This window comes from Foetidibacter luteolus (genome assembly GCF_009650435.1).
GTDB classification, from domain to species: domain Bacteria; phylum Bacteroidota; class Bacteroidia; order Chitinophagales; family Chitinophagaceae; genus Foetidibacter; species Foetidibacter luteolus.
Genome location: NZ_VVIP01000095.1, coordinates 1 through 113,587, shown reverse-complemented (window position 1 = coordinate 113,587; position 113,587 = coordinate 1). Strand labels below are relative to the sequence as shown.

Here is a 113,587-nt window from a genome sequence, read left to right as displayed (position 1 = left end):
CTTTACTTTTTCTACCCATAAAGTGTTCCGCTGGAACACATAGGCTGCCTCTTGGATTACCGTTGGTTACTCGTTTAATTCAACCCTTTCAGGGTTGTTTGTGCAATTGATTTTTTACCACGGGTTTTACCCGTGGCTATTTTAATTTATGCTCTTCGGGCAAAGAAAACCTGGTGCTGCATCTCCATTTGTCAATTCATTTCCTAAAGCGGCAACTACGCCAACACAGAACTTTGAACTAACGAACATTGAACTTGGAACCAACGAACACTAAACAATCAAAACCTGCCGCACAATGCTGCGTAGCGAACAGGACGTACAAGAGTGCGACGCAAGTAAAGCCTAATAGTAGTACCTCCTGCCGGGCCCATAAAAATCCCCATAATACCCCTTCAGGGGCATGGGGCTGGGCATGGCGGCTACAGCCTGATATCCACCGCGTCAATCTTTGCTTTCAGTTCGCCGGCATCTATATCGCCATCTTCAGATTTTATTTTTAACTGCGCCTTTATGCTTTCTGATTCTACAGATGCATTGATCACACCGTCCACATCAATCAACAGGCTCACTTTCACTTTTCCCCTGGGATTGCCCAGCTCCAGCCTGCCACGCAACGTGCATTCATCCGGGTTGGTACTCTCGCCCTCATATACTTTTAAAACGGCATTTTCTTCGGCCATATAATCCTGCGAAAAACTCACGGGCAGGGGCGAATCTTTTTTTATCAGGTGTTCATTAACGGCGCGGGAACCCTGTATCAGTTCTATGCCGATGGATTTGGAGGTGACATCTGTAACACGCTGTTTGTTGCGGCCATACAGCGATGCACCCTGCGATATGGCGGTATCGTAATTAAACCCCGGCAGGTTGCGACGTATGCTTCTGCCAGACAGTTTTTCCAGCATCTTTGGTATCATAGGCATTCGCGATGAGCCACCGGCCAGTACAATTTCATCAACATCGTTCCAGCCAAGGCTGGCTTTTTCAAGGGTGTTGTGCAGTATGGCCCTGCAAAGGGTAAGCTTATCCAGGGAGCGTTCTTCAAAATAAAACAGGCCGTCATCGGTATCTTCCGCCAGCAGCATGTTAAGGTCGCTCTCTTCGGTGGCTTCCCGCTCTCTGTATAGGGTTATATTCGCTGTTTCGCCGCCTGCGCTGATGGTTACATTGGTTTCGGGTTGTTCTGTTAAATCAAACTTGGCTTCCAGCGCCATCTTTTGAATATCCCAGCCCATATCATCGGGTACTTCCTGTTTGGTTTGCTCTTCGTATTGGTTGTAGAGATAGCTTTCAATAATCGCGTCCCAGTCTTTGCCGCCTAACTGGTCGGCCCCGTCGGATGCGATCACTTTTGCTTCGCCATTGCCAACCTGAAGAATGGTAACATCAAAGGTTCCTCCACCCAGGTCGAACACCAGTATTTTTTGCGGCTTATTCAACTGAATGCCATACGTAAGCGCCGCGGCAGTAGGTTCGTTGATGATATTGATAATATTAAAGCCCGCTGCAAGCCCTGCCAGCCTGGTTTCGTGACGCTGTTTATCGCCAAAATAAGCCGGTACGGTAATAACCGCCGGGATGATTAATGACTGCAGGGAATCCTGCTGGGAAAGAAGCCCCTTTTTTTTAAAGAACTGGAAGGCCTCCATCTTCAGCTTTTTCAGGATGATGGCGGACAAGCCACAGGCCCCGTAATTGTAACCGTTAATGAGGTAGCGGTGGGCCATATCCCTGCCGATATCACGCTTAACGAACTCGTAAATGGGTGAGTTAGCCTGCAGTTTGCGGTCGTTGGCTTTTTTGCCAACATAGGCCAGCTTACCATCAAACCACACAACCGATGGGGTGGTGGGCTGACCTTCGCTGTTATTGATAACAATGGGCAAACCGTTTTCATCAATATAACTCATGCAGGAAAACGTGGTGCCCAGGTCTATGCCTACGTGTGGAATCATTTCATTTTACTGCTTAAGATATCCAGCAAATATTTTACTTCCATAATAAAAACGGGCTCTACAATCCTGGCATCGGGTTTTAGCTTTGCCATTGCCGCTATATCATTCTTTACCCTTTGCTTTATGGCCAGTTTTTCTTCCAGCGACAGGTTGATTTGAGAGCCTTCCGGGAACAGCCCGATGATTTTACCCACCTGGTTGATGAGGTAAAGAAAACGTTCAAGCTGGGTTAATTCTGTGCCCGTAAAACGGGATGTATTTCCGCTGAACAGTGTTTCTTTGGTTACCACATCGTAGTGCTCAAATACTTCATTGCTAACGTTTATCCGCTCTCCCATGATGAGGCCTTCCAACATTTCCCTGTCTGATTTTTCTTCATCAATCAGCAACAGGTCCATCATGTCGGCGCCGCTGTCTTTTTCATCATCATCATCGGCCATGTTCATTACAACTATGCCGCCGGAAGCTTCATCCTTATGGCCTGGAGATTGTATCTGGCCAAGCAGCTTAGGCTTAAACGCTTTATGCCCGATACTTTTATCCATAATGGTATTCAGGAAAATACCGTTCAGTAACTTCGAAGCGATACCATCCTTTTCGTACCGGCCATAATCAATCCAGTTGATAAACTTGGCCGCGTTGCCACCCCAGTGCAGCATTATGCCATTTTCTTTAATGCGGTCCGCAAGTTCGCCATCCAGGAAGCCGTCCAAAGCCAGGCAAAGGTGAGCGGCGTAGAAAGACAGTGCCCCAAATTCAATGGCCAGTATGCGGCGCAGCCAGGCAATATCCTTATTGTTGGCATTGTTACTTAACCTGCCTGCAATGCTTTTTTCTTCCTGCCGCAGGATAAAATTGAGCCGCGAAGAAAAGAGCAGGTCATTTGTCCTTACTTCATTTAGCACTGCTGCTGCTTCTTCAGACAGGAGAATATCTCTAACCCTGGAATTGTTCTTTATGAGCTTGGCTATCTGCTTGCCGGCCAACAGCACCGATGCATCCAGCCGTATTTTGCTGCCAAACCAAATGCTGTAGTCGGATGTGCCGCCGCCTACATCAATACATACAGAGCCGTCCTCTTTATTCGCAAGGCTAACGCCGTCCTTAATAATATGTTCGCTCGAAAAATATTCTCCTGCAGAGATACCTTCTGTGGTAAACCTGGGTTTCACGCTTACCATCAACTTGCCGTTCTTCCGGGTGCGGACGATATAGTTGTCGCCCACTTCGTCAAACTTTTGTGCATCTACATAAATAAACTGCCCGTTGGCAATAGGCGATTCTTTCTGGTCTGACGATGCCTTATGGAAAAAACCTTCCAGGGTATGTTGCCACCCGTTTTTGTATGCCGTCACCCGGTCAGCGGTAAACGATTTGGGATAGGAGCACCTGAATTCAATTTTGGCTACCCGCTCCTGCACCAGGTCAACTATCAACAGGAATATCAGCGAACGCAGAAACGAATGCAGTTTTAAATCATCGTCGTCCCATTTAATATCCGTATAAACATTATCGGGGTAACGGCTTTCGTATGGAAAGTAAATAAACTGATCTAACAGAATGTCTTCTGTAACACCGGCCCTGAATATGCGCAGCGCTGTGGGAATGGGGAGTTGCTGGTTTGCTTCCGGTACAAAAAACAGCCTGGTATTTTCATTTCTTTTATCAGCCGGTGCTTTAAAAACAGAGCGTAAATACTTGGAAAAAGAAAAGTGCCAGCGTTCCGCATTTTCATTGCTGTACCTGAAGATGTTGGTATTGGACGTGCCGAAGTCTATGCCTACCCAGCAACTGCCATTAAAGGGCTTGCCTTCCACATCCCTGTCTTTGTTCAGCAAAACCAGGCCGTAACTGCCATCAATGCCTTTGGGCTTTAGTTCAATTGCTTCAGGAAATGAATTGTAACCGGCAATCTTTACAATTTCAGCCTTATTGCTGGATGTATTGGTTTCAAATTTTTGTTCTTTGCGGGTAATGGCAACCGTTGCTTCGTAATTTACCGGGTGCATCACAAAGTTGTCTGTATCAGAACAGAGCATAAAATACTGGCACCAGAAATCGCCCAGGTAATTGGGGAAAATTTCCAGCACGGGAACTTCTGTTTCCTTAATAACACCCTCGTTTAAAGTAGCATCAGCGCCCTTAAGGCGATAGGTTCTTTTTACTTCCACCTGCTGGTTGGTAACCAGCGGCAGAGAGAAGCTGAAAACCACCAGGCCTTCCTTTTCATTGGAAAACTTCGGCTTCAGTATTTCCTTTATTTCCACCGGTGAAAAGAACTGCAGTATTTCTTTTTTAAATGGCAATATATAATCACCATCGCCCGGGTTCAGGAAGCTTTCGCTGCTGTTGAGTATATCACCGCTCCTTGCTTTAAGCAGGGTAGGGGTTAGGAAATATAGTTCCGGCCTTACCCAAACGGCTTTGTAGTGGTCAAGGATTATATTGTTAATGTGATTACCGGATGGCTTGCTGAAGAACTTTTCAAAAGTAAGATGTGTGATACCCAGTTCAGCAGGCCTTGTTTCATCCCATAAAACTTTGTTCTGCGCAAGTTGCCGTTCGTCTATAATGACTATTTCTTTATAGGGCGAATGGTTGCGGGCCGTTTTAAGTGCATATTCTGATTTATATCCTCCATCGCCGCTGTCTGCTTTAACCAGCGGTTTCAGCAGTGACTTGTATATCTCGTATTTGCTTAAGAAAGGCGCCGGCTTTAACAATTCTACCGGCTCTTCAGATGGCTTAACCCTGGGTATTTCTATCAGTGTAGAGGCGTCAATACCCATCTCTTTTTTTATCTCAGTAAGCCATTCGTCCAGCAACTTGTTTAGGTCACCCACATACTTATGGTCGCCGGATTTATCGATACTGGTAAGTGCAAACTGGTTAAACTGCCTGATAAAAGATTCCAGCCATTCACCCACGTAGTCTAGCCCTTCTGTAAGGGCAGGCGGTTTAAGAAAACCGTTTTCATCTTTGAGGGAGAACGTAACATCCTTTAGTACCCTATTATAATCCGCTGAAGTATACACCAATGTGGCAGGCGAGAAAGCGCCCAGCGGTATATCGCCAAACTTGATGATGAGTATATCTGTCCAGGAATATTCAACGCCGTTCTTTTGAAGCTGGATATTTTTAGGGGCCAGGTTGATGAGTGCCTTGCTGAATTTTTCATCGTTCAGGGCAACGGGTGTAATGGTTAAGCCGCCAAGGTCTGGCTTTACCTTATGCAAAGCCAGCAGGCTTAACAGGCCCCGCCATTCTTGTACCACGCGTTTGCGCAGGGGGTGTTTGTCTGAGCGTATAGCACCCAAAAAAGTAAGCGGCCTTGCGTATATATCCGGTATGGAAGAAACCCCTCTTGTATGCGCCGTTTCATCAAGTTCAATCCCATCGCTTATTGCCAATACTACTTTTTTCTGCTTGTCTTCCCAAACGGCATTCGATACCGGCTCATCAATATTAGCGCCGGAGAATATCTTGGGAAGGTATAAATGTTTCTTTGGCATCTTGGTTAATTAATTACCAGGTTTACTTCGTTGAATTTTCTTGAGGCCCTGTAAAAGATGTTTAAAAACCTGCTCCCGGCGGTCATGGATTCTTCGTCCACCACAGATTCTTCCAGCCCCAGCTTTTTGAACACGTAAAAATCCTTTCTGTTAGACCTGTCTTTCAATATTTCGCCGATGTTAGCCACAAATTCCTGCGGGTCTGTTAATTTAAGTTTGCCTTTGTGGGTAAGCTCGCCATTGAGTATTTTACTTTTGTCAACGAGTTGTATTTTCTCGTTCGCATCCATAGCGCAGGCCCAAAAAAGAAAATCGTTCAGGTATTCATCCGCAAGCTGGTACAAAGTGTTGTTTTCTTCATGCCGCGGGTTGTACATTTTATTGTCTTCCTTAAACTCCTTATTAAAATTGTCGCCATACCACGCTTCGGCCCTTACGTCTTTGTGAGATTTTTCGAGTATGCTTTTGCCATAAGACAAAAAAGTATAAGCAAAAAGTGTAAAGTCCGCCAGCTTTTCCTTCAGCGCTTTTCTTTCCTCCTGCAGGTTACTGCTGTTACGCGTTATGGGTATCATATCCCAACTTATGCGGTCATCTTCGCGGCAGGAAATGAAGAATTTTTTGTCCGGCACATCGTCTATGGAAGGCTGTCCAAAAAAGTCAAAGGAGGCCAGGGCAGAAACTAACTCAACATAATGCGGAAGGTTGTCCTGTGTGGAGCTGCCGGTGCTGAATTCGCCTACCTTTTGCGCCAGTGAATCGCCGATAAAATAATATTGATCAAAGCCCAGTTCCTTATCGTTGTAGTATTGCAAAGCTGCCTTGGTTGCAATAGGAAAATCGTTGGGTGTTACAAACATGGGTTCGGTATTGTTAGAATCTACCGAAAAACTAAAATAAGGCAACACCAATGCGCCGCCGAGCAGCACCTTGCTTTTATCAGCGGTAAGTTTGGCCTGCATCTTTTCATTAAACTTGATCAGTTGCCTTGAACCAAGGGTGGGAAACCCGGCAGCGCCGGTACCACCAAAAATGGAACCCACCAAAAACACCCGCAGGTCATTGGCATGCAGCGATCCGATATTGTCCCACAACAACTTGAACGGATATTCATCCATAGGTGGGTCTGCCATTACAACGGCCCCGATGGAAGGATGGCCCCGGAACCCTTTATTAAGCGATGTCTCCAACTCTTTTTCTGTAAACAAGATATTCGCCAGGTTTGCCAGGCTGGGATCGTTCTTTTTAAGGTTATCGTAGTTGATAAACTTGCCGAGCGTATAGTCTTTCTCTTCAAAAATATTCCATACAAAAGGTTCATCGCCTGGCGGTATAATAATCTCCGTCCTGAATGCCGGGTTATCCTTTTTTGCCCGCTGGTAAAGTTTTCGCAGTTCCGTATAACGTTTTATCAGCGATTTTGTGCGTGTCAGGTTACCGTTCCCCTCATCAGGGTCAATAATAAAAATATTCAACTGGTCAGGGCCTAAACCTGCGGCGCACAAATGCACCACCGATTCTATTACACGGGAACCTGTTCCTCCTATCCCTATCAAAACATTTTTTGGCATCTGTAATTATTTTCCTAGTGGAATAAACTTCACCGTACGCGGCGACATTAAGAAGGTGCATATCCAAAACAGTATAAACGTCAGTACCGCAAGCAAGGCAAAATAGATGGCATACCATTTGGCTTCAATACCCTGAGACATATTCATCAGAACAATTGCCACTGTAAGCACCACGCAAAGGATAATCTGTAATACAAACAGCATCCACCATTTTTTTTTGGCCGCGCCAAGGTTGTTGGATACTTTGTTCATATTGCCGTAATAATACCAGTAACAACAGCTAATAATACTAAGCAGTGCGCCCACACCAAAAATCAGCCGAAGCTCACCAGCCAGGTCAGCCGGGTCTTTTTCTGCCAGGTTGGGGTTCTCTGTAAGGTATGTTCCCATCATTATGGCGAAAGCTATCCATAATATAGCTCCCAGGGCGATGGTAAGCAGGTAATTAACGGGGCTCTTGTTCATTGGTTGAGGTTTGTTTTTTATGGTTGTGATGTTAAATGTCTCTGCCTGCAGAACTTGTCCGGAATGTGTTACTTCTTCCGCACGTTAATATAAAACTTGGCAAGTTTTGGCTGGCCGTAAGTAATATGGTTAACGGAGATATCAGTTAATAATTTTTCCAGGTTAAGTGTTTTGTTTTCATTTTGTCCCTGCGCAAAAACTTCGGCATTGGTTTCTTTTATCCATTTGGGCATAACGGGTGTTACTGTATTGTCAAAAGCCAGGTAAACAAGGTAAGAATAATTGCCCGCATCTCCGGTGTTGGTAAGCTTTATATCTGCTTTGTAGGTATTCCCCTCCATTCTTACATTTTGAAAGCTTAATTTGTCATCAGCCGGTATGGAGTCTTTCAAGCCAGTCGTTTTCATAAAAACAACTGGCTTGATATTTTTCTCAGTAAAAGGAAAAACGTAAGGATTGGTACTTAAGGTTACAGCCAGGTTAAACGAAGCTTCGCTGGCATCTTTGGCCATAGTAAAGTTGGCAATATTGCCATAATCTTTCCATTCTTTCTTAAGGCTTTGTACGTTAAAGCCTTTGCTTTTGGGGTTTTTGGTTACCGTTACCTCATAGCTTTCTGTAGGCTTATTGGTAACCAGCAAAATTTGTGAAGGCTTAATGTAAGGCTTGTTCCTGAATGTCTGGATAAACAGCTTGATGTTTTGCTTGTCTCCAAATACAATCATGTACACAGGCCTGGTGCCCTTTACCGTAACGGGCGGCTGCACATCTGCTACAATACCGTTGAAATTACTTTCCAGCCCTATAATGCCAGCCTCTACAGATTTTTGAAAACACTGGGTTTTAACAGCGTTCACTACCAGGTTTACATCGTTGTTGTTGTAAAAAAGGTCGGTTATTAAGATGCTTACCCTTTTGGGGTTTGTATTCTTTACAGCTTCGTCGAAATTGGTTTGTGTACTAAGGGTGGGGTCGGAGTAGATGTCAACGGAAGTTTTACCCATTACAAATTCACTGCGGGTAATGTTTTTAACGCTCCTGCCGAACTTAAAGAACTGTATGTCTGTGTTTTTCCAGATGTTCTGGCAGGTAGCTTCAATATCATCCAGCAGTTTGCTGAATGCTGTGGGGGAAGCCGATACAAACCCTTTCATAGAAGTAGTAACATCCAGGTAAACATCTACGCTTATCTTCTCAGTGTTAGAGCTGGCGGTGCCGGTTATCTCGCTTTTACTGAAGTTCCAGTTAATATCAGGCTGCTTGGTCTCGCAGGAAACAAACGATAGCAAACACAGTAAGGCAGCGATTATTTTCAAAGGTTTGATCATCTATTACAGCTTTAGAGGAATTTTTTTTTAAAATAGATAAAATTTTTTAAAAACACATATATCCTTCTATTTTAATTACAACCGGTTATTTAGCACCGGTTCCGCCAAACAGAACAAGCGTGGTATCCAAATGAAATTTTGCCAGCGAATCACCGTAAACGTGGGGCAGAATAACAGCAGGATTTGGGGGTGTCCCCAAGCTACGCAAGGGGCCGGGCTTTCCGCTCATACTCCGGCACAAAAGCCCTGCTGCGATGGCTTCACCGGGGTAACCGCTTCAATCCCTCACCCGGCAGCCCGATGCCGGTTACCAGTTACCAGTTGCTGGTTGCCGGTCTGTTGATGGCTCAGATGACGCTATTGTTTTGAAGATGATGTTGGGGAAAAATGTTCAAAAGTTCCGATGCCGGTTAGAGGATTGCAGAATAGGGTTGCCGGGCGCTTTGCCTAAGCATCAAACATTGAACAACCGCACAGAACAACAAAGCCTGTAGAGGCGGGATGTTAGTAGGTAAGGAAAACCCTATGTAAAGGGACCGCCGTAGGTGCGATACGTTTTTCATGGGTTTGGAAAGATACCGGTTGCGGGCTTGCAGGTTGCTGGTGCCTGATGATTTGCTTCGTTAATGAAGCGCAAGAGAAATCCAATGCTTGTTTCGAACATTAAACTTTGAACAAAAGAACTTTTAACAAACGAACATTGAACAAACGAACATTGAACATTAAACAAACATTCAACAGTAAAACTGGCCAACGCCTGTTTATCATTTTGGTTATACCTTAGCGCCTTATTTTGCAATTATCAGCGGCGTTACCAGTCCGCAAGGCAAGGCATGGCTATTGAAAGCACCGGAAAGTTCAAAAGCTAAAATCATCAATAATGGCACAGGAAAAAATTCTTTGCATTGATATCGGCGGTTCTAACATAAAAGCTACAGTATTAAACAGTTCGGGCGCCATGCTGGAGCCTTACGTAAAAAAGCCCACCCCGGCTAAATCAACACCAGAAAATGTATTGGCTGTTATAAAAGATCTGGCGGCAGGTTTTGCTGAATATCATAAAGTAAGTGTGGGTTTTCCCGGTTATGTAAAGAACAACACGGTTATTACAGCGCCTAACCTGGGTACCAAAAGCTGGACAGGGTTTGCACTGGCCAAAAAAATTACAGGCTTGCTTAAAAAGCCCTGCCATGTGCTTAATGATGCCGATATGCAGGGGCTGGGCATTGCCAAAGGAAAGGGGCTTGAAATGGTAGTAACACTGGGCACAGGTTTTGGCACGGCTATTTTAATGGATGGCAAACTTTTGCCACACATGGAGCTGGCACATTTTACCATAGAAAAAGAATATGACCTGGATAAATATATCGGCGAAGCGGCATTGTTGAAACTCGGCGTTCGCAAGTGGAACAAAAGGGTGGCCAAACTGGTAAGTATGCTGAAAACCGTTTTTAATTATGACCACCTGTATATTGGCGGCGGCAATGCCAACGAAATTAATTTTAAGTTGGATGCCAATATAACCATCGTTAATAACAAGGATGGCATAAAAGGCGGGGCAAGGGTTTGGAGGTAAGCTTGTAGGCTAACATACAGGTTGTTGTTGCAGCGGGGCTACAGCCGCCCATTGAACCGAAAGATGAACGGATTGCGACGCAACGAAGATTCCCATGAAAGGCCGAAGCTGGTATTAAAAATTATCGGGGCCTTCATAGAGGCAAAATAAATAACTGTTAGCGAAATAAATACCGCGGCCCATATCATAAACCCTTATGCGCAAGCATATATCCTGCCCGTTGATAACCGCGGGTTGTTTGCATTTTTTGTCACGTTCTTACGTATTTGCCTGTCATTAAACAGAATAGATTATTATGGATAACAGCCAGGTAACCTTCCGTTTTTTAAGTGAGCCTTCAGACGTAAACTTTGGCGGCAAAGTGCATGGCGGCGCCGTTATGAAATGGATTGACCAGGCCGCCTATACCTGCGCCGTTAACTGGAGCAGCCAGTATTGCGTAACCGTTTATGTGGGTGGCATTCGTTTTGTAAACCCCATACTTATCGGGGATATGGTGGAGATAACGGCTAAAATTATTTACACCGGGCGATCCAGCATGCATATTGCGGTAGATATTAAAGCGGTTAACCCCAAAACAAAAAAAGAAACAAAAGCCACGCACTGCATTATTGTATTTGCGGCGGTAGACGATAGCGGCAAAACGGTGCCGGTGCCGGAATGGCAGCCGCGTACCGAAGAAGAAAAAGCCATGCAGCAATACGCGGTAAGGCTGGCTGATATGCGCAAGCAGATTAGCGATGAAATGAAAAATTATTTTACAGAGTAAAACAACATTGTATGAAGGTAGTAGTAGTGGGTGGAGGCTTTGCAGGCATAAACCTGGCAAAGTCCCTGGCAGGCAATACAGATATAGAGGTAGTGCTGGTGGATAAAAACAATTATCATTTTTTTCCGCCGCTTATATACCAGGTATCCACGGCGTTTATAGAGCCGTCTAACATCAGTTACCCATTCCGCAGAATGTTCCAGCACAAGCATAACCTGCGTTTTTATATGGGCCGGCTTAAAAGCATTGTACCTGCCGAAAATAAAATAATCACTGCGTCGGGCGAGCTTACCTACGATTACCTTGTGCTGTGCATGGGTACCGAAACCAATTATTTTGGTATGGAGAATGTTAAGAAAAACGCCCTGCCCATGAAAACCATTGATGATGCGCTTAACCTGCGCAACCACATTCTTTTAAACGTAGAAAAAGCCATACGCACCAACGACCCTGTTGAAAAATACAAACACCTGAATATTGTAATCGCCGGCGGCGGACCTACCGGTGTGGAAATATCGGGCATGCTGGCCGAAATGGCCCGCAACATTGTAAGCAAAGATTACCCCGAAATTAAGGCCGGTAACATACGCACGTTGTACCTGGTAGATGCCGGCCATGCCCTGCTGGGGCCTATGAGCAAAAAGGCGCAGGACGAAGCCTACCGCGTACTGCACAACCTGGGTGTGCAAATAAAACTGGGCAGCCCTGTTAAAGATTATAAAGACGATACCGTGTACCTGGCCAATGGCGAAACCATACCATCCCATACACTTATATGGGCTTCCGGCGTAATAGCCCGGGAGGCGCCGGGCCTGCCCGCCGAAGTTATTGGCCGCGGCCGGCGTATTATGGTAGATGAATACAACAGGGTGCAGGGCATACCCAACATATTCGCCATTGGTGATATATGCCTGCAAACAACGGACAAAAATTTTCCAGGCGGGCACCCGCAACTGGCACAGGTGGCCATACAGCAGGGCAAACTGGTGGCCAAAAACCTGGTAAGCCTGCATGCAGGCAAGCCGCTTAAAGCCTTTAGCTACAACAACAAAGGCAGCATGGCCATCATATCAAAATTTAAGGCGGTGGTAGATTTGCCCAAAGGCTTTTTTAAAGGGTTTGCCGCATGGCTGGTATGGCTGTTTATACACCTTATACCCATTGCCGGTTACCGCAACAAGGCCAAACTGGCTTACAACTGGTTCTGGAGCTTTATTACCAACGACCCCACTTTGCGCCTCATCATAAGGCCTAAAAAGAAGGCCGTAGCTGGTGTTTCTGAGCAGGTGGAAAAAACAAAATCGCCAGCGGCAGCGCCTGTGGCGCAGGGTTAGCCGGCACTGTTAAAAACTAAGAATTTTTATGGGCCCGGCAGGAGGAACAAGCATGGGGCATCGTTGCGTCGCACTCTTGTACGGCTGGATTCGCTATGCGGCTTTGCCCGCATGGTAGTGTATATCGAATGTAAAGGGCGTATATGCTTCTTTACAATGGTGGATAAAAGAATGACAGTGAGCGGTGATTAGCCACTATATTAACGCTTTGTATGATGCAAAAATTTGCAGGCCAAATTCATTGAAGAGAGGAGAACCCGTATGGCTGTTAATGTATGATGAGATTTATTCAATGAATTAAAGTTATTGTACCCTTCAGTGTTTGCTGTTGCCCTTTCTCATCTTTAAAAGTACAGGTATATATATACACACCTGTGGGTTGTGTGTTGCCCTGGTACCTTCCGTCCCATTTTCTGTCTTTATCCTTGCTCTCAAATATGGGTTGCCCGTATCTGTTATAAACAAAAAAATGAAAATCAGTTACCGGACATCCATGTTCAACCGGGCCAATATAATCGTTGAGCCCATCGCCATTTGGAGTAAACGCGGTGGGAATGGCCATGCAATTTTGCCCGCTATTGCAAGCCTTTAAACTAAAAAACGCCGAATCGGTTAAAACACAATTATTAAAATCGGTAATTGTAACTGGTACCCAATTATTTCCTGTGGCTTTTGTTGTATACAAATGCCGGTTATTTTGGTTGCCGGGCCACAAAACATGTTTTATCGCTGCGCTATCATTATAAACAAGGCGGAAGGTAATGCTCTCGCCGTAACATACGCTTGTGTCTTTTGGCGAGATAGAAAATTGCGGCGATGGTATATAAGCAATATAAAACGAATCATACAGCATACAGCCATAATTGTCCTCCACTGTTATCTGGTGGCCGCCAGGTAATATGTCATCAAAAGAAGTAACGGATTGTTTTGGCCCATTGTCCAGAGAATAAAAATATGGTTTGGTCCCTCCAATTACTGAATCTAACTCCAAGTAGCCTTTTTGCTTGCCGCAGACAGCATCACCCGGTTGGAAGAACATGTGATTGGGACCAGGAATATTTTCTACAGTAAAAATTCGGTGAAGAAAACAGTTCTTGCTGTCTTTTACGTATACAGGATATTCACCTTGCGAAAGATTCGAGGCATTTAACTGGGTAGTATAAGTGTTGCCATCTGTTGAAAAAAGATAAGGCGCAACACCTCCATATACATTCTCTACTTCAATTCTGCCTAAAGAAGACATGCAGTGATCCGGGGAAAGAATTACAGATAAGGAATCTGGGCCAGGCGACACCGCCACAGCTAAACTATCAGAATAGGTACAACCAGCGGAATCCTGAACAGTTACTTTATAGCGGCCGGGTTCAAGGTTTGTAAAATGCGTGTTTTGGTCAAAAGTGCTGTTATTGATTGCTGCGGTAACAGGAAATGTACCGCCGATAATACTATCTATCAGTATAGCTCCGTCATTGCTGTTGCAACCTGCAGGTTCAATAGAAGATATGATTTTTGAAGGGCCTTTAATATGTGATATCAGTACAGTATCTTTAGCGATACACCCACCAGCATCTTTCACCGTAACAACATAAGAACCGGAATCAAGACCTGTAAAATCCGGCTTGTTTAAGAAATCTATATCATTAATAGCGTAAAGGTAGGGTGAGGTGCCACCTGTGATTCCACTTATTTTTATAAAGGCGTCTTTTTTGTCGCAATGTGCATTAGCTACATTTGTTGTAAACGAGGTAATAGATCCAGCCGGCTTAGGAATACTGATATGCAAAACCTTAGATTGGTGTGCCGCATCGGTAATTGTTACATCATATTCGCCAACACAAAGATTTAAGATTGCCGCCGTGCTGTCTCCATTACTCCATGTGTAAGTATAAGGGGGGATGCCGCATGTTACTGTAATTTCTGCTTTATTGCTGCATTCGCAACCTTCCGATAGCGAAAGTTTTGCATCTGCTGCAATGCCCCCATATTTCAGCTTCATGAGGAAAGGCGTATAACTCCAGTTATATCCCTCCTGGTAATAAGCGTCATTTCCCGGATTTTTAAGTGAGGGAATAAGATATTGCGGATCTGGACCGGGATTCTCAATTTCCTTGAACAAATAAATGAGATTTCCATTTTTATCGGCACAAAAGCTGCTGTTCCAATAAGTAAGGCCTGGCCAGTCAGCCAGAGAACCATACATTAAGTTGCCATCAGTGGAATAGCTTATAAATAAAGGCCCAGTTGAACTATAGTATTTAAAAGGTGATTGTCCATTAAAAAAGAAGGTGCCTTGACAAAAGCTGTTTTTTGTGGGGAAATTGTCATACAAATCATTCATTATTCCAAGCAAGTGAATCATATTGTTGTGTGGGTCAAATACCATGTCCTCTATGCCGTATCCATGGCTATTATTGTATTGCCTTGTCCATGCCTGACTTGTGTTGGCTTTAAACTTTATCAACTCGCCCCTGCCATGCGATATATAAATGCTTCCGCTGTCATCTGTCACCATATCCGAGAAACCATTTCGTATCGGCAGCAGTGTGCCCCATATCAACTGGCGGGCTGACGTAAATTTCATAACACCTGCACCACTTGCAACATCATTATAGTAACCACCTGCATCTTTTAAAGGCATATCTGTGGAAGCCTGTGCTGTGCCTAAATAAACCGTTCCTTTTTTATCAACAGCAATCCTGTTACGAAACGAATTGCCAGTTCCCTTTATATAGGTTGACCAAGTCAGATTGCAGGAAGAATCGAAAGCCGATAAAAATGTAACTACTGGAGAACCAGGATTGTTTTGAAAGTAACTGCCGTTGCCAGCATCAACAAGGGGCAATTGCAAGTAACCAGTGTAGCCTGTTATATAAAAACCGCCTTTAGAGTCTGCTGCCATATCCTGTACATTGAGGCCTTCTGCAAAAAAGGTTGACCATGTTAGTTTTCCATCCTTATCAAACCTGCTTAAAAAGCTACTTGAAGGCTTGTTATTAAAGTATCCCCCTCTATCTTTTAAAGGTATATCTGAGTATAAGACACTAAATTCAGAAAGGATATCACCTGCAACAGAAATGTTACCAAAATTATCAATCGCCAATTGTTTTCCTGCTGTCCACCCATTACCTGCGAAATATGTTGACCAAAGCATTTGGCCAGATGGACTGAATTTAGTTAAGATCATAGCGCCACCTGTTACAGTAGAAAAATCTTGGACCCAAGCTCCGTTTCCCGGATCTGCTGTGGGAAATGGAACTTTTACTTCTGCCGAAAGAAGAGTTACAATATTAGATTGAGGATCCGTTTCTATATCAGCGCCAAGAATGGATTGCGACTCAAGATCCGGTTGCAGGGACTTTAGGTATGTTCCCCAATAAACCTCCGGATCTATGATATAGGCTTCAGGCAGCGTACTTCCAGCTACGTAGCTAAGTAAATTACCTGAAAGCTTATAACTAATATCTACTTTACGGTGGTCGGAAGATGCATAGGAAACTGGCGGCAATTCCCTGAACGTACCTATTTTTGATTTCCCTGCCACAGAGCCATCTTTTGCTATTTCAAGTGATACATTAGAAGAGTAACGTAGTTAATATCACGGATATCGCCACCCTTGCGCACAATGAAACTGTATTTCAGTCGCGTTAGACCAGTATCACCGTTAGTAATTTGTAGCACCCAGTCAATGGAAGGATATACATTTTTAAATATCAATTCTTCCTGTGCAAACAAGGCTTCTTTATTCTTGTCGGGGGTATAGTAATGATAGGCAGTATTATTGTTCTCTGTTTTTCTTGTTTCAATTTTGTCTTTATCTATTTTAGCATTTACAAGTACTACATCAACCCTTTCCAGATCATATACTAATGTGTCCGCATAAAGGTTGTTTTTATGGATTCCTGATGCAGTCAGGCCTTTGTTTTTTAACCGGTAATTCAAATAAGATATACCCTTTTCTGATACAAAAATGCCACAATGGCCTATATATGTACCATATAAGATATCGGTTACCGGCTTACTTTCAAGATTTGTAAACTGGCCGGCATTAGCTATAAATCCATATGTTTCCCGGTTTGCATCCTTTAAAACTGAAGGCGCAATCTTGGTTGATTGGGCTACCAATAAATGGCAGTAGAAAGCAAAAAAGAGTAAAAAAAAGGGTTTGTGCATACTTGGTTTGTGGGATTGGACTACTAATTGGGCTGAAAATAATAAAGAATAGGTCGTGTTAAAAGTTTTTGTTTCCTGTTTAGCGGAATTTAATTCATTCTCTCCAGGCTTTAAAGTTTTTACTGGCTGGGAATAAAAAATTAATTTCTGCGGATATTATCCGTCTACTGGTTTTCCTCCATCTCTTCCCGTATTTCGTCGCTTACCGTTATTAGTAGTTTGTCTATACGGTGGTTGTCCATATCAATAATTTCGAAGGTAAAGCCACGCCAGGTAAATTTATCGCCGGTGGCGGGTATGCGTTCCAGCGTATGCAGTATAAAACCGGCAAGGGTGTCAAAATCATGTTCGCCTTCGTTCATCCATTCCGTTTTTTCAAAACGGGTTAGAAAGTCGTAAAAAGGTATCTGTGCATCTACAAGGTAGCTGCCATCTTCTCGTTCCACTATTTCGTAATCGTCGTCGTTAAGCTGCGGTATATCGCCTACTATGGCTTCCACAATGTCGTTAATGGTAATAATGCCTTCCAGGGAGCCGTACTCGTTAACAATAAAGGCAAAATGTTTTTTGGTTATTTTAAACTGCTCAAGCAACTGGTAGGCGGAATTGTTTTCCGGTACATATACGGCGGGCTGCAACAGGTCTTTCATCATGGTATTGCCGCTGGCGGTAAAAAGGTTTTTAAGCAAAACCACGCCTTTAATATTGTCAATATTACCCTCGCAAACCGGGTACACCGAAAAAGCGATGGTTTCCGCTGATTCTTTTACATCATCGACGGTAGCTTCGCTGTCAAACCAAACTATATCCTTGCGGTGCGTCATTAACGATGTAATGTTCCTGTCTCCCAGGTGAAACACCCGCTCAATAATTTCCTGCTCAGCTTCTTCAATAGCACCCTGCTCGGTTCCCTCGCTGATGATGGCTTTAATTTCTTCTTCCGTTACCTGGCTTTCGTTGCTTTTTATGTTGAAAATCTTAACAAGAAAGTTGGACGATTTGCTTAACAGCCAGATAAAGGGATAGGTAATGTAAGTAACTATCCGCATTGGCCCTGCCAGCCGCTTGGCAATGCTTTCCGGGTTACTCAAGCCAATGCGCTTGGGCACCAGTTCGCCTATAACCAACGAGAAATAGGTAATGATAATTACAATGATGGCGGTGGAAAGCCCGCTGCTGTATTTGCGTAAAGAATCATATTTGTTGAAGATAACTACCAGGTCGTCCTTAAGGTTTTCACCAGAAAATATACCTGTTAAAATACCGATGAGGGTTATGCCGATTTGTACGGTAGAAAGGAATGTATCCGGGTTATTGGCAAGTGCCAGTGCATCTCTTGCATTGCTGTCTCCCTTATTTGCCTGCGCTTCCAGCCTTGCCTTTCTTGCCGAGACCAACGCAATCTCAGCCATGGAAAATATGCCGTTGAGTAAAATTAATCCGAAGATTATAAAAATTTCTGCCATAGAATGTTGTAAAACTAAGGAATCTCAGCCTTATGGAAGGGCTATTAAGTTTAACCAGCAAAAACAATTCCTTAATTTTTCCAGCAGCTATAATAAGTGGAAGCCTGGGAAAGTGCCAGCCTCAGGGTTACAAAGAAAGTAACGTAGGAGTCCTTTTTGTTTCCGTCACGGTCGGCCCGGTCAATGCCCGGCCTAACCTTCTCCGGCGTTTTTGAACGGGAGTACAGGGCTTTTGCCAAAGCCGCCTGCGATGCCGGCAGGTATTTGTTGAAGAGGGCAGGGTCAATATAAGTAGTGGCTACATCGTCAATGTAATCCGTTCCTGTATGCCTAAAGATAAAACCGCCCAATAAAGACATGTTGGGGTTTACCTTGTAAAGCAAACCTGCTGTTACAGGAAAATAAACCTGGGTAAGTTTGTATTCTTTTCTGTCCGGGTATTCACTAAAGCCCTGGCCTTCAAGCCGCAGTGGTTTTAATTCCACCCACCGGCCATTGTACAGGGTTTTGGGGTTAAAATGAAACATGCCCACGCCTAAGCCAAAATAAGGTGTTATCCTGCGGGCCAGCCCGGTATTGCTGATGGCCGGCAAAATATAAAATTCCGCACCTATATAGCCTTCCAGTATAGACGATTTAAAGCTGAGGTTGCGGTTATAGCGCCATCTTTCCGCACCGTTAATGTTGCGTACAATGCTATCTGCACCGGTAACCTGGGTGTAATTAATGCCGGCTGTAATGGCGTACCAGCGGGCAGGATAATAGTTAAGGGAAATACCAGCAAAGGGCCTTACCGTTTTAAGGGTATAATCTTTTATAAAATCGCTGCCCTTGCCAATATTGCCGCCAAGATCTCCCAAAAAATTATTGCTGCCTATGGAAAAACCGATATCGTACCTGCCGGTGGGGTCGTAAATACTGGCTTCGGGGTCGTAGTATTGCCCCCGTGCATTGCTTGCGGTAATGGTTATAAATACAATGAATGCTAAGTGGAATAAATGCCTGCCGGCAAAATATTCATGAATATTGGAAATGGCGTTTTTCCGGTTATTGGATGTCTCTGGACTAACTTGAAGCATTGTTTAGTATTAAAACGGACTTTCATAATCATGAAAGTTCCAGTGTTTTTCATGGCCAACGCCTTCATAGTTAACCGGATTGGTGTTACCAGTATCCTAATTGATAGCCGGTTTCACGTTTCAACAAAAACCTTATTGATAAAAAAACAGTGGTATAAGAGTCGTTCTTATTGCCATCTATATCAGCCCTGTCAATACCTGGTTTTACTTTCCAGGGTGTTTTAGACCTGGAGTAAAGGTTTTCAGCAAGTTGCGACTGCTCAGCACTCAGGTATTTTGGAAAAAGTGCCGGGTCAACATAAAAGCCCCCCACATCATCTATATAGTCCGTAAAGGTGTACCTGAAAATAATGCCCCCATGCAAGGCTATAGACGGCGACACACTGTATTTAAGACCCAAAGTAAGCGGCAAATACAACTGCCATAGCTTGTACGGCTTACTGTTGGGGTACTCTGCAAAACCTTGCCCCTCCAGCCGCAATGGTTTCAAATCCACCCATTTATCGTTATACTTTGTTTTAGGGTTAAAGTGAAACATGCCTATGCCAAGACCTAAATATGGTTGAAACCGGGCTGCGGCGAACTTCTTTTGGTTTATCGCTGCCAGCGGAAGGATTTCTGTACCCAGGTATGCCTCCCAAATATCAGTTTTAAAGCTCAGGTTACGGTTGTAGCGCCACTTTTCCGCACCATTCTGGTTGTCAATCAGGCTATCCGCGCCAACAAGCTTTGTATAATTAATACCACCTATTATGTTGTACCAGGCGGATGGATAGTAATTATATGATATACCTATCAGCGGCCTCAGCGTTTTACGCACATAATCTTTGGCAAAATCTTTACCAATGCCCAGCTTACCCCCTAAATCGCCAAGGAAAGCACTGCCCCCAAGTTGCACACCAATTTCACGGTTATACTTGGGGTTAAATTCGTCTTCGCTGTATTCTGTGATCTGCGACCTGGCATCGCCAACGCTAACTATCACGATAAGGAATACAAATGCGAGTTTATAAAAGGTAAAATATGAATGCTTTTCCAAGAGGTACAAGTTTGGTTACCGGATATTGTTTTACTTAAGGTATTAATTATGCCAAAGATAATAGCATCTCTATATGCTCTGTACCATCTTCCAGGTAAATTTCACCATTTTGAACAAATTTTAAGGACATATAAAACTTTTTAAGGTAAAGCTGGGCCCCGATGCGGATATTTTGCCCAGGATAAAGGCTTGTACATAGCTCTATGGCTTTTTCCATCAATGCCCTTCCGCTGCCCTGGCCGCGGTGCAGCGGCGAGGTGGCTACCCTTCCGATAGAAGCTTCGGCATAAGAAAGGCCAGGCGGTACCAACCGCACGTAGGCTGCCAGTTGCGAGCCTGCATAACCACAAAGGTGATAGCATTCCTGGTCTTTGTTATCAGCATCTAAAAAAACACAGTTTTGCTCAACTACAAAAACTTCGCTGCGCAGGCGCATTAGCTGGTAGAGTTCCTCCGGGCTAAGTTCGTTAAAGCGTTTGCATTGCCAATAAAGGGCCATAAATAAAGTTTTATCGTAACATGCTAACGGTATGAGCCGTCAGGCATACATTCCTGCCCGCAAAAATAACTGCTTACGCTTACATGCGTTTTGCAATAAACTTGCCGCCTTGCGTTGTAACGCTATTGACAATGTCTGAAACTAAGATTAACTTTATAGATACCGGCCATATACTGTCTGCATACGGCTGTTTAACTCTCCGTAAAATACACCTGGGCCTTTCTCAAACTACGCTCTGTTTCTGAAACCAAATTTTCTAACGGTTAAAATTGCGATTATGAAAACACGTATTCCTTTCCTCTCATACCTCCTGGTTACTTTATTTTTTATAACATCCGGCTGTAAAAAAGTTATTGATTTTATTGACAGGCCCGGAGATTGCTGCCGCATAGAGAAAATTTCTTACGAACCTATTGACTCATGGAGCCCGGATAAGCTGGAGGTTGTTTTTACCTACAACAAATACGGTGACCCTCTGAGTGCAGTGCATTCCTCCGATGTTTCAGGTGTGGTAAACCATTTTTTCAAATATGATAAATTGCACCGCCTTACAGGGTACATGTACACTTATGGCAAGCCCCCGGGATTTCTTAGCTGGGAAAAGTACACTTATACCAACGATCCACGGGTAATTATTGATTCCCTCTTTTCTTATGGCGATGGCGGATGGCCGGGAGATAGCCCTACTGATTATTTTACAGTAGATGTATTTAAGATAATCCTGGATAACCGAGGCAGGATTGTTAAATGGTGGGATATTGATTTTACATACGATGCACAAGGCAACCTGGAATACCCTGGCGAAACATATACTTATGACAACAAAGTGAACATAAGGCGCACCAGCAGGACCTGGATGTTTATTGAGAGGGATTTTAGTATAAACAATGTAAAACAATCGCTGGGCAGCTTAATTTATAACAAGGCCCGGCTGCCGCAGCATTTGTATGATGCACATACCCCCTGGGCATTTCTGCAGCTTGAGTATAACAATGCTTACATAACTTATTCATGCGATGATGCCGCTGATGCACAGGGGAAATAATAAAAAAAGCGATACAGTATTCAGTTACCGTATCGCTTATTGTGACTGCTGTATGCAATAGCACTTTGTTATTCTTTTACAATCTTCACCCTTTTCATTTGCCCGCCCCAGTTAATTACGGCAAAGTATAGCCCTTTGTTAAGCTGTGCCATATCTAAGCCCACAGAGCTGTTGCCTGCGGGTATATTGGTTTGCCTGCCGCTTACAAGGATGCCTTTGCTGTCGTACACCTGAATGCTTAAGCGGGTAGAGGCAGCCGCGTTTATGTTCAGGGTGGCGCTTGTTTTAACCGGGTTGGGATATGCCAACAATGCCGCCTGTCCATTAGCTGCCTGCATGCTTACTATAACCGAGTGTTTTGCTTTACCGGAACGGTCAACCGCTTTTATGCGGTAAAAGTTATGCTGCAGCGGGCTTACATCAAGCCAGTTATAAACGGCTGCCTGGTAATTGTTGTTTTTAGATGCAAGCCGTTGCACGGTCACAAAATCTTTACCATTGGCTGACTTTTCCACCTCGTAACGGTCAATATCGCTTTCAGTGGCAACAGCCCATTCAAGCTGCACAGCTTTGCCTTTTTGCCAGGCTTTAATGCCGGAAAACAATACCGGTAAAGAGCAGTCTGGCTCGCCTATGGAATATACCGGCGTAGCCATTATGGCGTTGCCGGACATGCCGGGTACAAAGTGGGCGCCACCAGTGCCGTTGTAATGCCCGTTGCTGCCAACAGCACTGTTTTCAATTTCAGCTTCAGAGCCCAGCGTATTATGCAGCACCAGGTTATTGCCTGCATCGTAAATTTTAAGTTCGTCAATGGCAACTTCGCCGGTTATTATGCCGGGGTTATCGCCCGTGGTAATAAGGTTAAAAGTAGGGCAGGAGGCAAAGGGGTTTAATGTTGCCGGCCCCAGTATTTCCCAGCTTGTCGTATTTAGAACCCCATCAATAAAAACTGCCAGGTTACGCCTGCCGTTATCAACGCCGGGTATGCCATTCCTGTTCCATTGATAAACATAATGGTGCCATTCACCCACCTGGCCTTCGCCCAGTATCTGCTCATAAGTATAACTGCCTGCTGCGCCGCTGCCTGCATAAAAATTATAACCTGCCGCGCTTGAAAGACCTCCGTTGCCCTCTCCGTCATCCGGGTTAAAGCCCAGGTGAAATACATTTTTTTCGTCCTGTATTTTAAAAAAATGGGGCGCCAGCCCATTGGCTGCTATTGAGCCGGAATAACCGCTAAGCTTTGCCCAAAATTCCACTTTACCTGCTTCTACAGGAAACACGTCCAGGGGAAAACTAACCGGCGATAAAGGAATAGTAACCTGTTGGGATTGTAATTGATGGCACAGCAGGGCACAAACAAAAAATGTAAAGGTTTTTTTCATAATTACAATTTTGGATATGGAGATAAACGCAATCAGTTTATGCAGGAAAAGTAGTATTAATTATTCACTTTCACAATATGTAAATATGGGGATATATCGTAAAGGAAAATGTGAAATGAATAAGGGGGTGTCCCCAAGCTGCGCAAGGGGCCGGGCTTTCCGCTATTACTCCGCCACAAGCCCGGGCTGCAAAGGCTTCAGCGGGGTAGCCGCTGCAATCCCTCACCCGAAGAAGGTTGCCGGTTACCGGATACAAGTTGCCGGTCTGTTGATGGATAATGTGGTTGCCGTTTCTGTGGGGCGCTGAAATGCGAGTTCCATAAAACAGAATAGCCGCTAATATTCAACATTGAACAAAAGAACATTAAACAACCAAAGCCTCGTAGAGGCGGCATGTTAGTAGCCAATGAAAACAACGTTTTCCGGAGCGCCGTAGGTGCGATATGTTAAACACGTGATGCGAAACAGCATGTTGGGTGATACCCAGGCTCTTTGGCAAAAGGCTGTTTAACATGCCGCCTCTACGAGGCTTTACAAACAGGCCGCGATTACCTGTTTGCTACTAACATATCGCTCCTGCGGAGCTTTGCGGTTGATTGCGGAAAACTTAATCATAAGGCTGCAAGAAAGCCGGTTGCCGGTTACCGGATACAAGTTGCCGGTCTGTCGATGGGTAAGAGGTTGTGGTTACTTTAGGTATGATGAGGTGCGAGTTCCATACAATGACAAAGCCGCAAACATTGAACGTTGAACAAAAGAACATTGAACAACAAGGCTGCTGCACATTGGTGAATAGAATTACTGAACGTACAAGAGTGCGACGCAAGCAAAGCCAAATAGTAGTTCACACTGCCGGGCCCATAAAAATGCTGTTACTTATAACGGATGATAATGTCCCCTTATTTCAATGGTTTCTTCTCAGTTGTTTGATATTCATCACTTCATTGATAGCTGTTAATTTTGTGTAAACCCAAAAAATTTTTTTCAAAAAGCTTGCATTAAAAAAATATAGTTTCTACTTTGTTCGTGCATCCTCCAATGAAAATTAGTGTCTGACAAGCTCCGGTGAAGTTTTTGTGTTCATTTTTTAATAGTTAACAAAGGGTAAACGTATGATACATCCTGCATTGGATATTATACGCCAGGAGCTTAATGCTGGTGGCATTATTACCGCATCCCTCGGCAATATTGGCGATATCATTGCTTCGGGTACCGGTAATGGGGATACGGATTCAGACATCGTTATTTCACTCATTAACATAGAGGAAAACCGCATATCCCGGGACCCTTCGAATTACCAAAAAAACGGTACAGAACTCACCCTCAAAAATCCCGCTGTTCACTTAAACCTCACCTTGCTTTTTACTTCTGTAAGAAATGAAGGTGGCTACGGACTTTCGCTGCAAAGCGTGCAGGAAGTTATCCGCTTTTTTCAACGCAAGTATGTGTTTGACCATGTGAACACGCCAGCCCTTGACGCAGGTATAGAAAAGCTCATCCTGGAAATGATGAGCCTGGGCTTTGAACAACTGAACCAGCTATGGTCAATTTTAGGCGGCAGGTACCAGCCATCCGTAGTGTACCGCATGCGCATGGTTACCATAGACAGTGTTACAGATGTAAAAGGCTCTGTAATTAAGGAAATTGAAACCTATCACCATTTAAAATAACCGGCTTTGGATATAGATATTATCAGAACAATTTACAAAGAGTTGTTCACGGTAAAATTTCTGCATAGTGGTTACGGACAGGCCAGCCATAACGCTTTTGGCAATGCCATAGCCATAGAGCCAGACGCGGCAACCAAACAACTGCTGGCCGGCTACCAGGCAGATTACCGCCTGCTGGGCAACACGCTGGTTTGTTTCATCCGTAGCCAGCTCATATCTCCCCCGGCCAAAGAACCTAAAAAGCCTTACACCTTGTTTACCGGCGATACAAGACTGCGGTTTATGCTGTATGGTATTACCGATTTCTTTGGTAAAACCTATGCCGTGGCAACAGGCAGTAAAACCGTGTACCAGTTTACCAATAAAATAAGCAATGTACAAACCGGTGAAAAAATGCTGAACAAAGCACTGGCCTCACATACAGTTGTAAACAATTACGATGCCGGCACCATTGTAAAGAAAGGAACACAGTTGTACGTTTCGCTGCAGCCTGTAAGTGCCGCTGCCAATATACAGGTTACCAATACGGCTTTCTGGAAAAGTATTCCTTTTGAGCAGGTGGTGAACAATGCTGACCTGGCAGATACGGCAACAGTAAAACCAGATAAAGAATGTTTCGCGGTTATAGATATTCACAACAGTGGTATGGCCAATAACAGCTACAATCTTTTTGGTGCGGGTTCAAGGTTAATGAGCCCTGTGTATAGTATAAGGTTTAAGAGCAAAGTGTAGTGAGTAGTGAGTGGTGAGTGGTGAGTAGTGAGTAGTGAGTGGTGAGTAGTGAGTAGTGAGTGGTGAGTAGTGAGTGGTGAGTAGTGAGTGGTGAGTGGGGACACTACCTAACATCGTACATCGTACATCTAACATCATACATAGTAATAACGCTAACAATAAAATCCTAACAATATGTCACAGATTAACGAGTCTGCCATCAAAACACCGGGAGTGTATGTGAATGAGATACCCACGTTTCCGCCATCGGTAGCGCAGGTATCCACCGCTGTTCCCGCCTTTATCGGTTACACCCAGCAGGCGCTTGACAGCGAGGGTGAATCGTTAACCAACCGTCCCACAAAAATTCAGTCGCTGTTCGATTATGAGCGGTACTTCGGCAATGCGGAAAACGAAACTTCCATTACGGTGGATATTAACCGCACCACCAATGGCAGCGGTACCATACTAAGCTCCACAGCGCTGGCCGCTATTGCTACTCCGTCAGAGCACAATATGTACTACTCGCTGCGTTTGTATTTTGAAAACGGTGGCGGGCCTTGTTATATAGTTTCTGTGGGCGCTACAGGCGGCACTATAGAAGTGGGCGATGATACTACCGGTTTGCAGAGCGGCCTTGCAGCTTTGCGTGCTTACGATGAGCCCACCATTATCCTTTTTCCCGAAGGCCGTGCCCTGGCTGAAGCCGATTATTATGGCCTGGTTGGTTTGGCTATTGACCAATGCGCCAGCCTGCAGGACAGGTTTACTTTGATAGACGTTCATTACGATCCCACCAACACTACAGACCAGGTGATGGATGACTTCAGAAACGTTGCACCGCATACCACTGGTTTTGGAAAAAGCGACAACCTTAGCTACGGCGCCGCTTACTATCCTGACCTGCGTACACTGTTCGATTTCCGCTACCAGGATACCGGTGTTAATGTAACCATTACAACAGATGGTGTTGCCGCTGCCGCTGTTGCGCTTAATACTTTGTTCTCTACAGACAGTGCTGCTTATTATGCATCCAAAGATGCTGTTGGCAAGCTTAGCCCAACGTTGCCGCCTTCGCCCGCTATTGCAGGCATCTATGCCAAGGTAGATGCAAGCCGCGGTGTGTGGAAGGCGCCTGCCAATATATCCATCAACTCTATTTACGACGTTACGGATTTTATTACCGATGCGGAACAGGACGGCATGAACATAGATGCTACTTCCGGCAAGTCGGTTAATGCCATAAGGGCGTTCTCCGGCAAAGGCATACTGGTATGGGGTGCCCGTACACTGGATGGTAACAGTAATGAGTGGCGCTATATCTCCGTACGCCGCTTCTTTATTATGGTGGAAGAGTCTGTAAAGAAGGCAACCGCGGCCTTCGTGTTCGAGCCTAACGATGCTAATACCTGGACAAAAGTCCGCTCCATGATAGAAAACTATTTAACGCTTTTGTGGAGGCAGGGTGCATTGGCCGGCGCCAAGGCAGAGCATGCTTTTTTTGTAAGGGTGGGCATTGGCCAAACCATGAGTGCTCAGGATATATTGGAGGGCCGCATGATTGTGGAGATCGGTATGGCTGCTGTTCGTCCGGCTGAGTTCATTATACTCAGGTTCTCCCATAAAATGCAGGAATCATAAATAATAGGCCAGTAAGTCATAAGAGCCAGTAAGGGGGATACAAAATACAGTTATGGGACGAACTGGATTGCTGCTATTGAGCTTTGGTTGTGTCACTCACTTGTACGCCTTGTTCTTTACTCAGCATTGTGCCGCAACTTAATAACCTTTTCGCCTTCATGACTATTGCCTTTATGACTCATTGACTTCATCACTCATTGACTTTTTGCCTTTATGACTCATTGCCTTTTTAACTCTATGTCTTAATGACCATTCACCAAAAAAATTAACAAACATGGCAACATATCCATTACCAAAATTTCATTTTCGTGTAGAGTGGGGTGGCACCAACATCGGCTTTACCGAAGTGTCGGGCCTGGAAGTAAGTACCGACCCCATAGAATACCGGGACGGCGCAAGCCCCGAGTATCATAAAATTAAAATGCCCGGCATGCAGAAGTTTGGCAACATAACACTTAAGCGGGGCACTTTTAAAAGCGATAACGAGTTTTACAACTGGTGGAACACACATGCGCTTAACACCATCGAAAGAAGGGACCTGGTTATTTCCCTGCTTAACGAAACACATGAACCCGTGGTTGTATGGAAAGTAAAAAATGCCTGGCCGGTTAAAGTGCAGTCAACAGACCTAAAGGCTGATGGTAACGAAACAGCCATAGAAACCATTGAGATAGCGCATGAAGGGCTCACCATTCAAAATGACTGATCATGGATTTGTTTCCTTATCCGCCGGTTGGCTTTCACTTTTCTGTTGTGTTCGAGTTGTTTCCTCAAACACCCAACGATTTTCGTTTCCAGGAGGTTTCCGGTCTTGATGTGGAAGTGGAAATGGAGCCCGTTAAAGAAGGCGGACAAAACCGCTTTACACACCAGTTGCCCGTTAGGACGAGGTACACTGATATTACGCTTAAGCGGGGCATGTTTATGGGTTCAGGTATTACTTTGTGGTGTAAGAATGCGATAGAGAATTTTGTGTTTGTTCCCACCAACATCCTGATATCGCTGTTAAATGCAGACCATTTACCGTTGCAATCCTGGTATGTTATCAATGCCATACCAAAGAAATGGTCGGTGTCTAATTTTAACGCGGAGCAGAATTCTGTAGTAATAGAATCACTTGTGCTCAGTTACAACTACTTCACTTATGTAAGCGTAGAATCCCTTGTTGGTGCCGCGGCATCATTAAGCGGCGGCGTGTCAGTATCAATATAAATCAGTTATATGCCGGTAGAGATAAAAGAACTGCATATAAAAGCGGTTGTATCCAAAGCAGAGAAGCAGGAGGCATCCCGTTTAAAGCCGGAAGATATAGCCCGTTTAAAGAAAGAAATCATTAAGGAATGTGTGCGTGAAGTGATGCAGCAGATAAAAGATAAAACAGAACGCTGATGTTATTAGGTAAGCTGGATAAGATGAAGATTCATGCCTATACAAGGCCTGATTTTTCGCCACCGGATGGCAGTCCGCTGAGCGTGCTGATTAATCCTGAATCATACACCATTCAGTACAGGGTTGACTATAATGATGAACAGGCCCAGGGCACTTCGCAGCCTTCTGTTAAGTTTAATAACATACCTGCACAGGATATTTATTTTGACTTTGTGTTTGACAGCTCAGGTGTGGTGGTGGAACCTTCGCTGATAAATATCGGCATCGTAAATCCATTTGCGGAAACGGCGAATGTAATAGACCAGATAGAAGCTTTCAAGGCCAAGGTTTTAAACTATAACGGCGATATACACAGCCCGCAATACATAAGCCTTAACTGGGGTACATTGCTGTTTAAGGGCCGCATGACTTCTATGGATATTGAGTTTAAGGTTTTTAAGCCGGATGGCACGCCCATACGTGCTGTTGCCAAATGCAGTTTTCGTGGCCATATAGAAGAAGACCTTAGGGTAGCGCTGGAAAATTCACAGTCTCCCGATATTACCCACCAGCATTTATTCTCCGCAGATGACAGGTTTGCCCTGCTTACGGAAAAAATGTACGATACACCAGACCGCTACCTGGAAGTAGCCCGTGAGAACAGGTTGCTCAGCTTCAGGAAAATACCCACCGGTACCAAACTTTTCTTTCCACCAGTAGAAAAATAAAATATGGCTGTTGCCCGTACAATACCAACTGTTGCCAACCCGGATTTGTTCACCTGCACCGTAAAAGTGGATGGGCAGGCCATATCCCGGGAATACCAGGTAAGCAGTATTTCTGTTCATAAGGAAGTGAACAAAATTCCCTGGTGCAAGCTCAGGATTATTGATGGCAGCGCCGCTGATGAAACCTTCGCTATCAGCGATAAAGAAGACTTTGTTCCCGGTAAAACCATCGAGGTGGCGTTTGGCTATCATACGCAGGAAACAACCGTGTTTAAAGGCCTTATCATCAAGCATTCCAACACGGTAAGCACCCGCTCGTCAGATCTGTTGCTGGAGTGCAGGGATGCGGCGGTTAAAATGACCATTGGCCGCAACAGCCGGCATTTTAACGATGTTACGGACAGCGACGTTGCTGAAGAATTGATTGGCGCCTATGCAGGCGTTACGGCAGAAGTGGAAGCAACGGCCATTACCCACAAAAACCTGGTGCAATTCGATACCACTGACTGGGATTTTATTGTATCCCGTATGGACTTGCTGGCTAAAATATGTGTTGCCAGCGATGGCGTATTAGCCATAAAGGCTATTGACCTTGCTGCCGAAAAAAAGCTGGATGTTTTGTTCGGTGCCACAATATATGATTACCGGGGCGAGATTGATGCCCGCAACCAGTACAAGGCTGTAGAGGCTGCCTCATGGGATTATACCACGCAGGAAGTATTGTTAACAGATGCACAGGAGCCATCCTTCGCGGAGCCTGGAAATATCAGCAATACTACCCTTGCCGAAACAACAGCGCCGGAAAAATTCAGGTTGATACATTCCGGTAAGCTGCCGCAGGAGCAGTTGCAGGCGTGGGCCGATGCAAAGCTGCTGAAGAACAGGCTCTCTAAAATTCGGGGGACTGTTAAATTCCAGGGTTTCCCGGATTTGCTGCCCGGCGATTTTATCGGCCTTAATGGGGTTGGCCAGCGCTTTAATGGTAACGTAATAGTATCCGCTGTGCATCATGAAGCCAGCGGTGGCAACTGGAGCACGGAAGTTACTTTCGGCCTTGAACCTGGTTGGTTTGCGGAAACTGTTGAGAATAACAACCAGGGCCGGCAACTCGGGCTTATTGCACAGGTGCAGGGCCTGCAGGTGGGCATTGTTACCCAGCTTCAAAGCGATCCTGATGCAGAAAACCGCATTAAAGTGCGCATACCTGTCTTGAACAGCAGTGAAGAAGGTGTGTGGGCACGTGTGGCCACGCTGGATGCAGGCAACAACAGGGGCACTTTCTTTCTTCCTGAAATTGGCGACGAGGTAATTGTCGCGTTCATCAATAACGATCCCAATCATGCGGTTGTGCTGGGCATGCTTAACAGCAGTGCCAAACCGGCGCCGCTGGAAGCCAAAGATGACAACCATGAAAAGGGCTATGTATCACGCTCCGGCATGAAAATGATTTTTAACGATGATGAGAAATCATTTAAGCTGGAAACCCCGGCAGGAAAAAAGATTACGCTGAGTGAAAAAGATAACTTAATACAGGTGGAAGATGAAAACGGCAACAAAATAAAAATGGAGCCTGCGGGTGTGGAGATAGAAAGTTCCGCAGTGATGAAACTGAAAGCGGGTGGAGACTTAACGATAGAAGCGGTAAACATAACGCTAAGCCCTTCTGCCAACTTCGCGGTTGGGTCTGGGGGCGCAGAAATTAGCGTTGGCGGTGGCAGTACTGCCATAAAAGCGCCCAGTGTTAAAGTAGAAGGTTCCGGTATTACAGAAATTAAAGGGGGGCTTGTTAAGATAAACTGATTAAATAAGCAACTATGCCAATGGCGGCGAGAATAGCGGATATGCATGTTTGCCCGATGGTAACAGGAACGGTGCCGCATGTTGGCGGGCCTATACTGCCACCAGGTACAGTTACCGTTTTGATTGGAGGGCTGCCGGCGGCCTGTCTTGGTGATATGTGCGTATGCGCCGGCCCGCCGGACAGTATCATCATGGGGTCTTCTACAGTATTGATTGGTGGTAAACCCGCAGCCCGTATGGGCGACAGTACAGCACATGGTGGACAGATTATCATAGGCTGCCCTACAGTGATGATTGGAGGATGAATGTGTCAAGCCGGTTAGTTAAGGATGTCAGCCTGAGCCTGTCGAAGGCGTATTCTTGAAAATGTGACTTGCATGCCGGTTTCGACAAGCTAAACCTGACATTAGTTTCACAAATCAACAACAGGATGCACAATGCTGAGCAGAGAACAAAGCGTACAAGTGAGCAATCTTGCGTGGCGAAGCAGCAAGATTGGAAACAACGAACCTATTTGACATAGTAGCAATGCAGTCGGTAGCAAAGGAATCCTTTGCCGGCAAATGGCTTAATGACTAACCTGACCTAATGACTTTAAAACATGAAAGCAACTACATCATTTCTTGGAACAGGTTGGGGCTTTCCGCCAACCTTCATCAAAAGCACGGCGCAGGTAGAAATGCTGAGCGATGAAGACGATATAAGGAGCAGCCTGGAAATATTGCTTTCCACGCGGCGTGGTGAGCGTGTAATGCAGCACAGGTATGGTTGCAACCTTGATGAAATGCTGTTTGAACCGCTTACCACCACCCTGAAAACATATATACAGGACATGGTTAAAACAGCCATACTGTATTATGAGCCGCGTATTGATGCAAAAAAAGTTGAACTGGATGATAGCCGCGAAACCGAAGGGGTAGTGCTGATAATAGTGGAATATGTAGTAAGGAGCACCAACTCACGGTTCAATTTTGTTTATCCTTTTTACAAAAATGAAGGCACACAGGTAAAATAATATGGCAACGAAATGCACAGATAAAAATGCTTTGAACAGGTCGGGCAGCAGCCAGTGGGGGCGTGTGCTGGCGGCCTTGTTGCCGGCGTATGCCAGGGTAGATGAGCGGGATGAGGCAGACCTTATTTTGTTTGCTAAGAAATATGCAGCCTACCTGAATTACTACCAGGAAAATAACAGCGTTGACGGCGACTGGCAGGTGTTTATGAAGATGGATGTATCTGTAACGCTTGCTACTATCGCTAAAATGCGGGCTGCTGATTTTGATGATTTTGTAAAAATTATTTACCGGGATATTAACGAAGCGGCAAACGAGAACGAACGGAGAAAATATTTTAAAGTATTGTTTGATTTTGTGTTCTCCTTATCGCTGGTGCTGGATGAACACTTTAAGTCATTGCCTGTTGATGCAGCGTTTAAAGAGTATATGTCGGCAACGGTACAGGCCTCTTTACAGGAGCCTTTTAACCGGTTGTGGCAATACTGCAATGATTTTATTACGGCCGGTTACATAGATACAGCTTCCACATTTGCCTATAACGATGCGCCTATAGAAATGGTGCTGTCGCAGAATTTTGCACCTGCGCAGTTAAGCAGTATCTGGGTGGCGGTTGTTGACCCTGTAAGCCTTAGCGTGCCCAACCCGGCGGATATCAGCAATTCTATTTATCATATCATAACCCACAATATTTTTACCGCCCAGGTGGATATCTACCTGGAAGCCGTTGCCAACCTGGTAACAACCTCTTTAAGTTTTTTAAAAGATACGCTCAGCGATTTTCCCAGCCACACGCCGCACTATGCCCTGTACCTTACTTTTTTAAAGCTGTTTCAAAAAGCACAGGAACATGTCAATGGTTTTACCGGCAGGCACCTTGATTTTTATTACAAGGAGGTGCTGCAGTTAAAGAACAAAGCGCCTGTGCCTGACAGTGTTCATTTGCTGTTTGAGTTGCAAAAAGGAATTGAACAAAAACAGCTTGCCGCAGGTACTTTATTCAAGGGCGGCAAAGATGTGGATGGCAAGGAGATTAACTATGCGCTGGCTGATGAAATTGTGGTAAACAGGGCGGTTGTAAAAAGCCTGCAGGGCATGCAGCTTGTACAACAAAGCATTGCCGGCAAGAATTTTGAAACCGTGTTTGCATCGCCAACCGCCAACTCCGAAGATGGGCAGGGGGCTAAGTTGCAGAGTGTTGATAATTCATGGTTTGCTTTTGGTGATGTGGATAAGATGAAAGAAGCATCCCTGGGGTTTGTTATTGCATCTAATTATCTCTATTTAAAAGAAGGGGCACGCACTATTGTTGTCAATTTTTTCTTTGATAATGTAAATGGATTTGATTTTGTTGATCTTAAAAACGCTTTCACCATACAGCTTACCGGTAAAAAAGCCTGGTACGATGTACCCTCTTATACTGCCGCTGTTAACAAAGCAACTAAAACCATAGCGTTTACCATTGCCCTTGCTGCCGATGCGCCGGCTATTGTTCCGTATGATGTTAAAGTTCATAAAGAAAATTATACTTCTGCATTGCCGTTGGTGCGCTTTTACATGAAGAATGTAAAAGCAGTGTTTAACCCGTACCTGCTGTTTAAGAGTTTAGCACTGCAAAAAATAGGGCTTACTGTGTCGGCCGATGGTGTTAAAGATGTAAGCCTGCAAAATGATGAAGGCACGCTGGATGCATCCAAGCCTTTTACGCCGTTTGGCGCATCTCCCAGGGTAGGTTCTGCCTTTATTATGGGCAGCAAAGAAATTTTTCAGAAAAAACTTTCCCGCCTGCATTTTGTATTTGATTGGGACAATGTTCCGGATAACCTTGCCAACGAAATTGATGAAGCCTTGCATGAGTTTGAAGTATCGCAGAGTTACCTGAATATGAAGCGTAAATTCCATTCGGTAAAAATAGCGGTGCTGGATAAAGGCGGTTGGGCAGTAACTGATTTGAAGCGTGGCATATTTACGGAAGACAGCCTCTTTACTGAAATATTCAACTGGACAAGGCCTTTAGAAAAATATGCCCGTAAGTTAACTGCCTCAGACATTGAGCATTCCGTTATTGGCGCCACCACTGCCAATATACAGCCGGTTGAACAAAGTTTTGATAAGAACGAACAGCTTGCCGCAACCTCTGTTAATGGCTATGTAAAACTGGAGTTAAACTCGCCTGATTTTGGCCACAGTGCTTACCCGGAAGCCTTGCGTAAAGCCGCTATGAATGTAACAGTAACAGCAGTTACAGATGATGATACCACAACCATTACCGTACAGGCGCCCAACAGTGTACCCGTTGCGCCTTATACCCCGCTGGCAAAGTCGTTCAGCATTAACTACACGGCATCAACGGAAATAAACCTGCAACCTGTTTCTGCCACCGGTTTTGCTGCAAGGCAGGGCATGTTTTACCAGCTTGCGCCGTTCGGGTATAGCGAAGTGCATGCTAATCTTTCTGCGGGGGCTAAGGTTACTTTGCTGCCTGCTTACAGCAACGCCGGCGAACTGCTGGTGGGCCTTGAGAACGCTGTTCCCTCTGCCACTTTAAAGGTTCTTTTCCAGGTGGCGGAAGGCACATCAGACCCATTAAAGCTAATGCAGCAGGTTAACTGGTATTACATGGTTAACAATAACTGGGTACAGTTTAAAAAAGAATCTGTTTCAGATGCTACCAACAACTTTACGCAATCTGGTATTGTAACTTTTATCCTGCCTTCAGATATTGCCGCTGGCAATACATTGCTGGATGCAACCCTTTATTGGATAAAAGCCGCCGTAGCACAAAACACAACTGCTGTATGCAAATTGATTGATATAAAAGCACAGGCAGCAAGGGCTGTGCTGAAGGAGGATTTACCCGGAAATATTTATTTCAAACAGCTATTGCCTGCGGGTACTATCAGCAAATTCCTGGTGGCCGAGGCTGCTGTTAAAAAAGTTACACAGCCTTTTGAATCTTTCGGTGGCCGCACCAAAGAAGCAGATGAAAAATTTTATACCCGTGTAAGCGAAAGGCTACGGCATAAGCAAAGGGCCATCGCTGTATGGGATTATGAAAAAATAATACTGGAACAGTTTCCCTCCATCTATAAAGCCAAAGCGGTTAACCATACTGGTCTTGTGCCGGGCAAAAAAGCCGGCGAACTGGATTATATGGAAACCCTGCCCGGCCATGTTACCGTGGTAACTATACCGGATTTAAAGAATAACCTTACCGGCAATAAACTAAAGCCGTACACCAGCATTGGGTTGCTTACCAATATTGACATGTACCTTAAAAAGCTTATCAGCCCGTTTGTAGAGCTGCATGTAATTAACCCAAAATTTGAGGAGCTGCAGTTTGAGTTTAAGGTTAAGATACTGCCGCCGTTCGATGTTGTTTTTTATACCCGCCAGCTAAGTATTGACATAGAAAACTACCTGTGCCCCTGGGCCTGGGATTCGGGTACCGATATTGAGTTTGGCGGTAAGATATATAAGTCTGTAGTGCTAGATTTTATTGAGGAGTTGCCTTATGTAGATTATGTGCTTGATTTTAAAATGCACCACATAGCAGAAAGGGGAGTGGAGGAGTACAGGGATGTGGAAGAAGCCAAAGCTACAACCGGTATTTCGTTGATGGTTTCTTATTACAACCAGGAAACGGATGTACGGCACCTGGTTGAAGCGATAGAAGAATAGTCAGGAAAGTCAAAGAGTCAGAGAGTCAATAGTTCAGTTAAGTAAGGAAGTAGAAGCAGTAAATACAGTTATGGGACCAACTGGGTGGCTACTATGATGCTTTGGTTGTGTCACTCACTTGTACTGAGGCAATTCTATTCAACAATTGCCCCAGTAGCCTGCCCTGAGCAAAACGAAGGGCCTTGTACGCTACTGGCCATTGTGCGGCAGGTTTTGGTAATGTAGCCATGTTGTTGTGCGTGGGATGCTCAGTAGTGAACAGAACGCACAAGAGTGCGACGCAACGGAGGCTTAATAGCAGTGCCTCAGCCGGGCTCATAAAAAAAATCCCGGATGATTAACAGATAAAAGAAGAAATGCATTAACGCTGTCAGCCTGAGCCTGTCGAAGGCGGGTTAGCAAAAGCCTGTCTTACAAATATTGATTTCGGCAAGCTCAACCTGGCATTGATTCACCAATCACCATTCACGTTATGGAAATGCTGCCTAAAATAAAGAACCTTTTGCCATCCCAGGATTACCAATACCTGCGGGCCGAAGGTTTGAAATACATTGAATCTTTTGCACGTGAGTTGTGGACGGACTACAACGTACACGACCCCGGCATTACCATTATGGAAGCGCTGTGCTATGCCATTACTGAACTGGGCTATCGTACCGGCTTTGATGTGAAAGACCTGCTGGCAGGCCCGGATGGTAATATACCCGGCAACCAATGCTTTTTTACCGCAAGGAATATATTAACCTGTAACCCCCTTACCATCAACGATTACCGTAAGCTGCTGATCGATATACGCGGCGTACACAACGCATGGCTGTATGCAGATAAAAAAATTACTATCAACAAAAGCCTAACCGCGCCGGTGAACGAAGTGCCTGTTTATGCAGACTGCGCAGAAGACAAGCTTTCCTATGTTCCCACCAACCATCCGTTGTATCTTTCAGGCTTATATTCTGTATTGCTCGACCTGGATAATGACGAAGTATTCGGCGATTTAAACAGCGGCGATGTTGAAATGTTCAATCCTGTTTCATCAGGCGCCGATCCAAAGTTCAGGGCCGGGGATATCAGCTTTAAAATGGAGCTGCCCTACTGGGATGAATCTGATGATGAGCTGGTTGCCGCGGCCACTGCAGAAAGCAACATTACAGCTTCAACCATAGAGCCGGATAAAGCCAACTGGTTATGCCTCATCAAGGTGCAAACCCCTTCCGGGGAAAAAGACTTTGAATTCAGGGTCACCATCAACCAAAAACCAAAAGGAAAAAAGGTAGAGTTGGCTGATATGCAGGATTTCTTTTCGGCCAATTACGTAACGCAGGTTTTTCAGCGTTACCAGCTAAAGGTGGATAAGGTGAAGGTCATCATACTTTCCGCACGTAAAACCCTGCATGCGTCACGCAACCTTTGCGAAGATTTTCTGCTGATTAAGACCGTAAGGGAAGAAGAAGTGGCTATCTGTTGTGACATTGATGTACGGCCCGATGCCGATATGGAAAAAGTGCAGGCGGAGGTGTTTTATCTAATTGAAACATACCTTAACCCGTCAGTTAATTTTTACCTGCTGAAAGAAATGCTGGCCAGGGGCATACCTGTGGAAGATATTTTCCAGGGGCCTAAACTTGCACATGGCTTTATTGATACGGAAGAGATGGAAGCTGTACAGTTAAGGGAAACCATCTACACATCTGATATCATTAATCTTATACAGGATGTGCCCGGCGTGATAGCTGTAAAGAATGTACTGCTTACCAAATACGATGTAAACGGAGACGCGGTTGAAGGCTATACCAGCCTTAAGTGGAGCATGGATATATCATTCCGCCATAAACCGGTATTGTCAACCAACAAGTCAAAGATTATTTTCTTTAAGAATAATTTTCCCTTCCTGGCATCTTATGCGGAAATACGTGATACCCTGAAGTTGCTGCGGGCCGCAAAAGAACGGAACAAATTGAAGGGCAGCCAGGATGATTTGCCGGTGCCTACGGGAACGCATTATCAACTGGACAGCTATTACAGCATCCAGAACGACCTGCCCCAAACCTATGGCGTTGGTGAAGCCGGCTTGCCCGCTACCGCATCCGCCTTGCGGCAGGCACAGGCCCGGCAGCTAAAGGCTTACCTGCTTTTTTACGACCAGTTGCTGGCAGGTTTCTTTTCCCAGTTATCCAATGCAGGTAAACTGTTATCTGTGGATGATATTAAACAAACCTATTTTACGCAGTACCTCAACGGTATAAAAGATGCGGAAGCCTTCATCTACAAAAAAAGCGGCAGCGATATTTTGCTGGAAGACTTGCTGGCCAGCCAGGATTCTACTGCATCTTCTACCGCTAAAGAATGGAAAAAGTTGTTTGAAGACAGTATAGTGTATGAAGACAGGCGTAACCGTTTTTTAGACCACCTTTTAGCAAGGTTTGCGGAGAGCTTCAGCGACTATGTGCTGATGATGTACTCCATAGATTTCGCTGACAATACAGCCGCTGCCATAACCGCTGAAACTGTTATAGCCAACAAGAGGGGATTTTTGCAGGATTACCCTGCCTTAAGCTATGAAAGGGGTAAGGCTTTTAACTATTTCCCGCTTACCGAAGATGACGCGGTTGATGTCTCAAAACTGTGGGATACCGATAATGTTTCCGGCCTGGAGAAACGGGTATCTAAACTGGCGGGCATCAGTAATTATTACCGTCGTTTTTTATCCTGTGTAAAGAATATAGAAATATCGGCAGTGGAAGAAAAAGTAATTGAAGGCGATATAGAAATAGCAAAAACTTACTACACGTTTATCATTCAAAACAAGCATGGCGACAGGCTGGTGCCTGCCGAAAAATTTGAATCTGAAGAAGACCTGGATGCACTGGTAGTTACGCTTCCGGCATTGCTGGATGATAAGGCCAACTACCTCTATGATGCAGCTTCAAAGAAAATTGAACTCATAAGCCCTGATAACAAAGCGGTAGTGGCAAGCGAAGCCACTTATGAAAACGCTGATGCCGCTAAAGTTGTGATTGCGCAGTTTGAAAAGGAATTCCTGGAAGAATGTGCCGATGCGGAAGGTATGTTGCTGATTGAACACATATTGTTGCGGCCGCGTACCAACGAGTACGAACTTTTCCAGGTTTGTCTTGACAAAAGCTGCGATTTCTGCGGTGAAGAAGACCCTTACAGTTTCCGGGCGTCTGTTGTGCTGCCTTACTGGCCAGACAGGTTTCAGAGCACTTTATTCCGCCGCTATTTTGAAGAGATGATTCGTGCCGAAGCCCCTGCACACACCATGCTTAAGGTATGCTGGGTTAACAACACGCAGATGCGGGAACTGGAGATAAAATACATAGCCTGGGTAAATGCCCTGGCCGCTTATACGCTGGAAAAAACGGAAGGCAATGGTAACGCTTTACTGGAAGCTAACAATGCCCTGGTATTACTGCTGCCGCAGTTGAGGACCGTTTACCCCGCCGCCACCCTGCACGACTGTGATGAGAGCGTAAATACCAACCCGGTAATGCTGGGTCAAACAAAATTGGGAACATATAAAAACAAACGCAATGAGTAATCCTAATTCCTACATTGTATTTGAGCCGGACCAGGTGCTAACCAACGACCACCTGAATGAGCTTTTTGATTACCTGGATACACAGGAACGTTTAACCCGCAACAAGCTTATCGGCATAGGCATCGTATGCGGGCTGGAGATAAGTTTTGATGCTGCGGAGCCTTCCATTTCCATTTCCAGGGGTTGCGGCGTAACATCCAAAGGGTATTTGATAGTTGGCCAGGAAGAAGATGATATACTCGAGCAGGTTGTCAACCTTCCACTGCGGCGTTTCAGCAATTATACACTGCCGGCAAATCCGTTGTATAAGCCGTTTGTAAATACGGGTACAGGCAAGCAATTTAACCTGTGGCTGCTGCTTAACGATGAGCAGGCCAAGGCTTCCGAGGTTCCGGTTCAGTTGCTTACAGCTTTCCCCGGTGTACTGGATGATATGGTGGTAGTGCTTTTCCTGGAGGCGGTGGAAACAGATCTGAAAAACTGCGACACCCAGGATTGTAATGAAAAAGGCCGCAAGATGGAGTTCGCAGTACGGCCATTGCTGGTGCATAAGAAGGACATGGATACCATCATCTCCACGCAAAAAAAACAGGCTGGTGATGATGATGGCCTCAGCAGCAGCTACATTGAAAGGCTTGGCTTAAAAGATGTTGCACTGCGCCGCTTTGATGTAACTGCTACGTCTGTAAGCGATGCTTACGACATTTTCAACGGGTATGCGCAGTGCCTGGATGACGCTTTGCTGAAAAGCATCAGTGAAGTGTATTCCCAAAGTTATTCAGTGTTCAAGCCGGTGCTGGATGATTACCCGGTTAACCCGTTTACGGATTTCTATGATTTTCTCAAACAGCGGCTTGCTTACATCCAGCAATCATTACCGGTTTACATACAGTATTACTACGATTTTGTTGATGACCTGCTAAAGGCTTACAACGAATTTCGCGACAGGAGCTTTGAAGTTATTACCGAATGCTGCCCGGATGAAGACTTGTTCCCCATGCACCTGATGCTGGGAGAAGCAACAGTTAATACGTCAGCACATATCCGTTCGCCTTACAGGCAGTACTTCATTTATTCGCCGTTGTTCAATAACCAATCCGCTTTATTGGGTGAAGTAAAGCTGCTGTTTAAGCGCATGGTAGAGCTGCGTAATAACTTCTTCATCCGCTACTTTGATGGAAGAACGCTTCCGCCTGTACGGGTAACGCCGTCAAAATGGGGGGATGAGCCATTGTCTGGCAGGGCCATACCTTATTACTATAACATTAACCCGGTAGCGCAAAGCTGGAATTATCAAAAAACACGCAAAGGCAAAGCCAACCACAACCTGTCATACAATGCTGCATCGCATGTGCCTGCACCGCCGGCGCATATAGTTAACCCGTTGCAGTATGGCATAGAACAATACGATTTTTACCGCATTGAAGGGCACATTGGCCAATCATGGGATGTGGTATTAAAATCCATAACCGATACCAAAAATTTTAACCGCCTTCCTTTTGATGTAATTGCACTGAAAGCGGGGGATGACGCGTCTAATACTTTTGCCCAGGCAGACTGCAATTTCCAGGACCTGCAGGCCATGTACGAAATCATCAAGAGCGAACTTGCATGCAAAGCGCATGAGCCGGTTTGCCTGGCGGCTAAAACTCCTTCGTCTTTAACACAGCCCGGCTCTACAGGCGGCTTCAATTTTCTCAACACTTTTACCAGTGTTTACAGCCTGGCGCTAACAGAACAGATTAACCGTACATCCCTGTTCAATACCAAGTTTGTTTACACTTATTTCAGTACCAAAGGCGCATTCTTAAAAGCCAACTGCCCTGTTGCAAAAAATACACTGGGGGAGGAGTATTCCAATAGTGTAAGAAAAAGTTTTCCGCGTCCATCCAAAATAGAATTGGGCACAACTGCCGGCGCCAAAGCGGCATTGCTGCATTTAATTGATACGGTGGAAGAACTGATGCTTACTGTAAAAGACACAAACCTGTATTATTTTAAATTCGACGATTTTAAAGCGCAGTATGATGAAACCATCAGCTATTTGAAGGATTTTTCAAAGGCCTTGCTGGATTCTGATAACGAAAGAAAGTTAAGCCCCTTCCTGTACGATACCCTTGAGTCTGTTATTTACAGTTGCGTTGATAAAAAGCTGAAAGCCCTGGTGGATGAATACAACGAACGGGTAAACAGGATTAAAAAAATGAACCTGCTATCTGAATACATTGTCGCCAACCCCGGTATAGACCATAAAGCTGGTGTTCCCCGTGGCGGCACTTTTATATTGGTGTATTATGAGGTTCCGCCACAGCAAACTTCTGTTGGCTTAACTACGCTCAGTGCAAATATTGCTGCATTGAATACGGCGGCTTCAACTACCCTCACAAGGGCTGCTGACGATACTTCAAAAACACCTGCATTGGCTGAGGCTTCCCTTATTTCTGCCAACAACATGAACGAAATACTAAAGCTATTTGAAAACAAAGAGCTGAAGCTTTCGGCGGAGCAGGCCAGTAAGCTAAAGTCGTTAGCGGTTAGCAGGTTTAATTCTTTGGTGGGTTTAAGGGAGCAGTTCCGCATTCCCGATAAAGCGGTAATCGCGGATTTTTACCTGCCCTATCTCTGCTGTTCAGATTGTGCGCCGGTTACCTATGTTTTCCCTAAGGAAGATGTGGCTAAGCTGGCTATCACTATTTCTAAAACTGAGTTTTGCAATAATGATGAGAACACGTACCCGGTTACGGTCAACCCCGCTGGCGGTACCTTGTCAGATACTGCCGGTGGCATAAAGCAAAACAGCCTGGTGTTTGCTCCTAAGGGCCTGGCCGCGGGTATAGATAAGATTACCTATGCCCTTGCCGATGGCCGCAGCACAAGTGTGGATGTAAAAATATCCGCTCCCCCTGTTGCAGATTTTACATCAGTTATTCCTAAACCGCTTACAGTAGTATTTACCGCAACCGGTATCGAGGGCAAAACGATAAGCTGGAACTTTGGCGATGATGCAACATCCACTTCGCCTAACCCAACACATACTTACCAGTTTGACGGGGAAGAAAAAACTTTTACTGTAAGGTTAAGTGTATCTGATGGGCCTTGTACCACAGTGGTAGAGCATGCCATCCTGCTCACAAAGCCGCGTCGCCAGGTATTTAGTATAGAGCCGGTGCTTTTCTGTGGCAATGACAGGGGGCAGAAACTGTTCAAGGCAGACCCGCAGGCGGACATAACAGCCATTAAAAATCCCAATGGGTTAATACTTGAAAAAGATGCCAATGGCAATCTGTTCTTTGTGCCATTGAAGCAACAGTTAACAGCCTCTAAACAATTTGGTCTTGAGTTGGGCGGCGTTGCTGTAAACCTGGAAATAGTGGTGGCTGATGCATCCTTTACCATGAACCTGGTACAGCAGATTGATCCCGCCACCGGTGCCGTAACAGATGTTGTGTTGCAACTGGCAGCAAAGAAGGCTGATGCGGATAATTATTCCTGGGTAGTTACTGCCGGCAACCGGCCGTTTACCTCAGACAAGCCTAAGTTCGGCCTGTCTTATCGAAGGAACGATATCGGGCAGGGGCAGGAGTTGAAAATTGAGTTAACTGTAGCGCATAAAGTGCCTGGTGTAGAGACTTGTTCTGACAGGAAAGATTATGTGCTTACAGCCGCTATTTTCCGTAATCATTTGGGTAAAGGTGAATTTGACAATGTTACGCCGGAATAAGGCATGGAAAATTTTATGGGCCCGGCTCAGGATTAAGCATAAGGCATCGTTGCGTCGCACTCTTGTACTGTTACCGCTTTACGGAGCAACAGATTACGCATCCCGTGGTGTTACGGGGCACATTCGGCTATTTACAGGGCTATGCTGCGTGGGCACAATACCCGTTTAAATGCCGCCCAAAGAACAGGACGATGAAGTGCTTGCGACGCAATCCCGAAGTTTCGGGACCATGAAAGGCCGCGGCCTGTACCATAAATGATTGCGGCATTCATCAAGGCCGGAATGAAGCCGTAAGCTGTATAAAAAATATCGAATAGCAGTATTATCGTTCAACAATCTGCAATGCCAACTGTTCAGCAACATATTATTCAGAAACAGGTGCTTGAGGTAGAAATGCAGGCCCCGCCGGATGCCTTTGCTTTCCGCAACAGGCTGGGCGAGTTATACAATTACCACATATACCCTGCGCTGGAAGACGTTTTTAATGCCGTTTGCCCTGGTGAAAGCTACATAGTTATTGAAAAACTGGTGATTGACATAGGTGAATTAAATTACACAAATTGGGAAACGGACGTGGTTGCCAAAACACTTTTGCAGTTAAAAAACGAGTTGCTGCTGCACAAGGAATCTTACATGTACAGCGCTAACCGGCAAGCTTCTGTTGCAGGTAATACGGTAACGGGTACCGGCCTGGGAAAAGAAAAAAATATGCAGCAAGGGCAGCACAATGTGGGGCATTTTATAGAATCGTTTATTTATTTTTTGCAACAGGGTGTGTTGCCCTGGAATGCGGCGCCTGTTGCTGCGGCCGGGTTTGAAGAAATGGTTATGCAGGCAATAGAAGAGCAGCCAGGTGTACTCGTTGCTGCTTTGCAGCGTTTTTTGGCAGGCGCTGAGGATGCTGAAATAAAACGGCTGGTTTACCAGTTGCCGCAACAGGCATTGGAAAAAATAACGGTGTTGCTGTTAAAACACTACGCATTTAATCATCGCCGGCACGAAAAGCTAAATGAAACACTCGGCTCTGTTATTGCCTTCTCTGCCGGAGAAACAAAAGTGAGAGAAGTTTTGCACCAGGCTTTTTTTGCAACCATTACCAGGGCGGGGCATCATGAGGATGCCTTTAGAAAAGCCTTGTGCCTGCGTGTAATGGCAATGCTGCCTGGTGAAAAACAAGCGCTTCCCGGCGATGTAAGCGACCTGCTTACTCAAATGCTCACCGGCCTTGATATAACTTTTAATGAAAGTGCTGCCGGCCTGGCAGGGTCCAGCCAATCTTCGCCGGATGTTAGTCATAAGCGTGCAGTCAAAAAGTCCTCTGTAAATGAGTTGTATATACAAAATGCAGGGCTTGTGCTGTTGCATCCTTTTTTGTTTGCACTGTTTACGCATGCCGGTTATTTGAACGGGGATAAAATGTTTAAAGATGAGGATGCCGCGTCGGCGGCTCTGTTGCTGAGTCAATACCTTGCTACCGGCGAAAAACACTTTCCCGAGTATGAATTGCCGTTAAACAAAATACTCTGCGGCTTTCCACCCGGTATGCCCGTTAAAAGCAGGCTGGAAGCAGATGATGCCGTGTTTGAAGAAGCTGAAACATTATTGCAGCAGGTATGCGTCATGTGGAAGATGAATGGTACGCCGGTTAATATGAGCAATGCAGGCTTGCGTTCTTCTTTTCTGCAAAGGGCTGGTAAGCTCTCGTATAAAGAAAATAATTGGCTGCTCCAGGTAGAACAAAAAACCTATGATGTGGTTTTATCGTCGTTGCCATGGGGTATTGGTGTTATAAAGAATGAGCTGATGACAGACATGCTGTGGGTGGAGTGGACATAATCCGTTAACAAAAAAATGTGCTGTATGTTTAAAAGTGAAAACCTTTCAAAGAATAACCAGGATAAAGCTTCCGCCAAAGCGGGCAGCTTTTTTCATCCATTAATACAGCCAAAGCTTACTGTAAACAAGCCTGGCGACAGCTACGAGCAGGAGGCCGATACCATGGCTGACCATGTAATGCGCATGCCGGCCGGTGCTGCTCCTCAGCCTCTCTTTAAGCCGTCCTTAAGTGCGGTGCAACGCAAATGTGCACATTGCGAGGAAGAGGAAAAAAAGATGCAGCGCAAAGAAAAAGGCAGCGGTGAAAACTCTTCTGGTGCAACGCTTGATAATTATGTATCGGGCCTGGGCGGCGGGCAGCAGTTACCCAATGAAACCCGTAGTTTTTTTGAACCCCGTTTCGGGCAAAACTTCAGTAACGTAAGAGTTCATACGGATGCCGTGGCGGCAAAATCTGCGCAATCAATAAATGCGTTGGCTTACACAACCGGCAACAACATTGTCTTTAACAGCGGCCAGTATGCCCCGCAAACAGATACAGGCAAAAGGTTGCTGGCACACGAGCTTACGCATGTTGTGCAACAGGGCGCCTCTGTTCCGGATGTGCAGCGTACCTGTAGTGATGGGCGCTGTGCAGATTGCGCAGGCGGTAACAAAACTTTATGGGTAACCGCTTTTTTCAGGCGGCGGGCTACAGAAGAAACCATGCGCATACTACGCGACAAGATTAACGCTGCGAAAGAGATTATGAGAAACTGCTGTGTTAATTTATACTTCGATTTTAACTGGTCGCTGTTACGTGGCGATCGTGACTTTGACCCCGGTTTGGCAAGGCCTGCGGGAGATGCCAGCGGCGCCTGGGATTATACTGATGATGCGGAAACATTGGGCGAAGGTACCACCTTCTCCGGCGCCAGGGGCGTGCCCATGCTGGTAGTTGATAACGTGCCGCGTACCGGTGGCGGCGTTACTGTTTCTTCAGATTTTGATTCAGAATACACTGGCAATCCATATATAGTAATGCCGATAGACCATGGCAAGCGCCGCGCCATAGCGCATGAACTTGGACATGTGGCCGGCATATTAGCGCATACCGGCGGCCCCGATGTTATGGATAGCGGAACCAGTACACAGGTTACCGATACCTTTTGCAACAGCATAAGGGCAATGGCAACATAACAACATGCCTTGCGGCAGTTGAATATTTTTTATGGGCCCGGCTTTGGAATAAATATGAGGCTTTACTTGCGTCGCACAGCGTCTGCTGCATCGCTTCGTGGCGACAGTTAAGCGAAGCATTACATTCTCAAAACAGGTAACCTGCAACTAAATAAAACAGGCTATGAACCTTACGCAAAAACAATCTACACCATCCATGGCAAAGCAGGCTGTAAGTTCATCTTTCTTTCAGCCGAAGCTACAGGTTAACACGCCTGGAGATGTATATGAGCAACAGGCCGATGCCATGGCGGATCATGTAATGCGTACCGGTGCCGATGCCATTTCCCAACCTTTCTTTAAGCCTTCCATAAATGCTGTTCAACGTAAATGTGCACATTGTGAGGAGGTAGAAAAAAAGTTGCAACGCAAAGAAAAAAGTGACAGTGAAAACACTTCTGGTTTGCTGCTCGATAGCTATGTGTCGGGGCTTGGCGGCGGACAACCCCTGTCAAATGAAAGCCGTAGCTTTTTTGAGCCCCGCTTTGGTTTTGATTTCAGCAATGTGCGGGTACATACGGATGCCATTGCCGCAAAATCAGCGCAATCGGTAAATGCGTTGGCTTATACTACCGGCAATAATATTGTTTTTAACAGCGGGCAGTATTCACCGCAAACAGATGCAGGTAAAAAGCTGTTGGCGCATGAGCTTACGCATACCATACAGCAGGGCAGCACTATACATGCTAAAGAGGGCGATGGCATAATACAAAGATATTTTAATGCAGGCGGAACTGCCGGGTCCGCCATGGGTAATGATTACAGGATATCAGATGACCTTACCATGGCTGTCAGGGTGGGTTATCCCAATCACGACTTCTATGCTCAATCCGGTAAAGCATTTCTATCCAATATCTTATTAAATGCGGTTGGTTCGGGCATACGGTTGGTGGAAGAAAGTTCAGATTTTCATGTATCACAGGGAAGTAAAACAAACACGTTAAAGAAAATTTCTCCTAAAAACACTCAGAATTCCACATCGGGGGGCGGCATGAAAATGCCGGATGATTGCGGCACAAGTTGCGCAGTAGTGGTAGGGGGCAACAAAAGAGGGGCACTGTACCATAATCCCATCACCAAAGCCAAGGCAAGAACATCAGCTACCACACCTTCGTTAATGAAAGCCGAAATAATGACCAGCATGCTTGTCAATTGGCTTGCTATGCCATCAACCACAGCGCCAAGCCGAACCGAAATTATGGACGTAATTACCAGGGCTGCAGCCAAGCAATTGGAAATTGACACGGCAAAAGCCGATTATAATGCGGCTGCACCCGGGGCAGATGAGGAGGCAAAAGGCACTATTTACTGGGCGAAAGTAGATCAGTATGGAGAAATCATGATGTCATTCTATAATAAAATGTCTGCCTCCAAGCGGGAAGAAATAGACAAATACCTGGAAATTAACAAGTATGCCACCCCGGCCGTTGGGCAGGGTTATACCATGTCATCCGGCGGCACTAAATATCCGGGGGTAAGGACCTGGAATTTCCACTGGGCCGGGGTAGTAATGAAAAGCAACGACCAGCAGGATACAGTTACACTGGAAAACTATGCCGTGCCCGGCAATGTGGAAAATGACAAGTGGGATTTTGCGATGTATGGCACTGCGGCCAAAGCCGGACAAACTTTTCACGAACAGCACCATGACACAAAACAGCATGGGGACAGGCCTACCACCATGGTAATTGAAAAGAAATGACAGTAACTGCCCGCATATTGGTTGGGCGGCTGCTGTATAACTTAAAAACACACCTGTTTGTATGAGCAGTAACGATACCGGTTTCAGCACTAACGAAAAAGTAACCCTTACAGGCACTTACGCCAGGAGTAATCTATCCAAAAGCGGGCAGGAAGATGGCTCCGGCTATTACAAAATAGTGGTAAGCGATTCCCTGGAGGTAATACTCCTGCCTCCCTATAAGGAAGAAGCTGTTCGGCCAAAGGAAGAGGTGCAGCGTTTTGAAGGGAAAAAAGTAACAGTTACAGGTATTGTCATGGAGCATACACCCTTTTCAAAGCCATCCCTGGAAGAGCAACCGGTAACGGTGGATATACCCTGTTTTATTACGATTGAATCCATACAACTGGCAGGGGAATAGTGTGCTCGTATTGTGTGCGGGGGCTATCTACCAGGGCTAAACAGCCGCCCAAAGAACCGGACGATGAAAGGATTGCGACGCAACGATGATGCCATGAAATACTGTCGCTGGTATCCAAAAAATGGTAAGTGGGTAGTAGGAAATGGCCAGTGGGCAAATGGTACATCTAACATCGTACATAAAACATCTTACATATTACATGTCTTTTCCCGTAGCAGACAAGGCCAGAAAAATTTCCCCGGTTGTGCAAAACAACCGGGCGGGCAAGCCTTTTTTTCAGCCAAAGCTTGCTGTTAGCCAGCCGGGTGATGTGCATGAGCAACAAGCTGATGCGGTAGCGGATAAAGTAGTAAACGGCCAACCTGCTTTTTTTAGCCCTGTGCAAAAAACGGGCAATAACAACGTTCAGCGCCAGGAAGAAACGCCACCTAAAAAAGAAGAAGCTTCTGTTGGCTTTATAGATACCGGCGAAATAGTAAAAACATTTGATGAGCTTATTTTGCAACTGCCAGACCGCTACAAGGATGCATACGCTTATTATAAAAAAACACATGCCACATTTATCTTCGATTTAACCGAAAGCCGCAAGCTGGCGTCAGACCAGATTATGGCCATGTGGAACCTGAGCTATGCTATTGTGTACAGCAAAACAAGCCCCTACAAAAACCTTGGCTTTGGCGACAGCGTAAAAATGGCGGAATCACTCTCCGGCGTTTCTGATACTTACATCAACCTGGCTTCGCTGGCGCTGCACAAAGATTTAAAGAAGTTTATTTCTGATAAAGTACCGGACCTGGTTATAAAAAACCTGGGCATCATATTATTAACGGGCATAGCACTGCAGGCAGGTATTGCAGGCATACAGTATGCTGTTGGAAAGGAGGCAGATTTTGTGTCTATCATTAACCCGTTTGTAGGCTCGTTTACTGAAATGCCAGGCGGCTTAAAGCGGCCGTTTAGCATTGATAATATTCCGGACCCCAGGTGGAAGTCACCGTTCCTTAACCCCAGTCCGGGTATTGATTTCAACTGGTCGGGCAATAACCCCGATGCCAAGGCGCCTTCGCTGAATTTTAACCTGGGGCTTAACTTTCCATCTATCCTAAGCCTGTACCCAAAGAACGAGGAAGAGAAGAAAAAATACAAAGGCTTTGAGTTGTACCCCTTCTTTAATTTTTCACGCAACTATGCCAAAGAAGGGCAGCCTGAGCCTGAACAGAAAGACAAATATTTCGCCGGTGTGTTTGTCGGCAACAAAGGCATTTATACCCTGGTGGAAGGCGGCGCTATTACCGGCCCGCTGGGCGTAATGGAGGCTTATGGCCGTGGCGGCCTTGTGCTTAAGAATATGGGCAGTTTAAAGCTCTTTCAACTGGATGCGGAACTGGATTACCGCAAGGATACAGATAGCCTGCGAACCCGCATAAATTCCGCCACTGAAATACAGATTCTTGATAATAAACAATGGCAGTTTACTGTTGGCGGCATGGTAGGCGGATTAGTTCCTTCCGGCGATGCAAAAGGCAGCTTTGACTACGGCGCTAACCTTACGCTTTATAATAAGCAGTATTCGGCCGACCAAAAAGATACCTATCGCACGGGTATAGATATTGGCTTTACCAACCGCCTGCAGGACCCCTTTGCCGAAAACTCCCTGCAATTGTTTAGCCTGCAAACAAAGCTGGTGTTTTACGACATGATAAAAGTTGGTTTTCAGTACGATAAAGTTTCCGGTCAGGCTGCGCCCAATGTGTTTACGCCCATAGCGCCGGATGCCAATTTGCCCGGCAGCAGCGTTACCGTTTTTGGCGCTTTCGATTTTGCCCCACTGCTGTTTAGGGATGAAAACAAAAAGAAGTAAACAATGAATGCTGTCGCGGTTCATCATACGCCTGTAAATGCTTTGCCCGCCAGGGCGAATAAGCCAGCTTTTTTTCAGCCAAAGCTGCAGGTTAACCAACCCGGCGATGTATATGAACAGCAGGCCGATACTGTGGCTGATTCCATTATGCGCATGCCTAATTTTAATGGTGGCAGTTTCTTCAGGCCATCGCCTGTTATAAGTAACATACAGCGTAAGTGCCATACTTGCGAAGAGGAAGAAAAAATACAGCGCAAATGTGCTGAGTGCGAAAAGGAAGAGCAGGTGCAACGTAAAGAAATGCCGGATGGCATTATTGCGGCAGGTGCAGGTATGGTACAACGGGCCTGTGGCGCTGAGCAAATAGGCGTTCCGACAGATTGTAACGTGCCTGAATTTGAGCCACCTTTCTCTCCGCGTTACATGTTTAACCAAAACTGCGATACTTTCAGCGGCGATAACGAAACCGACCTGCGTATAGATGCGCAAACTTATACGGAGGGTGATACCATCGAAATTCATGGCATAGCCAGCCAGGAAGGAGATCCGGCTTACAATGTAAACCTGTCCTGCGCAAGGGCAAGAGAAGCAAGAGAGGTTATAGAGGCTGTATTGCAGGAAAGGAATATCCATGTCAATATTATCCTGTATGCGCATGGCGCCATAACCGGCGAGCCGCTTTCCTTTAACAGGTGTATCGGTATCGTTCGTTACACACACGGCCAGCCTGTTACCGAAGATCCGCCTGTACCTGAAAACCCGGAACCTGTTACAGATACTCCAGCCCCGGCGCCGGGCTGCGGCGGCATTGACGATTTTTTCAGAACAGTTTTGTTGATTGACCCCAACATTATTGCCGATACGCAAACCTGCCTATGCTTCGGCGCCGGCATTGCAGATCTTATCCCTATCCCGGGGGTAGGCACCAATCCCATTGTTGAGTATAGCGATTGCGCCTGTAATATTTACACCGCACTGCAGGAAGTGTATAAACGGGGCACACCCGATAACAGGGGTGGCGGCGGTTGCTTTGAGTGGAGCAATTATACCCTGGGAGATGTGGGTGCATTGGCTGCGCTGGCGGGCATTGCTTATATTGATTGTGCTTCGCTGCCCATAGGCGCTGCATTAGGCACGTGGCTGGGGGCCTTAACAGGGCTGGCTTCAGGCGCTGCCGGTGGTGTTGGCGCGGGTGGTGCGGCCGGTGGCCCGCCCGGTGCGGTGGCTGGTGGCGCCGGCGGTGGTGCAGCCGGTGCTGTGGGGGGAGCGGTAATAGGTACTGCCATAATGGATATGCTGGTAGATCTTGTTGCCATGGGGCTGCAGAATTATATAACACAGGGTACTCCGTTGCCGGCCGCTCAAATGGATGCCTGCGGAAGATTTTTTTCACGTATAGCTGCGCCTGTTGCCCCGGGCGACGAGCCGGGTGTTGGGCCGGGGGAAAGAATGCCCGATGGTACATGGTTTGATGAAGAAGGCAACCTGCAAATGGGCCCGGGGCCTAAATGGTAACAGCCGTCATATTTTTTTTTGCATGTTATGGGCGCCCGCCCAAGCTATCGCAAGGGCGCCGGGCAGAACTACGTTCGCAACCTTCGTAAAAGCAACTGAATGTTGCTTTTACGAAGGTTGTGCTCCTACTCCGGCACAAGGCCCTGGCACAAAACCCTCACCGGGGTATCCGCTGCAATCCCTGGCGCGGTGGTGATGCAGGGCTGCTTCTTTCGTGGACAGGTTTTCCAAATGAAATTAATAACGTAACAGCACTGTCTTAAAGGCGGGGACTTTGCTGCTTTGTGTGCCATAGTGCCGGCGCAACCCTCATTCAGGCAACCCCATCTTATTTTGGCAAGATGTGCAACCGCGGTCTGCCCTAATCCTTACGTAGCTTAGCGCAGCTTATAAAACTTATTCTAATAACAGCGGATGATATGCTGCAGGCATTATACCAGGTTGGCAACCTGCAATTTGCGTTATAGTTTTGCAGGATAATAATTGACCGGCACTGGTTAATGTTTGTTGTACCAGCGAACGACAGAATAACTTATATTAGAGTAATTTTATGAAGAAGACCATCTGCTTACTGCTTTTAATACCCCTTATTTTTTCAGTTCATGCACAGGATTCTATTCGCTACCGCATGATATTTATTGGCGATGCCGGAGAAATGGATGATCAGCAGAAAGCTGTTATTGAAAATGCAGCCAACCATATTATTGCGGGCAAAACATCTGTAATGTACCTCGGCGATAACATTTACCCCCGTGGTATAGGTTTACCCGGCAGCGCTGAAGAAGAAGCAACAAAAAAGATTTTACAATCGCAATACCAGCCCATGCGCAGCAAGGGTGCGCCAGTCTATTTTATTCCCGGCAACCATGACTGGGATAAGATGGGGCCAAAAGGGCTGGCTAAAATAAAACGCCAGTGGGAGTACCTGGACGAGCAACAGGATTCTTTACTGAAAATGGTACCGGCGAATGGCTGTCCCGACCCCGTAGCCATAAACGTGTCAGACAGCCTTACCATCATTGCATTTGACAGCGAGTGGTGGGTTTACACCTACAGCAAAAGAAACCCCGGCGCCGATTGTGATTGCAAAACGAGAGAAGAGGTAACGGCAAGGCTGGAAGAACTGTTGTACAAAAACAGGTACAAGGTAATATTGCTGGCATCTCACCACCCGTTTCAAAGTTATGGAACGCATGGTGGCTATTTCTCGTTCAAAGACCATATTTTTCCTTTAACAGCAGCAAATAAAAGCCTCTACATCCCATTGCCGGTTATTGGCTCATTATACCCGTTCCTGCGCTCTACATTTACCAATCCCGAAGATTTAAAACACCCGCTGTACAAATACATGATAAAGCAGGTGGATGGAGTGTTTAAAGACTTCCCTAATATGGTGCATGTGGCAGGCCATGAACATGGGTTACAGTTTATAAAAAACCAGCAAACGCAAATAGTAAGCGGGGCCGGCGCCAAGCGAACTTTTGTAAGGGGGAAAAAAGATGCCCTCTTCGCTGATGCGCAGCAGGGTTATGTTACCGCTGATTTGCTGGAAGGCAACAACATGAGGTTTACCTATTACATTTACACGGATACCGGCATGCGCAACGCGTTTACCTACCTGCAACCCTACACTTCAGTAAAAGAGATGGAAGACTCTGCCAGGTATGCGCTTGCCACCACCGATAGTGTTGATGTGCAGGTGCGGCCGGTTTATGACAGCGTAAGCAGCTTTCACCGCACTTTATTTGGCGAAAATTTCAGGAAGGAGTGGGCAGCCACTACCAGGCTGCCTGTAATCCGCATTTCTGAACTGTATGGCGGCCTTACACCCATACAGCGCGGCGGTGGCATGCAGACAAAGTCATTGAGGCTGGTGGATAAAAACGGTAAAGAATGGGTGATAAGAAGCGTAGAGAAAAACCCTGACGCCCTGCTGCCGGAAGAGTTGCAGGAAACCTTTGCCCGTGATGTGCTGGATGATGCCATGAGCTCTCAGCACCCGTTTTCGGCCTTAATAATGCCGCCACTTGCCGATGCGGTGAAAGTGCCGCACTCCAACCCGGTTATCGGCGTGATAGCTTACGATAAAAACCTGGGCCACTATGCGCCGGACTTTGTGAACAAAGTATGCCTGCTGGAAGAAAGGGAGCCGCTTGGCGAAAGCGACAACACTTTCAAAATGCTTAAAAACCTGGGTAAAGACAACGATAACAACTACGCGTCCAAAGAGTTTTTGCGTGCAAGGATGCTGGACCTGCTGGTGGGCGACTGGGACCGTCATGAAGACCAATGGCGCTGGCTGGATAAAGATAAAAGCAAGAAAGAAAAAGAATATGTTGCCGTACCCCGCGACAGGGACCAGGCGCTGCATGTTGCACAGGGCTGGTTTCCTAAACTGGCCAAGGTAAGATGGATATCCCCAACGTTGCAGGGCTTTGACAGTACCATCAGTGATGTGAGGTACTCCCTGTTTAAAACAAGGTTTATCAATGCTTATCCCGGCTCACAGTTCAGTTACGACGAGTGGATGAAGCTGGCTAACGAATTTGTGGCATCCCTCAACGATAAAGTACTGGAAGCCGCGCTGAAGAAGCTGCCCGCATCAGCCTATAACCTGCGGCATAACGAACTGCTGGCCACACTCAAGGCAAGGCGTAACAACATTCCTGGGGCGATGGATGAATACTACCGTTTTATCAATAAGATTGTGGATATACGTGCCAGCGATAAAAATGAACTGGTAGAGATTACCGGTACACCGGATGATGGGTTGCGTATTGTGATGCATAAGATAAGCAAGGATGGAGAAGTAAAGGATAAGCTGATGGACAAAGTATACGATGCGTCTGTTACCAAAGAAGTGAGGTTGTATGTATCTAAGGGAGATGACAGTATTATCATTAACAACAAGTCATCCCGCATAAAACTGCGCATCATAGGCGGCGATGGTAAAAAGCATTACACTATAACAGCGGCAGACAAAAAGATTAAATTGTACGAACAAAAAAGCAATGCGGTGTTCAGTGGTGATGAAAGCCGGTTTAGAAAATATCTTTCTAACGACAGTTCCCACACTGCTTTTGAAGCAGTTAACCTGTACAATGTTACCATGCCGCTGGTTACCGCGGGCATTAATGCAGATGATGGCTTTTTGTTTGGACTTGGTTTTCGCCATACCAGGCAGGAAGGTTTTAGAAAAACGCCCTACAGCAGCATGCAGCAGGTAATAGCAGGGCATTCCTTCTCCACAAAGGCCTACCGTGCCACCTACCGCGGCGAGTGGATTGACGCTTTTGGCAATGCAGATTTTGTAATGCAGGCCGTAGTAAGGGCGCCCAATAACACCATTAATTTCTATGGCCGCGGTAACGAATCTGTATTCAACAAAACCGGCAACTTTAAACGGTTTTACCGCACACGTTTCAGTATTTACCAGTTTGACCCTGCCGTACGCTGGCGTGGCAACAAAGGTGTTAGTTTAAGCGTTGGCCCCAGTTACCAGGCTTATCAGTTTGATAAGGACGATAATGATGGGCGCTTTATCAACAGCACGTCTCAAATAGGATCTTACGATAGCAGTACCATAGATAAAACAAGGATGCATGCTGGCATAATTGTAAACTTTACCAGCGATAAGCGAAACAACCCCGTGTTCCCGGCCTGGGGCAGCTATGTAAACATACGGGTGCAGGGCTACAGCGGTCTGAACAGTTATTCCAAAGCATTTGCGCAGATAATACCTGAAGTGGCGCTGTATAAAAGCCTCAATACAAAGTCAACTATTGTATTGGCAGAGCGTATTGGCGGCGGCATTACAGTGGGCAAAACAGCCTTTTACCAGTCATTATTTTTGGGCGGACAGGAAAACCTGCTGGGTTACCGTCAATTCCGTTTTGCCGGGCAATACAGCCTATATAATAATCTCGAGCTGCGTATAAAACTAGCCGATGTTGGCGGCTACATATTGCCTGGCCAGTTCGGCATGATGGGCTTTTTTGATATAGGCCGTGTGTGGGAGGATAATGAAAGCTCCAGCACCTGGCACAAAGGCGGCGGTGGCGGCTTATATTTTGCCCCTGCACGTGTAGCGGTAATACAGTTTGTGCTGGGTGGTTCTAAAGAAGGGGTGTATCCCTACGTAACTATGGGCATGCGTTTTTAATGCATACAACATTTAAGTTGCTCTAAGGTATATAAGCTTTACCCATTACCAGTTTGTTGCCCGATATATCCACTTCAAAAAAATGTGGTTTACGCAATGTACGGCCATTAACGTTTTTATGGCTGTGCAGCGACATGAGCAACCTGCCATCCAAAGTTTTAAACAGCATGCCATGGCCGTAGTTGGCAGGTGTTATAGGTTCCTGTTCCTGCACCCATGGGCCGTCCAGCGTACCGGTTTCGGAGTAGGCAACACCCTGCGTATAAATGTCGTACACCCAGCTTGTCCATATCATGCCCAGGCGGCCTGTTGCGGTACGAAAAAGGTAAGGGCCGTCAGTTACCTTATTTGGCCGGTCGTTGCCTTGTTCATCTTTCTCACGGCTCCATGGCGCATCGCTGGCACGAAACAACACTTTGCCTTCCCCAATGGCGCCGCTTAAGTCTGGTTTAAGCTCAATTTTTTCAATGGTGCCATCCAGGTTTTGCAACCATTCGTAGCAGTATACCATGTAAGGTTTGTTGTTTTCAAACCACAAAGTGCCATCCAGTGTAGGTTTGTCAGCAGGCAGGTAAACAGGGTCTTTCATGGGTACATAAGGGCCATCCGGTTTATCGCTTACCAGCACATGGCAGGCACGGCGTTCTATCACATTATTTTTAACGGTATCAATCTTAACATCACGGTTGGTAAACGTAGCAAAATAGTAATACCTGTTGTTAAAAAAGTGAATTTCGGCAGCCCATATCATTGGTTTGGGCCCCATCCACGAGGCCGGGTCTGTAGCCGTTACCTTGTAAGGGCCATCCCAGAACTTTAAATCTTTGCTCTTCCATAGCATGCCGCCAGTGCCAGTCATATAATACATATTTGTTTGCTGGTCGGCAAGTACAAAAGGGTCGCTTAAAACAATAGAATCTAAAGGAACATGGGTTTTTATTTCACTGTTACTGTTTTGCTGTGCAGACAGGGTAATGCAAAACAACCAGCAAGCCAGTGTAGTAAGGCAGGCATTTTTCATGTGGTTAATTTAATTCCGAAAAAAGCAATGTTATAAAATTAAAGGGTAAATACATTACGCATCGTGGCAAGCTAACCAATAAAAATTTGGTATACATTATTGCATACAGCCCAAAGAAATTTTATGGGCCCGGCACCAGGAACAAGAATGAGGCTTTACTTGCGTCGCACTCTTGTGCTGTTGAATTCGCTGCGCAGCTTTTCCCGCAGGGTAGATTTGAGAACAGACCGGCAACTTGTAACCCGTATCGGGCTTTCGGGTGAGGGATTGAAACGGAAACCCCGGTGAGGCTTTGTGCAAGGCTTTTGTGCCGGAGTTGCAGTGGAAAGCCCGACCCCTTGCGATAGCTTGGGGGCACCCCCTTATTATTCTTAACGCTGGAAATTATGGCTGTTTACGAACCCATTTATTTACCAGGTATTTTCTAAACGGCTCATCATAAAAGCGCATTACAACATACGCAATTACAAAGATGACCGCCAATAGCGCCAGCACAATCAGCCAGAGTTGCAGCCCCTGGGGTTTATACGCCATGTAATAATTGCCAAACGACCATACGATGCAGATATGCGTCATGTATAATGGGTAAGACAGCCTGCCTGTAAACACGCAAAAATTCTTTAGCCTGCCACTTATATTGCTGCCCGCCGCTAACGCGATGATAAGCGGGCAGGCCACCATTACCAGCAGGGATTCGGCAAGCCAGTCATTGTCAAAATGAGGAAACATAAAAATGCCAACCAGTAATAACAAAAGCAGGATGATATTGATATTGTTTTTTATAACAAGGTTAAACCTGTATATGGCCAGCCCGGCTGTAAAGGAAAATGCGGTACGTGCCCAGCCATCAAAATAAAATTTGCCTTCCCAGCCCATAATCAGCCAGCCCCTTTGCCTGGCAACATACACAAGCCACACGCCTGATGCAGCCAGTAACAATATCAATATTTTCCTGGATACACGGCTTAATACAAGGGCATAAAATATGTTGGCGATGTACTCAGTAGACAAGGACCAAGACGGTGAATTAAGCGGAAAAACACCATCACCACGGTTAGGCAAAATGGCAAGCGGCACAAGCAACAGGTGGCATACAAAAGATAAAAAAATATTACCCCAGCCCGCTGACTGTACGCTGTTATTAAAAGGGGTAATGATGTACTCTATAAGCCCCAACACAGTTCCAAAGATTACCATTGGGTGCAGCCTGATAAGCCTGTTGCGAAAGAAGCTGCCCATACCCATGGTTTGCATGCGGCTGTCGTAAGCATAGCCGATTACAAAGCCAGACAGCAGAAAGAAAAAATCAACCGCCAGGTAGCCGTGGCCCAGCGGGCTATCTTTATAATCGGGAAAAATAAATTCAAAAAAATGGAAAACAACAATACTTATGGCCGCCATGCCCCTAAGGCCATCAAGCGTTTCGTAATGCGGTTTTGAACCCGGGAATTGAATGGTTTGTTCCTGCATGTTTCTACTGTGTGGTTGCTTGTTATGTAATACACGCAATAAGTATTACGCTGGTTAGTACCTTTCAAATATAAATACAGGAAACTATAAACAGGCATGCTGTAAAAGAAAGTATGGTAACGGGATACAACATGTGAAATTGGTATACAGAAAACTGCTTTAACCGTTTTGTTTGCGTTCTTTTAAAGCCTTCCTGTGCCTGTAAACCAGTGCCAGGCATTTTGGACAGGTTACCGCCTCCCAATCGGCTGTGGCTATGTTTTCTGTCTGGGCACGAAGTGCAGCTTCCTTATCACGTGGGTTGCACAATACCATCCCATCTTCATTAAGAGCGTGTAGGTCGCGTTTTATTCTCTTATCTCCCCGCATGGCATTGTTTTTAAACTGGCAGGTGCAAATATAGCAAGGGCTGCCTCATTTACTTTTGAAGCAGCCCCGGTTTTTATTCCCCGATATATCTTAGTAGGAAACCATAATTTTTTGGGTAACCTTTTTGCCATTGTAGGTAACAATAACAAAGTAGTACCCGGTTATAAGATTTGGCAATGAGAATTTTTGCGATGAAAAATCTGCATTTTGTTTTTGCCAAACAATTCTGCCATTGGCATCTGTAACCTGTAAGTTCATCTTTTGCGCACCCTTTATATTGCCTGGCACCTGAACATTAAAGTTGTTTTGAACAATGGTTGGGTAAATTGTTATTTCCTTGGCAGCAGGTTCATATTTACTCACAACATTGCGTTCAATGTATTGCAAACCTGCTATTGATGGGTTACTGCCGGAAAGTACAGTAAACTCTCCAAAACCGGTAAACCCGCTCCTGGCTATATACCTGTAAGGGCTTCCCACGGCTGTATCTGACTGGGCCAACTGATACGACCAGCTTGCCCCGTAACGGGATACCATACACCTGGTATAATCAAAGCCTGGAAGCTCATCAGTGTTCCTCCACAACAGTTCAATCGTAGCATTGGCTCCGCCAGCGGTTGCCTCGTTAATAACCCAGCCAGCTTTAATGCCACCGGTTGAAATGGGTGCACCTGTACTTCCATTTAACAAAGCCACGTCACGGCAACGTACTGAATAGGCATCCTGCACTCCGTTTTCTGTAATTCTTACACGGTTATAAGTAAGCTCATCAAACCCAACCGGAAAAACAAAGGAACTGTTTTTTACGCCTAATTTCTTTAAGCTTCCGGTGCCGTTGGTAATAAAAAACCTGGTGCCGTTTGTATTGTGAATTTTGGAGTTTTCTGCCAGAGTAAAGGTTGTGTTGTTTAGCTTAACCCAGGTGTTATCATTAAAAAAAATAACCGAATCCAATACCTTTTCACTATTAAGAAGGTTTACCAGGTATGTTGAACTTTTATCTACCAACAGTTTGTATATCACTTTCCCTGCATCTGACAGGTTTGAATTGGCAGCGCCAAAAAAGCGCAATACCGAAGTGCCATAGTTGTACAGGCCCTTGTTGTTAAAATTAAGCTGTACACTGTATCGGCCGTTGCCTGAAAGTGTTGCAGCACTATCGTTAATTAAATCAGCATTGGTAATAATTTCTCCGTCGTTGGTAACTGTGCTGCCGATAGTATTTGAAAACGATGCCGAAGTGAATATCAACCCACCATTTTGTATGGTGATAGCTGCCCCCTTATTAACAATTTGCGGGTAACAAAATTTTGATAAAACCAGCAGTACCATCAGCGCAACTGCTTTTTGTATTTGCCCAGCTAAATTCATAGAACAAATTTTTTGAAATGAGATAATTAATGCAGTGGTTAATTGCCCATGCACATAATGTTCCATGTAATGTTTTGGCTGATGGTGGAGTTGCTCGTATTAAGCAGCCGGCATTTGCAGCCAGAGGGTGTTACATCGTAAATGATTAGCTGAAGTTGATACAATGGCCCTGCCGTGCCGCCGTTACTTACAATGTTGCCTACAAACACCTGTGGCGCATTGCTGAAGCCTCCAATAAAGCCGATACTGGCTTCCGGAGAAAGGGCGTGTGGGGCAAGGTTGTTGATGGTAAAAGCAGCGGAGCGTGTGTAGTATTTTATATTCGTGCTGCCGGACAAATTATACAGCACGCCTTTGTTATTGTTAACCGTTAATGTGCCGCTAACTTTTTGAGAGCCGGTTACTGTAACGGCGCCATTCAGTTCCGTGGTACCTACAACGTCTAATTTTGCGGAAGGCGCTGTTGTGCCTATGCCCACGTTACCGCCATTGGCTATGGCAAGCCTTGGCGATCCATCCTCGTTTATGTTTAGGTAATTGCCGCCGCTGTTGTAGTTCATCACCCAGTATTTAGCATCTGTGCTGTTATAAATGGCAAAAGAGCCATCCTGTACCTGCATTTTATAAATGGGGGTTGTTGTGCCTATGCCGGCATAGCCGCCCACATATAAATTACTGTTGGTGTTAACAACACCGTTTACATCAAGTTTATAGGCTGGCGTGGCCGTACCTATGCCAACATTTTGTGCAAATACCGCATGTGAAACTGTAAGGGAAAAAATAAAGAGTAAAATTGGTGATTTCATGAGTTTTTGTTTTTTAGAGTAGGGTTCAAAATTATTTGACATAAAGGCGCTTCAGAAGATAAGTTGAGTATTTGGTAGTTTTTATTTAGTCGTTGACACTAATTCATATATTAAAATTCTTTTGCGAATGTTAGTAGCACCCCGCATCCACGCATAAATGTGAGAGAAAATAATTATGAGCCCTGCAGCAGGAACTATGATGGGTCTGCCGTTGCGTCGCACTCTTGTACGTCCGGGTTCATTATGCGGCTTTTCCCGCAGGTTAGGTACATGCGATACTATAACTGCCACTCTGGCCTTATGTAATGGCAGGTATAACCATAGGGATGCTTTTGAAGATAATCCTGGTGCTCTTCTTCGGCATCCCAAAAGTCACGGGCAGGTGTTACTTCAGTTACTATGGCGCCGGGCCATTTACCGGATGCGTTCATTTCTGTAATCAAATTCTGCGCTGTTGTTTTTTGTTCATCTGTGAGATAAAAAACAGCAGACCGGTAAGATGTACCCACATCATTACCTTGCCTGTTCTTTGTAGTAGGATTGTGTATCTGGAAGAAAAACTCAAGCAGCTTACGATAAGATAACTTCTCAGGATCAAAAGTTATGGCTATTGCTTCGGCGTGGTTTCCGTGGTTACGGTAGGTTGCGCTTTTAACATCTCCGCCGCTATAACCCACCCTGGTTGATAGTACACCCGGCAGGTCTCTTACCAGTTCTTCCACACCCCAGAAACAACCGCCGGCTAAAATTGCTTTTTCACTTAACATATAATTGAAGTTGTGTTTGCTACAGTCTAATCAATTTTAACGCCAGCCAGTTTTACTGGCATGTTGGCATGTGGGGATTGTATGCTTTTGCATAAGCAACTTAATATTTAAGACATAATCTTATGTTAACAGCTTCTGTTCTCCGGTACATAAGAAACCCTTGAGCTGTTATAGATAACCTTATGCTTAATAACCTCTTTGCTTTTCAATGATACTGGTTAAAGTGCTTTTCATTTTTCGGGCGGCGCCAGCAATAGCTTCATCATAAGTATCCGCATCATGCGATACCACAACAGGTTGTTTTCCTTTTAAACGTGCTTCTAAGGAACACCGTTTATCATTGCTGGTCTTCCTGTCTGCATTTTCATCAGAAAAGTGCACTTCAATTCGGGTCAGGTATTCCTCAAACCTGCCCAACTCTTTATTCAGCACCTGGTTTAGGTTTTCTTCGTAGGCATCTTTTACACTTAAATTGTTGTCGGTGTTTATCTGTATAGTCATAGGCAACTTTGTTACAAAGTTAAAGCCAAACTGTAGCAGGTCATATACAGCAATTGTTATTTGAGGCTTTGAAACATTAAAACAGGTGGACGTTATATTAGCTGGTACCGGAGATATGGTTGGGGAACCACGTGTGTTTTCACTGTACATATTCTACACTAGCCAAAAAGCTCAACCCTTCGCTTAAATGCCGCCATGAAAAACCAGCCGTACAAGTGAGTGACACAACGAAGTCGCCATGAAATACCGTCAGCCCGTACAGTAATTTGTATTCAGCTTCACCGCTGGCTAACCTTTACCTTGCCCAACCGGGCCAGTTAAAAAACGGGTACTGTATCTTGCTATAAAAATTTTATTTTAGCAGGAGAGAATGCGCTTATATGTGTTGTAATCTAACCCTCTTCAAAAAATACCTTCATAACTCCTGCCAATATGTAATACATCTAGTAACCATTGTTTGTTGCCTAAGTTTTTTTTTGTCCTGCGGCAACCGAAGTGACCAGGCTTACCATCCTTCTTTTTTTGATTCTGTTTATAACAGGTTGCCCGGCCCGGGAGATACTTCTGTACGCCCAGGCGACTTAGAGTTGCTGGATGCTGCTTATTCGGCTTTCCCCAACATGGGTACAGGTGACTTATACAGAAAATACAGGTACAAGTTCTTATACTTCTTTGAAGTGCTGGGTGACGAAAAAAGAGGCCTGGTTTTTACTGACAGTATTATCAATTTATTAGCCGGTAAAGAGGAGAACCCGGACTTTGTAAGACTGTATGTTAACGCCCTTTTTAACAAGGGCGATATATTGGCACAGGGAAAAAGGTACCAGGAAAGTGCGCTTTACTACATGCAGGGGCATAAAGTAGCGTTAGAAAAACTGACTGACCCATGTAGCCTGGTTGAATACAATGCCCGTATGGGGCGGCTGCTGTATAAGCAGGGAAACTATGAGAGGGCCATCGCATCCTTCCAGGCGGGACTGTTAGACCAGTCGCTGTGCGATACCAACAGCTTTTTTAAGTTTAAAGCCACACAGGAATACCTTGACAATATTGGCATGTGTTATAATGCGCTGAGCAATTATGACAGCGCTAACCATTATTATTCCGCTACCCTTGCATATATAAACAGGCAGGAAACTTTTTTTAGCCGCGAGGGCAGGTATATTGCCATGGCAAAGGCTGTGGTGTATGATAACCAGGCAAGGATATTTCAAAAACAGGGGAGGGCGGACGAGGCACAAGCGCTGTATAAAAAAAGCATTGCTGGCACATCCGGCTATCACCGGCTTTATACGCAGCTTACACAGTTGGCACTCACCCGGCTTTACCTGGAAAACAACCGCCTGGAAAGAGCGGTGGCATTATTGGATAACCTTAAAGCCTCTATAGACAGTTTTCCTTCAGAGCAGTCACTGATTGGTTATTTCGCCTGCATGAAAAACTATTATGAAAGAAGGGGTAAGCTTTCCGTAGCTGCCATGTATATGAAAGAATACCTTGAGTTAAAAGATTCTGTACAAAACCTTAACACACAGGCGGCGGGTAACGATATCATTAACTCATTTAATACCAAAGCTCAAAACGCCTTATACCGGAAACTAAAAGATGATGGCCGGGTTAAATCAGTTTACCTCATTGTTATAGTACTACTGGCACTATTATCTGTGTACCTGTTAATCCTGGTAAAAAGAAGATATGCCCGGTCCCGTATATTTCTTCAGGAAACAGAAGCCCTTTATGAAAAAATTGACGAAAAAAATCACTCTTTACAAAGTGTATTTCATGCACTTGACCAGAAAAACAATGAGCATATTTCGATAATGAACGTTACCTCCAATGATCTTAAAATACCCCTCTCTGTTATTTATGAAACTATTGGCCGGTTGCCGGTTGAAGTATTGAGAGATGATGATTTGCAGGAATCACTGTTATTGATAAGGGAAGCTTCTGCCAGCTCTCTGCATATCATAGAAGAAATGCACCCTTTTAAGATTGACCAGCAGGTAAACAGGAAGGAACTGGTAGATCTGAAAGCCTTCCTGGAGCAATCCATTAATTTATTGGAGCCAGGCGCCCTTCAGAAAAAACAGCGGATAGAACTGAACCTGAAGCAGGCTTTTGCTTTTATAGACCGGCAAAAACTCCGGCGGGTGATCAATAATATCGTTATCAACGCCATAAAGTTCAGTAACGAAAACTCGGTTATCAGCATACACCTTGAAAAGAAAGAAACAAGCAGCCTCATTTCCATACGCGACTATGGCATCGGAATCCCGGCTGTTGTAAAAGAACAGATTTTTAAGCATAAAAAAGTGGAAGGCCTGGCAGGAACGGCGGGGGAAGAAAGTTTTGGAATGGGTTTATCCATTGCCAAAAAATTTATTGAAGAAAACAATGGGAAAATTTGGTTTGACAGCAAAGAAGGCTGGGGCACTGTTTTTCATATTGAATTAGCCATGTAGGTTTTGGAGGCTGACAAAACTATGGAGCACCGTATTAATCAAAATGAAATTTTTTTTTCTTATAAATACTAAAACCAAAATAGCATACTTTATCATACCGTTTTCCGGTCTGCTTGTGTGGCTGGGGTGGCATGTGTTTTTTAAGCCAAAGCCTGACACGGAATTGAGCAATGTTTTCAGGCAATATGATACGTTGGTAGAATTTACACCCGCAAGGGCCAACTACTTGCTGGACTCTGCCTACCGGGCAAACGCAGCTACTAATGCTTTTGATAAAGCTAATTATTTTACCAGGAAGTATAAGTATTGCTATGATGCGAATAAGGATTTTAGAACTGCTTACCTGTTTGTTGACAGTGCCATACAATTACTGCAAAAAAATACGGGCGACAAAAAGCTGGTGGAAATGTATGTGGAGGCGCTTAATGATAAAGGCTTCCTTTTACGAAAAGAGAACAATTACGAAGCGGCCCTTAAGTATTACCTTATTGCCGACAAAGTGTTTAAAAGATATATTGCAGATACATGTGCCGCACTCGGTTCGCCAAGTGCGATAGGCGACCTGTTCTACTCAACCAGGAACTACAAAAATGCAATCAGGTATTATCTTGATGATTACCGGCGGCATGTAAGTTGTGACGGAAGGCAATTCCAGAATTTCTTTGCGATAGAAAAAATATTGCTGAGCGTAGGTATTTGCTACACCAACCTGGATATGTACGACAGTGCATACATATACCTGGATAGCTCACTAAGGTTTGTACGAACCAGGCAGAAGGATTATGACATGCGCCGCCAGCCCAACTTTCCGCTGATTGCCGAGGCGGTAATTACCGGCTTTATGGCAAATGTTATTGCCAAACGTGGAGATGCGGCAATGGCTGAACCGATGTTTATGGGCAGCATGGCTATTTCCCGTACAGCAGACGTAGAGTTTTATGCTTCACAACTTGCCCAGCTTACAGAAATGTACATAAAGCAACGGCAAACCGGGAAAGCCATGCAAACGTTTAAGTCGTTAGACAGCCTGTTAAACAGGTACCCTTTGCCGGAAACAAGGATAACTTACCATAAACTACAGTTGTTGTTTGATGAAACCAGCAAAAATTATGAAGGTTACCTGCGGGATGCTGCGCTGTATGAAAGTGCAGTGGACAGTTTTAATGCGTCTGTTAAAAATTTCCGCCACCTGGATTTGCAGCGTGAATTCGCCATTAACCAACAGATGGGCATAAATGAAACCCTGGAAGAGAAAAATAAAGGCAAAAACAATATCATTATTTTGGGACTGTTCGCCATAATTCTGGTGCTAACCATCGCCTTTCTTAGCTGGAAGGATGTTACCAGGAACCGTAAGCGGGCCGCCAGCCTTGCAAACCTGAATAACCTGCTGGCCGGCAAGAACCGGGAATTAGAAGAAGCCAGCATAGAATTGCGGGAAATTATCGGCAATAACAAGCGGATAGTTAATATTATGGCTCACGATCTCCGCAGCCCTCTCTCTGGCATGCAATTGCTTTTTTATTCCATTGGCAAAAAACAAAACCCCTTCATTTCAAAACACCTGGCAACAAGAATGGGAGTTTTTTGCCAGTATATGCTCAGCATCATTAAAGTGCTGCTAAAGAAAGAAATTGATGCTGATACGGATCTGTTGTCTTTCACCAGGATTAACTTCGGAAGCCTCATAAAAAGCATCATATCCGGCCTCGGCAAAAAAGTTACAGACAAAAATATCTCTATTACAGCAGTACCGGCCGACATCAACGTTGTGGACAATCTTCCCAAGATGAAGTTGCTGCTTACCAGCTTTTTGTTGCCGCTGATAGAAAGTGCTGATCCCAATGAATCAATAGAGATCGTTGCCGAAAAATACAATGGTGAAAACATCATTCTTTTATTAAACACTGCCAGGGTTAACCTGGGGAAAAATTTTGCTGAATCCTTATCGCCTGCCGGTAATAAAAGCGGTATTACACATTTTAAGGGTTACAAATATTTTCAACATATTGCCTGGCAAACAATAAAAGAGAATAGAGGCCGGTTGCTGCTGGAAGATGGGTTTGGTTACGGCTGTATTTCTCTCATCCGGCTGGCAAATACATCGTTGTATGTGTACACCTGCTATTAACAGCGGTTAAGGTAAATTAATATGAATAAGTTGGTTACAAACCACAGCATTACCAGGTATTATCCCACTAACTTCTGGATTTTGTGCGTTGCGGTGGCAATGATTTTGGTAACTATTGAAAATCAGGCAGATGCTGATTCAACTGCTGTAAATAGCCGGCCAATTATCGTACTGATAACCCGATTTCTTTTTTTTTACTTGCATTATAATAAAAAAAAATATACCTTATCAAGCCATACACATTTAGTTCAATACTCAAAGAAAGTCCCATGAAATCGCTACTTTCCAAAATCGTAAAGAGAATCAAAACTACATTCTCCCCAACTCACGAAATAAAAGCCTCACACGCAAAGCTTGACAGGCTTTTGCAGGTAAACATGGAAATGCAGTGCATGAACATGTACATGTCATTTAAGTACCTGCCATCTTTTGATAAAGTTGAGTTTTCATCTTATTCTCAGAATGGTGAGGATGGCATCTTATTGTTTATATTTTTAATTATTGGAACTAAAAACAAAAAAGTTGTGGAGATAGGGGCCGGTAATGGCATTGAATGTAATGCAGCAAATCTTATTATCAATCACGGTTGGGCCGGCCTGCTGATTGACGGCAGGGAGAAGAATACGGAAAGGGGAAAGGCATTTTATAAGCAACGCACTAATGCGTGGAAGTTTTCCAGGCTTGCACCCAAAATTGTTCATTCCTGGATAACAACAGAAAATGTTAATAGCCTGGTTGAATCCAATGGCTTTTCCGGAGAAATTGATTTGTTGAGCCTTGATATTGACGGCATTGACTTTTGGATTTTGAAGGCGATAGAAGTGATAAGCCCGCGTGTAATTATTCTTGAGTACAATAATCGTTGGGCGGCAGATCAATCGGTATCAGTACCTTATGCGTCAAGCTTTGTAGGGGTAGATACTTCTCCTGAAGGCAAAGGCTATTTTGGGGCAAGCTTAATGGCTTATACAAAGCTTGCCAAAGAAAAAGGCTACCGCTTGATTGGCGCCAACAGTCCAAACACAAATGCATTTTTTATGAGAAATGATACAGGACTTGATACATTTCCCGAGGTTTCGGTATCGTCCTGCTTAAGTTCAAACTATGCTGTATTTCAGCATAAAGTAAAATATCCATTAATAAAAGAACTGCCCACCGTAGAAGTTTAAGTTGATGTAGAATTGTCGGCAGCTATTTTAAACTGGAGTAAGGGCAAGATGCAGCTACTTTACACGAGGTTTGCGAATATCTTTTGCTTCATCAAAATGTGCCAAGCAACTGTCCAGCGGTTGTCCCTGGTTATAAATGCAGTCGCAAAAAGCCTCGCAAGCCGCTGGGTTTTTGCTGGAATAGCATTGATTTCTGCACTCAGCTTCAGAGTTGCCCGGCCCGATCTCGTATAAATAGAAAGTCCCGATTATAATGAAAGCCAGAACTGTGAAGCAACCTCCAAAAAATATCATCCGGAGGCGAATGCCCATTGGTTTCCCGGGGGCAGGATGATTTGTTTTGAACTGCTTAAATGGTAAAATATATTTTAAACGGTCGTAGTGCCAGGCTAATAAGAATAAGCTTGCCAATAGCATCATGGTAGTTAACCGGGTACCTGCAAAGCGTGTAGCATAGGTGAGCACACAAATATTAAGGACGATGGGAAAACACATCAATGCGCCGAGAGGGGAAGTTCTGGGGATAAGCAACAATACAGCTATTGCAATTTGAGCAATTCCGATAAACGTATAATAATATCCTGTTAGATATAGGGCATCGAAGTAATGTCCCAAAGGGTTATTAGATGGCAGGCCGGCAGCGAAACGTTCGCCCATTATTTTAACGTAACCTGCCGGAATAAAACTCGCTGCCAAAGCGATATGGCAAAAAACGGAAAATCTTTTAAACCATTTGTCAGACTTTGCTTCATAGTATATTTCTTCAATTCTATTCATATCGGTGTTTTAATAGTAACCCCAACTTTTTTGAAAGACTTAGCCCCAACTATTATAATAACCTATTGCAGTCTATACTGATCCCTCTATAATCACGCTTTCTTACGAATGGTTATTTTGCTAAGGATATAATGAAGTGCCAACGCGATGGCAGACCAGTAGATGGCAAACGCAACAACCAATACAGGAGGCGCCGGATCCGGATCTTTAGCCAAAAACGACAAAGGGCTTATCAGGGAAAATTTGACAGGGTATATAATTGTGGCTAAGGTATTTTTCCATCCAACGGATGATCCTGCTCCGGGAAACCATTCGCCGTTTCCGGGAAAGAGCCGGATTTCTGGTCCCAAAACTGAGTTAGAGATAAACTGAAAGGCGAATGCCGAAATAAGAAAGCTAATAACGAAAGTTGTTCTTGAAATCTTCATATAACCGAGTTTCGATAATTAAAAAGCACTTTGAAATACAAAGTTAATGTACTCGTTATGTATTTCAAAGTATCTGCAAACAATTTTTATAGTCACTAACTAATTTCTTGCGTGGTTAAAGAATACATGTCAAACTCATCAAATAAAAACGCAAATAAAAACCAATGTGTTGCGCAGAAGGATACCAGCATGGTATTGCGGTCAGTTGAGGCTGAATAGCGTTAATAGCACATTTGATTAATTAAGAACATTTGTATTTTTAACCAGCACTTTGTAACCTGCACCCGCCTTTCGGGTGAGGGATTGAAGCGGAAAGCCCACAGCCACGAGGAACGAGTGGCGAGGACTTGTAGCGAAAAGCCCGACCCCTTGCGCAGCTTGGGGGCACCCCCAAAAATCAACTATTGGCTTTTTTAAAGTGCGGCATTAACTTTAATGCACCGCTTTAGCAAAGCCTCAACTTTGGCTGCTATATTATCAACAACTAACCAATAATCAACAATAATGAAGCATTTGATACTAAGCTGTTTACTCATTGTTATTCAGCCATCCATCTTTGCACAGCAACCCAGGGCGAGGGATATTGGAATCCCTTTTAACGGAACAACGGGCAAGTTTAACGCTATAACAGATGTGAAAGGTGTTGAAGTTGGTTACAGTACCATCATTTCAGGGCAGGGGAAAAATACCAGGGGCAAAGGGCCGGTGAGAACAGGGGTTACAGCTATTTTACCAAGGGGCAGAAATAACAATCCTGTTTTTGCAAATTGGTATTCATTTAATGGCAACGGAGAAATGACCGGCACAACCTGGATAACGGAATCAGGCTTTTTGGAAACACCAATAATGATAACAAACACCAACAGTGTTGGTGTGGTAAGGGATGCAGTATTAAAATGGTTTGTAAAGACAGGCTGGTATAAAGAAGATTTTTGGTACACTTACCCTGTTGTTGCAGAAACCTATGATGGTTTTCTAAACGATATTTATGGTTTTCATGTAACGGAAAGCAATGCCTATGAGGCACTGGACAGCGCTAAAACCGGATTTTTGAAAGAGGGCAATGTTGGAGGTGGAACGGGAATGATGTGTTTAGGATTTAAAGGTGGTACTGGTACATCTTCGAGGATTGTAAAGATCAAGGATTCAACTTATACTGTAGGTGTACTGGTGCAATCAAATTTTGGAAGCAAAAAGAATTTTACTATTGCCGGAGTACCGATTGGAAAAGAATTGCAGGACACCATGAACTATGAATTTAAGGCAGCACCTTCTTACAGGCAGGAAGGCGATGGCTCAATTATAGTTGTAGTTGCAACAGATGCACCTTTATTGCCTCATCAGTTAAAAAGGATTGCAGCAAGGGTTCCGGTTGGGGTAGGTATAGTGGGGGGACGGGGAGAAAATGGTTCTGGCGACATATTCATTGCGTTTTCAACGGCTAATACATCAGCTTTTCAAAGAGAAAATTTTACAAAAGTTGAGGAACTGCCAAATGATTTAATCAATCCTTTATTTAATGCAACTGTTCAGGCGGTTGAAGAAGCTATCATCAATGCAATGGTTGCGGCAGTAACAATGGAAGGAATAAATGGCAACAAAGCTTACGGGCTTCCTCATAAACTGGTTATTGAGTTGTTGAAAAAGTATAGCAGGATAAAGTAAAAGATACAGCACCTGGTACATAAGCTTTCGTTGCGTACCGCAGGAGAAGCATAAAACCTATGTTGAATTATAAGGCGTACGAACATTTAAGACCCGGATTACCTCCTCTTACATTTGTGCCGCCGCGTCTTAAAATCCCGCACCCAAAGACCGTTTTATTGTAACAAAAACGTGCAGTATTGTACTGTTAGCGAACAGTTTTCTGTTATGCCTACTCTTTAATGAATTGATAATCAGTTGGAAGAAAGAAAGCACTTTTTTTGTGCGCTGCTACCTAAAGCGTACTGGCCGTGTATAACCGGCACAAGCCAACGGTTCACCATCTCAACCTTTGTTTATGATAAAAAGTTATCTCACTATTGCCTGGCGTAATCTTATTAAGAATAAAGTGTATTCTTTTATCAATATTGCCGGGCTGGCGGCAGGCATGGCTGTGGCCATGACAATTGGTTTGTGGATATACGATGAAGTCTCCGTAAACAAGCATTTTAAAAATTACAACTCCATTTACCAGGTAATGATGCACCAGACCTTTGATGGAAAGCGGGGGTCGCAACAGGCGCTGCCTTATCCGATAGGCGAGGAGCTTACAACAAAATACCCCGACTTTAAAAACGTGGTTATGTGCGATTGGGGGCAGAGACATTCCCTGATGTATGGCGATAAAAAAATGAGCAGGTATGGCCATTTTGCCGGGGAGCAGGCTGTTGACTTGTTTTCTTTGAAGATTCTGCGGGGAGATAAAAACCCTTTGCATGAGCCCTATTCCGTAGTGCTTACAGAAGAAACAGCCGTTGCCTTATTTGGAAAGCAAGACCCGCTGGGAAAAATGGTAAAGCTGGATAACAGCATTAGCGTAAAGGTTACGGCCATTACAGAAAAACAACCCAGGAACAGTTCTTTTACATTTGATTACCTGGTGCCGTTTATTTTGCTGGAAAAAAATTACAGCTACATAGAGCGGTACCATAAAACAAACTGGGCAAACAATTCCTGGCAGGCGTTTGTACAATTAAACAGTAATGCCACGGAACAATCGGTAAATGCGAAAATAAAAAACGTGGTGCTGTCTCATTTCAGTGACGAGAATACCCTTAAAAGCGTCAGGCCCGAAGTGTTTGTTCACCCTATGGGTAAATGGCGGCTGTACAGCGATTTTGAAAATGGAAAAAACACAGGGGGCTTTATCAAGTATGTGCGCATGTTTGGTATACTGGGGCTTATTGTGCTGGTAATAGCATGCATTAATTTTATGAACCTTAGCACGGCCCGGTCAGAAAAAAGGGCAAAAGAAGTAGGTGTACGTAAGGCGATAGGTTCGGGGCGTAGGGAACTTATCCGGCAGTTTTTAAGCGAGTCTATGCTCATAGCCGTGTTATCGTTTGTTGTGGCGCTGGCGCTTGTACTGCTCGCCCTGCCTTTCTTCAACAAGCTTACTGACAAAGACATGAGCCTTCAGATAGGCAACCCTGTTTTCTGGGGCGTAATGATTTTGTTCACGCTGTTAACTGGGTTGTTGGCTGGTAGTTACCCGGCATTTTATCTCTCCTCCTTTAACCCTGTGCGGGTACTGAAAGGCAACCTTAAGGCGGGTAAAAAAAGTGTGCTGCCCCGTAAAATACTGGTGGTGCTGCAGTTTGCCAGTTCTGTGGTGTTAATGATAGGTACAGTTATTATTTACCGGCAAATTCAATACGGCAAAAACCAACCCATCGGGTTTAATAATAAAGGTTTAATTACCGCCAACTGGTCTGATGACATGGAGAAAAACTACGAGGCTTTCCGCCAGGAACTCTTAAGCACCGGAGCTGTTGCGTCCATTTGCAAAAGCAATTCCCCGCCATCTGAAATATACAGCAACAACAACGGCTGGGAGTGGAAAAACAGCCAGCCCATAGAAAAAACGGTGGTGTTTTCTACCATCGCAACAGACTATGATTACACCAAAACGCTGGGCATTAAACTTTTGCAGGGGCGGGATTTCTCACGGGATTTCGCGGATTCAAATTCTGTTATCTTAAACGAAGCTGCTGTAAAACGTATGGGGCTTAAAACCCCGGTTGGTGAAATGCTGAAATGGAACGACCGTCAGATGAAAGTAGTGGGCGTAATACCTGATATACAAATGGAATCGCCTTATCGCCCTATTTCTCCCTTAACCATTATTTTCGATAAAGGTTGGGTAGGTTTTCTCAACGTACGGCTTAACCCCGGCATGCCTGCATCAAAAGCCATCAGCCTTATAAAGCCCGTTTTTGAAAGGTTTAACCCGGCTTACCCGTTCGAGTACCAGTTTGCCGATGAGGAGTACGCCAAAAAATTCAATTACGAACAACTTGTTGGCAATCTTGCGGCCATTATAGCCGTGCTTGCCATATTCATATCCTGCCTTGGCCTTTTCGGGCTGGCCTCTTTTACTGCTGAACAAAGGGTAAAAGAAATAGGTGTGCGCAAAGTACTTGGCGCCAGTGCCTTCAATTTATGGAACCTGCTATCCAGGGACTTTGTTGTACTGGTTATCATAGCCTGTGCCATAGCCATGCCCATCGCTTATTATGGCATGCACGAATGGTTAAGGAACTATGAAAATAAAATCAGCATCGGGGCCGATGTTTTTGTATTGGCGGTCATTGCCTCCATGCTCATCACCCTGGCAACGGTAAGTTTCCAGGCTATAAAGGCCGCCATGGTAAACCCGGTTAAATCGCTCCGCTCAGAGTAACATAACAGGCCAGGAATTTTTATGGGCCCGGCAGCAGGAACTGACATGAGGCATCGTTGCGTCGCACTCTTGCACGGTTGGATCCGCTATTCGGCTTGCCCGCAGGATAGGGAATATGGATTTTTATTGCACAATAGACCCTAAGGGTTAACCTATGCTGCAAACGATGACGATTGTTATATATTCAGTTAAATCAAGCCAATACAACGGACTTTTTTATGTCAATAACCATCGTATTTGTCCATTTATCCTGCCATGGATTACATGGAGTGCCAAATGCACTAAATACACAAAAAGGTACAGCCCGGCTAAAACCTCTTGCAAAAGCTGTGGCAAAGGAGATCTTACTTCCGTCCATATTTACCGCTTTTGTTCCTGTTATCAGTTTTCCTAATGACCTGCCTTTAGTAAGCCCTTCCATCAAACCCATGTACAGCGCATAAAGTACCAATGAAATCAAACGGTCTATCAAATTGATACCGACAGAATTGTTGTCCACCTCTTCCAGCATGGACGGAGATGTAAACGCTATAACAACGCCCAGCACTATAAAAAGCACGTAGAAAAAGATGACATCAATAATGTAATTGGCAAACCGTTGCCCGGTAGAAGCCCGAACCAATTCGTATTCAGGCGTAAGAAGATCAGGTTGGGTAGTTTCTTCAGAATGCATAGTAGCGTGTTTAGTTTTATTGGTTGATATAAAAAAGGTTGGTGTGCATGTTATTTTAGAACGTTCACAATTGCAAGTGCAAGACTTTTATTGGCTTCAACTAATTGACAGTTAAGAGAAAATTTGTTTTCTACCGGGTTTATAAATTCAATCAACTGTTTTCATAGTCACCTAAAAATCAGTGAAAACCTAAAATACTATCTTTTTTGTTTTAATTCAAATTTTCAACTTTTGATGAAGCATTATCCCTAAATTTTCCAGTTTTAAAGACGTATAAGCGCCACCTAAATTAGGCACGCCAATTCTCGTACGGAAACCAGAGAATTTTTTTCCTGCAAGTCTTTAAGCCCTAAGCTACCCGGTTCTTAAAAGCCGCCCAAAGAACAGAACGATGAAGTGATTGCCAGCCAGCTTTTTTATTTTATTTGGCGCTGGCGAACCTCCTGCGTCGGTTTGCAACGCAACAGGCGATGCCATGAAAAACCAGGCGCTGGTATTAAAATTCTTATCCCTCTTCCTGTATCGCAACCGTACAGTTTTATAACATTTGCGGACAAACGCATACGCAACTGCTTAGCTTAACTTATTGACAAATAACTATTTATAAAAATGGCTTGTGTTTGGTTGTGTTTGGCAAAACGCGTTTTTCATGTTTAGAACATTTCTTAAAACTGCCTGGCGCAGCCTGGTTAAAGACAGGCTGCATGCCCTGGTTAACGTGCTGGGGTTATCTATCGGAATGACGGTTGCCATTCTTATTAGCCTTTGGATGTATGACGAGCTGTCTTTTGACAAACAGTTTGCCAACCACGACAGGATTGCCCGTGTGCTGCAAAATCTAAATAACAACGGAGAAACCCAAACCTGGTGGTCTGTTCCCTATCCTTTGGCGGATGAACTTCGTAAGAATTATGGAAGCGATTTCAAGCACATCGCCATGGCTGTTAATTGGGGCGATCATACTATAAGCATAGGAGAGAAAAAACTAAAAGCCAAAGGCGGTTTCTTTGAAAAAGAAATGCCGGAAATGTTTTCGCTGGATATGCTGCAGGGTAAAAGAAATGCGCTTGGCGATCCTTCGTCAGTGCTCATTTCCGCCTCCGCGGCAAAGGCTTATTTTGGCAGTGAAGACGCCATCAATAGAATTATCAACGTAGCAAAAGACCAGCCGCTGAAGGTAGCCGGCGTGTACAAGGATTTTGCAAAGAACTCAACCCTGGCAGGCCTTGATTTTATTGCATCCTGGGATCATTGGTATCATGCCAATAACGATCTGAAGGATATGGAAGACCCCTGGCGCCCCAACTTCATCAGCTTGTTTGCGCAGGTAAGTGATAATGCTGATTTTGACAAGGTATCAGCACGCATCAAAGATGCTAAGCTGAAAAAATTAAACGCACAACTGCAAAAAAAGAAACCCGCTTTGTTCCTGCTGCCCATGAGCCGTTGGCACCTTTACTCCGAATATAAGGACGGCGTTAATACAGGCGGCGCCATCAGGTATGTAAAAATGTTTGCAGTAATAGGTGTTTTTATTTTACTGCTGGCATGCATCAACTTTATGAACCTTAGCACGGCAAGAAGCGAGAAACGTGCAAGGGAAGTGGGCATCCGCAAAACAGTAGGCTCGCTGCGCTGGCAACTGGTTGCGCAGTTTTTCAGTGAGTCTTTGCTTACTGTTGTTTTCGCGTTTATACTGGCGTTGCTGTTTAGCTGGTTTAGCCTGGCGGCGTTTAATGAAATAGCGGGCAAAACTTTAACCATGCCCTGGGGCAATACCTGGTTTTGGCTGGCGGCCTTAGGCTTTGTGTTATTTACGGCGCTGGTTGCGGGCAGCTACCCTGCTTTTTACCTCTCGTCGTTTAAGCCGGTAAAAGTGCTGAAAGGCACCTTCAAGGCTGGCCGGTTGGCAGCGTTGCCCAGGAAGGCGCTGGTAGTTGTTCAGTTTAGTGTATCTGTGGCGTTGATGATAAGCACCGTAATTGTTTACAAGCAAATTCAATATGCAAAAGACAGGCCGGTAGGTTACAGCCGCGCCAACCTGGTTGCCATACCTCTTACAAACCCCTCCATTCACGAACATTTTAATGCGGTAAAAGAAGAGCTTCTGCAAACAGGCAATGTAGCTTCTGTTGCAGAATCAGAAAGTCCTACAACAGGCATTTGGAACAGCACAAGCGGTTTTAGCTGGCCGGGTAAAGATCCTAACCTGTCAACAGATTTTGGTGTGGTGCAGGCATCTCTTGATTATGGCAAAACAGTTGGGTGGCAGATAAAAGAGGGGCGTGATTTTTCAAGGGATTTTGCCACAGATTCATCTGCTTTTATTTTAAATGAGTCTGCCGTACGGTTTATGGGTTTAAAAAACCCGGTAGGTCAAACGGTAACCTGGTGGGGTAAGCCCTCTATGATAATAGGTGTTATAAACGATATGGTGATGGAATCTCCTTACGATGCACCCAAGCCTGTCTTCTATAATTTGTCTGATGGTTTGCAGGGAAATGTTGCTATCATCAAAATAGCGCCGGGTGTAAGCGCAAAAAGTGCACTCAGTAAAATAGAACCCATTTTTAAAAAATACAATACGGAACAGCCTTTCGAATACAAGTTTGTGGACGATGAGTATAACCAGAAATTCGGCAACGAGCAGCGCATAGGTACGCTGTCTGGTATTTTCACCGCCCTGGCCATCTTTATTTCCTGCCTGGGCTTGTTTGGTCTTATTTCGTTTGTGGCAGAGCAGCGCAGAAAAGAAGTAGGCATACGCAAAGTACTGGGGGCATCGGTATTAAATGTTTGCAGCCTGCTGTCTAAAGAATTTGTGGGGCTTGTGTCTATCGCGTTTCTTATCTCGGTACCCATTGCCTGGTATTTTATGAACGAGTGGCTGCTTAATTACAGTTACCGCACAAGTATATCGTGGTGGGTGTTTGTCCTGGCCGGTGCCGGCGCCTTGCTGATAACATTGTTAACAGTAAGCTTCCAGGCCGTTAAAACAGCGTTGATGAACCCCGTAAAAAGTTTAAGAACAGAGTAATTCAATTAACTAATGGTATTTACTGTATTCATGACCTCTTTGACTCATTGACTTCACGTCTCATTGACTTCATGACTCATTGACTTCATGTCTCATTGACTTCATGTCTCATTGACTTCATGTCTCATTGACTTCATGACTTTTTTGACTCATTGACTTTTTTTATGGTCCCGGCAGAAGAACCGGCATTGGGCTTTACTTGCGTCGCACTCTTGTGCGTTCTGTTCGCTATGCAGCTTTTCCCGCAGCGTAGGGTGAACGCGCAGGCATAAAAGAATAGCAGTAGCCTGCCCGGCTAAAATTCTTTGCCAAATACCCTGCGCCGGCTGCCGCCTCCCGGAAAATTTAAGCAAGGGTTAATTGGCCGGGCAGCCTGCCGCAGCCAATTACAAGCAGCCAGGCTATACTTTTGCAGGTATGTTAAACGACCGGATTGAAGGAAAATGGATGGGCTGGCTGGATTATGATGACAGCTATCCACCTGCATTCAGGAATAAAAAGTTAGCCTTCAGAATTAGCCTGTGGATGGAAGATGGTATGCTGAAAGGCATTTGTGAAGATGATATTACGATAGAATTGTCCCTTGCCCCGGCAACGCTTGAAGGCGGCTACCACAATGATGAATTGCAGTTCATCAAAAGATACTCATGCGAAGTGATCATTAACGAGCGTAACGAATTGCAGGCCAATAGTTTCAATCCGCCGGCCAACATATATTATACCGGCCGCCTGAAGAAGAAGTTTTTAACCGGCAAATATTACGTGCAGGGCACCTGGCAAATTACAAACTCTTATGTTGATGGGCCGGTGATAAAGCATTACACGGTGGGCGGTAGCTGGATGATGGAGAAGGTTTGAGCCAATTCCAAATCAAATATGTTCATACGGAACACCCTGTGCTTGCCTTCAGATATAAGTATTAAGCCTAGCAGAAGCGGCATGTTATAGTACCGATACGTTATGCAATAGCCCGCAGGGCTAAATGTGAATAGCCCCGGATGAAATCCGGGGTTGGCATTTGATAACAAAATTCCCAACCCCTAAGGGGTTGAACAATACCTCTGCACATTGTAATTCCTGAACCACCAACATTGAACTTTGAACAAAAGAACATTGAACAGGCAAACTTATCCTGCGGGTAATGCTGCATAGCGAACAAATCGTACAAGAGTGCGACGCAACGATGCATCATAGATATTCCTCCTGCCGGGCTCCAAAAAATTCCTCCGCTTATTTTACTGCAATCTGACCAAAATAAAATTCTGAAAATCAACAGAAAATTTTTATTTTCAGAAATAAGTTTGACCAGCATTTTGACTCGTCTGACTTGCTGATATTTGTTTCCCGTCTTCGGCTACTGGTTGCTGTATTGAACATTTGGCATTGAAAATCAAACAAACCGCTTATGAACCAATCCATTCGCTTATGTATGATGCTGGCGGCTGTTCTTATGTTGCCACTACTGGTTTTTTCGCAATCACTTACGGTAAAAGGAACAGTTAAAGACGCGTCCGGAAAACCCGTCTCCGGCGCTTCGGTACTGGTAAAAGGTACATCACAGGGCGCCACCACCGCAGACGACGGGACGTTTTCTATAACCGTACCTTCATCCTCCGCTACACTCGAGTTTTCCTTTGTGGGCTTCGCTTCCAAATCAGTACCGCTCAATGGGCAGGCAACACTGGATATAGTACTGGAAGAAAGCCGCAGCCAGTTAAACGAAGTTGTGGTAGTTGGCTACGGCACACAAAAGAAAAGTGATATTACCGGCGCCATTTCCTCCATCCGCAACAAAGATTTTAAAGACCAGCCTGTAAGCAATGTGGCGCAGAGCATACAGGGTAAGGTAGCCGGCATACTGGTAAGCTCACCATCCGGAACGCCCGGTGCAGGTTTATTAGTAAGCGTACGTGGTTCCAACAATCCGTTGTATGTAGTGGATGGCGTACCGATGATCAGTGAAAGTAATTCAGCTTTGTCAACTTCTTATAATATAGAAGGAGAGGAGGTAGGCAGCGGCCAGAACCTCAGCTCTATCAGCGATATTAATCCGGATGATATCGAGTCCATAGAAATACTCAAAGACGCTTCATCTGCCTCTATTTATGGCGCCCGTGCGGCCAATGGCGTAGTGCTGATTACCACCAAGCGTGGCCGCAACGCCAAAACAGAGTTCAGCTTTAACAGCTTTAGCGGCATACAGAAAGTGGCCCGTAAAATTCCTTTTCTGAGCAGTAAGGAATTTGTGGCGCTTACAGAAGATGCCCGTAAGCAAGACCTGGCTTTATACCAGTCAGACCCCTCTCTGTTCCCTTCCGATTTTGACCCCGCCGTATTAACCAACCCTTTGCCCGATAGCTGGAACAGTAATGTAAATACCGACTGGCTGAATGAAATCTTCCGCACTGCGCCTATCAGCAACTTACAGTTAAGCGCAAGGGGCGGTAACGATAAGACAAGATTTTTTATAGCTGGTAACTACTTTGACCAAACGGGTATTGTCATCGAAAACTTTTTCAAACGTGCTTCGTTCCGGTTAAATGTAGATAACAAAGTGAGTGACAGGGTAAGCATCGGCGCCAATGCCGCTTTCAGCTATACCCGTAACCGCCGCAGCTTTAACGACAACACTTATACCGGTGTTGTTACCAACGCCATCGGTGCATCGCCGCTGGAACCCGTGTATAATGATGATGGTACCTACAGTGATTTTACCGAATACCAGGCAAGCTGGCTGAGCGACAACCCGGTAAAATCGGCAAAGGAAATTAAAGCTTTCAGCAGCAACTACCGTTTTATAGGAACTGTATTTGCCGATATTATGCTGGCCAAGAAACTAAAATTCAGAACCTCTTTTACCGCTGATTATACCAACCTTACAGACGACCAGTTCTTCGACCCCATTACCACAGACGCGGAAACGGTGGGGGGTAAAGCGGTAAAAGCATTCTTCCGCAATACTACCTGGCTCAATGAAAATATCCTGAGCTATTCAACAGATATCGGCAGTAAAAGTCATCTTTCCGCTATCGGCGGTTTTACCGTACAGTCATCCCGCTACGAAAAATCGTCTATCCGTGCACAGGGCTTTCCTCAGGGCAGCGGGTTGCAGAACATTTCAAGTGCATCCACCATCACCGGCGCTACAGCATTAAACTACGGCTGGGGAATCGTATCGCTGCTGGGCAGGGCCAATTATGATTATGATGGCAAATACCTGTTTTCAGTAAGTGGCCGTTATGATGGTTCTTCACGTTTCGATCCATCCGGCAGGTGGGGCGTATTCCCCGCGTTTTCTGCAGGCTGGGTAATTACAAAAGAAGAATTCCTGGCTGGTTCAAAATGGCTTACCAGTTTAAAACTTCGTGCCAGCTACGGGCTTACCGGCGACCAGGAAATTGGAGACTTTCAATACAAGAATTACTGGACGCCCGGCCGCTACGATGGTGTAGCTGGCTTACGTCCACGCAACATAGGCAACAGCGAATTAACCTGGCAGCGCAACAAAATGCTGAACATTGGTGCTGATTACGAAATAAACAATGGCAGGTTCAGTGGTTCTGTTGAATTCTTTAAAGCCAACCGCACCAAGCTGTTAACGCAGGCGCCCCTGCCTGCTACTTCAGGTTTTTCTTCACTTACAATCAATGCAGGCGACATACAAAACACGGGCGTAGAGTTTTCTCTGAATGCCGCGGTTGTTAAATCAAAAGCCTTTACATGGAATACCGCCTTTAACGTTAGCTATATTAAAAACGAGATTAAGGAACTGTACAGCGATAATGAGCTGGTTAGCGCATATACAGATTTGTTCCCCACGCATATCCTGAAGGTGGGAGAGGCTGTAGGCTCTTTCTGGGGCGTTAAATATACCGGCGTCGACCCCCAAACCGGCGACCCCACGTTTGAAGATCTTAATAAAGACGGCGCAATAGATGATGCCGATCAACAAGTACTTGGTAAGGCAACGCCGGATTGGTTCGGAGGCTGGTCAAACGACTTCCGGTACAAAAACTGGGACCTTTCCATATCCACGCAATTCAGTCTTGGCAACAAAGTGTATAACCTTATCCGCTCTACGTATCAAACTGTTGGCTGGAGCGATGCCGGTTGGGATGAAAACGGAGACCTATACCAGGTATATGCCAATAACGCCGCTGTTGTTAACAAACGCTGGATGAAGCCCGGTGATGTTACCGATATTCCACGTGCTTCGCTGGTGTTTAGCAACTACCTGCAAAACTCTTCGCAGTTCATAGAAAACGCTTCTTTCTTCCGAGTACGTACGGTTAACCTTGGCTACACCTTCAGGCCCAAGGCTGCCACGTTTTATAAGTCGTTAAGGGTGTATGCGCAGGCGCAAAACCTGTGGGTTGGCACTAAGTATTATGGCTTCGATCCCGAAGTGAGTTCCAACGGTGGCGATGCCGAAACCGTTGCCGGTGTTGATTATGCTGCTTATCCGCAGGCCCGCACCATCACGTTCGGAGTAAACTTTAACTTTTAAAATGCCAGCTATGAACCATTATATCAACATAATTTTTTCACTTATCATACGTACAGGGAAATTTTTTTGGGACCAACTGCACAGCTACTATCAACAGTGGTTGTGTCACTCACTTGTACGTCCCGAACAATACGCAGCAATGTGCGGCAACCGGGCGAAACTTAATACCAAAATCTTTGCGCCTTTGCGTCTTTGCGTGAGCAGAAAAGCTGCGTACGCAGCTTTGATTGTAATTATAGCAACCTTTACTTCCTGCAGTAAAATACTCGATGTAGTTTCCCCAAATGAAGTAGAAGATGAAGATGTATTCACTTCTGCTGCCGGTCTGCGTAATGCCAGGGTAGGCATGTACAACACCCTGCAGGACCGCAACTACTACGGAGCTTACTTTCCACTGCTGGCGGAGTGCTATACCGATAACGGCACAACAGGTGGCTACGATGTTATTGACCTCAACGATATTGCCGCAAGAACGGTAGGTACTGCCAATATCTATGTTCAGAATACATACAACGCTATTTACAACAGCATTTATACCGCTAACAAAATCATCAACAATGCGGAAGCAGTGCCCGGCATAGATGATGAAGAAAAAAACAATATTCTTGGTGAAGCATTTTTTGTGCGTGCCCTCTGCAACTTCGATCTGTTGCGCATGTATGGCGAGCATTGGGATAAATCATCACCTTACGGTATTTCTATCGTTACAAGTTCAGATAAACCGAAAGACGCTGTAGCAAGAAGTACGGTGGATGCCTCCTACCAGCAAATCATCAGCGATTTGGAAGAGGCTGTTTCCCAACTCAACACATTTAACGGGAATCAATACGTTTCCGTATCTGCCGCCAGGGCTTTATTGGCTAGGGTGTATCTCTATTATGGCGATAAGGCCAAAGCCGCGGCCATGGCAACCGAAGTAATTGATGACAGCAATTTCGAGCTTTTTGATGCGGAAAATTTCACCAAAATCTATACTGAGAAATTAACGCCGGAATCTGTTTTCGAACTGAAATTCGATCCGCAGAATACCAGCACCTATAACACCGCCACCTATCAGCGTCCTGACGCGTTGCGTTCTGAAGTTATCTTCCTCGCCAATGCCGATTTAAATACTTTTTTTGAAGACAGGGAAGATGATGCCCGTGCCGCTTTGCTGGATTATGAAAATGTGGATGTAAGCATCCAGCCGGATGGACGTACGGAAAAATACCGTGGCGAAACCACGAAGGATAATTCAGCCTACGTTATCAGGCTTGCGGAAATGTACCTTATACGTGCGGAAGCAAGGGGCCGTGTACAAGGCCTGGCAGATTTAAATACACTGCGTGCACACCGGGGCCTGCCTGCTTTGAGCAGCGGTTCTCTTACAACGGATGCGCTGTTCATCAACGCGGTGCTGGAAGAGAGGCGGGCCGAATTAAACTTTGAAGGTCATCGTTTATTCGACCTTGCCCGCTTAGGAAAAGTGGAAGAGTTTCTCGGCGCGGATGTGCAATCCATCATGCCCATACCGCAAAGGGAAATCGCGGCTACCAGCGGGGTGGTGGAGCAAAACCCGGGCTACTGAGTTGGGGTTTTAAGTCCCTCTCCGGGCGGAGAGGGGTTGGGGTGAGGCGCTTTATACTAACAAAAAACATACATGAATCGCAGGTTTTACCTGGATTCAATACTTATGCGATACCCGTTATCAAACTTACTGCGTAATGCTTATCATCATGCTCTGCGTCAAACAGGTGCTTATGATGAAAGCCGTAGAAAATTTATTAAGCAGGCCGCCCTGGTAACAGCGGGTGGAATGTTGGCGCCGGGGCTTTTAACAGCGCAGGCTAAAAAAAAGAATATCGTAATCGTTGGTGCGGGTATAGCCGGTTTAAATGCGGCTTACCAGCTAAAAAAAGCAGGTATCAGCGCCACAGTTTATGAAGCAGCGCCAAGAAGCGGGGGGCGAATGTTTACGATGAAGAACGAGTTTGGTGCGGGTGTTACCACAGACATAGGCGGAGAATTTGTAGATACTACGCATGAAGATGTGCTAAGCCTGGCCAACGAATTGGGCGTCTCTTTCTACGATCTGAGAACGGATAAACTCGATTCTCATGCCTATTATTTCGGTAACAAATTCCTCGAGAAAGACGAGCTGACAAATGCATTTAAACCTTTTGTGAAACGGATTGAACAGGACATTAAATCCCTTCCGGAAGTACTGAATTATACCACTGCCGCTTCTTTCAGGCACCTGGATGAGCAAACCATTACAGGCTACCTGCAGGAAATAGGTATCAGCGGGTGGATGTATGATTTAATAAACGTGGTAATGACAAGAGAGTATGGCATGGAAGCATCAGAACAATCGCTGATTAATTTTCTTGTCATGTTCAGCGAGCCTTCTGCAGAGAATGCTGACTATAGTCTTTTTGGAGATGAACACGAAGTGCTGAAGATAAAAGGCGGCAGCCAAAACCTCGCAGATGCAGTGTTTGCAAAAGTGAAGCAGCAAGTCTTGTTCAGGCATAAGCTTACCGCCGTTAAAAAAGACGGTGAACAGTACAGACTTTCTTTTGAAACATCCGCCAACGGCGAAACCATCAATGTAATGGCTGATTACGTTGTATTGGCTATACCATTTTCAGTGCTTAGAAAAATATCATTTGATGTTGATATGCCTGCGGAAAAACGAAAATGCATTGATGAGTTGGGCTATGGCAACAGTTGCAAATTTGTGATGGGGGTAAGCAGTAAACCCTGGCGCAACGAACAAAAGCAAGGGTATACGTTTAATGATTTGTCTTTCGGTTGTGGCTGGGATAGCAGCCACATGCAAACCAAACAGCAGGGAAGTTTTACCGTATTCGGCGGGGGAGATTTTGCGACGCATGTTTTTGATGTTGACCAGAAACATTTGGCTGTGGACTTCATCAAATCGCTGGACGATATCTACCCGGGCGTAGCAAAGGCATATACTGGCAGGAATATCAAGTATTGCTGGCAGAAAAACCCCTTCAGCCAGGGTGGGTACACATCGCTAAAGGCAGGGCAGTGGAGCACATTGGCCGGTTGGGAGGCAACGCCTGTAGGCAATATATTTTTCGCCGGCGAGCATGTAAGCGCAGACTTTCAGGGCTATATGAACGGCGCGGCAAAAACGGGCAGGTTGGCGGCTGAAGCAATTGTGCTGCAGTTAAAGCCTGGCAGGCTGAGAAAACGAATGGCTTCCTGATAGGTTACGGTAAGCGGGGCTTAGTACAGCATGGTACACTAAACGGCCTGACTATTGCAGACATTGAATAAAAAAATTATGTCAGTCTTTAAATCAATATTCCCTTACGACCAGTCGCTGGTAGATGAGTTTGAACTCATGGATGACGCTGAACTGGATGACAGGATAAATAAGTCGGAGAAAGCCTATAAGCATTGGTCTAACCTAAGCTTTGCTGCAAGGGCTGATGTGTTGAAAAAAGTAGCGCAGATACTTAGGAAAGATGTGGATGAATTCGCAGACACTATTACGCATGAAATGGGTAAAGTGTTAGCCGAAGCCAAAGCGGAAGTGGAGAAATGCGCCGTTACCTGCGAGTATTTCGCCGAACATGGGGAAGCTTTTTTGCAGGATGAAATTGTAGATGGTGGTTATTATAAAAGCTTGATTGCATACCAACCCATCGGCGCTGTACTGGCTATCATGCCCTGGAATTTTCCTTTCTGGCAGGTGTTCCGCTACGCGGCGCCAACGTTGATGGCGGGTAATGTTACTTTCCTTAAACATGCACCGAATGTAACGGGCTGTGCGCTGGCTATTGAAAGGGTATTCCTGGAAGCTGGTGCTGAAGAAGGTGTGTTTCAAACACTCATCATAGATACGCCGGAGGTTGAAAAAATAATAGCTGCGGATATTGTACAGGCAGTAACATTAACCGGAAGTGAAGGGGCCGGAAGTGCAGTGGCATCGCTGGCGGGTAAGCACATTAAGAAGCAGGTGATGGAGTTGGGTGGTTCTGACGCGTTGATTGTGTTGCCAGATGCGGATATGAAGCAGGCCGCCGCGACAGCCGTGCAGAGCCGGATGCAGAATGCTGGCCAAAGCTGTATTGCTGCCAAACGGTTTATTGTGCTGAAGGATGCACTGGGCGACTTTGTTACCGAAGTGGAAGCGCAGATAAAGAAGCTAAGGCAGGGTAACCCGCTGCAGCAGGGCATTACAACCGGGCCCATGGCAAGGTTTGACCTGGCGCAGCAATTACAAAAGCAAATGCAGGCATCATTAACTAAAGGTGCTGTGCTAAGTATAGGAGGTGAAGTAAACGGTTGCAATTATCAGCCAACCTTATTACTAAAGGTGCGTGAAGGTATGCCGGCGTTTGATGAAGAAACTTTTGGGCCGATGGCTTCAGTGATTAGCGTTGCAGATGAAGCAGAAGCCGTTGCTGTTGCCAATGAATCACGGTATGGACTGGGCGGCAGTATATGGACAAAGGATATTGACAAAGGCATTGCGCTGGCAAGAAAGATTACTACCGGCGCGGTATTTATTAATACGCTGGTAAAAAGTGATGCCAGGCTGCCATTCGGTGGTATTAAGAAATCAGGCTATGGCCGGGAATTAGGTAAGCTGGGCATTCATGAATTTGTAAATGCAAAGACGATTGCTGTGAACCGCTAAAGCAGGGTTACAGGTAGCTGGTTGCCGGGCTGTTGATGTGTGGGAAGGCTGCCGGATTTCAATCGTGGCAATCTTTTAAAAAGGATGTATTCAATATTCAGGGGAGCTGGAAGATTTAAAGCAGTTGGATTCTGAAAGTCCTGCAGGGGCTGCGTGTTAGTAGAAAAGCGGGACATATAGGATTTATAGAGCGCCGCAGGTGCGGCATGTTATCTACGCTTTGGTAAAACTACCCGGTTCTGAAAAGCCGCCCAAAGAACCAACCGATGAAAGGATTGCGACGCAACGAAGATGCTATGAAATACTGTCGCTGGTATTATAGTCGTGAATGGTGAATCGTGAATGGTGAGTGGTGAATGGTGAGTCGTGAGTGGGCAGGCTGAGCCTGTAGAAGGCAACCGGGAGAATCAGTAAAACAAGTATAAAATCGTGGTACAGATGGATGAATCGCAAAAAATATTAGAACGCCGCAAACGGTTTGTGCCCAATGCGATTGGCATATTTAACCCGTCTACCGCCGTATCGGCAAAGGGTGCGGTTATCATTGATGCGGAAGGAAAACAAATGATTGATTTTGCCGGCGGCATTGGTGTGGTAAATGCAGGACATTGTCCTGAGCCGGTGGTGAAAGCCATAGCGGAGCAGGCAGCAAAAATGATACACTGCAGCTTTAATGTAGCAAGCTACGACCTGTATATGCAACTGGCTGAAAAGCTGGCAACGCTGTTTCCGCATGGGGAACAAACGAAGGTGATGCTAACCAATTCCGGTGCGGAAAGTGTGGAGAACGCTATCAAGATTGCACGCCAGGCTACGGGCAGGCAGGCCATTATCTGCTACGGTAATGCATTTCATGGCCGCACTATGATGGCTATGACATTGACGAGCAAAGTAGGATACAAACTGGGCTGTGGCCCTTTTGCACCGGAAGTATATCGTATACCTTTTCCTGACTATTACAGGTATGGTAATGGTTTTAAACTTGACGATTTTTCTGATGAACAATTAAGGGAGTTGGAAAACTTTTTTAACACGCATGTGCCGGCGCAGGAAGTGGCAGCGATTATCATAGAACCTGTACAAGGTGAGGGTGGCTTTAATGTAGTGCCAAAAAAATACCTGGAGGGACTTCGGGCTTTGTGTGACAAACATGGTATTCTGTTGATACTGGACGAAGTGCAAAGTGGTTTTGGCAGAACGGGTAAATGGGCTGCTTACCAGCACTACGATGTAATTCCTGATATTTCAACCTGGGCCAAGAGTATGGGCAGCGGTATGCCTATAGGTGCGGTAATAGGCAGGGCTGAGATGATGGATGCCTGCAAGCCCTCCACTATTGGTGGTACTTACCCCGGCAATCCTGTATGTTGTGCGGCTGCTTTGGCGACGATACAATACATGGAAGAGATTGACATTAATACACTGGGCGAAAAAGTAGGCGCTATTGTACGGCAACGCTTCGATGCTATGAAGCAACAGTTTCCCTGCATTGGTGATGTGCGTGGATTAGGAGCCATGATGGCATTTGAACTGGTGAAAAACAATGACCCGTTTAAGCCGGATGGGGAACTGTGTAAGAAGCTGATTGCTTATTGCGCTGAACATGGATTGATTGTAATAAGCGCAGGCGTAAATGGCAACTGTATAAGGGTATTGAGTCCGTTAATAATAGAAGAAGATATGCTAAATAAAGGCCTGGATATTATTGAAAACGGTTTGAAAGAGTTGACCGGAAGTTGACCTCACACTCTCCAGAGGAAGATGACTTCGGAGCGTTTAAAAGATATTAATTCACCATTGACCATTCACTATTCACCATATGAATCAGCTATTCATCAATAACCAATGGGTAGATGCGAAAGATGGGGTCACTTATTCGCTGATTAACCCTGCTACGGAAGAGGAGATTGCCAACATAAGCAATGGTAACCAGGAGGATTGCAATGTTGCTGTTGAAGCAGCACATGCCGCCTTTCAAGCATGGGGTAAAACCACGCCTTACCAGCGGGCAGCCATACTAAAAAAGGCCGCCGATTACATGCGTGCCAACCTGGACGTGTTTGCTAAAGATATGGTTGTGGAAAGTGGCAAACCTTTGGCCGAAGCGAAAGGGGAGTGGACGGTAGCCGCGAACCTGTTTGAATGGTATGCCGAAGAAGCCAAACGCTCCTACGGAAAAACTATTCCTACCAACAGGCCTGATAAACGCAGTTCTGTTATTTGGCAGCCGATGGGTGTAATTGGTGTAATAACCGCATGGAATTTTCCGGCGTACAACCCTGCCCGGGCCTGGGCTGCTGCATTGGCCGCGGGTTGCACCATAGTTGCCAAACCATCGGAGAACACGCCCTTATCGGCATTTCACCTGGCAGAAGCATTAATGAAAAGTGGCTTGCCTGAAGGGGTAGTGAATGTAATAGTGGGCGATGCGGCAGCCATAGGTGAAGCAATGCTGCAAAATCCTTTGTTGAAAAAAATAAGCTTTACCGGCAGTACAAGGGTTGGTAAAATTTTAATGGATGGCGCTTCAAAAACATATACCAAACTGTCACTGGAATTAGGCGGCAATGCACCTGTATTAATCTTTGACGATGTGGATGTAGATGCGCTGGCCAAAGTAACCTCCATAGCAAGGTTCAGGAACAATGGCCAGGTATGCATAGCGCCACAACGTTTTTATATACATAAAAACATATACCAGCAGTTCTGCGACACGGTAACAAAACATGTATCACAATTGAAAGTAGGTAATGGTTTTGAGGAAGGTGTGCATGTCGGCCCGCTGATTACAAAAAAACAAAAAGAATCGGTAGAGAAACTTTTAGAGGAAACCAGGCAGGAGAACGCTAACATACTTACAGGCGGGCACACACCGGAGAATATGCAGAAAGGTTATTTTTTGCAACCTGCTGTAGTAGCTGATTTGCAGCAATCTTCTGTATTGGCAAAACAGGAAATATTTGGGCCCGTGCTGCCATTATTTTCATTTGAAGATTTGGAGGATGCTATAGTCAAAGCCAATGATACAGAGTACGGCCTGGCCGCGTATGTATTTACCAACAACCTTAAAACGGCCATTCATGCATCGGAGCGTTTGGAGTTTGGCATTATCGGCATCAATGAATGGGCGCCACATGGTACTGAATCTCCATTCGGCGGCTGGAAACAAAGCGGCCAGGGACATGAGAGCGGCAGTGAAGGCATGTATGAGTATATGGAGAAAAAACTAATCAGCATTGGCGGTCTGTAGCTACGATTGTAGTCAAATTTTTCCGGCTGAGATGATATAATATTCTTATGAGTTTTGGGTTTGCCCCTCTCCTTTGGAGAGGGGTTGGGGTGAGGTCCCACATTACTAAAATAATAAAACTGCATGCATCATTACGGCATTATTTCATTGGTACCGCCCCTAATCGCTGTATTGATTGCAATACGTACCCGCCTCTCATTAGAGCCGTTGATTATCGCATGTGTAGTGGGTTACATTATTGTTGCCGGTTGGGGGTTCTTTGATGCCATTATTGCTTCGTTTACTAAAGTGATGCAGAATGATCTGATGGTGTGGGTAATTATCGTTTGCAGCCTGTACGGCGCTTTGATACAACTGATGATACGCAGTGGCGGCGTGTCTGCTTTCGGTCATTATATGTTGCGGTTTGTAGGTAACAGGAAAAAGTCATTGCTGGCTACCTGGCTGTTTGCTAGCTGCCTGTTTGTGGACGATTACCTTAATGCGCTTACCTCGGGCAACACCATGAAAAAAATTACAGACCACTACAATATACCCCGGGAAATGCTTGCCTTCGTGGTTAGCTCAACCGCGGTGCCGGTTTGTGTGATAGTGCCTATTTCTACCTGGGTGATATTTATTGGCAAGCTGTTGGAGCAAAGCAATGTTGTGCCTGCAGGCAAGGGTATACATTCCTACCTGAATATTATTCCGTTTATCTCGTACGGCTGGGTGCAGTTCCTGGTGGTGCCATTAGTAATTGTAGGTATAATACCCATCATCGGCAAAATGAAGAGGGCCAATCACCGTGCAGCTACCACCCGGCAATTGATACCCGACAACTCAGAAGAATTTAAGGTAGATGTGGCTCCTTTTGATGCCTTAAAACAGGGCAGCATCTGGTACCTTATTTTGCCAACCGCCGTGCTGCTGTTATGCACTGTGTTGTTTGATCTGGATGCGTTAAAAGGAATTATAACAGCGTTGGTATTCACCATATTTTATTTCGTTTTTAAGAAAGTGGCCAGTTTTAAAATGCTGTCCGAATCCGCCATAGAAGGCATGAAGAGTATGTTGTTTGCATTGGTGCTGTTACTTCTTTCTTACCTGCTGAAAAACCTGGGCGACGAAATGGGGCTCACTCAATATGTAATACAGGTAGTGCAGCCCATCGTAAGCAAACAATGGTTACCCCTGGCCATCTTTATTTCGCTGGGCGCTATTGCTTTTTCTACCGGTAACTCGTGGGGCCTGTACGCTATCGCCATACCATTGGTAGTGCCGTTGGCGCAGGCGTTGCAGTGCAATATGTGGTTATGTATAGGCGCTGTAATAAGTGCAGGCGCTTTTGGTGCGCATGCCTGTTTTTACAGCGATGCTACCATATTGGCAGCGCAGGGTACCGAGTGCAACAATTACGAACATGCCATTACACAATTGCCATTTGCGTTAATATCCTTTACGCTGTCTTGTGTTATTTATATCGCATTGGGTTTTGCCATGGCTTAAAAGTGCAATATGACAACAGAAATCATTACTTATCGCAAAGTATTGCCGGGCGGGCTGCTGGTGCAGCACATGCAGCCTTATCACGCACAGCAGCTTGAAGCGCTGCAGCGCATTGTGTTCCCTGACCTGGCGGAAGATGAATTAATAAAAGCGCCGCATTACCTGCGCCACCTGGATGTTTTTCCGGAAGGGCAGTTTGTGATAACAGACAGCGATAAGGTGGTTGGCATGACCACCACGATGCGCAGTAATTTTGATTTTACAGATTACTATCATACGTTTAAGGAGACCATTGCAGGTGGCTGGCTTACACGTCACGAGCCTGGTGGAGATTGGTTGTATGGTCTTGATGTAGGTGTTCACCCCAAATACCGTGGCATGGGTTTGGCCCGGGAGCTGTACCGGGCAAGGCACTATGTAGCCAGGCAACTGGGGCTTAAAGGCCAGGTTACCGTAGGCATGATGAACGGGTATGGTGCAGTAAGCAATGAAATGAGCGGGGAACAATACTACCAGGAGTTGCTTGCAGGCAAGCGAAAAGACCCTACCGTATCAGCGCAAATGAAAGTGGGCTTTGAGCCAATCGCCCTGATACCGGATTATTTAAACGACCCCACCTGTGGTAACTATGGCGTGTTGATTAAGCTGGATATAGATAAGGAGCCATAAGCTGGTATATGTTGTGCTTTGCACAACAATCGCAATAATTTGGTACTTAGCTGCATTGCTACTATTAAGCGCCGGTTGTGTCACTCACTTGTACGTCCGGAACTATATGCAGCATGGTGCAGCAGGCCTGGGAAATAATGGGTACTTGCAGTTCAGAGGAGAAAATCCGCAAACTGGATTGTGCTGTTTCCTGGCTTTTGTATAAGTCACAAAAGCCCCATCGGGTGGCACGTTAGTAGGTATGCGTCACCGTTGGATAAAGATTCCAATTTCATTATGAGAAAAATTACTGGATTTATAAATTTGGTTTAAGAACAGAAAAAGTGTCATGTTTATGAGTAAGAAGCTGATTGTGCTTTGTCTTTTTTTTAAACCATTTATGATTTTCGGGCAGAATAGTAGCTTAATTTATCAACTACGTTTTGAAAGAAATAAATTTGAGATAACACAAAAAAATAAACAAATCTTATCCCTTATTTGTGATACACTTAGTGGGAAAGATAATTATTTAATTTACATCAACGGACACACCGATAGTGATGCAGATAGTAGTTATAATCAACAACTTTCAATGAAAAGAAGCCTTTCCGTAAAAAAGTTCCTTGTAGAAAAAGGGATTAAGGAATCTTTATTAAGCCTGCAAGCAATGGGTGAAGAACAACCACTTGTAGCAAATACGGCACCATTAGAAAAGGCTAAGAATAGACGGGTTGAAGTTTTAGTAGTGTTTCAAAAAAAACATGACGAAAAATTTATTGAAGTTCAAAAAGAATTAATTGCCACAAGAGATAATGAAGATACATCCGTTACTTTGGAAAATGGATTTAAGCTTATATTATCTAAGCAAGATTGGAACAAGAATAAAAACTGTTTGAGAGTAAAAAAGCTTCTTTTTTATAAGTTTTATGTTGAAGAAAATTGGTTAAAAAAACATATTGGTTTTAAAAATTACAGGAAAATTATAAGTTATGAACCGCAGTATCAATTTTCTGTGATTTCATGTACAGATAGTTGTTTTGAAAATTCCTTAAAACTTTATATACCTTATTACGAAGCTATCGGGCTAAAAAATGGAATTAAGTATTCGCAGAAAAGAAAAAGCAAACAGGGCTCTATTAAGTTATCTTTCGGCAAAGCTAAATTTGGTGACTCAATTTACTATAAAGCTGATGTTTATTGCCCCGGGACTATAAATTGTGGAACAGATAATAGATGTACACACCCCATAACACTTTATGCGAAAAATGATATTTCAATTTTATCATATTCATATAATTTAAGGAGCAGTTCTACTTATTTTGATTCATTGATAGAGGTAAAACCTATAAATAGTAAGAGAATAACAGAAAACTATAATAATGCTTTTTTCCACAGACTTACATTTATATCCAATAGGGATACAATTATACTAAAAAATATACCCGTTGATGTGTTTGCTCATGGTTGGAAAAAAATAAAAACTTTAGGCGCCGAATACGATATGTCCTATTTTATGTTTATCCCATTCCGTAAAAAATACACTTGCGGACACTATAAAAAATATAAAATCAGGAAAAAAGATATAGAGAATTTAAAACAATTTGACTTAAATGATTTAGAAATCGAGAATAATTAACGAGAGATTGGGTGTGCGATATGTCATCTACGCTAGACAGAACTATCCAGCCAAAATGTTGCCGCCCGTTTCTGCCACCGCAGGTGCCAGAAACATTAATACAGGGGGCTGAAAAGTCGCCCAATGAACAGGACGATGAATCCCGAAGTTTCGGGACGACGCAACGAAGCTCCCATGAAAGGCTGCAGCTCGTATCACGAAATTGCTGAGGCCTTCATTGGGTTGAAAATGAAACAACTGGTAATGAAAAATTCTTAAATACAATAGTATGTCTCATATTGAATTAAAAACCGCGATACCCGGCCCCAACAGTTTGCAGGTATTGGAAAGGAGAAAAAATGCATTGCCTTCAGGCTTGGCTAAGTCAACAGAAGTGGTAGTGGAAAGGGCCGATGGCGCTGTTGTGTACGACGTGGATGGCAACAGCCTGCTTGACTTTGCCGGCGGCATAGGTATGATAAATGTGGGGCATAGCAATGCCGCGGTGGTAAATGCTATTAAAACGCAGGTGGATAAATATATCCACACCTGTTCGCTGGTTACAACGATAGAACCGTATATAGAACTTGCGGAACTGCTGAACAGTTTAACGCCAGGTGATTTTCCTAAAAAAACATTGCTGGCCAACTCCGGTTCGGAAGCGGTGGAGAATGCCGTCAACATAGCCAAGTATTACACCAAACGTAACGCGGTATTGTGCTTTGAAGGCGCCTACCACGGCAGGACTACCTTAACGTTAAGCCTTACCAGTAAGTATTCCCTGTTTAAAAAAGGCCTTGGTTCTTTTGTAACCGATGTGTACCGCATTGCAGCGCCGAGCATGTACCGGAAAATTGAAGGCATGACGGATGAGCAATACATAGACTACTGTATCAAAAAATTTGATGAAGCCATGATTGCCCAGGTTGACCCGGAAGCGTTAGCGGCCATTATTATTGAACCCATACAGGGCGAAGGAGGTTTTCTGCAAATACCTGCACGGTACCTTCAAAAAATAAGAACAGTTTGTGATAAGTATGGCATTGTTATGATAGCCGATGAAATACAATGCGGCGCCGGCCGTACGGGTAAGTTTTTTGCCATTGAACATACAGGAGTTGTGCCTGATATTATTTGCTCGGCAAAATCAATCGGCGCAGGCATGCCCATCAGCGCCGTTACCGGTAAGGCAGCTATAATGGATGCACCCCATTTGGGTGGGGTTGGAGGCACTTACGGCGGCAGCCCGGTGGCATGCGTTGCGGCAATTGAAACAATCAAGATACTGCAATCAGAAGCGTTCTTGTCAAGGTCGGTGCAGGTAGGTGAAACCATCAGGGCTACGCTGGAAACCTGGAAAGACAAATACGGCATCATTGGCGATGTAAGGGGTGTTGGTGCAATGCGGCTGGTTGAGTTTGTGAAGAGCAGGGAAACCCGGGAACCAGACATGGAAGTAGCCCTTGAAGTTATTAAAGATGCTACCAGCAAGGGATTGATTTTAATACGTGCCGGTCTTTTCAGCAACTGTATAAGGTTATTGCCACCAATTGTAATAACAGATGAACAACTGGCGGAAGGATTGAGTGTACTGGAAGGGGCTATTGCCAGGGCGGATGAGAAACGGAAGTAGATTTTTTAATGTGTTCAAAAGATAATCTTTCAATGTCATCCATCCTCATCTATAACGCTAACATTTTATCCTTTCACAGTGGTTTTCAAAAAGGCCAGGGCGATGCATTGTTAACGGAAGGTAACAGGATAAAAGCCATTGGCCGTTATGAAGAATTGAAGCAACTGGCAGCTTCCACCGCAGAGGTTATTGATGCGGAAGGGAAAACCCTGATGCCGGGCTTTAATGATACACATATCCATATCTGGAAAGTGGGCAACCTGGAAACTTATATGCTGGATGTACGCGGTGTGGCCAGTATGGACGATATGTTGGAAATGCTGGGAGAATACAATGAAAAATACCCGGAAGCAGTATGGATTACGGCCCGGGGTTTTAATGAAGCCTTGTGGAAAAGTGGTAAACTGCCAACAGCGCAGGATATTGACAGGGTGATCAGCCATAAACCGGTATATATCATCCGCACCTGTGCACATATTGCTGTGGCCAATACCAAAGCCATGCAACTGGCCAATATAACTGCCTCTACAACTGTGCCGACAGGCGGCGTAATGCACCTGGATGAAAACGGAAAACCAAACGGTATTTTTTCTGAAACAGCCTTGGGCTTAATCACCAGCCACATACCGCCCTACAGCAAAGAGCAATTGAAGACCATGGTGAAGGCCGCAAGGGATGAGTTTTATCGTTATGGCATCACGGCCGCTACAGACCCTGCTGTTGATCCGCTGCTGTTGCAGGCTTACCATGAAATGAACAAAGCGCAGGAACTTGGCTTTCGCCTGAACGCGTTGCCCATCATTTTGCCCGATGGGGGCGAAGAGCCTTATTCTATACCGCAACTATTTGATTCGGATTTTTTTCAGGTAAACACGGTTAAGTTTTTTTCTGACGGTGGCCTTAGTGGTAAAACCGCCGCGCTTAACAGGCATTACAAAAACTCCACCGACCAGGGAGTGCTAAGGTTGCAACAGGAACAATATGTACAACTTTGCCGGCAGGCTATGGAAAAAGGCCTTGGCGTAGCCACACACGCTATTGGCGATGCGGCCATTGAGTTTGTGATTGATATTTATAAACGGTTACATGCTGATTTTCCTGCACAGATTAAAAGGATAGAACACCTTGGCCTGCCGCTGGAAAAGCATTTGCAGGATATGCAGGCTTACCATATCGCTACATCCATGCAAACCATTTTTCTTCATGAGCTTGGCCGCAACTTTATCAAATACCTGGATGAAGATTATCTTAATCATTGCTACCCGGTTAAATCTGTTCTGCAGCATGGTATTCTTGCAGCTCTCTCCTCCGATGCGCCGGTAGTAAAAGATTTTAACCCGCTGATGGGTGTGCAGTCGGCAGTTACCCGTACAACCAGCGATGGTGATGTCATCGCCCGGCAGGAAGCTATTACTGTAGAGCAGGCACTGCGTTGCTATACATCCAACGCCGCGGCTATATCTGCAACGGATGAATATGGAAGCATTGAGCCTGGTAAGCTGGCAGATTTTATTCTGCTTGACAGGAATCCATTAACCGTTTCTCCGCAGGAGCTTTCTACTGTAACAGTGCAACAAACTTTTGTAGATGGCAAACTGGTTTGGGAAATGTAAATCTGAATGGTGAATGGCGAATGGTGAATGGTGAATGGTGAGTGGTGAATAGGAGAGTGGGGGTAGCCCGTTAACCTTGCTTTGCCTTGATAAATAAGATAAGCTTTGCATAAAGTACTTCTTACTTCGTAACTCGTACTTAAAAAAACCTGCCTGCAAAAATAGCAGCCTGTTACACCCCGCGCCAGGGATTGCAGCGGTTACTCCGGTGAAGCCTTCGCAGCATAGGTCATGTGGCGGAGTATGAGCGGAAAGCCCGGTGCTTTAGCAGGCGCCCTAAACTTCTCCTTATTTCTTTCCTGCATTCTCATCTACGGGTACAATCTTCTTTTTGCCAAAGAATAACTTGTACAAAACAGGTAATGTGGTAATTAAGATGATGATAAGTGTGATGGCTTCAATATGGTCTTTAAGGCTGTAGCCCCATTTTTTTTCAACCCATGTTTGTAAAAAGTGGCCGCCCAGCATCATGGAACTTACCCAGCAAATGCTGCCAAGTACGTTGTAAAAGTGAAAAGTTTTTTTATCCATTTTTACGATGCCCGCCACTATAGGCGCAAAAGTGCGGATTATGGGGAGGAACTTGGCCAGGAAAATAGTGCCCTTGCCGTAGTGATCATAAAAATCGTGGGCACGCATCAGGTGTTTTCGTTTAAACAGCCAGGTTTCTTTACGCTCGTATAATAAAGGCCCCGTTTTGCGGCCAAACCAGTAACCCGTCATGTTGCCCAGGATGGAAACGATGATGACCAGTATAATGATAACACTGTAATGCATGCCGAAAAATTCTTTTGCCAGTTCGTCTGTATAAATACCGGCGGCGAACAGCAGGCTGTCGCCAGGAAAGAAAAAGCCGAGCAATAAACCCGTTTCAGCATAAATTACCAGCAGTAATACATATAATCCGCCATTGTGAATAATCCACTCAATAAACTGTTGTATCAATCCTTTTTCCATGCGTCAAATATATTTGAAATAGTAATGGGTTGCTGTAATTGCGGAAATGATAATGAATGTTTAAGTATTGGTACTAAATCACTTCAACATCATGGTCTTCCAGGGCGCCCTCCCATTTGCTCACCACACTGGTTGCAAGGGCATTGCCCAATACATTGGTGGCGGTTCTGAACATATCGCAAAAATGGTCAATGGGCAGGATGAGCGCAACGCCTTCCGGCGGAATATCGAACATTGCGCAGGTTGCCAGCACCACCACCAGCGATGCACGGGGCACACCGGCTATGCCTTTGCTGGTAAGCATCAGCACCAGCAACATGGTTAGCTGGGTGCCATAATCCAGGTGTATGCCGTAAGCCTGGGCAATGGCTATGCTGGCGAATGTCATATACATCATGCTGCCATCCAGGTTAAAAGAATAGCCCAGCGGCAATACAAAAGATACAATCTTATCCTTGCAGCCAAACTTTTCCAGTTCTTCGGTAAGGCGCGGAAAAACGGCCTCGCTGCTGGTAGTACTGAAAGCTATTACCAGCGGCTGCACAATATGCTTTAGCAAAGCGGGTAACCGTTGCCTGAGTATTAAAAAGCCTGCAAACAGCAACACCACCCACAACAGTGCTATACCGGTAAGAAAGTAAAGGAAGTATTTAAAGTAGAAAATAAAAATATCGAAGCCGTTAACCGCAATTACTGCTGCCAGGGCGCCAAATACGCCATAGGGCGCAAACTTCATTACATAATTTACCATCAGCAGTATTACGTGGGATACCGCATCCAGCGCTTTTACCACCGTTTTGGCTTTATCCCCCAGGGCCGCGGTAGCCACACCGAAAAAGATGGAGAAGATAACTATCTGCAAAATCTCGTTATCGGCCATGGCATGAAACAGGCTTTTGGGAAAAACGTGCTCCACAAAATTCTGCAGCGTAAAAGATTGTGTGTTGCCGGAAAGCTCTTTAATGGATGAAGAAGCGGCGCGGCTAAGGTCAATACCTTCGCCAGGTTTAAACAGGTTTACCAGCAGCATGCCCAGCAGCAGGCTGGCCAGCGATGCGGATATAAACCAAAGCAGGGCCTTGCCACCCACACGCCCCACTGTTTTCAAATCGCCCAGTTTGGCAATGCCCACCACCAGTGTTGAAAAAACCAGCGGCGCTATAATCATTTGCACCAGGCGCAAAAAAATGGTGGTAAGCAGCTTGATATTGGTGGAGAAAGAGGCAATAAATTCCGGCGATGCCTGCGTATGTATGGTAATGCCAACCACAGCGCCCAAAACCATTGCTATCAGTATGTACAGGGTAAGTTTGTTAGAGCCCTTCATGCATGCAGGTTATATAATTGCCGCAATATAATGTTTATATGTTACCGTTACCTGCCGGGTGTTAATAAAACATTAGGAGGAAATGAATAAATCACTATTTTGTGGCCAACATTTTTCACTTAAACTTAACCCCACAGTATTAGTATGAGCTTATTCGTCAAAAAACCTTTGGGCATCTTATTGTCTGAAGCCTCCGAATCTGAAAAGGGCCTTAAGAAAACGTTGGGCGCCGGTTCTTTAGTGGCGCTGGGTATTGGCGCTATCATTGGCGCCGGTTTATTTTCTATTACCGGTGGCGCCGCGGCCAACCAGGCTGGTCCGGCTATCACTATTTCATTTATTATTGCAGCGTTGGGTTGCGGCTTTGCGGGTCTTTGTTATGCTGAGTTCGCATCCATGATTCCCGTTGCCGGTAGCGCCTATACGTATTCGTACGCTACTATGGGTGAGTTTATTGCCTGGATAATAGGGTGGGACCTTGTACTTGAATATGCCGTTGGCGCCGCCACCGTAAGCATTAGCTGGAGCAGGTACCTGGTTAAATTCCTGGAAGGGTTTGATATTCACCTGCCTGCCGCTATCATGACTGGGCCATGGGATGGGGGTATCATCAATTTACCAGCGGTTTTTATTGTAATTGTAATGAGCTTATTATTAATAAAAGGCACACAGGAAAGTGCCACCGTTAACGCTATTATTGTTAGTTTGAAAGTAACGGTAGTTATTGTGTTTATTTTCCTGGGGTGGAAATATATTAACAACAGTAACTATTCACCTTATATACCCGACAATACCGGCACTTTTGGCGAGTTTGGCTTCAGCGGTATCGTTCGTGCAGCGGCCATTGTGTTTTTTGCCTACATCGGTTTCGACGCGGTTAGTACAGCGGCCCAGGAGGCCAAAAATCCGCGTAAGGATATGCCGATTGGCATTCTTGGTTCATTGGCCATTTGTACTTTGCTGTATATATTATTTGCCCACGTTATGACGGGTGTTACCAGCTACACCACCTTCCGCGGACAGGATGGTATTGCACCCGTAGCTGTTGCTATTGAGCACATGGGTAAAGAAACTTCGCCCGGCGTATGGCAGCCTGATTATCCCTGGCTTAACCGTGCTATTGTAGTGGCTATTTTAGCGGGTTATGCTTCGGTAATATTGGTAATGCTTATGGGCCAGAGCCGTGTATTCTTCAGTATGAGTAAAGACGGCCTGGTTCCCAAAGTGTTCAGCGCCGTACACCCCAAATACAGAACGCCGTCTAAAAACAACCTGTTGTTCCTGCTGTTTGTAAGCTTGTTTGCAGCCTTTGTACCTGCAAGGGTGGTGGGCGAAATGACGAGCATAGGCACCCTGTTCGCTTTTATTCTTGTGTGCGTAGGCGTTATGGTAATGCGTAAAAACATGCCAGATGCACCACGTGCCTTTAAAACACCGCTGGTGCCGCTGGTTCCGGTGCTGGGCATAGGCACCTGCTTATTTATGATGGTATTTTTGCCACCGGATACATGGATAAGGCTGGTGGTGTGGATGCTGATAGGTCTTGATATATATGCGTATTACGGCCTTAAAAACAGCATATTGGGGGGCAAAACAGAAAAGCGTATTGGCAAGGGTGTAATTAACACCACCGGTATTGCACTCTGTTTATTGCTGGCAATTGTAGGTCTATGGCACCAGCAAACTGTTGGCTGGGCCGAAGACAAAACCCTGCTGATAATATCTGCCGTATTTGCCGCCGGCCACTTAATTCTGTTTGGCAGCAGGATGGCCAAAAAGTAATGCACTGCTGTAAATATTTAAAAGCCCTCTTAACGGGGGCTTTTTTATTTTCACCCCGTTCTCCTAATTTTGCGGCCTTGCTGCAGGATGTATGTCTGCCACCTTATGGGTCCCAGACATATATCCTGCAGTATAAACAAATTTTCCGGCACCTGCGGTGCGGGAAAATAATGAAGATTATGGGCCCGGCGGCAGAACAGGAATTTGGCTTCCGTTGCGTCGCACTCTTGTACTGCAGTGCGTACCGCAGCAACCGGCTTCGGTTGGGCATTATACACAGGATACTATAAACTACAATCTATACCATGGGAAGGATTTTTGAAGTTCGTAAAGCTACCATGTTTGCGCGGTGGGACAGAATGGCCAAACAGTTTACCCGCATAGGCAAGGAAATTGTAATTGCCGTTAAAGCAGGTGGCCCGGATGTTAGCACCAATGCTGCACTGCGGCGTTGTTTTCAGAATGCACGTAGCGTAGGTATGCCTAAGGATCGTGTGGAAGCGGCCATTAAAAGGGCGCAAGGCAAGGAAATGGTTAACTACGAGGAAATACTGTACGAAGGTTATGCACCGCATGGTGTGGCCCTGCTGGTAGAAACCGCGACAGATAACCACGTACGTACCGTGGCCAATGTAAAAAGCCATTTTAATAAAGGCGGCGGCGCATTGGGTAACAGCGGCAGTGTAAGCTTCCAGTTTAAGAAAATGGGTGTGTTTAAATTGAAACCGGAAGGACTGAATACGGAAGAACTGGAATTTGAACTGATTGATTTTGGCCTGGAAGAACTGGGTGAAAGTGCGGATGATGAGGGCAATGCGGTTTTAGTATTGCGTTGCGCTTTTACTGATTTCGGCAAGCTGCAAAAAGCCCTGGAAGATAAAGGGATTACACCTATCAGTGCAGAGCTGGAATGGATACCTTCCACCACGGTTCCGGTAACGGATGCCCAGGCGGAAGATGTTTCCAAGCTGATAGAAAAGCTGGAGCAGGATGATGACGTGAGTAAAGTGTTTCACAACATGGGCTAATTAGCATAAATACCATTGCGTTTAATACTGAATAAAAGAGGCCCGCTGCAACAGCAGCGGGCCTCTTTTATTCAGCCATGGCAGATAATTCAGCCAAAGTGTAGTCATCCAAACCTTCCGTCTCCACCCAGCGGCCATTTTTGTAATAGCAAACCTGCACAAACAGGCCATACACTTTTTTGAATATCCGTTCAATTTCACCGGCCTTGTCAGTTGATTTAATTTGAAAAGTGCCCGTAGTATGCTTATGCCTTATTTGTGCAATAACGAGGCCGGGATCCAGTTTATCCCGCTCAACAGAAGCTTTGTTCCAGCCGTGGGCTTTATCAAAAAACTCCAGCCAAAGCTTTGGGAAAGAGTTGTTGAACCTTTCCTGCATTTCTGCAATTGTTTCCCTGTCGTCGATGTTTAGCAGCATATAAAAATGGCGTGCAATTCCGCTGTATAATGATGATTGTCATGCAACCATGCGGCGGTTGTCAGTAAATATACTTCAACCGGTTGGTAAATTGTTCCCAGCATTTTCACCACCTAAATTATTGAATATGAAATACCATATTTCATTCATAAAAAACGACAGCAGGCATTGGTCGCTGTTTATGTGCGCCGGTGCGCTATTCATTGTCTCAGGTGTTTATATCGCGTTCTTTCCTTTTACCAGGCAGTGGCCGGTAGCACACCTGTTTGGTTTCCTTGCATTGCTCGCCGGAATTTGGAAAATAACCTTCAGTGCTGCCAAAAGGGGGTTTGTAAAGCGCTGGAAATGGCATTTCGCGGTAGGTGTTTCCGATATGGTTGCCGGCGCATTCCTGCTCGTTTACCAGGGCTACTCCAGTTTTATCTGGCCCTTCCTGCTGGGGTTTTGGATATTGGCCGGCATTGTAACCCTGTTCGCGGAATTGTCTGACGTTAATATGATGAAAGCAACAGAAAGCGAGTGGCTGGTGGCAGGCGCTATGCTTACCATCCTCTCTCCCGTGCTTGTAACAGTTTTGCCGGTACTGGGTGTGGTAACTACTATTTTGTGGATAACCGTTTTCCTGGTAGTTACAGGCTTGTTCTTTATCTACCTTGCCATAAGGCTAAGGCATATTAAAATCCGTTACAGGTTGTAACAAACAAAGCCTGCTGCAATGGTAGTGCAGGCACACATGTAAAAGAAAAACCCATGGCGCAAATTACCAACTTAATGGGGGCAATGGTGCTGGAAAAACCAGCAACAGAGTTGGTATATAAGAAAGTTGCTATACCTGTGGCAGGCCAAGGCCAGGTACAGATAAAAGTGACAGCCTGCGGAATTTGCAGGACAGACCTTCATATTATAGACGGAGAACTTGCTTATCCGCTGCAACCTTTAATACCAGGCCATGAAATTGTTGGCATCGTATCCGCAATCGGTGCGGGTGTAACTGCTTTTAATATTGGTGACACAGTTGGTGTGGCCTGGTTAGGATTTACATGTGGGCGCTGCAGGTATTGTCTAAACGGTCAGGAAAATCTTTGCGATAACGCCCGCTTTACAGGCTATACCCTTAACGGAGGTTTTGCTGAATATACCGTTGCCGATGAGCGTTTCTGTTTTGCTATACCATCTTTGTATGCAAATGCGCAGGGGGCGCCCTTACTTTGTGCGGGCCTTATTGGCTACCGCTCTTACTGTATGGTGCCGGAACTGGCTGTCAATATAGGCATTTATGGTTTTGGGGCGGCGGCGCACATTGTTATACAATTGGCCCGCCACCAGTATAAACAAGTATTTGCATTTACCAGGCCTGGTGACGATATTTCTCAAAAATTTGCTCTGCAACTTGGCGCTGTATGGGCAGGGGATTCAACGCAACGTCCACCCGAAAAAATGGATGCAGCTATTATTTTTGCGCCGGTTGGGCAGCTTGTTCCACAAGCGTTGCTGCACCTGGGCAAAGGTGGCATGGTTATCTGCGGAGGCATATATATGAGCGATATACCATCTTTCCCCTATAAGCTCTTATGGCAAGAGAGATCGATAAAATCTGTTGCCAATCTTACAAGAGCCGATGGCCGCTCTTTTCTTGCTGTTGCGCCTACGGTGCCAATACATACCCACATAACCACATACCCGCTGCAAAAAGCCAACGAAGCCATTTACCGTTTAAGGCAGGGTGGTATAGAAGGCGCCGCCGTACTTGTAATGTAACCACCGTTGCCGGCTGACGTAATTCATATTGTCTGCTGTTTCCCGTCATTTTCATACAGCCATGTCTACATTAATATTGGTAAACAATTCGTATGAAAAAGCTGTTTGTATCAGGTTTTTTTTGTTGTTGCATTCAATTGGTTTATGCACAGGCGCTTTGCGATAGTTGTGGAGGATTTTATTGGTTTGGCAAGGCTGGCTGGCAGTTTAGCGGCCATAGCGGTGTAGATGCTTCAATAAACTTTGTGAATCGTAAAGAATGGTTCTTGTCTGCACGTGCATGGGTAGCCGATTATCACAGCCGGCAGTATCCCAAACGGCAAGGCAACACCCACATCACCGGCAAAGCTTTTTCTCATGAAGAAATAGCTTTACTAATTGGGCGGCTGTATCATCTCAAAGAAAATAAATGGTTTCTAACCGCTGAAGCGGGACCCTCTTTTCTGCGGTATTCCTCACCTGTAGGTATAGACAGTTTTCCTGACAAAAAGGGCGCCCTGGCTTACTGTTATAAGCGGAATATTCAAGCCTGCCCGGGTTTGGCATTTTCCGCAAGCATTAACTGGCGGTATCACATATTGGCAGTGGGTGTAAGCCCCCAAATTTTTCTGAACCGGCTGCATTCTTATGCAGCGTTAACTTACTCCATGTTTGTGTACATCAATCAATAAATCAACCGGGTTAGCAAAAGGAGCAATTTTATCAACCGGCAACAATACCGTTATACTTAACCTTCCTGCCAATTCTGCATCTTGTGGCACCGCGGACCTTAGCCTGTTGGAATGCCCCACGCAGTGCCATTTACAGAAAGATAAAAAGCATCAGCCATTTTCAAACCTGCCTGTTTTCTCTGAAATGATTATGCGGTAAATAACTGCCTTTACACGTCCGGGATACTGGAAAGAGTTGCCATCTGTTGATAGAAGTGGTATTGCTGCCGTGGCGCTAAGAGGTATGTGCATCATTTTTTCATTGAAGAGTTTTATGGCATACATGCGGTACCTTGCATCCATAAGCTCCTGGTAAGTGCCCCATGCTATTACCGACAGCCAATGGGTAAAGCTGGTTATTTCATCTACCGTAAAACATACCCGTGGATTACTGCGCATGATGGCTATCTTCAAGCCCTCGCCTGAATGCGCATAAATGCTTTTGCCGTCATATGCATAATTCACCGGTACGATATAGGTCCGGTCACCATCGCAGCAGCCCAGGCGGCCGAAGATGTTGCGGCTCATCAGTTTTTCCTGTTCTTCCGCTGGTAATATGCCGTTCATACAGCCCCCTCTTTTTTGATTTGTCGGATTAAAGGCAATTGCTATTTATTAAGCTCACGAAAATGGTTATATAATGCAATTCCCAAGATGTTACCATATAAGATTAAAAAGGTATCCTTTTGGCAACAGTAGTTTTTTATTGTGTCAGCCGTCTGCCATCATTTGTTCTTCAGCATAGTTAACATTTTCTATGCCTTTCAACAGTGCATCCGGGTTAAACGAAATGCTGTCGATACCCAGGCCGGCAAGCATCTGTGCATATTGCGGATAATCACTTGGCGCCTGGCCGCATATACCTGTTTTTATTCCGGCATCCTTTGCTTTGCGTATCAGCATTTCTATCATCAGTGTGGCAGCTTCATCCCGCTCATCAAACAGCCCGCTTATAACAGATGAATCTCTGTCAATGCCAAGAGTCAGTTGTGTAAGGTCGTTAGAGCCGATGGAAAAACCGTCAAAAATTTCAGCAAACCGGCTTGCCAATAACACGTTGGATGGTATTTCTGCCATCATATAAATTTCCAGGCCGTTCCTGCCTTGTGCAAGGCCATAATTTTTCATTACCTCAATCACTTTACTGCCTTCTTCAGGTGTTCTGCAAAATGGAATCATCAGCTTAACGTTTGTAAGACCCATATCGTCCCGTACTTTGCGTACGGCCTCACATTCAAGCCTGAAACCCTCCCTGTACAAGGGATGGTAATACCTTGATGCGCCCCTGAAGCCTATCATTGGGTTTTCTTCTGTTGGTTCAAATGCTTTGCCTCCTATAAGGTTAGCGTACTCGTTGGTTTTAAAGTCGCTCATTCTTACAATAACATCTTTCGGGTAAAATGCCGCGGCCATAGTAGCTATTCCTCCCGCCAGTTTTTCGGTAAAGTATTGCTGTTTGTCAGCATATCCTGCTGTAAGTGCTTCTATCTTTAACCTGGCATCATTGTCAGTAATCTCGTTAAACTTTACCAGCGCCATCGGGTGAATTTTTATGGTACGGGCAATAATAAACTCCAGCCGCATCAGACCAACTCCGTCGTTAGGGTAAAACGACAGGCGAAAAGCCTGGTCTGGGTCGGCTGTAATCAGTTTTACTTCAGTAATACGTGGTTTGCTAATACGCGACAGGTCGGTTATTTGTTCTTTGTAAGCCAGGCTTCCGCGGTAAACAGTGCCGGTTTTTCCTTCGTTGCAGCATACGGTTATAAAATCTCCGTCTGTAATGGTACCGGTGGCGTTACCACAGCCCACAATGGCGGGCAAGCCAAGTTCTCTGGCAACAATGGCAGCATGGCTGGTTCTGCCGCCCTTATCAGTAACTATCGCGGCTACTTTTTTCATTACAGGATCCCAATCCGGACTGGTAATGGTTGTTACCAAAATATCACCAGGCTCAAGTTTTGAAGCGTCAGAAGGCGATTGTAAAATCCTGGCCCTGCCGGCTGCAAGGCCATTGCCAATGGCTTCACCATGTGTAAGTATTGCTGATTTCTCCAGCAGGATATAATTTTTTACCTGCAGGGCATTCTTTTTTGCCTGTACTGTTTCAGGCCGGGCCTGCAATATAAATAAGTTGCCGGTGATGCCGTCTTTCGCCCATTCTATATCCATCGGGCGGTGGTAGTGTTGCTCTATAGCCATGCACCACTTAGCCAGTTTTGTAATTTCTTCATCAGTAAGCACAAACCGCTGTTGCAGGTTAACCGGTGTTTGAATGTTCTCCACAGAGCGTCCGTCGCCGGAGCTGTATATCATCATTTTGGCCTTTTCGCCCAGTCTTTTTTGGATAATTGCATATTTTTCTTTGACAAGGGACGGCTTGAAGACAAGAAATTCGTCTGGCGTTACGGCACCCTGTACGATGTTTTCACCTAGGCCCCAAACACCGCTGATATGGATTACATTGCGAAAACCAGACTCCGGCTCAAGGGTAAAGGCCACACCAGAACAGCCTTTGTCTGCTCGTATCATTTTTTGAACTCCAACTGAAAGTAAAACCTTCTCATGGGCAAAACCATTGTCTTCACGGTACTTTATTGCCCTATCTGTAAAAAGAGAAGCAAAACAATTCTTTATTGCTTTCAGTAACGGGGCCTTGCCCCTTACATTTAAAAAAGATTCATGTTGCCCCGCAAAACTTGCCTGCGGCAAATCTTCCGCTGTTGCGCTGCTTCTTACCGCCACGTCAATATCGTGCCCATTACCCAATGCGTGATAAGCCGCGATTATTTCTTCAATTAATGCCGGCGGCAATACCGCATGGCTTAACAGAAGGCGCAAACGGGAACCTATGTCAGCCAGGTTGGAATAAGTACTTCTGTCAAGATGCTGCAATATCTCGTTAATAGGGTTGTGCAACGCATTGATGGCGAGAAAGTCAGCAAAAGCCATAGCTGTTATGGCGAAACCATCGGGAACAGGTATGTTAGCTAAGCCAGGCTTGCTACACATTTCTCCCAACGAGGCGTTTTTGCCACCTACGATAGCTACGTCGCCAATGCCTGTATCCTTGAATTGTTTGATTAGCGTGGCCATAGTTTTATAATTAGCTGTGTTTGTTGGCTTTTTATGTGCCCGTTTAGTCATGCATGGACATTACAGGAACGGGACTGTGCAGTACGAGTTGTTTGCTGCTGCTTTTGTGGATAATCTTTTCAAACAGGTTGTGCTTTTTGGGGAATACAATCAGCAGGTCAATTTGGTTCTTAACTGCAAAGTCCGCAATGCCTTCAGCAACATCGCCAGCCGTAATGAAATGGTATTGCGGGGTTAGCTTGCCAATAAGCTCCTGCAACAGGGCTGATTCAAAAACAGCATCGGCATCGTATTCGGTTTGTTTTCCTGTGTTCAGTACATGCAGTTGCGCGTTAAAATCTGCAACCAGTTGTTTTACTTGATTGGCGGGTATGCTATCCGTCACTTCCTTAAAATCGCAAGCCAGCCCAATTTTTTTAAATCCTGTAAAGCGGGCCTGGGAAGGTACCGTTATTAATGGCCAATCCAGGTGGCGTATAGCATTTACCGTATGCCCGCCAAAGAAAAACCGTTCGGCGGCCGTAGTGCCCTGGCTGCCCATTACAACGCTGTATGGCTGGTATTCGTTGCAGGTTTCGTCCAGCTCGTCAAAGAAAGGCCCGGTACGGCATAAGGTGCTTATATGCACTTTGCCGCCGGTGCGTGTTTTTAATGCTTCTTTTAGGCTTTGCAGTTCTTTTTCAGCCTCTGCTTCCATTTCTTCTGCGAAAGAAGCCCCTGGCAGTTCGCTGTAACTAACCGGCGCACTTACTATGTGCAACACAACCAACGACGCCTTAAGCGCCAGCGCAAGGTCTGCCGCATAGTTGGCCGCATTGGAAGCAGCGGGAGAGAAGTCGGTGGCGCAAATAACTGTTTTCATTGTTTAGTATTTTAATAGTTATGAATGAATGCGATATGCTGAAAGTTGCTGAGCACACCTTTACCAGCCAGTTCCACATCCCCGCCATGGGCCGCTACCTGTTCAATAATCTTTTCAAGTTTCTTATCACTGCCCGGTGGCTGCGCCAGGCAGTTACGCTCAAGCACCAGCAAGCCGCCGCGGCGGTGCATAGCGTTTTGCCAAACCGCATCAAGCCCGGTGGAGATATTGCCGTGCAGGGTGGCCTGGGCCAATTCGTTAAGCAAGGCTGTTTCCCTCAGTTTCTTCCAGTCTGTAATGTACGGCAACAGGAGCAACGCCAGGTCTGTTTCTAACTGGACAGGATGCGAAGCCGGGATATAGGCCGTTGCCGACAGGAAATGCCTGGAGAGCAGCCTGAACGGGCCAAGCAGTTTTTCCGGGCCGCAGATAAACAGGGGCAACCTGTAAGCAGGCAGAAGAATATCCAGTGATTGATCCAACTGGCTGATGAGATTGTTGAAAGCTATGCCATTTGCGGCACCCTTTACAGTGCCGGCTTCTGGTGTGCTGGTCATAACACGGGTTAAAACGCCTTTATCAGAAGAATATAACCGGCCTTGTGTTTCGGCAAGGGCAAGCACTAAAAATTGCCTGCGGTGCAGCTTGTTATGTACAATGCTTTCTGCCGGGGAAGGGCATCCGGTGGATACATGCTGCTTTACAGGCATGTTCATGTACATTATTTTTTCAGCAGTGGCAGAAATACTTACCGCAATGCTTTGCGTTAGTGTGTGATAATTAAGCCTGCTTAAAAGCTTTCTCAATTTTTCCATTAGCAAAACAGCGTCTGCAACTTCATAACTTTTCAGGAGCAACCTTTCTGCCTCAAGAAACAAGTATTTTAATGATTTTTTGATGGCTGCTTCGGCGTACATTTTAGGGTTAAAAGTGGTAACCAGGCACAAGGAAGGGTAGCTTAGCGTTTTTTGCTCCAGTATGGCAGGTTGCAATGTATTTACTGTTAGCATGATGTTGAATTATGCCGTGAATGTAGCGCAGTTGCCAGGCCCGGTGCATGAGCGCCGTCAGTAATACTGGTGATTATAGACAGCGCATACCTGTACGAAAGATGAAAGGGAAATCCGTAAAGCTTTGCATCATCACCCTGCCGGATGACTTTAATCAGTTAAGCAGGGGCATACCGCAGTTAATATTGCATACTGCTATTTAAAGGATGTTTGACAATTACATGGCCGGATTTCTATCCGGCTTTTTGTCGGGTATGCAAAATGCTAAATGTAACGGCAGCCTTTGCAATACTGCATTAATATGTGCAAATTTGCGGGCACAGCTATTAAGCAACATGTATGCAGCAACCGGTAATAATTTTTGATGGTGTTTGTAATCTTTGCAACAGTTCTGTGCAATTTGTAATAAGGCACGATAAAAAAAAGCAATTCCTATTTGCTTCGCTGCAATCTGACTATGGGCAAAAGGTATTGAAAGAACACGAATTGCCTTATACAACATTTAATTCCTTCCTATTGCTGCAGAATAGTAAGCTGTACACAAAATCGTCAGGGGCTTTGCAGGTGGCCAGGCAACTGGATGGAGGATGGCCGTTATTATACGGCTTTATTGTTATCCCTAAATTTATAAGAGATGCTGTTTACAGCTTTATAGCCCGTAACCGTTACAGATGGTTTGGTAAACAGGATACTTGCTGGTTGCCCACACCAGATTTAAAAGCCCGGTTTTTGGGATAGCGGCTGTTACGCACAGGCAGCGTGCCGCACAATGATGAGTAAAGGACAAGACGTACAAGTGAGTGACACAACAGGCGCCCAATAGTAGTAATGCAGCTAAGTACCAAATGTTAGCTGAACTGTTCGGTCATTTCTTTCACACCTTTTTGCACGGTAAAAAAGCCCACCAGTTTTTCTATTACATCTTCCACCACTGCATCCGGGCAACTGGCGCCGCTGGTAATTAAAATTTTTACTGGCTTATGCGCAGGCAGGTAGCCGCTGGTGAGTGTTTCTTCCTTTGTGCGCCAGTTACAATGCAATATGTCTGTGTCTGAAATAATTTTTCCGGGGCCGTTGATAAAGTAGGTGGGCAGTTTTTCTTCGCAAAGCTCCACCAGGTGGGATGTGTTGCTGCTGTTGTAACCGCCGACCACTATGGCCAGGTGTGCATCGGTATCCAGCATACCGGTAACGGCGGTCTGGTTATCGTTGGTGGCGTAGCAAAGGGTATCGCGGGTATCGGCAAAGCGTTCGCCGATATTGGTTTCGTCCAGTTGATAATGTGCCTTCATTACCTGTTTAAGGTATTCGGCAATGGCCTGGGTATCGGTAGCCAGTTGTGTGGTTTGGTTAACCACGCCAATACGCTGCAGGTGTTGGGTAATGTTAAACCCTTCACTATAACGGCCCTTAAATTCGGTATAGAATTGTTCGGCCGGTTTTTCGCCCGTAATGTATTTGGCCAGTTCAATGGTTTCCTCCATATCATTCACCACTACCGTTGGCGTGTGAGAAGAGGCATGGCTGAACGTGGCCCTTGTTTCCTCATGTTTGGGCTTGCCATGCACCACAATGCTGTAACCTTTCCTGGCAATCTGCTCGCTGCGGTTCCATACCTTTTCTACAAAGGGGCAGGTGGTATTGTATTTTTCTGTGTGTATGCCTTTTCCGGTAAGCAGTGCTTCAATGTTAAGGGTGGTGCCAAAAGCGGGTATAATCACCACGTCATCCGGCTGCAGGTCTTCGAACGGAATAAGCTGTTTGCCATAAGTATCCTGCAAAAATTGCACCCCCCGGCTTTGCAGATCGGCATTAACCTGGGGGTTATGTATCATTTCGCTTAATAAAAAAATGCGTTTGCCCTGGTTTTCCTCAATGGTTTTAAATGCAATTTCTATGGCGTTTTCCACACCATAACAAAAACCAAAATGGCGGGCCAGGTATATCTGCACAGGGCCAAAATCCAGAAGGGTAGGGGTAAAATCTTTTTTCAGCTTATCTTCCAGCCTGCGTTTGTTTTTAACGGCGCTTATAAGATTGCTTTTATAAATATTTGGAACGTTAAACTGCTTCATACTCTTATCTTGCGGGTGCTAAGTTAAGTCATTTACCTAAGTTGTACTTTTAGCCAAACTAATTGCATGGAGAAGAATCACGTACTGCTAATAAAATGTCCCGACCACATTGGCCTTATCGCTGCCATTACAGGTGTGCTTTTCAGGAACAACCACAACATTCTCTTAATGAAAGAATTTGTTGAGCCGGAAACCAACAGCTTCTTTGCCAGGTTTGAACTTTCGGGCGATTTACACATGGAAGTGCTGCATAAAGAGCTTGCTGCGGTGCTGCCGGCCACAGCCACCGTTACCATTAACCCCAAACGCAATAAGGATATTGTTATAATGGTTACCAAAGAGCACCACTGCCTGGCTGATTTGCTGGTACGCCACCATTTTAACGAACTGAGGGCCAACATAAAAGCGGTAATTGGCAATTATGATGTGCTGAAGGAGTTTACCCAAAAATTCAACCTGCCGTTTCACTTCATCAGCCACCAGGATATAAGCCGGGAGTTATTTGAAAATGAAATAACGCAGCTACTGGAAAAATACCAGCCCGATTACCTGGTGCTGGCCAAGTTTATGCGGGTATTGTCGCCGCAGTTTGTTTCAAAATATGAAGACAGGATTATTAATATCCACCATTCATTCCTGCCGGCATTTATTGGCGCCAATCCCTACCGTAAGGCTTATGAACGCGGCGTAAAATTAATTGGCGCCACTGCGCATATTGTAAACAACGATTTGGATGAAGGCCCGATTATTACCCAAAAAATAATTCCGGTTGACCATGAGTACGACGTACGTGGCATGGTGGAGGCCGGCCATGAAGTTGAAAAATCCGTACTGGCCGATGCACTGCGGCTGGTGTTGGAAGACAGGGTGTTTGTGGTGAAAAACAAGACCATCATTTTTAATTAAGCGAAGAAAAAATTTATGGCCCCGGCAGATGGAATGCTATGACGCATCGTTGAGCAATTTGCGTGACGAAGCAGTCCCGAGGTCTCAGCTTTTTTATTGTACTAATTGATTTTAGTTATTTAAATCTAAAGTCTAATTTATAATCAAAGAGCCATGGGATTTTTGGGTTGACATTTTCTGCTTCAAGCCGCTGGGCTATGTTTTCATAATGGTTTCGTAGCTGCAGTGCTTCATGGTCTCTGTAGTAGGTTACAATGATGGTGTCATTTTCCACCCTGATATCCCCTTCCATGTTAGTGAGTACCTGTTGTGCTGTATGCGCTGCTGTCCATTTTTTGTAGTTATCGGGCAATTTGTTTTTGAGTTGGTGGGTGGCAGCCTGTGCTATGAGTGCCAGGGTTTGTTTTCCATATTTTATATTGAGGTTAAAGGTGGAGGCCCTGTTCCATCCTATATCCCCGTTAAAGTTGAAGAATTCTTCTATTGTCCACCGTTGCGGGAATATTTGGGTAACCAATTCGAGGGCTGTCTGGCTGGAGGTAGTTAAGAATGGTTTGTAATTATAGGCATCCTCCCGCTCTCCCTGGCGTTGTACCAATAATTTCAGAGTATGGGGACTGTTGTCAAAGGCAAAGTCTGTGCAGGCCAGTGCATATCCTGCCCACAGGGGTTTGTATTGCAGGTGCTCCAGGCGGCCTGTAATTTTTTTAATTGCAGGTGCCGGCATTAATATGTCAAATGTTGGGTGCTGACAAAAATAATCACCCACCTCCTGTGTGAAGTGCTCCTTATCGGCTATAAAAAGGCCCACCCTGTTCAATTATATCGGCCAGTTGCAGGGTGGCAGGGCTGCAGTTTTTGCCGGAGGAGCCAAGCGTAAAAGCCAGGGGCTGGCCGCTGAATGCATCCACGCAAAAAAAGGTCTGCATCATTTTATGCCCCGGTTCATCCGGTCTTTTCTTTTTGTGGGGCATTGTACGCCGGGTTGCTGATTGTATCCTGTGCGGGTCAATGGCCAAAACATGCCGGCCATCGTAATGATGCTGCAATCTCCTGAGTTGCATCAGTGTTATCTGCAGGTGTTCGTAGGTTTGCA

At 45.2% G+C, this 113,587-nt stretch carries 82 protein-coding genes; 49 read left to right on the top strand and 33 right to left on the bottom strand.

Annotation, left to right across the window (positions count from 1 at the left end; all coding sequences use genetic code 11):
- Window positions 1-419 precede the first annotated feature (419 nt).
- The 5 genes from F0364_RS28770 to F0364_RS28750 all read right to left on the bottom strand — a co-directional run bounded on the left by F0364_RS28770 (window position 420) and on the right by F0364_RS28750 (window position 8,831).
- Window positions 420-1,955 carry an Hsp70 family protein gene (locus tag F0364_RS28770; RefSeq protein ID WP_153801286.1) on the bottom strand — a complete coding sequence of 512 codons (1,536 nt, stop codon included), beginning with the start codon at window positions 1,953-1,955 and terminating at the stop codon, window positions 420-422.
- Window positions 1,952-5,467, bottom strand: coding sequence for a hypothetical protein (locus tag F0364_RS28765; protein WP_153801285.1), 3,516 nt, complete (start codon window positions 5,465-5,467; stop codon window positions 1,952-1,954). The genes F0364_RS28770 and F0364_RS28765 overlap by 4 nt, the downstream gene beginning before the upstream one ends.
- A gap of 5 nt (window positions 5,468-5,472) precedes the next feature.
- Entirely contained in the window at window positions 5,473-7,038 is a 1,566-nt protein-coding gene (locus F0364_RS28760; RefSeq protein ID WP_153801284.1) for a hypothetical protein, read from the bottom strand.
- A 6-nt stretch (window positions 7,039-7,044) separates the two neighbouring features.
- Entirely contained in the window at window positions 7,045-7,503 is a 459-nt protein-coding gene (locus F0364_RS28755; RefSeq protein ID WP_153801283.1) for a hypothetical protein, read from the bottom strand.
- A gap of 68 nt (window positions 7,504-7,571) precedes the next feature.
- Entirely contained in the window at window positions 7,572-8,831 is a 1,260-nt protein-coding gene (locus tag F0364_RS28750; protein ID WP_153801282.1) for a hypothetical protein, read from the bottom strand.
- An 880-nt stretch (window positions 8,832-9,711) separates the two neighbouring features.
- On the opposite strand from F0364_RS28750, the gene F0364_RS28745 reads away from it, so the two are divergent.
- From F0364_RS28745 to F0364_RS28735, 3 genes are all read left to right on the top strand, one after another.
- On the top strand, window positions 9,712-10,407 hold the full coding sequence (locus tag F0364_RS28745; protein ID WP_153801281.1) for an ROK family protein: 696 nt from the start codon (window positions 9,712-9,714) through the stop codon (window positions 10,405-10,407).
- 295 nt (window positions 10,408-10,702) lie between these two features.
- Complete coding sequence (locus F0364_RS28740) at window positions 10,703-11,176, top strand: acyl-CoA thioesterase (RefSeq protein ID WP_153801280.1); 474 nt, start codon at window positions 10,703-10,705, stop codon at window positions 11,174-11,176.
- Between the two features lie 11 nt (window positions 11,177-11,187).
- On the top strand, window positions 11,188-12,510 hold the full coding sequence (locus tag F0364_RS28735; protein ID WP_153801279.1) for an NAD(P)/FAD-dependent oxidoreductase: 1,323 nt from the start codon (window positions 11,188-11,190) through the stop codon (window positions 12,508-12,510).
- A gap of 289 nt (window positions 12,511-12,799) precedes the next feature.
- Here the strand turns inward: F0364_RS28735 and F0364_RS28730 are convergent, their stop codons facing one another.
- The 6 genes from F0364_RS28730 to F0364_RS28705 form a co-directional block, all read right to left on the bottom strand.
- Window positions 12,800-16,051: a T9SS type B sorting domain-containing protein gene (locus F0364_RS28730; RefSeq protein ID WP_153801278.1), complete on the bottom strand. Its 3,252-nt coding sequence runs from the start codon at window positions 16,049-16,051 to the stop codon at window positions 12,800-12,802.
- A 14-nt stretch (window positions 16,052-16,065) separates the two neighbouring features.
- On the bottom strand, window positions 16,066-16,680 hold the full coding sequence (locus F0364_RS28725; protein WP_153801277.1) for a DUF7948 domain-containing protein: 615 nt from the start codon (window positions 16,678-16,680) through the stop codon (window positions 16,066-16,068).
- A gap of 164 nt (window positions 16,681-16,844) precedes the next feature.
- On the bottom strand, window positions 16,845-18,146 hold the full coding sequence (locus tag F0364_RS28720) for a hemolysin family protein (RefSeq protein WP_153801276.1): 1,302 nt from the start codon (window positions 18,144-18,146) through the stop codon (window positions 16,845-16,847).
- A 71-nt stretch (window positions 18,147-18,217) separates the two neighbouring features.
- Window positions 18,218-19,225, bottom strand: coding sequence for a hypothetical protein (locus F0364_RS28715; RefSeq protein WP_153801275.1), 1,008 nt, complete (start codon window positions 19,223-19,225; stop codon window positions 18,218-18,220).
- 85 nt (window positions 19,226-19,310) lie between these two features.
- Window positions 19,311-20,264, bottom strand: a complete 954-nt coding sequence (locus F0364_RS28710) for a DUF6089 family protein (RefSeq protein WP_153801274.1) — start codon at window positions 20,262-20,264, stop codon at window positions 19,311-19,313.
- Between the two features lie 46 nt (window positions 20,265-20,310).
- Window positions 20,311-20,763: a GNAT family N-acetyltransferase gene (locus F0364_RS28705; RefSeq protein ID WP_153801273.1), complete on the bottom strand. Its 453-nt coding sequence runs from the start codon at window positions 20,761-20,763 to the stop codon at window positions 20,311-20,313.
- Window positions 20,764-21,040: 277 nt separating this feature from the next.
- On the opposite strand from F0364_RS28705, the gene F0364_RS28700 reads away from it, so the two are divergent.
- A complete protein-coding gene (locus F0364_RS28700; RefSeq protein WP_153801272.1) occupies window positions 21,041-21,808 on the top strand; it encodes a hypothetical protein in 768 nt (255 codons plus the stop codon).
- Window positions 21,809-21,876: 68 nt separating this feature from the next.
- Here the strand turns inward: F0364_RS28700 and F0364_RS28695 are convergent, their stop codons facing one another.
- Window positions 21,877-23,196 carry a T9SS type A sorting domain-containing protein gene (locus F0364_RS28695; RefSeq protein WP_153801271.1) on the bottom strand — a complete coding sequence of 440 codons (1,320 nt, stop codon included), beginning with the start codon at window positions 23,194-23,196 and terminating at the stop codon, window positions 21,877-21,879.
- A 1,112-nt stretch (window positions 23,197-24,308) separates the two neighbouring features.
- On the opposite strand from F0364_RS28695, the gene F0364_RS28690 reads away from it, so the two are divergent.
- The 20 genes from F0364_RS28690 (at window position 24,309) to F0364_RS28595 (ending at window position 55,782) form a co-directional block, all read left to right on the top strand.
- Window positions 24,309-24,866 carry a Pvc16 family protein gene (locus F0364_RS28690; RefSeq protein WP_153801270.1) on the top strand — a complete coding sequence of 186 codons (558 nt, stop codon included), beginning with the start codon at window positions 24,309-24,311 and terminating at the stop codon, window positions 24,864-24,866.
- Between the two features lie 6 nt (window positions 24,867-24,872).
- Entirely contained in the window at window positions 24,873-25,598 is a 726-nt protein-coding gene (locus F0364_RS28685; protein ID WP_153801269.1) for a hypothetical protein, read from the top strand.
- A 174-nt stretch (window positions 25,599-25,772) separates the two neighbouring features.
- On the top strand, window positions 25,773-27,218 hold the full coding sequence (locus F0364_RS28680) for a phage tail sheath family protein (protein ID WP_153801268.1): 1,446 nt from the start codon (window positions 25,773-25,775) through the stop codon (window positions 27,216-27,218).
- A gap of 274 nt (window positions 27,219-27,492) precedes the next feature.
- Window positions 27,493-27,924, top strand: a complete 432-nt coding sequence (locus F0364_RS28675) for a phage tail protein (RefSeq protein WP_153801267.1) — start codon at window positions 27,493-27,495, stop codon at window positions 27,922-27,924.
- Window positions 27,925-27,926: 2 nt separating this feature from the next.
- Complete coding sequence (locus F0364_RS28670) at window positions 27,927-28,430, top strand: phage tail protein (protein WP_207632943.1); 504 nt, start codon at window positions 27,927-27,929, stop codon at window positions 28,428-28,430.
- A gap of 9 nt (window positions 28,431-28,439) precedes the next feature.
- Window positions 28,440-28,607 (top strand): DUF5908 family protein, encoded by a 168-nt coding sequence (locus F0364_RS28665; RefSeq protein ID WP_153801266.1) that lies wholly within the window; start codon window positions 28,440-28,442, stop codon window positions 28,605-28,607.
- A complete protein-coding gene (locus F0364_RS28660) occupies window positions 28,607-29,314 on the top strand; it encodes a CIS tube protein (protein WP_153801265.1) in 708 nt (235 codons plus the stop codon). The genes F0364_RS28665 and F0364_RS28660 overlap by 1 nt, the downstream gene beginning before the upstream one ends.
- A gap of 3 nt (window positions 29,315-29,317) precedes the next feature.
- On the top strand, window positions 29,318-31,114 hold the full coding sequence (gene vgrG / locus F0364_RS28655; protein ID WP_153801264.1) for a type VI secretion system tip protein VgrG: 1,797 nt from the start codon (window positions 29,318-29,320) through the stop codon (window positions 31,112-31,114).
- A gap of 20 nt (window positions 31,115-31,134) precedes the next feature.
- Window positions 31,135-31,419 (top strand): PAAR domain-containing protein, encoded by a 285-nt coding sequence (locus tag F0364_RS28650; protein WP_235921344.1) that lies wholly within the window; start codon window positions 31,135-31,137, stop codon window positions 31,417-31,419.
- A gap of 296 nt (window positions 31,420-31,715) precedes the next feature.
- The gene (locus tag F0364_RS28645) at window positions 31,716-32,129 is read left to right on the top strand and encodes a GPW/gp25 family protein (protein WP_153801262.1); all 414 of its coding nucleotides are present in this window, start codon (window positions 31,716-31,718) and stop codon (window positions 32,127-32,129) included.
- A 1-nt stretch (window position 32,130) separates the two neighbouring features.
- Window positions 32,131-35,808, top strand: coding sequence for a baseplate J/gp47 family protein (locus tag F0364_RS28640; protein WP_153801261.1), 3,678 nt, complete (start codon window positions 32,131-32,133; stop codon window positions 35,806-35,808).
- 472 nt (window positions 35,809-36,280) lie between these two features.
- Complete coding sequence (locus F0364_RS28635; RefSeq protein WP_153801260.1) at window positions 36,281-39,367, top strand: baseplate wedge protein; 3,087 nt, start codon at window positions 36,281-36,283, stop codon at window positions 39,365-39,367.
- Complete coding sequence (locus F0364_RS28630) at window positions 39,360-43,088, top strand: PKD domain-containing protein (protein ID WP_153801259.1); 3,729 nt, start codon at window positions 39,360-39,362, stop codon at window positions 43,086-43,088. Before F0364_RS28635 ends, F0364_RS28630 begins: the two co-directional genes overlap by 8 nt.
- A 342-nt stretch (window positions 43,089-43,430) precedes the next feature.
- Window positions 43,431-44,924, top strand: coding sequence for a contractile injection system tape measure protein (locus F0364_RS28625; RefSeq protein ID WP_153801258.1), 1,494 nt, complete (start codon window positions 43,431-43,433; stop codon window positions 44,922-44,924).
- A 24-nt stretch (window positions 44,925-44,948) separates the two neighbouring features.
- On the top strand, window positions 44,949-46,103 hold the full coding sequence (locus F0364_RS28620) for an eCIS core domain-containing protein (protein WP_207632942.1): 1,155 nt from the start codon (window positions 44,949-44,951) through the stop codon (window positions 46,101-46,103).
- Between the two features lie 163 nt (window positions 46,104-46,266).
- Window positions 46,267-47,844 carry an eCIS core domain-containing protein gene (locus F0364_RS28615; protein ID WP_153801256.1) on the top strand — a complete coding sequence of 526 codons (1,578 nt, stop codon included), beginning with the start codon at window positions 46,267-46,269 and terminating at the stop codon, window positions 47,842-47,844.
- 61 nt (window positions 47,845-47,905) lie between these two features.
- Window positions 47,906-48,244 (top strand): hypothetical protein, encoded by a 339-nt coding sequence (locus F0364_RS28610; RefSeq protein ID WP_153801255.1) that lies wholly within the window; start codon window positions 47,906-47,908, stop codon window positions 48,242-48,244.
- 199 nt (window positions 48,245-48,443) lie between these two features.
- Window positions 48,444-50,105, top strand: coding sequence for a hypothetical protein (locus F0364_RS28605; RefSeq protein ID WP_153801254.1), 1,662 nt, complete (start codon window positions 48,444-48,446; stop codon window positions 50,103-50,105).
- A gap of 3 nt (window positions 50,106-50,108) precedes the next feature.
- A complete protein-coding gene (locus tag F0364_RS28600; RefSeq protein WP_153801253.1) occupies window positions 50,109-51,620 on the top strand; it encodes a hypothetical protein in 1,512 nt (503 codons plus the stop codon).
- A 550-nt stretch (window positions 51,621-52,170) separates the two neighbouring features.
- Window positions 52,171-55,782 (top strand): BamA/TamA family outer membrane protein, encoded by a 3,612-nt coding sequence (locus F0364_RS28595; RefSeq protein WP_153801252.1) that lies wholly within the window; start codon window positions 52,171-52,173, stop codon window positions 55,780-55,782.
- Window positions 55,783-55,804: 22 nt separating this feature from the next.
- Here the strand turns inward: F0364_RS28595 and F0364_RS28590 are convergent, their stop codons facing one another.
- From F0364_RS28590 to F0364_RS28560, 7 genes are all read right to left on the bottom strand, one after another.
- Window positions 55,805-56,803 carry a glycoside hydrolase family 43 protein gene (locus F0364_RS28590; protein WP_153801251.1) on the bottom strand — a complete coding sequence of 333 codons (999 nt, stop codon included), beginning with the start codon at window positions 56,801-56,803 and terminating at the stop codon, window positions 55,805-55,807.
- 384 nt (window positions 56,804-57,187) lie between these two features.
- Window positions 57,188-58,273, bottom strand: a complete 1,086-nt coding sequence (locus F0364_RS28585; RefSeq protein WP_153801250.1) for an acyltransferase family protein — start codon at window positions 58,271-58,273, stop codon at window positions 57,188-57,190.
- A gap of 159 nt (window positions 58,274-58,432) precedes the next feature.
- Window positions 58,433-58,642: a hypothetical protein gene (locus tag F0364_RS28580; RefSeq protein WP_153801249.1), complete on the bottom strand. Its 210-nt coding sequence runs from the start codon at window positions 58,640-58,642 to the stop codon at window positions 58,433-58,435.
- Between the two features lie 90 nt (window positions 58,643-58,732).
- Window positions 58,733-60,013, bottom strand: coding sequence for a T9SS type A sorting domain-containing protein (locus F0364_RS28575; RefSeq protein ID WP_207632941.1), 1,281 nt, complete (start codon window positions 60,011-60,013; stop codon window positions 58,733-58,735).
- Between the two features lie 38 nt (window positions 60,014-60,051).
- Entirely contained in the window at window positions 60,052-60,819 is a 768-nt protein-coding gene (locus F0364_RS28570) for a hypothetical protein (protein WP_153801247.1), read from the bottom strand.
- 278 nt (window positions 60,820-61,097) lie between these two features.
- Window positions 61,098-61,586, bottom strand: a complete 489-nt coding sequence (msrA, locus tag F0364_RS28565; RefSeq protein WP_153801246.1) for a peptide-methionine (S)-S-oxide reductase MsrA — start codon at window positions 61,584-61,586, stop codon at window positions 61,098-61,100.
- Window positions 61,587-61,772: 186 nt separating this feature from the next.
- Complete coding sequence (locus F0364_RS28560) at window positions 61,773-62,087, bottom strand: HPF/RaiA family ribosome-associated protein (protein ID WP_207632940.1); 315 nt, start codon at window positions 62,085-62,087, stop codon at window positions 61,773-61,775.
- A 476-nt stretch (window positions 62,088-62,563) separates the two neighbouring features.
- Between F0364_RS28560 and F0364_RS28555 the strand changes: the two genes are divergently transcribed.
- From F0364_RS28555 to F0364_RS28545, 3 genes are all read left to right on the top strand, one after another.
- Window positions 62,564-64,549 (top strand): tetratricopeptide repeat-containing sensor histidine kinase, encoded by a 1,986-nt coding sequence (locus F0364_RS28555; protein WP_207632939.1) that lies wholly within the window; start codon window positions 62,564-62,566, stop codon window positions 64,547-64,549.
- Between the two features lie 43 nt (window positions 64,550-64,592).
- Window positions 64,593-66,680: a phytochrome family protein gene (locus tag F0364_RS28550; protein WP_153801243.1), complete on the top strand. Its 2,088-nt coding sequence runs from the start codon at window positions 64,593-64,595 to the stop codon at window positions 66,678-66,680.
- A gap of 269 nt (window positions 66,681-66,949) precedes the next feature.
- On the top strand, window positions 66,950-67,849 hold the full coding sequence (locus F0364_RS28545; RefSeq protein WP_153801242.1) for a hypothetical protein: 900 nt from the start codon (window positions 66,950-66,952) through the stop codon (window positions 67,847-67,849).
- Between the two features lie 54 nt (window positions 67,850-67,903).
- Here the strand turns inward: F0364_RS28545 and F0364_RS28540 are convergent, their stop codons facing one another.
- Both F0364_RS28540 and F0364_RS28535 read right to left on the bottom strand, forming a co-directional pair.
- On the bottom strand, window positions 67,904-68,626 hold the full coding sequence (locus tag F0364_RS28540) for a DoxX family protein (protein ID WP_153801241.1): 723 nt from the start codon (window positions 68,624-68,626) through the stop codon (window positions 67,904-67,906).
- Between the two features lie 92 nt (window positions 68,627-68,718).
- Entirely contained in the window at window positions 68,719-69,054 is a 336-nt protein-coding gene (locus F0364_RS28535; protein ID WP_153801240.1) for a hypothetical protein, read from the bottom strand.
- 504 nt (window positions 69,055-69,558) lie between these two features.
- On the opposite strand from F0364_RS28535, the gene F0364_RS28530 reads away from it, so the two are divergent.
- Both F0364_RS28530 and F0364_RS28525 read left to right on the top strand, forming a co-directional pair.
- Complete coding sequence (locus tag F0364_RS28530; protein ID WP_153801239.1) at window positions 69,559-70,719, top strand: DmpA family aminopeptidase; 1,161 nt, start codon at window positions 69,559-69,561, stop codon at window positions 70,717-70,719.
- A gap of 337 nt (window positions 70,720-71,056) precedes the next feature.
- Entirely contained in the window at window positions 71,057-73,441 is a 2,385-nt protein-coding gene (locus F0364_RS28525; protein WP_153801238.1) for an ABC transporter permease, read from the top strand.
- A gap of 193 nt (window positions 73,442-73,634) precedes the next feature.
- Here F0364_RS28525 and F0364_RS28520 read toward each other — a convergent pair whose 3' ends face one another.
- On the bottom strand, window positions 73,635-74,114 hold the full coding sequence (locus F0364_RS28520; RefSeq protein ID WP_153801237.1) for an RDD family protein: 480 nt from the start codon (window positions 74,112-74,114) through the stop codon (window positions 73,635-73,637).
- A gap of 649 nt (window positions 74,115-74,763) precedes the next feature.
- Here F0364_RS28520 and F0364_RS28515 point away from each other — a divergent pair.
- Window positions 74,764-77,151, top strand: coding sequence for an ABC transporter permease (locus F0364_RS28515; protein WP_153801236.1), 2,388 nt, complete (start codon window positions 74,764-74,766; stop codon window positions 77,149-77,151).
- Window positions 77,152-77,568: 417 nt separating this feature from the next.
- A complete protein-coding gene (locus F0364_RS28510) occupies window positions 77,569-78,009 on the top strand; it encodes a hypothetical protein (protein WP_153801235.1) in 441 nt (146 codons plus the stop codon).
- A 100-nt stretch (window positions 78,010-78,109) separates the two neighbouring features.
- Here the strand turns inward: F0364_RS28510 and F0364_RS28505 are convergent, their stop codons facing one another.
- Entirely contained in the window at window positions 78,110-78,463 is a 354-nt protein-coding gene (locus F0364_RS28505) for a hypothetical protein (RefSeq protein ID WP_153801234.1), read from the bottom strand.
- 93 nt (window positions 78,464-78,556) lie between these two features.
- Between F0364_RS28505 and F0364_RS28500 the strand changes: the two genes are divergently transcribed.
- The 11 genes from F0364_RS28500 (at window position 78,557) to F0364_RS28450 (ending at window position 96,562) form a co-directional block, all read left to right on the top strand.
- Complete coding sequence (locus F0364_RS28500) at window positions 78,557-81,658, top strand: SusC/RagA family TonB-linked outer membrane protein (RefSeq protein WP_153801233.1); 3,102 nt, start codon at window positions 78,557-78,559, stop codon at window positions 81,656-81,658.
- 223 nt (window positions 81,659-81,881) lie between these two features.
- Window positions 81,882-83,225: a RagB/SusD family nutrient uptake outer membrane protein gene (locus F0364_RS28495; RefSeq protein ID WP_207632938.1), complete on the top strand. Its 1,344-nt coding sequence runs from the start codon at window positions 81,882-81,884 to the stop codon at window positions 83,223-83,225.
- A 72-nt stretch (window positions 83,226-83,297) separates the two neighbouring features.
- Window positions 83,298-84,875 (top strand): flavin monoamine oxidase family protein, encoded by a 1,578-nt coding sequence (locus tag F0364_RS28490; protein WP_153801231.1) that lies wholly within the window; start codon window positions 83,298-83,300, stop codon window positions 84,873-84,875.
- 78 nt (window positions 84,876-84,953) lie between these two features.
- On the top strand, window positions 84,954-86,315 hold the full coding sequence (locus tag F0364_RS28485; RefSeq protein ID WP_153801230.1) for an NAD-dependent succinate-semialdehyde dehydrogenase: 1,362 nt from the start codon (window positions 84,954-84,956) through the stop codon (window positions 86,313-86,315).
- 438 nt (window positions 86,316-86,753) lie between these two features.
- Window positions 86,754-88,055 carry an aspartate aminotransferase family protein gene (locus F0364_RS28480; RefSeq protein ID WP_153801229.1) on the top strand — a complete coding sequence of 434 codons (1,302 nt, stop codon included), beginning with the start codon at window positions 86,754-86,756 and terminating at the stop codon, window positions 88,053-88,055.
- Between the two features lie 79 nt (window positions 88,056-88,134).
- Window positions 88,135-89,565, top strand: a complete 1,431-nt coding sequence (locus tag F0364_RS28475) for an NAD-dependent succinate-semialdehyde dehydrogenase (RefSeq protein ID WP_153801228.1) — start codon at window positions 88,135-88,137, stop codon at window positions 89,563-89,565.
- Window positions 89,566-89,688: 123 nt separating this feature from the next.
- A complete protein-coding gene (locus F0364_RS28470; protein WP_153801227.1) occupies window positions 89,689-91,053 on the top strand; it encodes a Na+/H+ antiporter NhaC family protein in 1,365 nt (454 codons plus the stop codon).
- Window positions 91,054-91,062: 9 nt separating this feature from the next.
- Window positions 91,063-91,722: a GNAT family N-acetyltransferase gene (locus F0364_RS28465; protein WP_153801226.1), complete on the top strand. Its 660-nt coding sequence runs from the start codon at window positions 91,063-91,065 to the stop codon at window positions 91,720-91,722.
- 334 nt (window positions 91,723-92,056) lie between these two features.
- Window positions 92,057-93,337, top strand: coding sequence for an OmpA family protein (locus tag F0364_RS28460; protein ID WP_207632937.1), 1,281 nt, complete (start codon window positions 92,057-92,059; stop codon window positions 93,335-93,337).
- 268 nt (window positions 93,338-93,605) lie between these two features.
- A complete protein-coding gene (gene gabT, locus F0364_RS28455) occupies window positions 93,606-94,949 on the top strand; it encodes a 4-aminobutyrate--2-oxoglutarate transaminase (RefSeq protein WP_153801224.1) in 1,344 nt (447 codons plus the stop codon).
- 32 nt (window positions 94,950-94,981) lie between these two features.
- Window positions 94,982-96,562: an amidohydrolase gene (locus F0364_RS28450; RefSeq protein ID WP_207632936.1), complete on the top strand. Its 1,581-nt coding sequence runs from the start codon at window positions 94,982-94,984 to the stop codon at window positions 96,560-96,562.
- A gap of 288 nt (window positions 96,563-96,850) precedes the next feature.
- On the opposite strand, the gene F0364_RS28445 is transcribed toward F0364_RS28450, so the two are convergent.
- Window positions 96,851-97,519 carry a DedA family protein gene (locus tag F0364_RS28445; protein WP_153801222.1) on the bottom strand — a complete coding sequence of 223 codons (669 nt, stop codon included), beginning with the start codon at window positions 97,517-97,519 and terminating at the stop codon, window positions 96,851-96,853.
- A gap of 73 nt (window positions 97,520-97,592) precedes the next feature.
- The gene (locus F0364_RS28440; protein WP_153801221.1) at window positions 97,593-98,846 is read right to left on the bottom strand and encodes a dicarboxylate/amino acid:cation symporter; all 1,254 of its coding nucleotides are present in this window, start codon (window positions 98,844-98,846) and stop codon (window positions 97,593-97,595) included.
- A gap of 144 nt (window positions 98,847-98,990) precedes the next feature.
- Between F0364_RS28440 and F0364_RS28435 the strand changes: the two genes are divergently transcribed.
- Both F0364_RS28435 and F0364_RS28430 read left to right on the top strand, forming a co-directional pair.
- Window positions 98,991-100,628, top strand: a complete 1,638-nt coding sequence (locus F0364_RS28435) for an amino acid permease (protein ID WP_153801220.1) — start codon at window positions 98,991-98,993, stop codon at window positions 100,626-100,628.
- A gap of 305 nt (window positions 100,629-100,933) precedes the next feature.
- Window positions 100,934-101,656 (top strand): YebC/PmpR family DNA-binding transcriptional regulator, encoded by a 723-nt coding sequence (locus F0364_RS28430; protein ID WP_153801219.1) that lies wholly within the window; start codon window positions 100,934-100,936, stop codon window positions 101,654-101,656.
- A 67-nt stretch (window positions 101,657-101,723) separates the two neighbouring features.
- On the opposite strand, the gene F0364_RS28425 is transcribed toward F0364_RS28430, so the two are convergent.
- Window positions 101,724-102,074 carry a hypothetical protein gene (locus F0364_RS28425; RefSeq protein WP_153801218.1) on the bottom strand — a complete coding sequence of 117 codons (351 nt, stop codon included), beginning with the start codon at window positions 102,072-102,074 and terminating at the stop codon, window positions 101,724-101,726.
- A gap of 127 nt (window positions 102,075-102,201) precedes the next feature.
- Between F0364_RS28425 and F0364_RS28420 the strand changes: the two genes are divergently transcribed.
- The 3 genes from F0364_RS28420 to F0364_RS28410 all read left to right on the top strand — a co-directional run bounded on the left by F0364_RS28420 (window position 102,202) and on the right by F0364_RS28410 (window position 104,503).
- Entirely contained in the window at window positions 102,202-102,771 is a 570-nt protein-coding gene (locus tag F0364_RS28420; protein ID WP_207632935.1) for an HdeD family acid-resistance protein, read from the top strand.
- Window positions 102,772-102,824: 53 nt separating this feature from the next.
- Window positions 102,825-103,832, top strand: coding sequence for a zinc-dependent alcohol dehydrogenase family protein (locus F0364_RS28415; protein WP_207632934.1), 1,008 nt, complete (start codon window positions 102,825-102,827; stop codon window positions 103,830-103,832).
- A 92-nt stretch (window positions 103,833-103,924) separates the two neighbouring features.
- The gene (locus tag F0364_RS28410; protein ID WP_153801216.1) at window positions 103,925-104,503 is read left to right on the top strand and encodes a hypothetical protein; all 579 of its coding nucleotides are present in this window, start codon (window positions 103,925-103,927) and stop codon (window positions 104,501-104,503) included.
- Window positions 104,504-104,653: 150 nt separating this feature from the next.
- Here the strand turns inward: F0364_RS28410 and F0364_RS28405 are convergent, their stop codons facing one another.
- The 4 genes from F0364_RS28405 to F0364_RS28390 all read right to left on the bottom strand — a co-directional run bounded on the left by F0364_RS28405 (window position 104,654) and on the right by F0364_RS28390 (window position 109,510).
- Window positions 104,654-105,109 carry a pyridoxamine 5'-phosphate oxidase family protein gene (locus F0364_RS28405; protein ID WP_153801215.1) on the bottom strand — a complete coding sequence of 152 codons (456 nt, stop codon included), beginning with the start codon at window positions 105,107-105,109 and terminating at the stop codon, window positions 104,654-104,656.
- A 144-nt stretch (window positions 105,110-105,253) separates the two neighbouring features.
- Window positions 105,254-107,638, bottom strand: coding sequence for a phosphoenolpyruvate synthase (ppsA, locus tag F0364_RS28400; protein ID WP_153801214.1), 2,385 nt, complete (start codon window positions 107,636-107,638; stop codon window positions 105,254-105,256).
- Between the two features lie 43 nt (window positions 107,639-107,681).
- On the bottom strand, window positions 107,682-108,500 hold the full coding sequence (locus F0364_RS28395; protein WP_153801213.1) for a universal stress protein: 819 nt from the start codon (window positions 108,498-108,500) through the stop codon (window positions 107,682-107,684).
- A gap of 11 nt (window positions 108,501-108,511) precedes the next feature.
- The gene (locus tag F0364_RS28390; RefSeq protein ID WP_153801212.1) at window positions 108,512-109,510 is read right to left on the bottom strand and encodes a hypothetical protein; all 999 of its coding nucleotides are present in this window, start codon (window positions 109,508-109,510) and stop codon (window positions 108,512-108,514) included.
- 339 nt (window positions 109,511-109,849) lie between these two features.
- On the opposite strand from F0364_RS28390, the gene F0364_RS28385 reads away from it, so the two are divergent.
- Entirely contained in the window at window positions 109,850-110,248 is a 399-nt protein-coding gene (locus F0364_RS28385; RefSeq protein WP_153801211.1) for a thiol-disulfide oxidoreductase DCC family protein, read from the top strand.
- A 110-nt stretch (window positions 110,249-110,358) separates the two neighbouring features.
- Here F0364_RS28385 and F0364_RS28380 read toward each other — a convergent pair whose 3' ends face one another.
- Window positions 110,359-111,585 carry a 4-hydroxy-3-methylbut-2-enyl diphosphate reductase gene (locus F0364_RS28380; protein WP_153801210.1) on the bottom strand — a complete coding sequence of 409 codons (1,227 nt, stop codon included), beginning with the start codon at window positions 111,583-111,585 and terminating at the stop codon, window positions 110,359-110,361.
- 66 nt (window positions 111,586-111,651) lie between these two features.
- Here F0364_RS28380 and purU point away from each other — a divergent pair, with 66 nt between their 5' ends.
- Window positions 111,652-112,491 (top strand): formyltetrahydrofolate deformylase, encoded by an 840-nt coding sequence (gene purU / locus F0364_RS28375; protein WP_153801209.1) that lies wholly within the window; start codon window positions 111,652-111,654, stop codon window positions 112,489-112,491.
- Between the two features lie 115 nt (window positions 112,492-112,606).
- On the opposite strand, the gene F0364_RS28370 is transcribed toward purU, so the two are convergent.
- Entirely contained in the window at window positions 112,607-113,218 is a 612-nt protein-coding gene (locus tag F0364_RS28370) for a hypothetical protein (RefSeq protein ID WP_153798607.1), read from the bottom strand.
- 61 nt (window positions 113,219-113,279) lie between these two features.
- A partial coding sequence (locus F0364_RS29120) for a hypothetical protein (protein ID WP_207632746.1) occupies window positions 113,280-113,587 on the bottom strand: 308 nt, incomplete at its 5' end.

Coding starts and splice junctions, on each gene's coding strand:
- F0364_RS28770 (WP_153801286.1), bottom strand. CDS start 1,955: ATGATTCCACACGTAGGCATAGACCTGGGCACCACGTTTTCCTGCATG.
- F0364_RS28765 (WP_153801285.1), bottom strand. CDS start 5,467: ATGCCAAAGAAACATTTATACCTTCCCAAGATATTCTCCGGCGCTAAT.
- F0364_RS28760 (WP_153801284.1), bottom strand. CDS start 7,038: ATGCCAAAAAATGTTTTGATAGGGATAGGAGGAACAGGTTCCCGTGTA.
- F0364_RS28755 (WP_153801283.1), bottom strand. CDS start 7,503: ATGAACAAGAGCCCCGTTAATTACCTGCTTACCATCGCCCTGGGAGCT.
- F0364_RS28750 (WP_153801282.1), bottom strand. CDS start 8,831: ATGATCAAACCTTTGAAAATAATCGCTGCCTTACTGTGTTTGCTATCG.
- F0364_RS28745 (WP_153801281.1), top strand. CDS start 9,712: ATGGCACAGGAAAAAATTCTTTGCATTGATATCGGCGGTTCTAACATA.
- F0364_RS28740 (WP_153801280.1), top strand. CDS start 10,703: ATGGATAACAGCCAGGTAACCTTCCGTTTTTTAAGTGAGCCTTCAGAC.
- F0364_RS28735 (WP_153801279.1), top strand. CDS start 11,188: ATGAAGGTAGTAGTAGTGGGTGGAGGCTTTGCAGGCATAAACCTGGCA.
- F0364_RS28725 (WP_153801277.1), bottom strand. CDS start 16,680: ATGCACAAACCCTTTTTTTTACTCTTTTTTGCTTTCTACTGCCATTTA.
- F0364_RS28720 (WP_153801276.1), bottom strand. CDS start 18,146: ATGGCAGAAATTTTTATAATCTTCGGATTAATTTTACTCAACGGCATA.
- F0364_RS28715 (WP_153801275.1), bottom strand. CDS start 19,225: ATGCTTCAAGTTAGTCCAGAGACATCCAATAACCGGAAAAACGCCATT.
- F0364_RS28705 (WP_153801273.1), bottom strand. CDS start 20,763: ATGGCCCTTTATTGGCAATGCAAACGCTTTAACGAACTTAGCCCGGAG.
- F0364_RS28700 (WP_153801272.1), top strand. CDS start 21,041: ATGAAAACACGTATTCCTTTCCTCTCATACCTCCTGGTTACTTTATTT.
- F0364_RS28695 (WP_153801271.1), bottom strand. CDS start 23,196: ATGAAAAAAACCTTTACATTTTTTGTTTGTGCCCTGCTGTGCCATCAA.
- F0364_RS28690 (WP_153801270.1), top strand. CDS start 24,309: ATGATACATCCTGCATTGGATATTATACGCCAGGAGCTTAATGCTGGT.
- F0364_RS28680 (WP_153801268.1), top strand. CDS start 25,773: ATGTCACAGATTAACGAGTCTGCCATCAAAACACCGGGAGTGTATGTG.
- F0364_RS28675 (WP_153801267.1), top strand. CDS start 27,493: ATGGCAACATATCCATTACCAAAATTTCATTTTCGTGTAGAGTGGGGT.
- F0364_RS28670 (WP_207632943.1), top strand. CDS start 27,927: ATGGATTTGTTTCCTTATCCGCCGGTTGGCTTTCACTTTTCTGTTGTG.
- F0364_RS28665 (WP_153801266.1), top strand. CDS start 28,440: ATGCCGGTAGAGATAAAAGAACTGCATATAAAAGCGGTTGTATCCAAA.
- F0364_RS28660 (WP_153801265.1), top strand. CDS start 28,607: ATGTTATTAGGTAAGCTGGATAAGATGAAGATTCATGCCTATACAAGG.
- vgrG (WP_153801264.1), top strand. CDS start 29,318: ATGGCTGTTGCCCGTACAATACCAACTGTTGCCAACCCGGATTTGTTC.
- F0364_RS28650 (WP_235921344.1), top strand. CDS start 31,135: ATGGCGGCGAGAATAGCGGATATGCATGTTTGCCCGATGGTAACAGGA.
- F0364_RS28645 (WP_153801262.1), top strand. CDS start 31,716: ATGAAAGCAACTACATCATTTCTTGGAACAGGTTGGGGCTTTCCGCCA.
- F0364_RS28640 (WP_153801261.1), top strand. CDS start 32,131: ATGGCAACGAAATGCACAGATAAAAATGCTTTGAACAGGTCGGGCAGC.
- F0364_RS28635 (WP_153801260.1), top strand. CDS start 36,281: ATGGAAATGCTGCCTAAAATAAAGAACCTTTTGCCATCCCAGGATTAC.
- F0364_RS28630 (WP_153801259.1), top strand. CDS start 39,360: ATGAGTAATCCTAATTCCTACATTGTATTTGAGCCGGACCAGGTGCTA.
- F0364_RS28625 (WP_153801258.1), top strand. CDS start 43,431: ATGCCAACTGTTCAGCAACATATTATTCAGAAACAGGTGCTTGAGGTA.
- F0364_RS28620 (WP_207632942.1), top strand. CDS start 44,949: ATGTTTAAAAGTGAAAACCTTTCAAAGAATAACCAGGATAAAGCTTCC.
- F0364_RS28615 (WP_153801256.1), top strand. CDS start 46,267: ATGAACCTTACGCAAAAACAATCTACACCATCCATGGCAAAGCAGGCT.
- F0364_RS28610 (WP_153801255.1), top strand. CDS start 47,906: ATGAGCAGTAACGATACCGGTTTCAGCACTAACGAAAAAGTAACCCTT.
- F0364_RS28605 (WP_153801254.1), top strand. CDS start 48,444: ATGTCTTTTCCCGTAGCAGACAAGGCCAGAAAAATTTCCCCGGTTGTG.
- F0364_RS28600 (WP_153801253.1), top strand. CDS start 50,109: ATGAATGCTGTCGCGGTTCATCATACGCCTGTAAATGCTTTGCCCGCC.
- F0364_RS28595 (WP_153801252.1), top strand. CDS start 52,171: ATGAAGAAGACCATCTGCTTACTGCTTTTAATACCCCTTATTTTTTCA.
- F0364_RS28590 (WP_153801251.1), bottom strand. CDS start 56,803: ATGAAAAATGCCTGCCTTACTACACTGGCTTGCTGGTTGTTTTGCATT.
- F0364_RS28585 (WP_153801250.1), bottom strand. CDS start 58,273: ATGCAGGAACAAACCATTCAATTCCCGGGTTCAAAACCGCATTACGAA.
- F0364_RS28580 (WP_153801249.1), bottom strand. CDS start 58,642: ATGCGGGGAGATAAGAGAATAAAACGCGACCTACACGCTCTTAATGAA.
- F0364_RS28575 (WP_207632941.1), bottom strand. CDS start 60,013: ATGAATTTAGCTGGGCAAATACAAAAAGCAGTTGCGCTGATGGTACTG.
- F0364_RS28570 (WP_153801247.1), bottom strand. CDS start 60,819: ATGAAATCACCAATTTTACTCTTTATTTTTTCCCTTACAGTTTCACAT.
- msrA (WP_153801246.1), bottom strand. CDS start 61,586: ATGTTAAGTGAAAAAGCAATTTTAGCCGGCGGTTGTTTCTGGGGTGTG.
- F0364_RS28560 (WP_207632940.1), bottom strand. CDS start 62,087: ATGACTATACAGATAAACACCGACAACAATTTAAGTGTAAAAGATGCC.
- F0364_RS28550 (WP_153801243.1), top strand. CDS start 64,593: ATGAAATTTTTTTTTCTTATAAATACTAAAACCAAAATAGCATACTTT.
- F0364_RS28545 (WP_153801242.1), top strand. CDS start 66,950: ATGAAATCGCTACTTTCCAAAATCGTAAAGAGAATCAAAACTACATTC.
- F0364_RS28540 (WP_153801241.1), bottom strand. CDS start 68,626: ATGAATAGAATTGAAGAAATATACTATGAAGCAAAGTCTGACAAATGG.
- F0364_RS28535 (WP_153801240.1), bottom strand. CDS start 69,054: ATGAAGATTTCAAGAACAACTTTCGTTATTAGCTTTCTTATTTCGGCA.
- F0364_RS28530 (WP_153801239.1), top strand. CDS start 69,559: ATGAAGCATTTGATACTAAGCTGTTTACTCATTGTTATTCAGCCATCC.
- F0364_RS28525 (WP_153801238.1), top strand. CDS start 71,057: ATGATAAAAAGTTATCTCACTATTGCCTGGCGTAATCTTATTAAGAAT.
- F0364_RS28520 (WP_153801237.1), bottom strand. CDS start 74,114: ATGCATTCTGAAGAAACTACCCAACCTGATCTTCTTACGCCTGAATAC.
- F0364_RS28515 (WP_153801236.1), top strand. CDS start 74,764: ATGTTTAGAACATTTCTTAAAACTGCCTGGCGCAGCCTGGTTAAAGAC.
- F0364_RS28510 (WP_153801235.1), top strand. CDS start 77,569: ATGTTAAACGACCGGATTGAAGGAAAATGGATGGGCTGGCTGGATTAT.
- F0364_RS28505 (WP_153801234.1), bottom strand. CDS start 78,463: ATGCTGGTCAAACTTATTTCTGAAAATAAAAATTTTCTGTTGATTTTC.
- F0364_RS28500 (WP_153801233.1), top strand. CDS start 78,557: ATGAACCAATCCATTCGCTTATGTATGATGCTGGCGGCTGTTCTTATG.
- F0364_RS28490 (WP_153801231.1), top strand. CDS start 83,298: ATGAATCGCAGGTTTTACCTGGATTCAATACTTATGCGATACCCGTTA.
- F0364_RS28485 (WP_153801230.1), top strand. CDS start 84,954: ATGTCAGTCTTTAAATCAATATTCCCTTACGACCAGTCGCTGGTAGAT.
- F0364_RS28480 (WP_153801229.1), top strand. CDS start 86,754: ATGGATGAATCGCAAAAAATATTAGAACGCCGCAAACGGTTTGTGCCC.
- F0364_RS28475 (WP_153801228.1), top strand. CDS start 88,135: ATGAATCAGCTATTCATCAATAACCAATGGGTAGATGCGAAAGATGGG.
- F0364_RS28470 (WP_153801227.1), top strand. CDS start 89,689: ATGCATCATTACGGCATTATTTCATTGGTACCGCCCCTAATCGCTGTA.
- F0364_RS28465 (WP_153801226.1), top strand. CDS start 91,063: ATGACAACAGAAATCATTACTTATCGCAAAGTATTGCCGGGCGGGCTG.
- F0364_RS28460 (WP_207632937.1), top strand. CDS start 92,057: ATGAGTAAGAAGCTGATTGTGCTTTGTCTTTTTTTTAAACCATTTATG.
- gabT (WP_153801224.1), top strand. CDS start 93,606: ATGTCTCATATTGAATTAAAAACCGCGATACCCGGCCCCAACAGTTTG.
- F0364_RS28450 (WP_207632936.1), top strand. CDS start 94,982: ATGTCATCCATCCTCATCTATAACGCTAACATTTTATCCTTTCACAGT.
- F0364_RS28445 (WP_153801222.1), bottom strand. CDS start 97,519: ATGGAAAAAGGATTGATACAACAGTTTATTGAGTGGATTATTCACAAT.
- F0364_RS28440 (WP_153801221.1), bottom strand. CDS start 98,846: ATGAAGGGCTCTAACAAACTTACCCTGTACATACTGATAGCAATGGTT.
- F0364_RS28435 (WP_153801220.1), top strand. CDS start 98,991: ATGAGCTTATTCGTCAAAAAACCTTTGGGCATCTTATTGTCTGAAGCC.
- F0364_RS28430 (WP_153801219.1), top strand. CDS start 100,934: ATGGGAAGGATTTTTGAAGTTCGTAAAGCTACCATGTTTGCGCGGTGG.
- F0364_RS28425 (WP_153801218.1), bottom strand. CDS start 102,074: ATGCTGCTAAACATCGACGACAGGGAAACAATTGCAGAAATGCAGGAA.
- F0364_RS28420 (WP_207632935.1), top strand. CDS start 102,202: ATGAAATACCATATTTCATTCATAAAAAACGACAGCAGGCATTGGTCG.
- F0364_RS28415 (WP_207632934.1), top strand. CDS start 102,825: ATGGCGCAAATTACCAACTTAATGGGGGCAATGGTGCTGGAAAAACCA.
- F0364_RS28410 (WP_153801216.1), top strand. CDS start 103,925: ATGAAAAAGCTGTTTGTATCAGGTTTTTTTTGTTGTTGCATTCAATTG.
- F0364_RS28405 (WP_153801215.1), bottom strand. CDS start 105,109: ATGAACGGCATATTACCAGCGGAAGAACAGGAAAAACTGATGAGCCGC.
- ppsA (WP_153801214.1), bottom strand. CDS start 107,638: ATGGCCACGCTAATCAAACAATTCAAGGATACAGGCATTGGCGACGTA.
- F0364_RS28395 (WP_153801213.1), bottom strand. CDS start 108,500: ATGAAAACAGTTATTTGCGCCACCGACTTCTCTCCCGCTGCTTCCAAT.
- F0364_RS28390 (WP_153801212.1), bottom strand. CDS start 109,510: ATGCTAACAGTAAATACATTGCAACCTGCCATACTGGAGCAAAAAACG.
- F0364_RS28385 (WP_153801211.1), top strand. CDS start 109,850: ATGCAGCAACCGGTAATAATTTTTGATGGTGTTTGTAATCTTTGCAAC.
- F0364_RS28380 (WP_153801210.1), bottom strand. CDS start 111,585: ATGAAGCAGTTTAACGTTCCAAATATTTATAAAAGCAATCTTATAAGC.
- purU (WP_153801209.1), top strand. CDS start 111,652: ATGGAGAAGAATCACGTACTGCTAATAAAATGTCCCGACCACATTGGC.
- F0364_RS28370 (WP_153798607.1), bottom strand. CDS start 113,218: ATGCCGGCACCTGCAATTAAAAAAATTACAGGCCGCCTGGAGCACCTG.